At 38.0% G+C, this 115343-nt stretch carries 115 protein-coding genes and 1 tRNA gene (2 of these 116 cut by a window edge); 90 read left to right on the forward strand and 26 right to left on the reverse strand.

Going from position 1 to position 115343, the window contains the following annotated elements; all coding sequences use genetic code 11:
- On the forward strand, nucleotides 1-108 hold the end of the coding sequence (locus LF845_RS00280; RefSeq protein WP_242818983.1) for a cyclic di-GMP phosphodiesterase. It extends 1131 nt beyond the left edge of the window; only the last 108 of its 1239 coding nucleotides appear in the window; its start codon lies off the left edge, out of view; the stop codon is at nucleotides 106-108.
- Between the two features lie 15 nt (nucleotides 109-123).
- On the opposite strand, the gene LF845_RS00285 is transcribed toward LF845_RS00280, so the two are convergent.
- The 5 genes from LF845_RS00285 to LF845_RS00305 are packed head-to-tail and all read right to left on the reverse strand — an operon-like array spanning nucleotide 124 to nucleotide 5585.
- A complete protein-coding gene (locus tag LF845_RS00285; protein WP_242818984.1) occupies nucleotides 124-1092 on the reverse strand; it encodes an ABC transporter ATP-binding protein in 969 nt (322 codons plus the stop codon).
- The gene (locus LF845_RS00290) at nucleotides 1092-2063 is read right to left on the reverse strand and encodes an ABC transporter ATP-binding protein (RefSeq protein WP_278252102.1); all 972 of its coding nucleotides are present in this window, start codon (nucleotides 2061-2063) and stop codon (nucleotides 1092-1094) included. The genes LF845_RS00285 and LF845_RS00290 overlap by 1 nt, the downstream gene beginning before the upstream one ends.
- Complete coding sequence (locus tag LF845_RS00295) at nucleotides 2063-2929, reverse strand: ABC transporter permease (RefSeq protein ID WP_242818985.1); 867 nt, start codon at nucleotides 2927-2929, stop codon at nucleotides 2063-2065. The genes LF845_RS00290 and LF845_RS00295 overlap by 1 nt, the downstream gene beginning before the upstream one ends.
- A complete protein-coding gene (locus tag LF845_RS00300; protein WP_242818986.1) occupies nucleotides 2929-3933 on the reverse strand; it encodes an ABC transporter permease in 1005 nt (334 codons plus the stop codon). Before LF845_RS00300 ends, LF845_RS00295 begins: the two co-directional genes overlap by 1 nt.
- Before the next feature lie 59 nt (nucleotides 3934-3992).
- Complete coding sequence (locus LF845_RS00305; RefSeq protein WP_242818987.1) at nucleotides 3993-5585, reverse strand: ABC transporter substrate-binding protein; 1593 nt, start codon at nucleotides 5583-5585, stop codon at nucleotides 3993-3995.
- A 158-nt stretch (nucleotides 5586-5743) separates the two neighbouring features.
- On the opposite strand from LF845_RS00305, the gene LF845_RS00310 reads away from it, so the two are divergent.
- From LF845_RS00310 to LF845_RS00320, 3 genes are read left to right on the forward strand one after another with little or no spacing between them, the layout of a single operon-like run.
- Nucleotides 5744-7165, forward strand: a complete 1422-nt coding sequence (locus LF845_RS00310) for a thiolase C-terminal domain-containing protein (RefSeq protein WP_242818988.1) — start codon at nucleotides 5744-5746, stop codon at nucleotides 7163-7165.
- Nucleotides 7162-8517 carry a TIGR01777 family oxidoreductase gene (locus tag LF845_RS00315; protein ID WP_242818989.1) on the forward strand — a complete coding sequence of 452 codons (1356 nt, stop codon included), beginning with the start codon at nucleotides 7162-7164 and terminating at the stop codon, nucleotides 8515-8517. Before LF845_RS00310 ends, LF845_RS00315 begins: the two co-directional genes overlap by 4 nt.
- Before the next feature lies 1 nt (nucleotide 8518).
- Nucleotides 8519-9622: a hypothetical protein gene (locus LF845_RS00320; protein WP_242818990.1), complete on the forward strand. Its 1104-nt coding sequence runs from the start codon at nucleotides 8519-8521 to the stop codon at nucleotides 9620-9622.
- Nucleotides 9623-9635: 13 nt separating this feature from the next.
- Here the strand turns inward: LF845_RS00320 and ispF are convergent, their stop codons facing one another.
- The 6 genes from ispF to LF845_RS00350 all read right to left on the reverse strand — a co-directional run bounded on the left by ispF (nucleotide 9636) and on the right by LF845_RS00350 (nucleotide 16162).
- Nucleotides 9636-10115: a 2-C-methyl-D-erythritol 2,4-cyclodiphosphate synthase gene (gene ispF, locus LF845_RS00325; protein ID WP_242818991.1), complete on the reverse strand. Its 480-nt coding sequence runs from the start codon at nucleotides 10113-10115 to the stop codon at nucleotides 9636-9638.
- Nucleotides 10087-10260, reverse strand: coding sequence for a hypothetical protein (locus LF845_RS00330; RefSeq protein ID WP_242818992.1), 174 nt, complete (start codon nucleotides 10258-10260; stop codon nucleotides 10087-10089). The genes ispF and LF845_RS00330 overlap by 29 nt, the downstream gene beginning before the upstream one ends.
- A gap of 10 nt (nucleotides 10261-10270) precedes the next feature.
- Nucleotides 10271-11953 (reverse strand): glutamine--tRNA ligase/YqeY domain fusion protein, encoded by a 1683-nt coding sequence (locus LF845_RS00335; RefSeq protein ID WP_242818993.1) that lies wholly within the window; start codon nucleotides 11951-11953, stop codon nucleotides 10271-10273.
- Between the two features lie 140 nt (nucleotides 11954-12093).
- Complete coding sequence (locus LF845_RS00340) at nucleotides 12094-13626, reverse strand: ATP-binding protein (protein ID WP_242818994.1); 1533 nt, start codon at nucleotides 13624-13626, stop codon at nucleotides 12094-12096.
- 168 nt (nucleotides 13627-13794) lie between these two features.
- Complete coding sequence (locus LF845_RS00345) at nucleotides 13795-15291, reverse strand: 4Fe-4S binding protein (protein ID WP_242818995.1); 1497 nt, start codon at nucleotides 15289-15291, stop codon at nucleotides 13795-13797.
- Nucleotides 15278-16162, reverse strand: a complete 885-nt coding sequence (locus LF845_RS00350) for a DUF362 domain-containing protein (RefSeq protein WP_242818996.1) — start codon at nucleotides 16160-16162, stop codon at nucleotides 15278-15280. Before LF845_RS00350 ends, LF845_RS00345 begins: the two co-directional genes overlap by 14 nt.
- A gap of 264 nt (nucleotides 16163-16426) precedes the next feature.
- Here LF845_RS00350 and LF845_RS00355 point away from each other — a divergent pair, with 264 nt between their 5' ends.
- Together LF845_RS00355 and folE2 are read left to right on the forward strand one after the other, a co-directional pair.
- Nucleotides 16427-17146 carry a tetratricopeptide repeat protein gene (locus LF845_RS00355; protein WP_242818997.1) on the forward strand — a complete coding sequence of 240 codons (720 nt, stop codon included), beginning with the start codon at nucleotides 16427-16429 and terminating at the stop codon, nucleotides 17144-17146.
- Nucleotides 17146-17940 (forward strand): GTP cyclohydrolase FolE2, encoded by a 795-nt coding sequence (gene folE2, locus LF845_RS00360; protein WP_242818998.1) that lies wholly within the window; start codon nucleotides 17146-17148, stop codon nucleotides 17938-17940. Before LF845_RS00355 ends, folE2 begins: the two co-directional genes overlap by 1 nt.
- Here the strand turns inward: folE2 and LF845_RS00365 are convergent.
- Nucleotides 17930-18709 carry an IclR family transcriptional regulator gene (locus tag LF845_RS00365; RefSeq protein WP_242818999.1) on the reverse strand — a complete coding sequence of 260 codons (780 nt, stop codon included), beginning with the start codon at nucleotides 18707-18709 and terminating at the stop codon, nucleotides 17930-17932. The genes folE2 and LF845_RS00365 overlap by 11 nt on opposite strands.
- A gap of 90 nt (nucleotides 18710-18799) precedes the next feature.
- Complete coding sequence (locus LF845_RS00370; RefSeq protein ID WP_242819000.1) at nucleotides 18800-20293, reverse strand: mechanosensitive ion channel family protein; 1494 nt, start codon at nucleotides 20291-20293, stop codon at nucleotides 18800-18802.
- Nucleotides 20294-20321: 28 nt separating this feature from the next.
- Between LF845_RS00370 and LF845_RS00375 the strand changes: the two genes are divergently transcribed.
- Nucleotides 20322-21392 (forward strand): DUF362 domain-containing protein, encoded by a 1071-nt coding sequence (locus LF845_RS00375; RefSeq protein ID WP_242819001.1) that lies wholly within the window; start codon nucleotides 20322-20324, stop codon nucleotides 21390-21392.
- Between the two features lie 117 nt (nucleotides 21393-21509).
- Entirely contained in the window at nucleotides 21510-21662 is a 153-nt protein-coding gene (locus tag LF845_RS00380; protein WP_242819002.1) for a hypothetical protein, read from the forward strand.
- Here the strand turns inward: LF845_RS00380 and cysK are convergent.
- The 4 genes from cysK to LF845_RS00400 form a co-directional block, all read right to left on the reverse strand.
- A complete protein-coding gene (gene cysK / locus LF845_RS00385; protein WP_242819003.1) occupies nucleotides 21648-22598 on the reverse strand; it encodes a cysteine synthase A in 951 nt (316 codons plus the stop codon). The genes LF845_RS00380 and cysK overlap by 15 nt on opposite strands.
- A gap of 8 nt (nucleotides 22599-22606) precedes the next feature.
- Nucleotides 22607-23893 (reverse strand): O-acetylhomoserine aminocarboxypropyltransferase/cysteine synthase family protein, encoded by a 1287-nt coding sequence (locus LF845_RS00390; protein WP_242819004.1) that lies wholly within the window; start codon nucleotides 23891-23893, stop codon nucleotides 22607-22609.
- Nucleotides 23894-23908: 15 nt separating this feature from the next.
- Complete coding sequence (locus tag LF845_RS00395) at nucleotides 23909-24331, reverse strand: RrF2 family transcriptional regulator (protein WP_242819005.1); 423 nt, start codon at nucleotides 24329-24331, stop codon at nucleotides 23909-23911.
- A gap of 73 nt (nucleotides 24332-24404) precedes the next feature.
- Nucleotides 24405-24746, reverse strand: a complete 342-nt coding sequence (locus LF845_RS00400; protein WP_242819006.1) for a response regulator — start codon at nucleotides 24744-24746, stop codon at nucleotides 24405-24407.
- Nucleotides 24747-24803: 57 nt separating this feature from the next.
- On the opposite strand from LF845_RS00400, the gene LF845_RS00405 reads away from it, so the two are divergent.
- The gene (locus LF845_RS00405; RefSeq protein WP_242819007.1) at nucleotides 24804-25397 is read left to right on the forward strand and encodes a LolA family protein; all 594 of its coding nucleotides are present in this window, start codon (nucleotides 24804-24806) and stop codon (nucleotides 25395-25397) included.
- Between the two features lie 3 nt (nucleotides 25398-25400).
- On the forward strand, nucleotides 25401-26657 hold the full coding sequence (locus LF845_RS00410) for an MgtC/SapB family protein (RefSeq protein ID WP_242819008.1): 1257 nt from the start codon (nucleotides 25401-25403) through the stop codon (nucleotides 26655-26657).
- Here LF845_RS00410 and selB read toward each other — a convergent pair.
- Nucleotides 26617-28452: a selenocysteine-specific translation elongation factor gene (gene selB / locus LF845_RS00415; RefSeq protein ID WP_242819009.1), complete on the reverse strand. Its 1836-nt coding sequence runs from the start codon at nucleotides 28450-28452 to the stop codon at nucleotides 26617-26619. The genes LF845_RS00410 and selB overlap by 41 nt on opposite strands.
- Nucleotides 28437-29783: an L-seryl-tRNA(Sec) selenium transferase gene (gene selA / locus LF845_RS00420; RefSeq protein ID WP_242819010.1), complete on the reverse strand. Its 1347-nt coding sequence runs from the start codon at nucleotides 29781-29783 to the stop codon at nucleotides 28437-28439. Before selA ends, selB begins: the two co-directional genes overlap by 16 nt.
- A gap of 94 nt (nucleotides 29784-29877) precedes the next feature.
- Here selA and LF845_RS00425 point away from each other — a divergent pair, with 94 nt between their 5' ends.
- The 17 genes from LF845_RS00425 (at nucleotide 29878) to tsf (ending at nucleotide 46415) form a co-directional block, all read left to right on the forward strand.
- Complete coding sequence (locus LF845_RS00425) at nucleotides 29878-31035, forward strand: aspartate aminotransferase family protein (protein WP_242819011.1); 1158 nt, start codon at nucleotides 29878-29880, stop codon at nucleotides 31033-31035.
- Nucleotides 31036-31044: 9 nt separating this feature from the next.
- Nucleotides 31045-31968, forward strand: coding sequence for an ornithine carbamoyltransferase (gene argF, locus LF845_RS00430; protein WP_242819012.1), 924 nt, complete (start codon nucleotides 31045-31047; stop codon nucleotides 31966-31968).
- An 18-nt stretch (nucleotides 31969-31986) separates the two neighbouring features.
- Nucleotides 31987-33198 (forward strand): argininosuccinate synthase, encoded by a 1212-nt coding sequence (locus LF845_RS00435; protein ID WP_242819013.1) that lies wholly within the window; start codon nucleotides 31987-31989, stop codon nucleotides 33196-33198.
- Between the two features lie 45 nt (nucleotides 33199-33243).
- Nucleotides 33244-34113: a glycine--tRNA ligase subunit alpha gene (gene glyQ, locus LF845_RS00440; protein WP_242819014.1), complete on the forward strand. Its 870-nt coding sequence runs from the start codon at nucleotides 33244-33246 to the stop codon at nucleotides 34111-34113.
- Nucleotides 34114-34315: 202 nt separating this feature from the next.
- A complete protein-coding gene (locus LF845_RS00445; RefSeq protein ID WP_242819015.1) occupies nucleotides 34316-36316 on the forward strand; it encodes a methyl-accepting chemotaxis protein in 2001 nt (666 codons plus the stop codon).
- A 232-nt stretch (nucleotides 36317-36548) separates the two neighbouring features.
- A complete protein-coding gene (locus LF845_RS00450) occupies nucleotides 36549-38018 on the forward strand; it encodes an anthranilate synthase component I family protein (RefSeq protein ID WP_242819016.1) in 1470 nt (489 codons plus the stop codon).
- Nucleotides 38002-38556, forward strand: coding sequence for an anthranilate synthase component II (locus LF845_RS00455; protein ID WP_242819017.1), 555 nt, complete (start codon nucleotides 38002-38004; stop codon nucleotides 38554-38556). Before LF845_RS00450 ends, LF845_RS00455 begins: the two co-directional genes overlap by 17 nt.
- Nucleotide 38557: 1 nt before the next feature.
- Nucleotides 38558-39544 carry an anthranilate phosphoribosyltransferase gene (gene trpD, locus LF845_RS00460; RefSeq protein ID WP_242819018.1) on the forward strand — a complete coding sequence of 329 codons (987 nt, stop codon included), beginning with the start codon at nucleotides 38558-38560 and terminating at the stop codon, nucleotides 39542-39544.
- Nucleotides 39545-40297 (forward strand): indole-3-glycerol phosphate synthase TrpC, encoded by a 753-nt coding sequence (locus tag LF845_RS00465; RefSeq protein ID WP_242819019.1) that lies wholly within the window; start codon nucleotides 39545-39547, stop codon nucleotides 40295-40297.
- On the forward strand, nucleotides 40288-40827 hold the full coding sequence (gene trpF, locus LF845_RS00470) for a phosphoribosylanthranilate isomerase (RefSeq protein WP_242819020.1): 540 nt from the start codon (nucleotides 40288-40290) through the stop codon (nucleotides 40825-40827). Before LF845_RS00465 ends, trpF begins: the two co-directional genes overlap by 10 nt.
- Nucleotides 40827-41993, forward strand: coding sequence for a tryptophan synthase subunit beta (gene trpB, locus LF845_RS00475; RefSeq protein ID WP_242819021.1), 1167 nt, complete (start codon nucleotides 40827-40829; stop codon nucleotides 41991-41993). The genes trpF and trpB overlap by 1 nt, the downstream gene beginning before the upstream one ends.
- Nucleotides 41990-42685, forward strand: coding sequence for a tryptophan synthase subunit alpha (gene trpA / locus LF845_RS00480; RefSeq protein ID WP_242819022.1), 696 nt, complete (start codon nucleotides 41990-41992; stop codon nucleotides 42683-42685). The genes trpB and trpA overlap by 4 nt, the downstream gene beginning before the upstream one ends.
- On the forward strand, nucleotides 42682-43686 hold the full coding sequence (locus tag LF845_RS00485) for an aminodeoxychorismate synthase component I (RefSeq protein ID WP_242819023.1): 1005 nt from the start codon (nucleotides 42682-42684) through the stop codon (nucleotides 43684-43686). Before trpA ends, LF845_RS00485 begins: the two co-directional genes overlap by 4 nt.
- A gap of 55 nt (nucleotides 43687-43741) precedes the next feature.
- Nucleotides 43742-44260 carry an aminotransferase class IV gene (locus LF845_RS00490; RefSeq protein ID WP_242819024.1) on the forward strand — a complete coding sequence of 173 codons (519 nt, stop codon included), beginning with the start codon at nucleotides 43742-43744 and terminating at the stop codon, nucleotides 44258-44260.
- A gap of 102 nt (nucleotides 44261-44362) precedes the next feature.
- Nucleotides 44363-44758 (forward strand): hypothetical protein, encoded by a 396-nt coding sequence (locus tag LF845_RS00495; RefSeq protein ID WP_242819025.1) that lies wholly within the window; start codon nucleotides 44363-44365, stop codon nucleotides 44756-44758.
- A 194-nt stretch (nucleotides 44759-44952) separates the two neighbouring features.
- Entirely contained in the window at nucleotides 44953-45759 is an 807-nt protein-coding gene (gene rpsB, locus LF845_RS00500) for a 30S ribosomal protein S2 (protein WP_242819026.1), read from the forward strand.
- 2 nt (nucleotides 45760-45761) lie between these two features.
- On the forward strand, nucleotides 45762-46415 hold the full coding sequence (tsf, locus tag LF845_RS00505; RefSeq protein WP_242819027.1) for a translation elongation factor Ts: 654 nt from the start codon (nucleotides 45762-45764) through the stop codon (nucleotides 46413-46415).
- 71 nt (nucleotides 46416-46486) lie between these two features.
- On the opposite strand, the gene LF845_RS00510 is transcribed toward tsf, so the two are convergent.
- Nucleotides 46487-47131, reverse strand: a complete 645-nt coding sequence (locus tag LF845_RS00510) for a hypothetical protein (RefSeq protein ID WP_242819028.1) — start codon at nucleotides 47129-47131, stop codon at nucleotides 46487-46489.
- Between the two features lie 74 nt (nucleotides 47132-47205).
- Nucleotides 47206-47592, reverse strand: coding sequence for a hypothetical protein (locus tag LF845_RS00515; RefSeq protein ID WP_242819029.1), 387 nt, complete (start codon nucleotides 47590-47592; stop codon nucleotides 47206-47208).
- 373 nt (nucleotides 47593-47965) lie between these two features.
- On the opposite strand from LF845_RS00515, the gene LF845_RS00520 reads away from it, so the two are divergent.
- The 54 genes from LF845_RS00520 (at nucleotide 47966) to LF845_RS00785 (ending at nucleotide 100536) form a co-directional block, all read left to right on the forward strand.
- A complete protein-coding gene (locus LF845_RS00520; protein WP_242819030.1) occupies nucleotides 47966-49252 on the forward strand; it encodes a dicarboxylate/amino acid:cation symporter in 1287 nt (428 codons plus the stop codon).
- A complete protein-coding gene (gene cuyB, locus LF845_RS00525; RefSeq protein WP_242819031.1) occupies nucleotides 49252-49944 on the forward strand; it encodes a cysteate racemase in 693 nt (230 codons plus the stop codon). Before LF845_RS00520 ends, cuyB begins: the two co-directional genes overlap by 1 nt.
- A gap of 3 nt (nucleotides 49945-49947) precedes the next feature.
- Nucleotides 49948-51045, forward strand: coding sequence for a threonine synthase (locus tag LF845_RS00530; RefSeq protein ID WP_242819032.1), 1098 nt, complete (start codon nucleotides 49948-49950; stop codon nucleotides 51043-51045).
- A 95-nt stretch (nucleotides 51046-51140) separates the two neighbouring features.
- Nucleotides 51141-51572, forward strand: coding sequence for a hypothetical protein (locus tag LF845_RS00535; protein ID WP_242819033.1), 432 nt, complete (start codon nucleotides 51141-51143; stop codon nucleotides 51570-51572).
- A 9-nt stretch (nucleotides 51573-51581) separates the two neighbouring features.
- Nucleotides 51582-52316: a ribonuclease PH gene (gene rph, locus LF845_RS00540; protein WP_242819034.1), complete on the forward strand. Its 735-nt coding sequence runs from the start codon at nucleotides 51582-51584 to the stop codon at nucleotides 52314-52316.
- Nucleotides 52298-52891 carry an XTP/dITP diphosphatase gene (locus LF845_RS00545; protein WP_242819035.1) on the forward strand — a complete coding sequence of 198 codons (594 nt, stop codon included), beginning with the start codon at nucleotides 52298-52300 and terminating at the stop codon, nucleotides 52889-52891. Before rph ends, LF845_RS00545 begins: the two co-directional genes overlap by 19 nt.
- A complete protein-coding gene (locus LF845_RS00550) occupies nucleotides 52888-53394 on the forward strand; it encodes a shikimate kinase (RefSeq protein WP_242819036.1) in 507 nt (168 codons plus the stop codon). Before LF845_RS00545 ends, LF845_RS00550 begins: the two co-directional genes overlap by 4 nt.
- Nucleotides 53394-54446, forward strand: coding sequence for a 3-dehydroquinate synthase (gene aroB, locus LF845_RS00555; protein ID WP_242819037.1), 1053 nt, complete (start codon nucleotides 53394-53396; stop codon nucleotides 54444-54446). The genes LF845_RS00550 and aroB overlap by 1 nt, the downstream gene beginning before the upstream one ends.
- 1 nt (nucleotide 54447) lies before the next feature.
- A complete protein-coding gene (locus tag LF845_RS00560) occupies nucleotides 54448-55683 on the forward strand; it encodes a tetratricopeptide repeat protein (RefSeq protein ID WP_242819038.1) in 1236 nt (411 codons plus the stop codon).
- Complete coding sequence (locus LF845_RS00565) at nucleotides 55676-56032, forward strand: roadblock/LC7 domain-containing protein (RefSeq protein WP_242819039.1); 357 nt, start codon at nucleotides 55676-55678, stop codon at nucleotides 56030-56032. The genes LF845_RS00560 and LF845_RS00565 overlap by 8 nt, the downstream gene beginning before the upstream one ends.
- Nucleotides 56032-56460, forward strand: coding sequence for a type II 3-dehydroquinate dehydratase (gene aroQ / locus LF845_RS00570; protein ID WP_242819040.1), 429 nt, complete (start codon nucleotides 56032-56034; stop codon nucleotides 56458-56460). Before LF845_RS00565 ends, aroQ begins: the two co-directional genes overlap by 1 nt.
- A 16-nt stretch (nucleotides 56461-56476) precedes the next feature.
- Nucleotides 56477-57526, forward strand: coding sequence for a M24 family metallopeptidase (locus tag LF845_RS00575; protein WP_242819041.1), 1050 nt, complete (start codon nucleotides 56477-56479; stop codon nucleotides 57524-57526).
- Between the two features lie 13 nt (nucleotides 57527-57539).
- Nucleotides 57540-58112 (forward strand): elongation factor P, encoded by a 573-nt coding sequence (efp, locus tag LF845_RS00580; RefSeq protein WP_242819042.1) that lies wholly within the window; start codon nucleotides 57540-57542, stop codon nucleotides 58110-58112.
- Between the two features lie 33 nt (nucleotides 58113-58145).
- Nucleotides 58146-58628, forward strand: coding sequence for an acetyl-CoA carboxylase biotin carboxyl carrier protein (accB, locus tag LF845_RS00585; RefSeq protein WP_242819043.1), 483 nt, complete (start codon nucleotides 58146-58148; stop codon nucleotides 58626-58628).
- Nucleotides 58629-58642: 14 nt separating this feature from the next.
- On the forward strand, nucleotides 58643-59980 hold the full coding sequence (gene accC / locus LF845_RS00590; protein ID WP_242819044.1) for an acetyl-CoA carboxylase biotin carboxylase subunit: 1338 nt from the start codon (nucleotides 58643-58645) through the stop codon (nucleotides 59978-59980).
- Nucleotides 59977-61572, forward strand: coding sequence for a tetratricopeptide repeat protein (locus tag LF845_RS11975; RefSeq protein WP_242819045.1), 1596 nt, complete (start codon nucleotides 59977-59979; stop codon nucleotides 61570-61572). Before accC ends, LF845_RS11975 begins: the two co-directional genes overlap by 4 nt.
- Nucleotides 61556-62158 (forward strand): hypothetical protein, encoded by a 603-nt coding sequence (locus LF845_RS00600; RefSeq protein ID WP_242819046.1) that lies wholly within the window; start codon nucleotides 61556-61558, stop codon nucleotides 62156-62158. Before LF845_RS11975 ends, LF845_RS00600 begins: the two co-directional genes overlap by 17 nt.
- Entirely contained in the window at nucleotides 62155-62997 is an 843-nt protein-coding gene (gene ispE / locus LF845_RS00605; protein ID WP_242819047.1) for a 4-(cytidine 5'-diphospho)-2-C-methyl-D-erythritol kinase, read from the forward strand. The genes LF845_RS00600 and ispE overlap by 4 nt, the downstream gene beginning before the upstream one ends.
- Before the next feature lie 11 nt (nucleotides 62998-63008).
- The gene (locus LF845_RS00610; RefSeq protein WP_242819048.1) at nucleotides 63009-63953 is read left to right on the forward strand and encodes a ribose-phosphate pyrophosphokinase; all 945 of its coding nucleotides are present in this window, start codon (nucleotides 63009-63011) and stop codon (nucleotides 63951-63953) included.
- A 2-nt stretch (nucleotides 63954-63955) separates the two neighbouring features.
- Entirely contained in the window at nucleotides 63956-64540 is a 585-nt protein-coding gene (gene pth / locus LF845_RS00615) for an aminoacyl-tRNA hydrolase (RefSeq protein ID WP_242819049.1), read from the forward strand.
- On the forward strand, nucleotides 64540-66552 hold the full coding sequence (locus LF845_RS00620) for a sodium-translocating pyrophosphatase (protein ID WP_242819050.1): 2013 nt from the start codon (nucleotides 64540-64542) through the stop codon (nucleotides 66550-66552). The genes pth and LF845_RS00620 overlap by 1 nt, the downstream gene beginning before the upstream one ends.
- A gap of 57 nt (nucleotides 66553-66609) precedes the next feature.
- On the forward strand, nucleotides 66610-67701 hold the full coding sequence (gene ychF / locus LF845_RS00625; protein WP_242819051.1) for a redox-regulated ATPase YchF: 1092 nt from the start codon (nucleotides 66610-66612) through the stop codon (nucleotides 67699-67701).
- 37 nt (nucleotides 67702-67738) lie between these two features.
- Nucleotides 67739-68464, forward strand: a complete 726-nt coding sequence (locus tag LF845_RS00630) for an SH3 domain-containing protein (protein ID WP_242819052.1) — start codon at nucleotides 67739-67741, stop codon at nucleotides 68462-68464.
- Between the two features lie 9 nt (nucleotides 68465-68473).
- Nucleotides 68474-68956, forward strand: a complete 483-nt coding sequence (gene moaC, locus LF845_RS00635; RefSeq protein WP_242819053.1) for a cyclic pyranopterin monophosphate synthase MoaC — start codon at nucleotides 68474-68476, stop codon at nucleotides 68954-68956.
- Nucleotides 68949-69794 (forward strand): nitrilase-related carbon-nitrogen hydrolase, encoded by an 846-nt coding sequence (locus tag LF845_RS00640; RefSeq protein ID WP_242819054.1) that lies wholly within the window; start codon nucleotides 68949-68951, stop codon nucleotides 69792-69794. The genes moaC and LF845_RS00640 overlap by 8 nt, the downstream gene beginning before the upstream one ends.
- A complete protein-coding gene (locus LF845_RS00645) occupies nucleotides 69784-70596 on the forward strand; it encodes an NAD+ synthase (RefSeq protein ID WP_242819055.1) in 813 nt (270 codons plus the stop codon). The genes LF845_RS00640 and LF845_RS00645 overlap by 11 nt, the downstream gene beginning before the upstream one ends.
- A gap of 16 nt (nucleotides 70597-70612) precedes the next feature.
- Nucleotides 70613-72079: an IMP dehydrogenase gene (gene guaB / locus LF845_RS00650; protein WP_242819056.1), complete on the forward strand. Its 1467-nt coding sequence runs from the start codon at nucleotides 70613-70615 to the stop codon at nucleotides 72077-72079.
- Nucleotides 72080-72099: 20 nt separating this feature from the next.
- Entirely contained in the window at nucleotides 72100-73650 is a 1551-nt protein-coding gene (guaA, locus tag LF845_RS00655) for a glutamine-hydrolyzing GMP synthase (protein WP_242819057.1), read from the forward strand.
- Nucleotides 73651-74871 carry a lipoprotein-releasing ABC transporter permease subunit gene (locus tag LF845_RS00660; RefSeq protein ID WP_242819058.1) on the forward strand — a complete coding sequence of 407 codons (1221 nt, stop codon included), beginning with the start codon at nucleotides 73651-73653 and terminating at the stop codon, nucleotides 74869-74871.
- Nucleotides 74864-75523: an ABC transporter ATP-binding protein gene (locus tag LF845_RS00665; RefSeq protein ID WP_242819059.1), complete on the forward strand. Its 660-nt coding sequence runs from the start codon at nucleotides 74864-74866 to the stop codon at nucleotides 75521-75523. The genes LF845_RS00660 and LF845_RS00665 overlap by 8 nt, the downstream gene beginning before the upstream one ends.
- Nucleotides 75523-76137, forward strand: a complete 615-nt coding sequence (locus LF845_RS00670; RefSeq protein WP_242819060.1) for a trimeric intracellular cation channel family protein — start codon at nucleotides 75523-75525, stop codon at nucleotides 76135-76137. The genes LF845_RS00665 and LF845_RS00670 overlap by 1 nt, the downstream gene beginning before the upstream one ends.
- Nucleotides 76138-76139: 2 nt before the next feature.
- Nucleotides 76140-76931: an S-methyl-5'-thioadenosine phosphorylase gene (gene mtnP / locus LF845_RS00675; RefSeq protein ID WP_242819061.1), complete on the forward strand. Its 792-nt coding sequence runs from the start codon at nucleotides 76140-76142 to the stop codon at nucleotides 76929-76931.
- A complete protein-coding gene (murB, locus tag LF845_RS00680; protein WP_242819062.1) occupies nucleotides 76928-77776 on the forward strand; it encodes a UDP-N-acetylmuramate dehydrogenase in 849 nt (282 codons plus the stop codon). The genes mtnP and murB overlap by 4 nt, the downstream gene beginning before the upstream one ends.
- Nucleotides 77777-77848: 72 nt before the next feature.
- A tRNA-Asn gene (locus tag LF845_RS00685) sits at nucleotides 77849-77924 on the forward strand.
- 503 nt (nucleotides 77925-78427) lie between these two features.
- Nucleotides 78428-78649, forward strand: a complete 222-nt coding sequence (locus LF845_RS00690; RefSeq protein ID WP_242819063.1) for a hypothetical protein — start codon at nucleotides 78428-78430, stop codon at nucleotides 78647-78649.
- A 68-nt stretch (nucleotides 78650-78717) separates the two neighbouring features.
- Nucleotides 78718-79260 carry a DUF2924 domain-containing protein gene (locus LF845_RS00695; RefSeq protein ID WP_242819064.1) on the forward strand — a complete coding sequence of 181 codons (543 nt, stop codon included), beginning with the start codon at nucleotides 78718-78720 and terminating at the stop codon, nucleotides 79258-79260.
- The gene (locus LF845_RS00700; RefSeq protein ID WP_242819065.1) at nucleotides 79257-80891 is read left to right on the forward strand and encodes a recombinase family protein; all 1635 of its coding nucleotides are present in this window, start codon (nucleotides 79257-79259) and stop codon (nucleotides 80889-80891) included. Before LF845_RS00695 ends, LF845_RS00700 begins: the two co-directional genes overlap by 4 nt.
- The gene (locus LF845_RS00705; RefSeq protein ID WP_242819066.1) at nucleotides 80888-81325 is read left to right on the forward strand and encodes a hypothetical protein; all 438 of its coding nucleotides are present in this window, start codon (nucleotides 80888-80890) and stop codon (nucleotides 81323-81325) included. Before LF845_RS00700 ends, LF845_RS00705 begins: the two co-directional genes overlap by 4 nt.
- Nucleotides 81326-81508: 183 nt before the next feature.
- The gene (locus LF845_RS00710; protein ID WP_242819067.1) at nucleotides 81509-82129 is read left to right on the forward strand and encodes a TetR/AcrR family transcriptional regulator; all 621 of its coding nucleotides are present in this window, start codon (nucleotides 81509-81511) and stop codon (nucleotides 82127-82129) included.
- Nucleotides 82126-83601, forward strand: a complete 1476-nt coding sequence (locus LF845_RS00715) for a TolC family protein (RefSeq protein WP_242819068.1) — start codon at nucleotides 82126-82128, stop codon at nucleotides 83599-83601. The genes LF845_RS00710 and LF845_RS00715 overlap by 4 nt, the downstream gene beginning before the upstream one ends.
- Entirely contained in the window at nucleotides 83598-84815 is a 1218-nt protein-coding gene (locus LF845_RS00720) for an efflux RND transporter periplasmic adaptor subunit (protein WP_011367008.1), read from the forward strand. The genes LF845_RS00715 and LF845_RS00720 overlap by 4 nt, the downstream gene beginning before the upstream one ends.
- A complete protein-coding gene (locus LF845_RS00725; RefSeq protein ID WP_011367009.1) occupies nucleotides 84802-85809 on the forward strand; it encodes a patatin-like phospholipase family protein in 1008 nt (335 codons plus the stop codon). Before LF845_RS00720 ends, LF845_RS00725 begins: the two co-directional genes overlap by 14 nt.
- Nucleotides 85799-86293, forward strand: a complete 495-nt coding sequence (locus tag LF845_RS00730; RefSeq protein WP_011367010.1) for a hypothetical protein — start codon at nucleotides 85799-85801, stop codon at nucleotides 86291-86293. Before LF845_RS00725 ends, LF845_RS00730 begins: the two co-directional genes overlap by 11 nt.
- A complete protein-coding gene (locus tag LF845_RS00735) occupies nucleotides 86290-89364 on the forward strand; it encodes an efflux RND transporter permease subunit (protein WP_242819069.1) in 3075 nt (1024 codons plus the stop codon). The genes LF845_RS00730 and LF845_RS00735 overlap by 4 nt, the downstream gene beginning before the upstream one ends.
- On the forward strand, nucleotides 89361-90389 hold the full coding sequence (locus LF845_RS00740) for a putative ABC transporter permease (protein ID WP_242819070.1): 1029 nt from the start codon (nucleotides 89361-89363) through the stop codon (nucleotides 90387-90389). The genes LF845_RS00735 and LF845_RS00740 overlap by 4 nt, the downstream gene beginning before the upstream one ends.
- Nucleotides 90386-94717 carry an acyl-CoA dehydratase activase gene (locus tag LF845_RS00745; RefSeq protein WP_242819071.1) on the forward strand — a complete coding sequence of 1444 codons (4332 nt, stop codon included), beginning with the start codon at nucleotides 90386-90388 and terminating at the stop codon, nucleotides 94715-94717. Before LF845_RS00740 ends, LF845_RS00745 begins: the two co-directional genes overlap by 4 nt.
- Entirely contained in the window at nucleotides 94718-94897 is a 180-nt protein-coding gene (locus tag LF845_RS00750; RefSeq protein ID WP_242819072.1) for a hypothetical protein, read from the forward strand.
- Between the two features lie 470 nt (nucleotides 94898-95367).
- On the forward strand, nucleotides 95368-95535 hold the full coding sequence (locus LF845_RS00755) for a type IV pilin protein (RefSeq protein WP_341352885.1): 168 nt from the start codon (nucleotides 95368-95370) through the stop codon (nucleotides 95533-95535).
- Nucleotides 95536-95714: 179 nt separating this feature from the next.
- Complete coding sequence (locus LF845_RS00760) at nucleotides 95715-95885, forward strand: hypothetical protein (protein WP_242819074.1); 171 nt, start codon at nucleotides 95715-95717, stop codon at nucleotides 95883-95885.
- 9 nt (nucleotides 95886-95894) lie between these two features.
- A complete protein-coding gene (locus tag LF845_RS00765) occupies nucleotides 95895-96500 on the forward strand; it encodes a LysE family translocator (RefSeq protein WP_242819075.1) in 606 nt (201 codons plus the stop codon).
- A 137-nt stretch (nucleotides 96501-96637) separates the two neighbouring features.
- Entirely contained in the window at nucleotides 96638-97696 is a 1059-nt protein-coding gene (locus LF845_RS00770) for an extracellular solute-binding protein (RefSeq protein ID WP_242819076.1), read from the forward strand.
- Nucleotides 97697-97745: 49 nt separating this feature from the next.
- Nucleotides 97746-98831: an ABC transporter ATP-binding protein gene (locus LF845_RS00775; RefSeq protein WP_423220564.1), complete on the forward strand. Its 1086-nt coding sequence runs from the start codon at nucleotides 97746-97748 to the stop codon at nucleotides 98829-98831.
- Nucleotides 98831-99685 (forward strand): ABC transporter permease, encoded by an 855-nt coding sequence (locus LF845_RS00780; protein WP_242819078.1) that lies wholly within the window; start codon nucleotides 98831-98833, stop codon nucleotides 99683-99685. Before LF845_RS00775 ends, LF845_RS00780 begins: the two co-directional genes overlap by 1 nt.
- The gene (locus tag LF845_RS00785; RefSeq protein ID WP_242819079.1) at nucleotides 99682-100536 is read left to right on the forward strand and encodes an ABC transporter permease; all 855 of its coding nucleotides are present in this window, start codon (nucleotides 99682-99684) and stop codon (nucleotides 100534-100536) included. The genes LF845_RS00780 and LF845_RS00785 overlap by 4 nt, the downstream gene beginning before the upstream one ends.
- Here LF845_RS00785 and LF845_RS00790 read toward each other — a convergent pair.
- A complete protein-coding gene (locus tag LF845_RS00790; protein ID WP_242819080.1) occupies nucleotides 100533-101270 on the reverse strand; it encodes a glycerophosphodiester phosphodiesterase in 738 nt (245 codons plus the stop codon). The two genes, LF845_RS00785 and LF845_RS00790, sit on opposite strands and share 4 nt — an antisense overlap.
- 143 nt (nucleotides 101271-101413) lie before the next feature.
- Here LF845_RS00790 and LF845_RS00795 point away from each other — a divergent pair, with 143 nt between their 5' ends.
- Together LF845_RS00795 and LF845_RS00800 are read left to right on the forward strand one after the other, a co-directional pair.
- On the forward strand, nucleotides 101414-102685 hold the full coding sequence (locus LF845_RS00795; protein WP_242819081.1) for a hypothetical protein: 1272 nt from the start codon (nucleotides 101414-101416) through the stop codon (nucleotides 102683-102685).
- Nucleotides 102686-103180 carry a gamma-glutamylcyclotransferase family protein gene (locus LF845_RS00800; protein WP_242819082.1) on the forward strand — a complete coding sequence of 165 codons (495 nt, stop codon included), beginning with the start codon at nucleotides 102686-102688 and terminating at the stop codon, nucleotides 103178-103180. It begins immediately after the preceding gene.
- Here the strand turns inward: LF845_RS00800 and LF845_RS00805 are convergent.
- Entirely contained in the window at nucleotides 103149-104324 is a 1176-nt protein-coding gene (locus LF845_RS00805; RefSeq protein ID WP_242819083.1) for a YbfB/YjiJ family MFS transporter, read from the reverse strand. The two genes, LF845_RS00800 and LF845_RS00805, sit on opposite strands and share 32 nt — an antisense overlap.
- Before the next feature lie 166 nt (nucleotides 104325-104490).
- Between LF845_RS00805 and groES the strand changes: the two genes are divergently transcribed.
- The 3 genes from groES (at nucleotide 104491) to LF845_RS00820 (ending at nucleotide 107016) form a co-directional block, all read left to right on the forward strand.
- A complete protein-coding gene (gene groES, locus LF845_RS00810; protein ID WP_242819084.1) occupies nucleotides 104491-104781 on the forward strand; it encodes a co-chaperone GroES in 291 nt (96 codons plus the stop codon).
- 22 nt (nucleotides 104782-104803) lie between these two features.
- Nucleotides 104804-106438 carry a chaperonin GroEL gene (gene groL / locus LF845_RS00815; protein ID WP_242819139.1) on the forward strand — a complete coding sequence of 545 codons (1635 nt, stop codon included), beginning with the start codon at nucleotides 104804-104806 and terminating at the stop codon, nucleotides 106436-106438.
- Nucleotides 106439-106521: 83 nt separating this feature from the next.
- Entirely contained in the window at nucleotides 106522-107016 is a 495-nt protein-coding gene (locus LF845_RS00820) for a hypothetical protein (protein WP_242819085.1), read from the forward strand.
- Nucleotides 107017-107026: 10 nt separating this feature from the next.
- Here the strand turns inward: LF845_RS00820 and LF845_RS00825 are convergent, their stop codons facing one another.
- Nucleotides 107027-107941 carry an AEC family transporter gene (locus LF845_RS00825; protein WP_242819086.1) on the reverse strand — a complete coding sequence of 305 codons (915 nt, stop codon included), beginning with the start codon at nucleotides 107939-107941 and terminating at the stop codon, nucleotides 107027-107029.
- 34 nt (nucleotides 107942-107975) lie between these two features.
- Here LF845_RS00825 and LF845_RS00830 point away from each other — a divergent pair, with 34 nt between their 5' ends.
- The 3 genes from LF845_RS00830 to ahcY are packed head-to-tail and all read left to right on the forward strand — an operon-like array spanning nucleotide 107976 to nucleotide 111286.
- Complete coding sequence (locus LF845_RS00830) at nucleotides 107976-109622, forward strand: molybdopterin-dependent oxidoreductase (protein WP_242819087.1); 1647 nt, start codon at nucleotides 107976-107978, stop codon at nucleotides 109620-109622.
- The gene (locus tag LF845_RS00835) at nucleotides 109622-109867 is read left to right on the forward strand and encodes a hypothetical protein (protein ID WP_242819088.1); all 246 of its coding nucleotides are present in this window, start codon (nucleotides 109622-109624) and stop codon (nucleotides 109865-109867) included. The genes LF845_RS00830 and LF845_RS00835 overlap by 1 nt, the downstream gene beginning before the upstream one ends.
- Nucleotides 109868-109885: 18 nt before the next feature.
- Complete coding sequence (gene ahcY / locus LF845_RS00840) at nucleotides 109886-111286, forward strand: adenosylhomocysteinase (RefSeq protein WP_242819089.1); 1401 nt, start codon at nucleotides 109886-109888, stop codon at nucleotides 111284-111286.
- A gap of 191 nt (nucleotides 111287-111477) precedes the next feature.
- Here ahcY and LF845_RS00845 read toward each other — a convergent pair whose 3' ends face one another.
- Entirely contained in the window at nucleotides 111478-113475 is a 1998-nt protein-coding gene (locus tag LF845_RS00845) for a carboxypeptidase-like regulatory domain-containing protein (protein ID WP_242819090.1), read from the reverse strand.
- Nucleotides 113476-113676: 201 nt separating this feature from the next.
- On the opposite strand from LF845_RS00845, the gene LF845_RS00850 reads away from it, so the two are divergent.
- Nucleotides 113677-114960 carry an ammonium transporter gene (locus LF845_RS00850; protein WP_242819091.1) on the forward strand — a complete coding sequence of 428 codons (1284 nt, stop codon included), beginning with the start codon at nucleotides 113677-113679 and terminating at the stop codon, nucleotides 114958-114960.
- Nucleotides 114961-114984: 24 nt separating this feature from the next.
- On the opposite strand, the gene LF845_RS00855 is transcribed toward LF845_RS00850, so the two are convergent.
- Nucleotides 114985-115343, reverse strand: partial view of a TerC family protein gene (locus tag LF845_RS00855; RefSeq protein WP_242819092.1) — the 3' portion only. 358 nt of this gene lie beyond the right edge of the window; only the last 359 of its 717 coding nucleotides appear in the window; the start codon falls outside the window, past its right edge; it ends in the stop codon at nucleotides 114985-114987.

A 115343-nucleotide genomic window follows, 5' to 3' on the forward strand; every position in this document is an offset into this window, starting at 1 on the left:
CCATATAAAAAAATTGTAGAGGTTGTCAGCAAGTCTGAAATAGACTTCAATCCTGCCACAATTTTATACGAGTATATAAAAAGGAGCAGAGATGCAAAAGTCAAATAATAAGGGAATATTCCTTTAAAAAGTTTTAAACGGGCAAGCCGTGTAATGCCCATCACTGACTTCTATGAGTTTCATATCAATATCTGAGCATTCACTTTTAACAAAAGGGCATCTTGTAGAAAATCTGCACCCTTTAGGAGGATTTAGCGGAGTGGGGATATCCCCTTGAAGTAGTATTTTTTCTCTGTTTTTAGCAGAAGACAAATCCGGAACAGCACTTAGTAACGCTTTAGTATAAGGGTGTTTTGGATTATTCATTATATCTTCTGCACTTCCTGTTTCCACAATTTTACCCAGATACATTACGATAATCCTGTCAGAGATATGGTTAACTACACTTAAATCATGGGAGATAAAAAGGTAAGTGAGATTAAACTCTTTTTGTAAATCCAAAAGTAAATTTAATACCTGGGATTGAATAGAAACATCAAGAGCACTCACCGGTTCATCGCACACGATAAGCTCCGGTTGAAGTATGAGAGATCTGGCTATGCAAATCCTTTGCCTTTGTCCCCCCGAAAATTGATGAGGATATCTGTCATAATGATCTTTTAAAAGACCGACTTTATCCATTATTTCAAGTATTTTGTCCTTATAGTCGCCCAAATCTTGTCCGCTTAGCAACAGTGGCTCACCGATTATTTGGCCTACCTTCCACCTTGGGTTAAGGGAGGAATAAGGGTCTTGGAATATGATTTGGACTTTTTTTCTATACTCTTTTAACTCATTTTTGTTAAGACCGACTATATCTTTACTATCATAAATGATTTTCCCTGCGGTTGGCTCTTCAATTTTGAGTATCATTTTTCCCGTTGTGGACTTACCACAGCCTGATTCACCCACCAAACTAACAGTTTCCCCTTTTTTTATAAAAAATGAAATATCATCGATAGCTTTTAACGTTTTTGGTTTACTAAACAGAGATTTTCCTACGGAATAATATTTTTTGAGATTTTCTACCTTGAGCAATATATTCTTTTCCATCAAAATTTCCCCTGTACTTTAAAACATGCGACTTCATGATTATCAGTGATTTTTTCCAAAACGGGCTTTTCCTTTTTACAAATATCTTTTGCAAAAGGGCATCTTGGCCAGAAGGTGCAGCCTTCAGGAAGGTTAAACAAACTTGGCACATTCCCTTCAATGCTGTATAATTTTGATTTTCTCTCAGTCTTCCCTTTTTGGGGTAGTGACATTAAAAGCCCTTCCGTGTATGGGTGCTTTGGTGAGTTTATTATATTTTCAACGGTTGATTTTTCTACTATTTTCCCCGTGTACATTACAGCCACATAGTCTGCCATTTCGGCGACTACTCCCAAATCGTGAGTAATGAAAAGTATAGAAGTATTTTTCTTCTCTTTCAAATCGTTCATAAGAGCTAAGACTTGTGCTTGTATTGTTACGTCAAGGGCAGTTGTAGGCTCATCAGCGATCAAAAGATTTGGATTGCAGGCCATAGCCATTGCAATCATAACCCTTTGACGCATACCACCGCTTAATTTGAACGGGTATTCCTTTAATCTTTCCTCAGGTGAAGGGATGGCTACAAGATTGAGTGCTTCAATAGCTTTTTCTCTTAATTCTTTCTTTGAAAGTTTATTATGTAGCTTTAGTGTTTCCATAATTTGGAAGCCAACTGTGTAGCTTGGATTAAGAGAGGTCATCGGCTCTTGAAAAATCATTGAGATTTTGCTGCCTCTGATGTTTTTCATCTCTTTTTCACTTAGATTTAAAAGGTCTATATTCTCCAAAAAGATGTTTCCGTCAACTATTTTGCCTGGACTATCAATAAGTCTCATGATTGATAAGGAAGTGATACTTTTCCCACTTCCTGATTCACCTACCAGGCAAAGTGTCTTCCCTTTAGGTATATCAAAAGATATACCATCTACGGCTTTAGCCACTCCGTTATCTGAAAAAAAGTGTGTTTTTAAATTTTTAACTGACAATAACATTATTTATCCTTCATCTTTGGGTCTAATACATCCATTAGTCCGTCTCCGACAAGGTTAAACCCTAAAACAGTCAAAAAAATTGCAAGACCTGGAAATGTAATCATCCATGGTGCACGCATAATGAATTGGAGAGAATCTGCCAGCATCGCCCCCCATTCAGGAGTAGGTGGCTGGGCTCCAAGTGACAAAAAACTAAGTCCTGCCGCTTCCAGTACCGCTGATGCAAATCCCATTGTCCCCTGAACTATAATTGGCGCCATACAGTTTGGTAAAATTACTTTGAAAATAAGCCTCATATTTGAAGAGCCGTTAATTCTTGATGCGATAACATACTCTTTTACTTTTTCCTGTAAAACTGAGCTTCTTACAAGTCTTGCAAATGCAGGTATACCAACAATTCCTATGGCTATCATGGCATTGTAAAGACTTGGTCCAAGCACTGAAACAATCACGATTGCAAGCAAAATGGCCGGGACTGAGAGCATAATATCCACAAGCCTCATGATTAGGCTGTCAATTTTTCCGCCATAGAAACCTGCGATACTGCCTAGTATGACTCCTACAAACATAGATATTCCAACAGATATGACACCTATCATAAGGGATATTCTTGCTCCGTAAATTATACGGGTAAACATATCCCGTCCGAAGTCGTCTGTCCCAAGAATATGTTGTGAACTGCCTCCTGAATTCCACATAGGGGGCAGTAGTCTGTTTTGTAGATCCTGTATCGTTGGGTCGTAAGATGTGATTATAGGAGCAAATACTGCCATTATTATCAAAAATATGACGATTCCAAGTCCTGCCATTGCGGACTTATTTTTCTTAAAGTTTTTGTAATATTCGTAGAAAAGAGTTTCTTTCATTATTCCAACCTAATTTTAGGGTTAATTATTGCATATATCAAGTCTACCAAGAGGTTAACAATAATAAAAATAACTGCTATTATTAGTGTGGCACATTGGACAACAGGAAAATCTCTTTGATACACCGCATTTACAATCCATTTACCAATTCCAGGCCAACTAAATGTGGTTTCGGTCAATATGGCCCCCGCAAGAAGTGCACCAAGCATCAATCCTATTACCGTAACAACAGGGATAAGCCCGTTTCGGAGGGCATGAATAAAAATAACCCTCGTACTTGAGCACCCCTTTGCTCTTGCAGTGCGGATATAGTCCTCTCTCATGACTTCAAGCATGCTTGAGCGGGTCATCCTTGCTATTATTGCCATAGGGATAGTGCCAAGAGCAATACCTGGGAGTATTAAATGTTTGAGAGCGTCAAAAAAAGCGGGATAATCATTAGCAAGTAGAGAGTCAATCAAATATAAGCCAGTTACCGGTTCAATATAATATTCAAATCCTAATCTCCCGGATACGGGTAAAATACCCAGCTTTACAGAGAAAAAATAGATTAATAGTAGTCCAAGCCAAAATACCGGCATAGACACACCGGCCAATGCTCCAAACATACTAAGATAATCAAAAAATGAATACCTTTTTACTGCGGAAATAATACCTGCAAGTATACCGATAATTACAGCTATCAGCATACTTACTAGCGTTAATTCAATTGTGGCAGGGAATCTCTCAAAAAACTCGTCTATAACAGGTTGCTTGCTTTTGATTGAGTTACCAAAGTCACCACGAACCGCCTTACTTATAAATATAATGTACTGTTCATATAATGGCTTGTTAAGCCCCATCTCTTCCCTGAGCTTCTCAACAGATTCTTTGCTTGCATGCTCTCCAAGCATTATTAGCGCAGGGTCTCCGGGTGCAAGGTGAACCATTAAAAATACAAGGACTGATACGCCAAACATTGTAGGGATAGCCCAAAAAATTCTTTTCAGTATATAACTTAACACTTAAATCCCTCTAATAAAAGGCTGCCGCTGAGGGCAGCCCAATTTTTTATATTTACTATCTACTTATTTAACCAAACTTTATCAAACCTTCTTTTACCCACAGGGTCAAGTTTAAAATCCATTACCTCTTTTCTCATTGGCTCCACTACAATAGAGTGAGCCATAGGTACCCATGGTACTTCTTCATAGAACACTTCTTGAGCTTTTTTGTAAAGTTCTGTCCTTTTTGCAACATCATTTGTCACTTTAGCTTCTTCAATAAGTTTGTCAAACTTTTCACTCTTGTAAAAAGCAATATTTTGAGCTGGAACCTGTGCAGCAGCTGAGCTTAAAAGGACATAAAGGAAATTATCAGGATCACCATTATCGCCTGTCCAGCCAAGTTGTGCCATCATATGTTCACCATGCTTTGTTTTTTCAAGATATGTTCCCCAGTCATAAGATACTATTTTTGCTTTTATGCCAATTTTGGCAAGATCAGCCTGAATTGCTTCAGCTACTTTTTTCCCGTTTGGGTTATAAGGTCTTGGTACCGGCATAGCCCAGATATCTGTTTCAAAACCGTTGGGATAACCTGCTTCGGCTAAAAGCTGTTTAGCTTTTTCAGGGTTATACTCATAAGGTTTTATATCATCGTTGTAGCTCCACATTGTCGGTGGAATAGGGTTTTTTGCAGGTTTGCCAAATCCGGCATACACTGCGTCAACAATCGCCTGTTTGTTAATTGCCATATTGATCGCTTTTCTTACCAGGATGTTATCAAAAGGTTTTTTCTGTGTATTCATTGCAAGGTAACCAACATTTAAACCTTCCTGCTTAACAAGCTTGATGTTAGGGTCTTTTTCAAGGTCAGCCACCTCTTCAGGGTTTGGGAAGTCCATTATGTGAATTGAGCCGGTTTTAAGCTCAGCAGCCCTTACAGAGTTGTTAGGGATAACCTTTAATATTAATTTGTCAAGGAATGGTCTTCCGCCCCAATAATCTTTATTTGCCTTGTAGATTATTCTGTCATCTTTAATCCACTTTAAAAATACAAATGGTCCTGTCCCTACCGGGTATTTGCCGATATCTTCAGCTTTACCGGCCTTAAGAAGGTCATCAGCATATTGTTTGCAAAGGATTGAAGCAAAATCCATTGCGAGGTTTGCAATAAATGGTGCTTCAGGTTTTTTAAGGACAAATTTGACAGTGTATTTGTCTACTTTAACTATATCTTTTACGATATTGTCCATATCCATTGCTTGCCAGTATTCGTAAGCACCCCCGACTTTGTAGTAAGGGTGATTTGAATCCATTTGTCTTTTTAGTGAAAAAATTACATCATCAGCAGTTAATTCTACATCTTTCTTGAAAAACTCAGTTTTGTGGAATTTTACACCTTTTCTTAGGTAAAAAGTGTATTCAAGACCATCTTTGCTGACTTCCCACTTTTCAGCCAGGGCAGGTTCTATTTCTGTAGAGCCGTGCTTAAACTGAACAAGGTTGTCGTATACCTGAGTGGAGCCGTAAAATGACTCGCCGTCAGTAGCATGTGCGGGGTCAAGAGTCACAGAATCCCCACCTCTACCAAATACGAGTGTGCCACCGTATTTTGGAGAAGCGATTGCAACTGTTGCCATTAAGAGTAAAGCAAAAATTAACAGTTTTTTCATAGAGAAATCCTCCTTTCTTTTTTGCCAAACGTAAGCTTTTTTTACTATCACAAATTGAATCATTGTTCAAGCAATAAAATGGTGTTTGATAATACTTAAATATGTTTAATATGATATTTTGTATTGAATATTTACGTTATACTAATTTATAATTAATTATGAACAGAATATACATTGCAGATGCAGCCCTTTCAGGGTTTGGAAAATCAAAAGACTCTCTTGTGGATATTATCAGGGAGGCTGTGAGTAATCTTAATTTTGATTTGAAAGATATTGATGCTATTTTTTTAGGGCTAATGAATCCTGAAGGCTTTTTGGGTGTTGGAAATATTGCATCCTATGTGGCTGACAAATTGGGATTATCCGGCAAACCAGCCGTAAGGGTTGAGACAGCTTCTTCCACCGGTGCAGCGGTACTTTTTTATGCTTATGCTACATTGGCTTCAGGTATCTATAAAAATGTACTTGTGCTTGCTGCAGAAAAGATGACTCATCTTGATACCCCAAGGACTACCAAGCTTATTGCGGAAGTTATTGACCCTTATGAAAGAAAAATTGGGGTAAGTATGCCATCTTTGGCAGCGATGGTTACAAATAGATTTGCTTATGAAAATAAATTAAATATCGTAAAATTACAAAATTTACTGTTTGCTGTGGCAGAAAAAAATCATTACTACGGCAAATTTAATGAATATGCTCAATTTAGAAAGGTTATTACTAAAGAAGATTATTTAAAGAGCAAAGTTATTTCAGCCCCGTTAAGACTTTATGATTGTTCACCTATAAGTGATGGAGCGGCTGCAATGGTTATTTCAAGAGTGACTGGCGATATTGAAATTGTCGGAGTAGGGCAAGGGACTGACAAGCAAGCTCTTACAAAGAGGGAGTATATTACACATTTTGAATCTACGAGAAAGGCTGCAAAGCAGGCATATGAAATGGCAGGTATAGGTCCTGATTCTATTGAGTTTTGTGAAATTCATGATGCATTTACCCCTTTTGAAATTACAGGACTTATAGATACAGGATTATGTGACACTAAAAAGATTTATGATTTTTATTTAAAAAAAGAGTGCTACAAGGATGGCAAGCTTCCGGTAAATTTATCGGGTGGTTTAAAGTCCAGGGGTCATCCGGTAGGGGCGAGCGGTCTTGCTCAGGTGGTTGAATGTTATAGGATTATGACAGGCAAGTGCGATAAAAGTATTATACCAAAAAAGAATGATGTTGCTCTTACTCAGAGTATCGGTGGTCTTGCCACAAATAATTTTGTGTCTATTCTTAAAAGAAAAAATGCTCTTGTTAAATATTTTAATATTGACGGATTGAAGTTTAAGAATAAAAAGGGGCAAGAATCTAAAAGTCTTAGGATATATACATATACAATCTTAAATACACCGCCTGAGGGGTTTGAGTCGCCGTTAAGGGTAGTAATGTGCGAGAGGGAAGGGAAAAAGTTTATGGCTAAATATCATGGCGATATCAAAGATTTGAAGATAGACAAAAGGGTAAAAATTTTATCTAAAACTGAAGGTGTTGTCACTGTCACGTCGATAAAAAGGTTTGGCCTTAAAAGATGAAAAGCAGATTTATAAAAGAGTCAAACTTTGAAGTAAGTGTCGAAAAGCTTTTTTCCTGGCATGAAAGAGATGCAGTTATAAAGAGGCTTACCCCTTGTTGGGAAAGTGTTATTCTGCTTTCTCAGACCGGTAGAGTTTGTGAAAATCCTCGTGTATTTTTTAAAGTAAAAGCGGGACCTTTTTGGATTGATTATGTGGCAAAACATGTGGAATATGAGAAAAATAGAATGTTTATTGATATTCAGGAAAAGGGGCCATTTAAGAAATATAAACATTCACATATTTTTAATCGGTTAGAGGAGAATGTTTCACAACTTAAAGACCATGTTGAATTTGAAATGCCTTTACACTTTTTAACAAAATATTTTGTATTTAATAAATTCAGAAGGATGTTTGACTACAGACATACTATTACAAGAAATGATATAGATTTTCTTGAAAAGTTTAATGTAAAACCTATGCGGATTGCTGTGACTGGAGCAAGTGGTGATATCGGCAGGAATCTTTTACCCCTTTTGCAGACTCACGGTCACAAAGTTATCAGACTTATAAGGGACAAAGAGCTTACAGACGAAGAAAATTATTATTGGGAAGTAGATACAGGTAAGGTTTATGGCAGTGACTTAAACTTTGATGCGGTAATTCATTTGGCTGGCAAGCCAATCGGCAATAAAAGATGGAATGACAAGATAAAAGGTGAAATTGTCAAAAGCAGGATTGATAACACAAAGAAGTTAGCTAAATTTTTGTTAAGCCTGGAGAGAAAACCAAGAGTTTTTATTTCTGCTTCAGCTATAGGTTACTACGGAGAAACGGGGGATAATTTTGTGGATGAAGAGGGTGTGTCTGGCAATGAGTTTATTTCATATATTTGTAAAAATTGGGAAGATTCAGCAAATATTTTAAAAAGCAGTATGCGGGTTGTAAATTTACGTATTGGTGTTGTAATGTCCTACTGTGGCGGTGCTCTAAATAGGGTGCTTCCATTTTTTAATACGGGATTAGGTGTAGTATTTGGAAAGGGGGATAATTATCTTAGTTGGGTAAGTATGGATGATGCTCTTTACAGTATTTTGTTTTCACTTTACAAAGACAATATCAGTGGTGCTGTAAATGTTGTGTCACCTAATCCGGTGCGCCAAAAAGATTATGCTAAAACACTGGCAAAGGTTTTAAATCGGCCTCAATTTATAAAAGTCCCTGAAAAAGTCGTAAGGCTTTTATTTGGTGATATGGGTAGAGAAATCCTCTTGACAAGTACAAGAGTTTATCCGAAAAAGTTATTGGATAATGGGTTTAAATTCTATTTTCCCGATTTGGAATATACTATTAGGCACACTTTAGGCAGGTAAAATGAATTTTGGTACAAGGCTACTTTTTTTTAGCACATTGACTTTGGCAATGATTTTTGGCTTTATGCATCTGATTATCCCCGAGTATAATTTTGAAAGACTGCACATTTTTTTGTTTAATTTATGCTCAGGTGGCTCAATAATTATTTATTTTACTGAGAATAGAGGGGTAATGAGTCTTAAAAATAAGATTTTTTTTATTTTGACATTTATCTATGCCTTTTTATCTTTTTTTCATATGTATGTTTATGCTATAGCTGTTTCTTTGATTTTGGTTGTTATCGTGGAAATGGTAAGGGTAAAAAAGTTTTCTTTTTTCCCGTTTGACTTTTTTACCACAAAAGTCCCTACTTACGACAAATTTCATCATGCCTCACTACTTTGTATCTCATTGGGGCTGTTACTTTCTACTTTTGCCATATACAACCATGAATTTTCAAAGCTACTTCCGTTTGAAAAATTTGAGCTTAATACCTTTTTTCTTGGGTTTTCTTTTCCTGTATCTCTTATTTCACTATCAATGATATTTAAGATGATGCACAGGGCTAAGACGCCGATAGGCAGATATACTAAAATAGCAATTTTTTGGACAATAAATCTTGGGGTGATAATATTTTTTATCTTTATCCTATTTGAGTCTGCTATTTTAGAGCTTGTAATATCCCTTATACTTGTTGTGGCAGTAGTTACTACTCTTTTTTTATATATAAATTTAGGGCTAAAAGAGCAGCAAAAGGCATTTTTGACTTCAGGGATTTGTTTTTTGATAGCTACAGCTGTAACAGGGGTAGCCTATATTGCAATATATTTTTATCCTGACTACAATACGGCGGAGAATTTAAGATTGTTAAGAAATATTCATAGGATTATCTCCCTTTATGGGTGGAATTTGTCAGGGCTTGTTGTAATTAGTCGGATAAATGATTTTCCAATCAGACTACATTCCGGTAGGATTATATTTCTTCACTGGATAACAGTTTTTCTGCTTGCACCAATGGGATACTACAGCCTTACTTTTGCAGCCCTCGCGGTAATATCATATATCATATTTTTGTATTTTGTATTTTTTAGCAAATGCGTAGATGACGTTTGTAAAGTGATATGAGTGAATTTTAAGTCTATAATTTTACCAATGTGGACACTGCAATGGCTGCAAGACCTTCACCGCGGCCTGTAAATCCCATTTTTTCAGTAGTGGTTGCTTTTATTGTAATATCATCAATGTCAATCTCCATTGTTTGAGCAAGGGTTTCTCGCATTAGATGGATATAACTCTTAAATTTAGGTTTTTCGCCTATTATCTCAGCATCTACATGAGATATTTGGTAATTTTTCTCTTTTATCAATCTAACAGACTCTTTTAAAAGCACTTTTGAGTCGATATTTTTAAATCTATCGTCATTATCGGGAAAAATTTGACCGATATCTTTACCAAGTGCAGGCCCTACAAGGCTATCAATAATTGCATGAATTAATACATCTGCATCACTATGACCAAGAAGTCCAAATTCAAAATCTATTTTTATACCGCCGACAATTAAAGGTCTATTTTCGCAAAACCTATGAGCGTCAATTCCTATCCCGGTCTTTATCTTCATTTTGTTCTTCTTTACCTTCTGTTTTAATTTCAATAGTTAAATCCCTTGCATAATCAAGACACTTTGAAGGGTCAGCAATTGAGTATTTTTTATTACAAGTTGCTCTCCAAGCACAAATTGAACAGGTAGGTTTTGGCTCTCCCATGGCTTCCCTCTTAGTTTTTATTTTGTATCTTTGCCCAACTGTCTTTTAAATTAACAGTCAGGTTAAAAACAGGTAGATTTTCATTAGTGTCATAATCTGTGCAGAAATAACCAATTCTTACAAATTGATACTTTTCAAGAGGCTTCGTTTCTCTTAAAGAAGGTTCACCTTTTGCAATAATTGTTTGCACAGAATTAGGATTAATGTTAGCCGTAAAATCTTCCCCCTCTTCAACATCGTCAGGATTTGGCTTGGTGAAAAGTCTGTCATACATATTTAATTTGACGTCAATGCAATGAGTTGCAGATACCCAATGTATTGTCCCTTTTACCTTTCTGCCATCATTAGTCCATCCGCCTCGGCTTTCAGGGTCATATGTGCAGTAAACTGTGGTAATGTTACCATTTTCATCTTTTTCAAAATCTGTGCATGTAACATAATAGCCGTGCAGCAATCTTACCTCTTTGCCGGGAGCAAGTCTAAAATATTTTTGGGGCGGATTTTCCATAAAGTCTTCCCTTTGTATAAAAAGCTCCTTTGTGAAAGGGATAAGCCTTGTGCCTGCATTATCATCTTCGGGATTATTTTTCGCCTCCATAAAGTCAACTTTATCTTCAGGGAAGTTTGTGATGATAAGCTTTATTGGGTCGACTACAACCATCCTTCTTTCAGCCCTTTTATTCAAATCTTCACGTATGCAGTGCTCTAAAAGCTCAATTTCTACAATACTGTTACTCTTAGCTACCCCGATTCTTTCGGCAAAATCCCTCAAACTTTCAGGGGTAAATCCACGTCTTCTCAGTCCTGATACTGTAGGCATCCTTGGGTCATCCCAACCGTTTACATATTTTTCAGTTACGAGCTTTAAAAGTTTTCTTTTACTTAAAACGGTATAAGTAAGATTTAATCTTGCAAACTCTATCTGTTGAGGATGGAACACTTCAAGTTGGTCTAAAAACCAATCGTAAAGAGGTCTGTGGTCTTCAAACTCCAAAGTGCATATAGAGTGAGTGACCCCTTCTATAGAGTCTTCAAGTCCATGAGCCCAATCATACATTGGGTAGATGCACCATTTGTCTTTTGTCCTGTGGTGATGTGCGTGAGAAATCCTGTACATTACAGGGTCACGCATATTTAAGTTAGGTGAGCTCATATCTATTTTTGCTCTCAAAACGCATTCACCTTCTTCAAATTCGCCATTTTTCATCTTTTCGAAAAGTTCTAAATTTTCTTCTACACTTCTATTTCTGTAAGGAGAATCTTTCCCCGACACGGTAAGTGTCCCTCTATATTGCCTCATCTCTTCTGCAGTTAAGTGGCATACATATGCTTTACCTTTTTTTATCAGCTCTACAGCATAGTCATACATCTGCTGAAAGTAATCAGAAGCATAAAATTCCTTTTCACCGTAATTAAATCCAAGCCATTTTACATCTTCTATAATAGATTTTACGTATTCATCACTCTCTTTCTCAGGGTTTGTGTCATCAAATCTAAGGTTACACTTTCCATTAAATTTTTCAGCCAAACCAAAATTTAGACAAATTGACTTAACGTGACCTATATGCAAATAACCGTTTGGTTCAGGCGGGAATCTTGTGATTACTTTTCCGTCATTTTTATTATTTTTAATATCTTCAATTATAATATCTTCTATAAAATTGTTACCTTTTTCAGGCAAAGGGTTAGACATACTTACTACTCCGTTTATTTTATTTAATTTTGCCTGATTAATACATTTTTTTCCATATTTTGCAATAATAAAGATAGCTGTCTTTATCCAACTGTTTGTACTTTTAAGCTAAAACAAATATTGAACTTTGAACGTAGAACTTATACCTTTTCCCACTCAAAATTGATAACATTTTTTTCATTAGAGCTGAATTCTATCCCCACAAGATAAATCTCTTTAGATTCATTGAGATACTTTTCAGCATAACTCTTTTCCTTTATCTGTTTTAATGCTTCACCTTTCTTCCCATCAACTTTAAATTCAATGATATAAATTTTATCCCCCACAAATAAAGTCAAATCAATCCTACCATTATTAGTTACATCTTCGCCAATAATTCTTATGCCAAGAGATGAAAGGTATGCGTATATTACGCTTGCATAAAACCCTTCATATAGTTTTATGTCGTTTTTTGTGTGATTGGTATATGGTATTGATGCAAATAGAGTAGTCAAAGTTGACTTAAAATCTTCAATTTTTCCATAAAAAAGGGATTTTATCAGAGGGTCTTTTATCTTTGTATCACCTTTGTATAGATAATGAATTATATAATCGTTTAATGATATTTGGACTTCTAAGTTTGGTATTCTTAGTTTGTATTCTATAGATTGCAAAAGCTCATTATGTTTTACTTTATCTATAGTCAAATAACCTGACTGAAAAAATAAAACTTCCAAATCTATATGTTCTATATCAAAGCTTGATAATATCTTATCATCTACAACTAAATTTGTAAGTTTAGGCAAAAAATAGTTTCTCTCTTTTATTAATTTAATTAAAAATGAAGGTGTACCGGTTTCAAACCAATAATTTCTAAATAAAAATTCGTTGCTGATAAACTGTAAAATATCAAAGGGATTATAAACATTATCCTTGAGAAAGTTATAGCCGTTATACCACCTTTTTACCTTTTCCATATCTACGTTTTCAAAGTAAGGCCTAAAAGTTGTTTCGATGTCATTTTGTGTATAACCACAAATATTCCCATATTTTGGATTAAGTGAAATATCAGTTAGCATATTAAGACCACTAAAGATAGATGCCTTGGAAAATTTGCTTACACCGGTAAGAAATGCAAATCTTATATAAGCATCATTATCTTTTATTATTGAATAAAGCCCCTTGATAAATTCTCTGTTTATCTTTGCCTGCTCTATATTTTCAATTACATCAAGTATAGGTTTATCATATTCATCTATTAGTATGACGACTTTTTGATTATATTTTTTATAAGCTTTTTGTATTAATTCATTAAAACATGAGGAAGGATTATTATTATTTTCACATTCAATTCCGAGTGTTTTCTGATTAGTTTTAAAAATATCAATTGCTCTATCATTTACTTTTTCGAGAGTGGTCAAATCACCTGCCCAACTAATTTTAATCACCGGGTATTTTTCATCCCAGTTCCATTTATCGTAAATATAAAGACCTTCAAAAAGCTTTTTATTACCTTCAAAAAGCTCTTTTAGTGTATCAAGAAATAGGGATTTACCAAATCTGCGGGGGCGAGAAAGGAAAATATATATGTAATTATTGACTAATTCATAAGCTTCCTTTGTTTTATCAACATAAATATAATCTTCTTCTCTTATTTTTCTGAATGTTTGAACCCCTATTGGTAATTTTTTCATTGTATACACCCTCTACAATATTATAAATTATTATATCCCATCAGAATAATTTTGTAAATAAACGTTCTATTCTTCCCACAGAGACTAAGTACTAATTTCTAAATGGTAGAATCAGATTATTTAAAAGCTCTTTGCGCAACCTTGTATAGGACTTAATTTATTAATTTTTCATGTAAGCAAGCCACCTTTTTTTATAGATGTCACATAAATAGCAGGCATATCGGATACCGGACATTTGTATGTGCAGATACCGCAGCCGATACATAGCTCAGGGTTAACCATCGGGTTTTTTACAATATATTCTTTGCCATTTTTTAAAACTGTATGCTCATAAAAAAAGATAGCTTTGGGGCTTGTGGGGCAGTGCTCTTCACAAACCATGCAATTTACATTATAAGCATATGGCAGGCACCTGTTTTTATCAATAAAGGCTGTTCCGATAACAAATCTTTTTTTATCCTCAATGGCTAAATTTTTAATTGCGCCAGTAGGGCATATCTGCCCACAAAGATTGCAGTTGTAAACGCAGTAACCGAAAGAGGGATTTCCAATAGGTGTCCAATAGCCAATAATCCCTGCCTGAAGAAAGGCAGGTTGTAAAAAGTTTTCCGGGCAAACCTTCATGCACCCGCCACATCTGATACATAAGGCAAGAAAATCTTTTTCATTTTCTGCGCCAGGTGGCCTTAATAGAGAAGGGTTCTTTTCAGGTTTAATTAAAGAAACATTAATCAAACTCATTCCTACCAAAGCTGATACAGATGAGGATACCATACCTCTTCTTGTTAAATCTATTTTAGATGATTTATTATAAAAAGTATAATCAAGGGCTCTTACTGAGCATCTATCAACACAGTCAAAAAGTAACATACATTCACTACTTTTAAATGATTCAGACCCTGGCTCTGCCTGAGCTATACAATATTTATTGCAAATTCCACAATTTAAGCAGGAATCGTCTCTTCTTATTTTAAACAAAGAATACTTTGATAATAAACCATAGAGCCCTCCCAACGGGCAAAGATAAACACACCAGAATCTGCTTTTATAGAAATTTAACACAATGAGGAGTAAAAAGAAAAATCCCACAGCAAAAGCCTGACCGTAGTAGTAATCTTCTCTTCCAAGGATATTATAAAAAAGAAAATCCTTTATGCTGTCAGGAAGAAACTCAAGTTTGTAAAATAAAGATAATATTGGCAGCAAAAATATCCCAAAACCTTTAACCACTATTGACAAAGGGTCGAAATACCCTGAGAGGTTTATCCCGAAAATAGCTGTAAAAAGTATGAAAAAAAGAAGATAATACTTTAGTCTGTAAAAATTTGTCTGTTTGTTGTCTTTTTTATAAAAATTTAGCTTTGAGGCAATAAAACTGAAAAAATGATGTATCGTCCCAAAAGGGCAAACCCATCCGCAGAAAAATCTTCCCAAAACAAGAGTTAGAAGAATAAAAATGATACTAAAACCATATATTAATTCGAAACGGTGTGAAGCTAAAAAGGTATTAATTGTAATTAGAGGATCTACGATAAAGATATATTTTATCCCTCCTTTTAAGGAAAATCCCCCGCTAAAATCATTTAAGTCAATTATGGCATTAAAGAATATTAATATAAAAATGACAAAGAAAGTTATCTGAGAGATTAGCCTAAATCTTTTCATACTGTATATTCATATTAGATTTTGATATCCGTCCCAAACCGTTATCTGCAGCCAGGGTCAGATATCTTACATCATATGGATTTATTTCAAGGTATTCGCAAGCGACTGCATCGCCGGCAACTACGTCGGTTGTAGCAATGATTCTGTTTAATTTTCTGACATATGAAAGACTACCGCCTGATGGACCGCCTTGTAACATTATTCGGGTACAATCGATTAATGTCAGGTTTGGCTTGAAAAAAGTGGCAAGCTCAAAGATAGCCTGATGTAGATTCTGATGCAGGAAGCCTCTGTTTCCACCTATGGCCCCCATCCAATTTTTCATACCTATAGTAACTTTTGAGGAAGAATGATTTTTTGCCACAGGGATATTTATTACTTTGTCAACCTCTTTGAAAATCTTAAGCACCGGCCACTGTCCGAGAAATTTTCCACCAATATCCATATTTTCATAGTGCCTTCTCTGAGGGATAAAAACATCAGCATTTTCTTTTTGAGCCAAAAGTGGTATTTTGGAAAGGTTAAACACACTTCTTGCATTATCGCAAGGATTGTCAGTAACTATAACTTTTTTTGCACCAGCTTTATAACACAGCTTTATAACCTCTGCGACAACTTCTGGGTTTGTATTGGCAGCGTACTGCGGCTCTCTTGCCCATGCCATATTAGGTTTTATCGCTACAACATCCCCCTTTTTAATAAATTTATCGATACCACCTAACATCTCAATGGCAGTACTTGCTGCTTTTCTATGGTCGGTTGATTCTGCAATGGCGAGATTTGACTTAATGCCACCTTCAGCTAATGAAGGGATACTCATGGCAACAGATGTGGCAAATCCAAATTTTAAGAAATTTCTTCTATTAATCATAAAAAACTCCATATTGTTAAAGTTTTTACTAAAAAATAAAAAAATCGTACAAACTCTATGCTAAAAGTTAATCCTTTAAAAAAATTAGTAAAGTAAAATTGTTAACAATTTTAAAAGTGTATTAGCCTTTTGTGAGTGCTTAATGTAGATAAACCGACAATGAGGCATTAATTACAATAATAAACTTTTAAACAAATATATCTTGAAAATGGTGTAATGAATATATATAATCCCAACCTCAAATAAAAATAATGGAGATATTTGATGTATACACTGATTATTTCACTTGGTATTGGCACATTAGCCGGAATAGGGGTATATTTCCTCTCTTACAATTATTTTCTTGCGATATTGACTGCAGCAGTGTTCGTGATAGGGATTAACTATTTTATAGGCAAAAAATTTCTCAAGAAGTTGACCGACCTCTTTAAGATGGTTGAAAAAGATTTGAAAGCTGACAGGGCTGATAAGGCGATTGAAAGGCTCAAGTCAGGTTATGACTACTCCAAATGGCAGTTTTTGGTTAAGCAGCAGATTGATTCTCAAATTGGTATGATACTTTACACTAAAAAGAAGTTTGATGAAGCTTTGCCGTATTTGAAAAATGGGCTAAGTAAAAACTGGATGTCCATGTGTATGCTTGCTACCTACTACTTTAAAAACAAGAATATTGACGAAGCAAAGAAGGTAATGGAAAAAGCTATCAAGGCTACACCCAAAGAAGGGTTTGTCTATGCCGTATATGCTTATATCCTTGACAGTAACGGAGAGAGGGACAAGGCAATCGAAGTATTAACCAAAGGGCTTAAAAAATCCCCGCTTGATGAAAAACTTGAATCAAATCTCGAGCTTTTGAAAAACGGGAAAAAGATGAAGATGCAAAACTACGGGACATTGTGGATGCAGCTTAATATCGAAAAAATTCCTCAAGGTGCCAAACCTTATCAAGCTCTTATTGGCAGACAAAAAATAAAACGCAGATAATGTTAAAAGATATACAAAGCCAGCAAGATTTTAGAAATATTACCATAGACAAGGTAGGGATAAAGGATATCCTTTATCCTATTACTCTGAAAGATAAAGCCAAAGGTAATCAGCATACCGTTGCAAAGATAAATGCGTATGTGCAGCTTCCTCACAATTTTAAGGGGACACACATGTCGCGGTTTGTTGAGATTCTTAACGGGTATAGGGAAAATATAAGTATTTCATCATTTAAACTGATTCTTGATGAGCTCTGCGAGAAGCTCAACTCTGATGAGGCTCACATAGAGGTTTATTTTCCGTACTTTGTGGAGAAAGTTTCCCCCGTTTCAGGTCAGATATCTCTGATGGATTATGAGTGTGGCATTATCGGCTCAAAATCCAAAGATAAAAAAGACTTTGTGTTATCCGTAAAAGTCCCCGTATTATCCGTATGTCCTTGTTCAAAAGAGATTAGTAAATATGGCGCACATAATCAGAGAAGTTATGTAAAAATTGATATCAGATATTGCAAAATGGTGTGGATTGAAGAGCTGATTGAGATAGCTGAGCGGTCAGCAAGTGCTCCGATATATGCACTTTTAAAGCGGGAAGATGAAAAGTATATTACCGAAAAGTCCTATGAAAATCCTGTTTTTGTAGAAGATATAGTAAGAAATGTGGCGGAAAAACTTATTGCTGACGATAGAATTACATGGTTTGAAGTATCAAGTGAAAACCAGGAAAGTATACACAACCATTCCGCTTATGCCGTAATTATGAGGGATAAGAGAAAAGGGTTGGTTAACCCTTAAATCCAAATTTAATAGAAAGCCTTCTGGCTATATCTTTTACCATTGATGCAGCCTCAGTATTCATTTTTTCTTCGCTTAGCCTTTCTTTCGGGGCGCTAATACTGATACCTGCAATTACATCCCCCATAAAGTTAAATACCGGTGCACCGACACATCTTACTCCAAGCTCGTATTCTTCATTATCTGTCGCAAAGCCATGTTCTCTTACCTTTTCAAGCTCTTTTTGAAGAAGGTTGAAATCATCTATTGTATTTTCAGTTACTTTTATAAGTTTCTCTTGAGAAAAGTATTTTTCAAATTCTTTCTTTTCCATGAAGGCCATTTGTGCCTTACCTGTGGCAGTGGCATAAGCTGGTCCCACATTTCCTATTCTTGGTAGCACTCTTACTGATTTGTTTGTTTCTACTAAGTTGAGATAGACTACTTTTGATCCTCTAAGGACGCTTATATAAGCCGATTCACCTGTCAAGTCTCTTAACTCTGTCAAAAACTGCATGGATATGTCAATTAGACTCAGTTTGTTTAGGTATGCTTGTGCGATTTGAAAGGTCTTTACGCCAAGCCTGTAGTTGCCTGTATACCTGTTGTGCTCGACATACCCGAAATTTTCGAGTGTGGTTAGCAACTTATTGACATTGCTCCTTGTTAGCCCAAGCTTAATACCGATTTCGCTTACACTTAATTCGTTGTCACAATCACCAAGTATTTCCAATATATCTATTGCATTGTTTACTGCTTGGACAGCGTATTCCGTTTTATCTCTTTTCATATTCAACCCCAAAAGGTATTATTCTTTTATAACGTATTTATATATTTTTACCAAAAAAAAATCAAATATTTCAATACAATATTAAATGTGTCAGCTGATACTGAATATTTTTTTAAATTTTTCAAACACTCCGGCGTAATTTGTTTTTTTGCTTCCTCGGGTCGGATTGTTTGCCTCATTCCCTTTGCTTCGTGATTCGATGACACTTCTCACTTTATCAATTACCTTTCTTTCTCGTTGGAGTAACACTTTGAATGCCTGCCTGTCGATTTCGATAGCTTTTGCCTTAGTGACAGCCGTGATTGTAGCATACCTTTTATCTCCGGTCAAAAGGCTCATTTCACCAAAAAAATCTCCTGGCTGCAATATTCCTAAGTTCTTGCCGTGCTTTTTAGCTTCAAATTTACCTTCAAGTACGAAAAACATGCTTTCTCCGCTTTCCCCTTCTTTTATGACCTCTTCATTTTCAAGATATTCTTTAATAAGTCCGTATGAAAGAAAATCTATCAGGACACTTTCGCTAATTTCTGAGAAAATATCAGATGCTTTTAATTTGTTTATTAATTCGGTATTTATAACCGGCCCCTCTTCCTCTTTTTTCATAATTACCGTTCTTATTGGGAAAGGTATCTCTATCCCTTTATTCTTGAAATTGTACCAAATACCACTATATATTTCATCTTTTGTTTTCCTTAGATTTCCTATCCCTTTCACTGTATAGTAAATTTCATATACAATCGATGAGTCACTATACTCTTTAAGAAAGATGTTTATCAGCTTTGTATTTGGGTTGCTTTTTACAACTTCAGATATAGCAGATTTAACAAGAATTGGTGAAGCAGAATAGGAAACACCAATTGTAATCATTTGGTTTATTTCAGGAGTAGGTTTTGTGTAATTAATAACCTTATCTTTTGCCAAGTTGTTATTTGGCAAGATAATATAAATATCTTGTAAGTTTTTGATTTTAGTGTAACGCCAATTTATTTCAACTACTTCTCCAAGGATAGAGTCAATTTCTATCCAATCTCCTATTTCGAAAGGTTTTTCAAGTTGAATGATGAGTCCAGAGATAAGGTTGCCTATGGTATCCTGCATGGAAAGACCTATTATTGCTGTCAGGATTGCCGACGGTGTCAAAATTGCTGCTAAATTAAATTCAAATACAGATCTCAGGAAATATAATAAAAAGACTGCAATTATTGCAAATTTCAGTATATCGGCAATTATATGGCTCGTTTTTGATGTCTTTTTTTTGATAATTTCAAGGTAATAAATATCTACCACAATTATTTTTACAAAAATACCAAAAGCAATGATTTCGACACCTTTTGAAAATTTAATAACAGGTGGGAAATCCTTATAGAAATAGATTATAAATTCAGAAACCGTTATTATGGCAACATATTTTACAAGCTTAGCAAAATTGACAGATACCTTCCCTCTTTTTGCAAGGATTTTCAGATAAATAAAAATTAATAATGTTAAGAATATAATGCCGGCAAGACTTAGGGCTAAAAAAATATTTTCTCTTGTTAAAACATCGCCTAATGTGATACCGATAAATGGCAGTTTGTTATTCATGCTAAATTTTATACTGAGGAGGTGCATTATGCAATCAAAAGTTTATTTTTCATCACTAAATAATAAAAAATTTAATTCCCCTCTAAACAAGATAAAAAAGCTTTTTAACAGACTTGAGCCGAGCAGGTATTTTGGTAAAAAATCTTTAATTGCCATTAAAACCCATTTTGGAGAGCTTGGCAATACTGCCTTTATTAATCCCGTGTATATCAGGCCTATAGCTGAAACTCTTGTTCAGCTTGGAGCAAACCCTTACCTTACCGATACAAATACGCTTTATGTGGGGATGAGGACAAACAGTGTAGACCATTTAAAAAATGCTTATTTGAACGGGTTTAACTTTTCTACTTTACAATTACCGGTAATTATAGCGGATGGACTTAGAGGTGAAAATTCCGTTTCAGTACCTATTAAAGGTGAGCTTTTAAAAAGTGTCAAATTAGCAGCTGATATTATAAATGCTGATGGTATGGTTGTTGTTTCACATTTTAAAGGGCATGAAGTATCAGGCTTTGGAGGAGCAATAAAAAACTTGTCTATGGGATGTGCTTCGAGGGAAGGGAAGCTTGAGATGCATTCCATATCTGTGCCATCTGTTCATGAAGACAAATGTACTTCTTGCGGCAGATGCCTTTTTGCTTGTGCCCATAACGCGATAACGATAAATCCTAAAGCAAAAATTAATGAAAATTGTACCGGGTGTGCAAGGTGTATCGCTGTATGTCCTGAGGAAGCTATTGGTATTAACTGGAATGAAACATCCGAAAATACTCAGCTTAAAATGGCTGAATATGCGTTTGGGGTAAATGAAGCATTAAAAGGGAAAATTTTGTATGTTAATATACTGACAAATATTAGCCCTGCGTGTGATTGTTATCCAGGGAATGATGCTCCGATTACAGGGGATATCGGGTTTTTATCTTCAACTGACCCGGTGGCAATTGATATGGCATCTTTCGATCTTGTAAAAAAGGCTATGGGGGTAAATGCTGACCCTTTTAAAGAGATTTATTCTTATCTTGATTCTATGATTCAGTTGAAGCATGCAGAAAAGTTAGGGCTTGGAAGTTGCAGTTACGAACTCATACCTATTAAATAATATAGCCACCAAATATGGTGGCTATATATGCATTTTAGAAAATTTTTTCCCTAAGAGTAATATTATTTGCCTGGCACTTTATTTTCAATTTCATCTTTGAGTGAAAGAGAGGCAATTTTGACCAGAAGTAGAGAGGACTACCTGACTGGGAATGATTTTACTTTTAAAGCCATAGGCCTTACACCCGTAAGGCCTGTTTTCATCCCATGTAACATAGAAAAATTTACATTTGTAGCAATTAATCTTTTTTCGCATTTACCTTACAAATAAGTCTGTGCTCAAATATCTTTCCCCTGTATCACACACGATAAATACAATATTGTCATTTTGCTTTGCAAGATTTTTTGCCACTTTTTTTGCTGCTTCAAAATTAGCTCCTGAAGAGATACCCGCTGCAATCCCTTCAGTAAAGGCAAGCTCTTTCGCCGCTTCAATGGCTTCCTCATCATCTATTGTAAGAATATGGTCAACTACATTTAAATCTAAATTTTTAGGTATAAAACCAGCACCTATCCCCTGTATTTTATGTGGTGCAGGGGCGAAATCTTCTTTACTTAGATACTTAGTGATTGCAGGGCTTTTTGCAGGTTCAACCGCAACGCTTGTGACACTTTTAAAAGAAACACTTTTCAGATACCTTGATGTCCCAGAGATTGTGCCCCCTGTCCCTACACCTGCAACAAAAAAATCTACATTACCTTGAAGGTCTCTGAATATTTCAGGACCAGTAGTAGCCTCGTGAATTTTAGGATTTGCAGGATTCTCAAATTGCTGAGGCATAAAATATTTTTCAGGGGTTTCTTTTAAGACTTCGGTTGCTTTGTCAATAGCCCCTTTCATCCCTTTTTCAGCAGGTGTAAGAATAAAGTCTGCTCCGTAATATTTCATCATAGCTCGTCTTTCGACACTCATTGACTCAGGCATGACAAGTGTCACTTTAAACCCGAGTGAAGCCCCCATCATGGCAAGGGCAATCCCTGTATTGCCGCTTGTAGGCTCAATAATTTTCATCCCCTCTTTTAATTTACCTGTTGAAATAGCATCGTTAAGCATTCCGTAAGCAATTCTGTCTTTTACCGAAAACCCCGGATTTCTGCTTTCAAGTTTTGCAAATAGATTTACTCCAAGCTCCTTTGATACTTTTTCAAGCCTTACAAGCGGTGTATTTCCTACTGTCTGGTACATTTTGTTATATAAATTCCTCATAATTACCTCTACATTTTGTTTAGTGCCTGTTCGATATCTGCTATAATATCTTCAGGCTCTTCTATCCCTACTGAAAATCTTATAAAATCATCAGTAACGCCTGCTTTTTCTCTATCCTCTTTGCTTAGCTGTTGATGAGTTGTGCTTGCGGGGTGAATTACAAGACTTCGTGCATCACCAATATTGGCTACATGGCAAACCATTTTCAAAGAATTTATAAATTTTACCCCTGCGTCATATCCCCCTTTTACTCCAAAGCCAATGATAGCCCCATAACCATTTTTTAGATATTTAACTGCATTTTTATGGTCAGGATGAGAGCTCAGTCCCGGATAGTTGACCCAAGATACTTTTGGATGCCCTTCAAGAAATTTTGCTATTTCAAGAGCATTTTCGCAATGTTTCTTCATCCTTAAAGTCAATGTTTCAAGCCCTTCTATAGCCATGAAAGAATTGAATGGGCTGATACACGCTCCTATGTCTCTTAGAAGCTGCAGCCTTACTTTCATTGAAAAGCTTGCACCCTTTAATACGGCTTTATTATGATTTCCAAAAGCATCCCAATATATAAGACCATGATAAGATTCATCAGGGTTTACAAATTCGGGAAATTTGCCGCTGCTCCAATCGAAATCCCCTTTTTCAACAATAGCTCCACCCATGCTTGTACCGTTGCCGGTAACATATTTTGTTATAGAATAGATAACAATATCAGCACCATAGTCGAAAGGATTGCAAATGTAAGGGGCAACAGTGTTATCAACAATAAGTGGTATTTTTAAGTCGTGGGCATATTTTGCAATTTTTTCAAAATCGCCCACATTATTTTTAGGATTGCCTATAGTTTCGATGTAAAATGCTTTAGTTTTTTCATCAGCAGCATTTAGGTAGTTTTCAGGGTTACTTGAGTCTATTAGTTTTACCTCTCTTCCAAGTTTCCTGAATGTGTTTTTAAAAAGGTTGTATGTCCCTCCGTAGAGGTTTGAAGAAGAAACGATATTGTCTCCAAGCTCGGTAATATTTAATATTGCGTAAAACATTGCAGCATGACCGCTTGCTGTGGCAATTGCAGCTGTCCCGCCGTGTAGAGCGGCCAATCTTTTTTCAAGCACATCTGTTGTAGGGTTCATCAATCTTGTATAAATATTGCCAAACTCTTTTAATGCAAAAAGGTTGGCTGCATGCTCAGTGGATTTGAACATATATGCTGATGTTTGATAAATTGGTACTGCTCTTGCTCCTGTTGAGTCAGGCTCATAACCTGCGTGTAAAAGTTTGCTTGATACATTTTTCATGGCTCGTCCTCCGGCTTATATTATAAAATCTACTGTATTTTTATTTCTTATTATTTCGGCAATCTTGACAGCCGTGATACTTTTGAAGAAATCGGCAATGGTGTTATTCAGATCATCAAAAATATTTTTAAAAACGCACAGATGCTTGTTTTGCAATGGTTCGCATTCAAAAACTTTTGTACTTGCCTCAGTGACGTTTATTATGTCAAAAAGTGTTATCTCTTCAGGATTTTTAAGTATGTAAAATCCACCTTTTGCGCCTCTTTTAGAGTTAATTATGCCGCTTGTTTTTAAGTCATTTAGAGTGAGCTCTAAAAATCTTGGTGGGATATTGTATTTAGATGATATGTCAGATGCTTTTAAAAAACTTTTCCCATGGTTTAGTGTCAGCTCTCCGATGGCAATCATTGCATAAACAGTTTTGACATTAAGGTTCATCAATCCTCCTTTTTAGGTAGGATATATGAGAATTTGAAATTGTCAATATAAAAAATCATATTTTTGATGATTTTTATGACTTTAATAGCAGTTTGTTCAAAAATGTTATTAACTCGGACTTATCTATTACAAAGTCAAACCGACTAAGCTCATTATCATCAATGTTGTCTAAAATCCCAGAGCAGAAGATTGTTTTTATATCAGCTGTAGTATCTTTGACAAATCTATTGAAACTCACCCCTTTCTCGTTCTTAAGATTTTGATCAATAATTGCGTATTTTATATGATTTTTTTTGACGATTTCTTTCGCCTCATCAATTGTCCGTGCGTAGTAAAATTTAGCCCCTGCGCTTGCACAAACAAAACTAAGCATTTTGGCAAAAACTTCTTCATCATCCAACAAAAGTATACTCAATCCTTTACTCCTTTGAAAAAAATATCTATAATATAGCATATTTTTACGGAGGATAAAATGAGGATATTTTACTTTTTTATGATTTTTGTTTTTTCAAGCAGTCTGTTTGCTGAGAATATAGATACTTTGATTAATAAATTTACTTCAATCAAGAGTTTGAAGGCAGATTTTTATCAGGAAACAACTATTAAAGACTTTGGCACAGATGCATATACAGGTGTTATCAAATTGCTATCAAACAGCAAAGTCATTTGGGATTATAAAAGTCCATACCCTCAGTATTACCTTTTTACAAAAGATAGTATGGAGTACTATGACAGCTCAACCGAGCAGTTGATAAGACAAAAGGTAACTTCAAGCGGATCTAACAATATAATTTTTCAAATTTTACTTGATTTGAAGGAATCCAAAAACACATTTAATTTTGAAGCTGTATCAGATAATGTTGTAAAGCTTATTCCGAAAACCGATATTGGACTCAAATATCTTTTGATAGAATTTTCCGATGAGTATATAAAGAAGATAACAAGTGAAGATAATAATGGAAATCTTACTACAGTGACTTTTACCAATGTTCAAATTAATGTTAAGCTCGATGGGTCCGAATTTAAGAAAGAAGTCCCTTTGAACACAGAGATTTTTAATTACTGATCAATGGATGTTCTGTTATCTTTTTTTATGTCCACTGCCCTTGCTCTTTTGATAGGGGTAGAGCGACAGTATAGTGTCAGAAATAGTTCTGAAAATGAGGCTGTGGCAGGTGTAAGGACATTTTCTCTGGTTGGCATTCTTGCTTATTTATCAGGATTTTTGACAATCAAATTAAGCTATCTTTTTGGAATCGCCGGATTTTTGACAGTACTTCTTTTGGCAGGATTGGGGTATTTAAGAGATTTTTCTACAAAAGGGAGGGGGCTTACAACTGAAATTGCACTTGTGGTGACCTTTCTCTCTTCATATTTAATCTCTGTAGGTTACAGACAAGTTGGCGTAATCAGCGGCGTTATTTTGTTCACTTTTTTGTCCAATAAGGATTTACTTCACACCTTTGTCAGTAAGCTGACTAAGGACGATTTTGTGGCTACACTGAAGTTTTTAATATTGGCTGCAATTGTTTATCCGCTTTTGCCGGATAACTCTTTTATGGGGATTTCAATGCTAAACCCCGCAGGGGTATTTAAAATAGTTGTTTTGATTGCCGGCATATCTTTTATGGGTTATGCGGGGATAAGACTAGTTGGGGCTAAAAAGGGCCTGATTGTATCTGCAATTTTAGGCTCATTTGTCTCTTCAACTGCGGTTACGATAAATCTTTCAAATTTTTATAAAAGCAACAAGGAATCTGGCAGGCTTTTGACGGCAGGTATTATTTTAGGTTGTACGATAATGTTTGTGAGGGTTTTAATATTGGCATGGGTATTCAATAATACCCTTTTTAAAAATATCTTTATCTACTTTATACCTGCGATAATTTTTTTACTGATTTTTTCCGGGATCAGTCTAAAAGATGCGTCAAAAGATAATCTTGATAACTTTAAGATAGAAAATCCTGTAAGTATATCTTCGGCTGTAAAATTTGGATTATTGCTTTTGGTTATAATATTGATGGCAGATTTTATGAAAAAACACTTTGGTGATGCAGGGGTTTTAGTTTTAGCAGCTATTTCAGGCATTAGTGATGTGGATGCGATAACAGTTTTGATGTCAAAAATGGCGTCTACGGATTCGGGGAACAATATATATATGCTGGCAATTATTGTAGCTTCCATCGTAAATAGCCTGGTTAAAGGTTTTCTTGCAGTTTATATTGGTGGCAAAAATTTTGGGTTGCGGGTTCTAAGTGCACTTTTTGTGGGGAGTTTCATAATAGTTATTTTTTACTTTTTAAATACCGTTTATTCTCTTTTTTAATAAAGTCGGGGTGATTGTCCAGAGTTTCAAGGAGCGGGACAAGGATTTTTCTTGGGGCGTTTATAATCTCTTTTGAGTTTTTTATGTCAACGTATCCATCTTTTAAGGCAAGTTTTTTAGCGTCTTCAATAAATTTATCATATGTTGTTTTTGCGACATAGACATTATCTGCTAATTTTTTTATCATATCTCTATTGGAAAGTATTTTTATTGCATTGTTAGCATCATCTAAAGTGATATTCATCCTTTCGGCAATGAGTGTCTTATTGGAGAGGGTAATATCTTTTTGTATTTCCTGTAATACCTTGCCGGCTAATATCTCTAATGGTGAATCATTTTTTTTCTCTATCGTAAAATTATTAATTTTAAAACTTTCGTTTAGGACTTTAGTTTCAAGAAGATTTTTTATTACGGCAAAAAGCTTTTTATTCCCCAAATAAGTTTCTGGTATTACTGATGAAATATCAATATTGTCTGATTCCTTGAGCTTATTTTTTACTATACCTAACCATTTTGAGATGAGTTTTGCATCAATTTTAAGGTTGTCAAATGAAAGTATTTTTAGCTCTTTTAAAATATTGTCAACTTCAAAATCAAAGTATTGCGTTTTGGTATAAAAGTATAACCCCTTATCAATATTACTAAATATATGCTCAATTGTGTCTTTTACGTTTTCTTTGAGAAGAGCTTCGTGGATAATCTTATTTTTTATGCCGAGTGAAGGGGCAATAATTTTACCTGCACAAACGGTAGTGGTAGGCTCAAGCCCTCTTATAAGAAATGTCTCACCTGTAAATGCCGGATACTCGGTTTGAAAGACTATTTTGCAGAATGCTGACTCACCATTTTTAACATTTTTATTACCGAAAAGGATAATTTTTGCATCGACGTGTGTTGCCCCAATAAATACATGATAAGTTTTGTTTGTTTTAAGGACAAATTCTTTGTCTATTTTGTCAAAGATTATAATTTTGCAGTAGTACTCTTTGAAAGGTTTATATGAATCTTTAAAATATAAAATATTCCCCCTTTCAACTTTGCCTGCTTCAATCCCGGTAATATTGAGAGCTAATCTTTGGTGAGCTTTGCCGACATTAACTGCTTTGCCGTGTACGTTTATATTTTTAATTTTTACGCTAATATTTTGAGGGTATAGGTTAAGTTCATCTCCGATACTTATTTTTCCGAATAAGCAGCTGCCCGTTACAATAGTGCCAAAACCTTTTTTATGAAATACCCTGTCAATGCGATAATAAAAGGGCTTGTTTTCATTATCCGATTTGAAAATTTTAGCATGTTCTAAAATTATTTTTTTAAGTTTTTTCAAACTCTCTTCATTGAAAATGCTTACAGGGATAAAGTCAATTGTTTTAAAATTATAACCGATAAAAAAATCCCTAATTTCAGACACATTTTTGTCTAAGGTTTGACTGTCTAAGAGATCTGACTTTGTGATTACCACAATTATTTGTTCGATACCAATCGACTTGATTATGTTTGTATGTTCTATTGTTTGAGCTTTAATTTTTTCCTGTGCATCTACAACTATTAATCCTATATCAAAGCTTGTAGCACCTGCTATCATGTTTTTAACAAAGCTTTCATGACCCGGCACATCGATAAATGATATCAAATGGTTATCCAATTCAAAACCGGCATACCCCAAATCGATGGTGATACCTCTGTTTTTTTCTTCTTTAAGTCTGTCCGGATCTGTACCTGTAAGAGCTTTGACAAGTGATGATTTGCCGTGGTCAATATGTCCGGCTGTGCCGATAATTATATTTTTGCCCAATTTATGGCCTCAGCAAGTGTTAATATTTCATCTTCAGTAATTGCCATCATATCAAAAAGTAAATGGTCTTCCCCTTTTCTGCATATCACAGGGGTTTCAAATTCCCTCAGGCGCTTTTCCATTGACTTTGCTTTGTAGGTATGGATTATAAGCCCTATCGAGTCAACCTCTTGTAAAGGGCAGCTTCCACCCCCGATGTATGTTTTGGTAGTCACAATTTCCGAATCTATTTCACCTATTAGTGACTTTAACTTTTCAGCCTTTTTTGTTAACTCGTAACTATTTGCCTTAAAAAGGGTTAATGATTTTATTTTATTTTCATCCGCTTCAATGTAACTTTTAAAAGTCTCTTGCAGAAAAGCGAGAGTAATTTTATCCACTCGCAACATCCTTAAAAGTTGATTTTTCTTAAGTTTGTCTATTAATTTTTTCTTGCCTAAAATTATTCCACACTGCACAGAGCCTATTAGCTTATCTCCACTTGCACTAACCAAGTCGATACCGCTCTCTACCACTTCCTTTAGTGTAGGTTCATTGCATAATGTTTTAAAAATGTCCGAGAGAAAGCCGCTGCCAAGGTCATAGTAGGAAATAATATTTTTATCTTTTGCCAGTTTTGCAATCTCTTTGTGGCTTACATCTTCGGCAAATCCTATGATATTATAATTACTTTTGTGGACTTTCATTAGTATGGCAGTTTTTTTGTCAATATTTTCCTCATAATCGCGAAGTTTTGTTTTGTTTGTTGTGCCTACCTCTTTTAGTTTCGCACCGCTATTATTCATCACTTCAGGAATACGAAAACTGCCACCAATTTCAACTAATTCGCCTCTGGAAACGATGACATTTTTGTTTTTTCCGAATGTATTCAGTATTAAGAATACCGCTGAGGCATTATTATTTACGATTAAAGCATCTTCAGCCCCCGTCAGTATCTTTAAATATTCCGCTACATGATGGTATCTGTCACCTCTTTCCCCTTTTTTTAAGTCATACTCAAGGTTTGAATAGCTTGTAACAATCTTTTTGATGTTTTCAAATATTTCCTCAGATATTGGTGCCCGTCCGAGATTTGTATGAAGCACTACACCGGTAGCATTAATTACAGGTATGAGTGTGCCCCTATATATTTGCATGTATCTTAAATGAATGTCTTTTATTATTGTGTGTGAATCTAAGGTTTTTACATTGCCTTTAAGAATTCTCTTTCTCAGAGCATCAAGCACTTCGTCGATACAGTAGTTAAGAAGTGCCCTATTATGGCAGTTTGCTGACAAGGAGTTTAATAAAAAATTTTTATTCGGTATTTTTTTAAGTAATTCTTTAGTCATATTGAAGTAAATATATAAAAATATTAGGTGCTATTGCAACATAAAATTGATTTTTAGGATACAATTATATATAATCCTTGTTTTCGGAGGCGCTATGGACAGTTTAATCAAATGTTATAAGCGTTATGATATCTCCTTTATCAAAGGGGAAGGTGCTTATCTTTTTGATAAGGATGGCAAAAGTTATATTGACTTTGGCTCCGGTATATCGGTGACAAATTTAGGTCATTCTTTTGAGCCTGTTGTTAAAGCAATTTGCGAGCAAGCAAAATCGCTCATTCACACTTCTAATCTTTATGGTATTGATATTCAGGAAGAGGTTGCGGATATTATTTCTGAAAATTCGTTTGGTGGCAGCGTGTTTTTTTGCAATTCCGGAGCAGAGGCAAACGAAGCCGCTATTAAGCTTGCAAGAATTTATGGCAATAAAAAGTATAATGGTTTGCGATATAAAATTATATCATTGAAAAACTCCTTTCATGGAAGGACTTATGCGACACTTTCTGCAACCGGGCAAGATAAAGTAAAAGATGGATTCAGACCGGTGGCAGATTACTTTTTTCATATTGATACTAATGACTTTGATGCATTTTTAAGCCTTGCCAAAAAAAATAATGTGGTTGCAGTGATGATTGAGCTTGTTCAGGGGGAAGGCGGTGTAGTACCACTTGAAAGAGGATTTGTCAAAGCACTTTACGATTATGCAAAAAATAATGATATACTCTTAATTGTGGATGAGATTCAAACGGGAATGGGCAGGACAGGAGAGCTTTTTGCCTACAAGCATTACGGTATAGAGCCTGATATCATGACTATGGCAAAAGCGCTTGGTAACGGTGTGCCAATAGGTGCAATGGTCGCGAGAAAAGAAGTGGGTGAGTATTTGAGCTATGGTACTCATGGTTCTACCTTTGGGGGTAATTTCCTCGCGTGTGCGGCAGCAAAGAGTGTTTTGAAAGAGATGCTTAAGCCCGGGTTTTTGAAGTCTGTTAAGGAAAAAGGGGATTATATCAAAGAACGTCTTGTTAAAATTTTTAGTAATGTTGGAGATGTCAGGGGGATTGGAATGATGCTTGGTGTTAAGCTCTGCGAAGATATTGATGCAGCAGAGTTTGTGAAAAAAGCATTAGTAAGCGGCTTAGTGATTATCCCTGCCGGGAATAATACGTTTAGGGTCTATCCACCGTTAAATATAGATTACGATACGTTAGACAAGGGCTTGCAAATTTTTGAACAACTTTTGACAAAATAGGAGGAAGTTTTGAAAAGAGATTTTTTAACACTTAAAGATTTTACGAGAGAAGAGCTTATAGAGATGATTGAGCTTGCAATAAAGTTGAAAAGGGATAGAAAGGAAAATATTGATCAGACTCATTTTATGAAGGGGAAAAAAGTCGCACTTGTTTTCGAGAAATCTTCTACAAGGACAAGAGTTTCCTTTGAAGTTGGTGTTTATGAGCTTGGTGGTTACCCGCTATTTTTAAGCAAAAATGATATTCAGCTTGGACGAGGTGAAACTATTGCTGATACCGCAAGGACACTTTCCCGCTATGTTGATATGATAATGATAAGGACTTTTGCACACTCTAAAATTGAGGAATTGGCAAAATATTCATCAGTCCCCGTGATTAACGGACTTACTGATGATTTTCATCCGTGTCAGGTAATGGCAGATGTTATGACTATTTATGAAAAACTCGGCAAATTTAACGGGGTTAAGGTTGCATTTGTCGGAGATGGTAATAATATGGCAAATTCATGGATGATTGGTGCGGCAAAGTTTGGAATGGATTTTACGTTAGCTTGTCCAAAAGGCTATGAAGCTAAAAAGGAAGTTTTTGAGGAATCACAAAAAATCGGCAAAGAGACCGGTGCTACTATAGATATCGTTTATGACCCTTATGAGGCAGTAAAAGGTGCAGATATAATTTATACGGATGTTTGGGCAAGTATGGGGCAAGAGGAAGAGACGGAAAAGAGGATAAAAGATTTTAAAGGGTATCAGGTGGATTCTAACCTAATGAATGCAACGGGGAAAAAGACATATTTTATGCATTGTTTACCTGCCCACAGGGGTGAAGAGGTAACAGAGGATGTTTTAGAGTCTGAAATGTCAATTGTTTTTGATGAGGCAGAAAACAGACTTCATGCCCAAAAGGCTATTATGGTAAGTTTAATAAAATAAAATAATCGGAGGTTCACTATGGCAAGAGAGAAAGTAGTATTAGCGTATTCAGGAGGACTTGATACATCAGTTATTTTAAAGTGGCTTGAGCTTAAAGGGCTTGATGTCATTGCTTATGTTGCGGATTTGGGGCAGAGGGATGATTTGCCGGCAATAGAAAAGAAGGCTTATGCATCCGGTGCTAAAGACTTTAGAATAGTTGATTTAAAGGAAGAGTTTGTTAAGGATTTTGTTTTTACATCTATAAAATTTAATGCCCTTTACGAAGGTAGATATTATTTAGGGACTTCCCTTGCAAGGCCAATTATAGCAAAGGGTATGGTTGAGCTTGCCAAGGAATATGGTGCCAAATATATTGCTCACGGTGCAACAGGAAAGGGTAATGACCAGGTAAGATTTGAATTAACTGCTGCTGCGCTTGCTCCGGAATTAAAGGCTATCGTGCCATGGCGTGACCCTGAATTTTTTAACGTAATTAAAGGTAGAAAGGAAGCTATGGAGTTTGCAGCCAAACATAATATTCCTGTTAAGGCAACAGTTGACAAGCCTTGGAGTAGTGATGAAAACTTGATGCACATAAGCTTTGAAGCAGGGATATTAGAAGATCCTGCTCAGAGGCCACCAAAAGATATGTTTGAATTAACAGTTGCTCCTGAAGATGCCCCGGATACTCCTGAAACTGTTGAAATTGAATTTGTTAAAGGTGAGCCTGTAGCTGTTAATGGTGAAAAGCTGAGCCCTGCAAATTTACTAAAGAAATTAAATGAAATAGGCGGAAGAAATGCAGTAGGTAGAGTAGATATGGTTGAGAGCAGATATGTAGGTATGAAGTCAAGAGGTGTGTATGAAACACCGGGTGCAACTATTTTGATGGCTGCACATAGAGATTTGGAAGGGCTTACACTTGACGGCTCGCTTATAAACCTTAAAGATACTTTGATGCCAAGGTTTGCTCATCTTGTGTATGCAGGCTATTGGTATTGTGCTGAGATGGACTGCTTAAGAGCATTTTTGGAAAAATCTCAAGAATTTGTGACAGGAAAAGTTATGCTTGAGCTTTACAAAGGGAATATTACTGTTGTTTCAAGAGAGTCAGCATATACACTTTATGATAAATTGGTAGTATCTATGGATGACGATTTAGGTGCTTATAACCAGACAGATGCTACAGGATTTATAAAATTACACTCTTTACCACTAAGAGCGAATGCTAAAAGGATGAAAAAGTAGCTAAAGTATTAGAAAAAATGTGCGATACATATTGATGGAGGAAAGATGTATTTTCAAGATGTAATTTTGAAGTTGCAGGAGTTTTGGGCTAAAAATGGTTGTATCATATATCAGCCTTACGATATAGAGGTAGGTGCGGGGACGTTTAACCCCGCTACTTTTTTAAAATGTTTAGGCCCTGAGCCTTGGAATGTTGCATATGTGGAGCCAAGCAGAAGGCCTACTGACGGAAGATATGGTGAAAATCCCAACAGATTGCAGCACTATTATCAGTTTCAGGTTATCTTAAAACCTTCACCTGAAAATATTCAGGAGCTTTATCTTGATAGTTTAAAATATTTAGGAATTGACCCGCTAAAGCATGATATTAGGTTTGTTGAAGACGATTGGGAATCTCCTACACTTGGAGCTTGGGGGCTTGGCTGGGAAGTATGGCTTGATGGTATGGAAATTACTCAGTTTACCTATTTTCAGCAGGCAGGAGGAATAGATTTAAAACCTATAAGTGGAGAAATTACTTACGGTCTTGAAAGGATTACAATGTATCTGCAAGGGGTAAATTCTGTATTTGACCTTAAATGGAATGAAAATGTTACTTATGGAGATGTTTACCATAGAAATGAGGTAGAAGGGTCAACTTACAATTTTGAGGTAGCTGATACTGACATGTTATTTAAGCTTTTTGATATGTATGAAGCTGAGTGCAAAAGGACGGTTGAAAGAGGATTACCGCTTCCGGCATATGACTATTGCTTGAAGTGCAGTCATACTTTTAATCTGCTTGATGCAAGAAATACGATTTCAGTAACTGAAAGGACTGGTTACATTGCAAGAGTTAGAAATTTGGCAAAACTTTGTGCGGAAAGTTATCTGAAAAGTCGTGAGGAGATGGGTTTTCCGCTTTTAAAAAGATAACTTCTTGTAAATTAGTAGCTTTTTGTATGCTGATATTAGTATACAAAAAGCTTTTTTTATACATGTACACAAACATAAAAATTTTGCTTGTTAAATATGAAGAATGCTCTTAAATTATATGTATTATGAAGTTAATATAATTGGACGGCATAAATTTTATATTTAATAAAAAATATGCACAAAAAATAGTTTGGAGCAGTTTATGTTTTCTAATATGAAAATCAGGACTAAAATTGTCCTGTCAGTCAGTGTTATCCTTATAATAAGCCTTTTGTTAATGGGATTTACTATCGTAACTATAACAAAAAAGAAGGTTTCTGAGGAGATTGCAAAGCAGATTACCGCAGAGGTAGACACTTTTAAAAAATCTCTGGAAGGGACATTTAAAACAGCTGATTTGGTTGCTGAAAACGGAGTAAAAGACGGATTCCAAATGCTTGAAAATGAGGCAAATGGTTTTGCGGAAACACTGATGAATATGTATTCTCTATATGCAGCTCAAGGGGAGGATCAGTCGACCCTATCTTTTAGAATGGCAAATCTTATCTTAAAGAAAAAAGTTTTAAAGACCGGTTTTGCTTATGCGTTAAAAGTAGATGATGGTAGTTATGCGGTTAAGCCTCCTTATTCCAAAAGTATGAAAGATAGTGGTGACTATCTCAATCAGATACTTGAAGAGATGAATGGTACAATTACTTATGAGATAGATACGGAGAAAGGAAAACAGAAAATATATGCGGCTTTTAGATATTTTATTCAAATGAATTGGGTGGTAGTAGTAGCTATCCCCGAAGATGAGCTATTATCAGGTTCAAGAGTGCTTCAGACTAAAATGCTTGATAATATAAAAGAAACAATCAAGACAACTAAGATAGGAAAGACAGGTTATTTTTACGTTATGAATTCTAAAGGGGTATTGGAAGTTCACCCTAATAAAAAATATGAAGGCACAAGTATTTTAAAGTATGATTTTGCAAAAGAGATGGTGAAAAATAAGAACGGGGTTGTAAGGTACGAGTGGGAAGGGAAGTATAAAATAGTAGCCTATAAGTATTATGCCCCGAAAGATTGGATTATTGCAGGTGGTTCATACGAAGATGAGTTTACAGGTAGTACTATTACGGCTATAAGGTCTATTATGTTATTGTCAAGCATAATAGTTATTGGGATCTTTTTGGTATTGTTGAGGATTATTTTTAAGATAAATATTTTAAATCCGATAGATGAACTCCAGAGACTTTTTTCTGAAATTGCCGAAGGGGATTTAACAAATACCCTTTCTGTAAAAAGTAGGGATGAGATTGGTATAATTATTGAAAATGTGAATAAAATGGTGGAGCAGATGAATACAGCTTTATGCGGAGTAAGTAAAGCTACAATTGATGTTACAAGCTCTGCCGATGCATTGGCCGTATCCAGCGATGAAATGAGCCAAGGTGCAGAAAGTCAGGCGGAAAGAGTGTCCCAGGTGGAAGTGGCTGTTCATCAGATGACTGCAACAATTCAGGAAATTTCTCAAAATATAGAGCAAATTACGAATGAAATTAATTCAGTGAGGGAATCCGCAGACACAGGCAGAAAGATTTTGGATGATACTGTCGATAGTATAAACACACTTTCAGGCTCAGTAATCAATACGGGACAAAGTATCAAGCAACTTGGGAAATCTTCTGAGCAGATAGGTGAAATTTTAAGCGTAATATCAGAGATTGCTGACCAGACAAACTTGTTGGCATTAAATGCTGCAATAGAAGCAGCAAGAGCAGGGGAGCATGGTAGAGGGTTTGCCGTGGTGGCTGATGAAGTTAGAAAGCTTGCCGAAAGGACTGTGAAAGCGACTGGCGAGATTGACAATATGATAAACAATATCCAAAAAGAGGTGGAGACTTCCGTAAACGATATGGATAAAGGGGTGAAACTTGCTGAAGAGGGTAGCATGATGGTAGGTAATCTCAAGATAAGCCTCAGTGAGATTATTGATGGGGTAGTTGAAATTGCCGATAAGATTACGGCTGTTGCTACCGCAGTTGACCAGCAAAGTGCAACAAGTCAGGAGATTTCAAATAATATGGCTGATATTGCTGCCATATCACAGGAAAACTCTTCAATAGCTGAGGAGAATCACAATCAGGCAGAAAGATTAAAGGGTTTGGCTGAAGAGCTAAGAGTGATAGTTTCAAAATTTAAATTGAAAGAATGTTAAAAAATGCTTTACAAATTATAGTGGATAATATATAGAGTGAATTATGAAAAATTTTAAAGTGAATTTAAATTTAACAGCTTGGTGGTGGACAGTAACAATAAGTTAGGTTGTTCACCATAAAACTATGTCGATAAGGGCCGTGTGGTGAGCAACCACACGGCCTTTTCTGTTATATTCTAAGGCCGTGGGATAAAACTCGCGGCCTTTTTTTATACCAAAAGGAGGATATAAAATGCTTTTTCCGGATTTTGAGACATTTAAGGAAGATTTTAAAAAGTATGACAGAGTGCCTGTCTACAGAGAGATTGTGGGGGATACGTTTACACCTATTGCACTTCTAAGAAACTTTTCAAGTGAAGATAATCTGTTTATGCTTGAGAGTGCAAATTTGGATAAGACGTTTTCAAGATTTTCGTTTTTTGGGTTTAAGCCTAAAGAGGTATTAACCTTTAAAAACAGAAAACTTTATTCCTTAAAAAATGGGAAGAAAACTGAAATTGATATTAACCCTATGGATTATCTCAATAACAATATCAAGACATTTAATGGAAAATATTATGATGATTTCGGAGATTTTACCGGTGGATATGTAGGTTACATCGGTTACGAGATGATTAATTATATGGGGATTTTGAGAAACAGGATTAAAGAGCCAAGTCATGAAAGTTTAATGCAGCTGATGCTTATTGATGAATTTTATATTTTTGATAATCACTTAGGAAAAATGTATTCATGTGTGTCCGTTGACTGTAAAGAAGATGCAGAGCAGGCATATGAAAAAGCAAAAAAAACAACACTAAAAATGGCTGAAAAATTACACGGGCTGAATTTTGATAACTTTGAGACCGATGATAATTTTGATATCAATAGTGAATATGAGGAAAATGAATTTATTGAAACGGTTGAGAAGTTAAAGAAGGATATTTATGATGGCGAGGTAATACAGTGCGTAATCTCAAATAAATATGAAATAAATTCAAAAATAAATCCTTTAAGCCTTTACAGAGCGCTCAGAAATCTAAACCCGTCACCTTATATGTTTTATTTAAAGTTTAATGGTGAAGTTGTGTGCGGCTCGTCCCCTGAGATACACCTTAAGGTAAAAGATAGAGTTGCCACATTAAAGCCTATAGCGGGGACTTATCCTGTGGGAGAAAATCTTGATGAGATAAAGGGAAATCTTTTAAAGGATGAGAAGGAGCGAGCCGAGCATCTTATGCTTTTGGATTTGGCAAGAAACGATTTATACACTTGCTGCAAACCTGAAAGTGTAAAGGTTAGCAAGTCCTTTGTGCCTGAAGTTTATTCTCATGTAATTCACATAGTTTCAGAAGTGACAGGTAAGCTAAACGATGATTCCTCAAATATTGAACTTTTTATGAATACATTTCCAGCAGGCACTGTAACAGGTGCACCAAAGGTAAGGGCTATGGAGCTTATTGACAGTTATGAAAAAAGCCCGAGAGGATTTTATGCAGGCTGCACAGGGTATTTTTCTTACAGCGGTAATATGGATACCTGTATCACCATAAGAAGTGCAAAGGTAACAAACAGTAAGACTGTTTTCAGGGCAGGTGCAGGAATTGTCCACGATAGTGTCCCTGAGAAAGAGTACAAAGAGGTGCAAGAAAAATTAAAGGCACTTTTCAAAGCTCTTGAAAGAATAAAAAATATGGAGAGGTACAATGTTTTTACTAATTGATAACTACGATTCCTTTACATTCAATCTTTTTGGGGTATTTAAAAAGCTTGGACAGGAGGTGAATGTTATTAAAAATGATGAATTTATCAAAGCTGACAACTATAAAGGGATAATACTTTCTCCCGGGCCTTCAAATCCTGCTAATTCAGGGACAACTCTTAAATATTTAAATGAATATGCAGGCAAATTGCCTATTTTTGGTGTTTGCTTAGGGATGCAGGCAATAGGCTACTATCTGGGAAATCAAGTGAGAAATGCAAAAACGATAAAGCATGGTAAAGTTGAGGATGTAAAGGTTATTAAAGAGGATGTTTTATACTGTGGGATTCCGAAATTATTTAAGGCTGTCCGCTACCACTCCCTTGTGGTGGATATTGATGAAAATTTTATTACTTCAAAAAGTGTTTCCGATAACGAGGCGATGTCCATAGAGATTCCTGAAAAGAAATTGTTTGGAGTCCAGTATCATCCCGAATCATTTTTAAGTGAGTATGGGGACAAAATAGTAGAAAATTTTGTAAAATATTGTGGAGGCTAAAATGGAAACATTAGTAAAAAAAATCAATTCTGAAGAAAGGTTGGCTTTTGATGAATATGTGAAGTTTTTTGATTCGATGGTAAACGGCAGTCTGACTGATGCTCAGATTGGGTCAGCACTTATTGCACTGAGAATAAAGGGTGAAACCGAAGAAGAGATTTCAGCTGCTGCAACAGTATTAAACAGATACAAGATAAAATTAGATGTTAAGCCTAAAAATAAAATAGATACTTGTGGCACAGGCGGGGATGGTAAATCAACTATAAATGTATCTACGATTGTTTCAATTGTATTGGGCAGCTTTGGGTTTAATGTTGTAAAGCATGGGAATGTGGCTCAAAGTGGTAAAGTAGGCTCAGCAGATATTTTGGAAATTATGGGTGTCCCTGTGAAGTTGACTAAAGAGGATGCAGAAAAATTTTTATTAAAGCACAATTTTGTATTTCTCTTTGCACCAAATTATCACCCTATTCTCAAATCGGTGGGCAAAATAAGAAGGGAGCTAAAAGTGCCAACAATTTTTAACTACTTAGGCCCGATGTTAAATCCTGCAGACCCTGAGTATCAGCTTATCGGAATAAACTCGGCCTCAAAGCTTGATGTTTATGCGAAAGCTTTAGTAAAAATGAATAAAACTAATGTTTTGGTAGTTTCATCAAAAGACGGTTATGATGAGATTTCAAGTAATGATGTAACTTTTGCAAGAAAAATAACTGGCAAAGGTATTGAAGAGTTAGTGATTAATCCACAAGATTTTTTCAGCCCATTTGAAATGCCACGGGTTGAAAGTAATGATGAGGCGAAAGAGCTTTTTAAGAGAGCTATTGAAGGTGCAGATGAAAAGCTTAATAACCTGATTGCAATAAATACGGCATATGCATTTCAACTTATTGAAAATGACGATTTAAAAACAATTTTTGAGAAAGTTGTAAATAAACTTAAAAGCGGTGAAGTGAAAAAATATTTTGAAAGCTTAAGAGGTAATTAGATGTTGTCTAAAATTCTTGAAAATAAACGTATTGAGATAAATGGGCTGCAGGTGCCGAATATCGAAAGAAAAAAGGGAATAATTAATCCTTTGCAGTTTTTAAAAAACAGACCTGTTATTGCCGAAGTAAAAAAAGCTTCCCCAAGTCTTGGAGACATTAATATAGACGTTAATGTTGTAGAGCAGGCAAAAAATTATGAAAAGGCGGGTGCCGGTGCAGTAAGTGTGCTTACGGATGAAAAATTCTTTAAAGGGAGTTTTAGTTATCTACAGCAGGTTGCTTCTCAGGTGAAGATTCCTGTTTTGTGTAAGGACTTTATAATTTCCAAAAAACAGATAGATTTAGCTTACAAATTTGGTGCAGATATTATTCTTTTGATAGTCAAGGCATTAAGTGAAAAAGAATATGTGGAGCTTTTTAATTATGCTAAAAGTCTTGGACTTTATGTTTTAACAGAAATTCATGAAAAAAAAGAGATTGCAGTAGCTGAAAAGGTAGAGGTAGATATTTTAGGTGTAAATTCGAGAAACCTTGAAACTCTTGAGATTGATAAGAAAAAGTGTGCAGAGATAATTTCAAGCCTCAGTAAAGGTTATTTTAAAGTAGCTGAGAGCGGAATCAACAGCAAGGAGGATGTGTTAATGTTTCAGGCAGCAGGTGCTGATGCATTTTTGATAGGCTCTTATTTGATGCAATCAAAAATTCCGGGTGAAAAGATTTTGGAAATATATGAGAGTTTGAAATGTTTGTAAAAGTATGTGGTATAAAAACTTTTGAACATATAGATTGGGCAATGTCTCTCGGGTATACTGCTGTAGGGGTAGTACTTTATAAAAAGAGCAAAAGATATGTCGATGATGATACAGCAAAAAAACTTGCTCAATATGCAAGGGGTAAGATTAAATCTGTTGCCGTTAGTGTTAGTTATGCAGATGTATCAAATGTAGAGGATAGTTTTGATTATATTCAGGTGTATGAGCAGATAAATAAAAATAATCTCATTTTTGCGTCAAATGCCAAACCTTTAGATAATAACTTTAAGTATTTTTTATATGATAACAGTAAAGGCAGCGGTGAATTTGAAAGTTTTCCTGAGTGGTTAGAAATGCTCAGAAGTAAATTAATAATTGCCGGTGGGCTTAATTATAAAAATGTAAAAAATGTAATAAAACAGTATCAACCTTTTGGAGTTGATGTATCCTCAGGTGTGGAAAATGCACAGGGGGAAAAGGATTATGAGCTTATGAAAAAGTTTATAGAATCGGTAAAAGGTGGTGAATAATGAAAGGGTTTTACGGTGAATTTGGTGGCCAATTTGTGGCTGAGACTCTTATTCCGGTATTGGATGAGTTGGACAAGAGTTTTGAATTACTTAAATGTGATAAAGATTTTAATGATAAGCTGAATGACTTACTTAAAAACTATGCCGGCAGGCCTACCCCTATTTATTATGCAGAGAATATGTCAAAAAAATACGGGTGCAAGGTATATTTTAAAAGAGAAGATTTGCTGCATACCGGGGCTCACAAGATTAATAATTCATTAGGGCAGGCACTGTTGGCAAAAAAAATGGGGAAAAAGCGGATAATTGCCGAGACAGGCGCAGGGCAGCACGGTGTGGCAACGGCAACGGTTGCAGCACTTTTAAACCTTAAGTGCACAGTTTATATGGGAAGTATTGATGCAAAAAGGCAGTCGATGAATGTAAAGCGTATGAAGATGCTTGGCGCGGAAGTGAAAGTAGTGGATGAGGGGACTAAGACTTTAAAAGATGCAGTAAGTGCAGCACTTAGAGAGTGGGTTTCAAGCTGTAATACTACTCATTATGTACTTGGGTCAGCATTGGGGCCGTATCCGTTTCCTAAGATTGTTTCTCATTTTCAGTCAGTGATAGGGAAGGAATCAAGGGAATATTTTGAAAACTTAGGGATTATGCCTGATTATATTATTGCCTGTGTCGGTGGTGGGAGCAACGCAATAGGAGTGTTTAAAGGTTTTTTAGATGTAGAAAGTGTAAGACTTGTTGGTGTCGAAGCGGGCGGAATTTCGGATAAAGATGGTGAACATGCAGCAAGGATGAGTTTTGGAAAGAAGGGTATATTTCAAGGGAGTTTGTCTTATGTTTTGACAGACAAATCGGGGCAGATTAGCAATGTCCACTCTGTGTCAGCTGGTCTTGATTATGCGGGTGTTGGACCGGAGCATTCATTTTTAAAAGAGATAAAAAGATGTGAGTATCACTATGCAAGGGATAAAGAGGCTTTGGACGGGTGCTTAGAGCTTTGTAAGCTTGAGGGGATTCTTCCTGCCCTTGAGTCAAGCCATGCCGTTGGCTATTTCATAAAAAATGCATCAAAGTTTAAAGATAAAACTATACTTATAAATCTTTCAGGAAGAGGGGATAAGGACTTGGAGATTATTTTGGAAAATATGGAGGGAACAATATGAAAGGTTTTTATATTTTAGGGGGGTATCCCGATATGAAGAAATTTGAAGAGGTTTTTAAGTATATTGCCGAAAAAGCGGATTTTGTTGAAGTAGGGTTAGCCTATAATGACCCTGTGGCAGACGGCCCCGTAATCGCTGAGGCTGCAAGCAAGGTTGTAAAGTCCAATATCAAAATAGATGATATTTTGAAGATTGTTGAAGCTTATAAAAAGTCAAAAGTTTACATTATGACATACGCAAATATATTTTATCAGTACGGATTGAAAGAATTTTCTCAAAAATATAAAAATTTGATAAATGGTGTCATTATAGCTGATTTGCCAAATAGAATGCACAGCTTTTTTTACGATAACGGGTTTGATATTCCAGTAATTCCGTTTGTTACGCCTGAAAGCCGAGATGAAGATATTGAAGAGTTGAAAGGGTCCAAAGCGGATTTTATATATTTTGTAGGTGTCAGAGGTGTAACAGGAAGTGAAGTAAATTTTCTGGATACTGAGTTGGTGGAAAAAGTACAATTTGTCAAAAAGGTGACTAACAAGAATGTTGTGTTTGGTTTTGGAATTAAAACTAAAAAAGATACTGAAAAGGTAATGACATATGCAGACGGATTTGTTATAGGGACTGAGGCGGTAAAAAGGCAAACAAATATTAATGAGTTTAAAAAGTATATCGAGTCGATTATTAGATGATAAAGACCTCTGAGAAAAAAAGTTTAGTAATAAATAGTAAGAACTTTTGCGATAAATTTAATAATTTTTACAATCGTGGCATACCGTTTATTTTTCTTATTGATTACAATATGAAAGAGTTTGTAATTGAAAAGCTTGAAGATGTTGAGCCTGAATTGATATTATTTGATTTTCCGGGTGCTAATAACGTTAAGCACAAGTGGAGTAGCGCAAAGTATACCCCCCTGTCATTTTCCCCTATATCGTATGAAACCTACAAGCTTGGATTTGATTATGTCAAAGATAATCTTATTCAGGGCAATAGTTATCTGACCAATTTTACGTGCAAAACTGAAATTTTTACAAATTTGTCACTAAATGACATCTTTCTGATAAGTAAGGCGAAATACAGGGTTAAATTTCTTGACAAATTTGTGTGTTTCTCCCCCGAAACTTTTGTGAAAGTAGATGGTGATTTTATTTACACGTATCCTATGAAAGGTACAATCAGTGCTGATTTACCTAATGCAAAAGATAAATTGTTAAATGACGAAAAAGAGATGGCAGAGCACATTACCATAGTTGACCTGCTAAGGAATGATCTCAATATGATTGCAGAGGATGTAACGGTTACAAAGTTTAGGTATGTAAGTGGGATAATAAGTCGAAAGAATAAGCTTTGGCAAACAAGCAGTGAAATTAGAGGACGGTTGCGTAAAAGCTTTAAAAACAGTATTGGGGAGAGTTTATTATCACTTTTGCCTGCAGGCTCGGTTACCGGAGCTCCAAAAAAAGAAACAGTAAAAATAATAAAAAATGCTGAAAAGTATGATAGAGGTTTTTATACCGGGATAGCGGGGGTGTTTGATGGAAAAATACTTGATTCCTGCGTTTTAATTAGGTTTATAGAAAATGATAATGGAAAGTTTTTCTATAAATCAGGCGGTGGGATAACCGTTTATTCGGATTGTCAAAGAGAATATAAGGAGATGCTTGATAAGATATATGTCCCTACTTTTTGAAACAATTAAGCTATATAACGGCGTATTTTATAATTTGGAGTATCATGAAAAAAGAATGGTGAATTCTGTTCATAATCTTTATGGGGTAAATGTTAATTTTTCCCTGAAAGAGCGCCTATATCTATTAAATTTACCTAAGTATGGACTTTATAAAGTAAAAGTTATTTATGACAGGGATGTCAAAGTGGTAGAAATCGCGGAGTATGAAAAAAGAAAAATTGATAGACTTTTTGCGGTCTTCAATGACACTATAAATTATAGATTTAAATTTCTTGACAGAAAGTGCTTTGATATGTGTCAGACGGAGTCGCAAGCGGAGTTTTTATTTATTAAAAATGGCATAGTTACCGATACTACATTTTCAAATGTAGCTTTTTTTGACGGAAGAATGTGGGTTACCCCATCGACTTTTCTATTAAATGGAACCAAGAGACAGTATTATATTGACAAAAACGTATTAAAAGTGGCGGATGTTCGTCTTACGGACATAGCAAAATATAAAAATATATCACTTATAAATGCCATGCTTGACTTGGAAGATATTGTGATAGATATTAAAAACATTCATTTTTAGGTTAATTTTATTTCCTATTGATTTTTTAATTTAAAAAGTATAGCAAAATTTTGTTGATGTGCTATCTTTCATACCATAACACAAATTTGCTGAGAGATTAATATGAATGAATTGAATATTTTAAAGTATGTTGACGATGTTATTCGTTTTTGTGAGATGCAATTTCCCAGAAAGTGTAATTGTTGTGGGTATGAGTTTAAGGATTTTAAGGATTTTTTGAAAAATACCAAAATCCCTGACCATGTCGCGATGAGTAATTTGCAGATAATCGATTTTAAAGATATACACGATGTTATTGCGTATAGAAATTGTAAGTGTGGCACTACTATCACTCTCCCTTGTTCAATTGGGCTTGGAAGTAAATTTCTTTTTCTTGATACGATTGAGTATGACTCAAAGGAGACAGGGATGTCCAAAGCGGATGTGGCAATTAAGTTAAGGGATGAGGTTTTGAAGAAAGTTTTGGGAGATTCAACTGAAGATATGGATGGCGAATAAACCATTAGAAATTTATTTTTCATAACAAGTTTTCGATATTAAATTGATAAGTTTTTTGTTATTTTTCTTGCAAATATATAACTTATATGTTATTAAACCCTCCCTAAAACGCACGCCTTTCCAATGAATTTAGGCTAGTGCCTTTAAAAGGTGCCTAAGTTTATAAGGCGGAGGAAAAACAAATAGGAGGAAATATGTCTCACATTTCAATGAAAAGCCTGTTAGAGGCAGGTGTTCACTTTGGCCATCAGACAAAAAGATGGAACCCAAAAATGACCAAATATGTATTTGGTAAGAGAAACGGTATTTATATTGTTGACCTTCAGAAAACAGTTCAGTGCTTTAATCAAGCTTACGAATTTGTAAGGGATATGGCTAAGGAAGGAAGAAAATTCCTTTTTGTCGGTACTAAAAAACAGGCACAGGATGCTGTTAAGGAAGCAGCTGAAAAGTGCGGAAGCTATTATGTAAACAACCGCTGGCTTGGTGGTACATTGACCAACTTCCCTACAATTAAGGGTAGAGTTCAGAGGATGAAAGAGCTTGAAGAGATGTTTAATTCAGGCTACGTCAACAGATTCAAGAAGAAAGAAGTGTCTACTCTGAAAAAAGAGTATGATAAATTAATGAAAAACCTTGCCGGTATAAGAGATATGGATGAAATCCCTGATATTATGTTTATTATTGACATAAAAAGGGAGATGAATGCTGTAAACGAAGCTAAAAAACTTAATATTCCAATAGTTGCCATAGTTGATACGAACTCTGACCCTGAGTTGGTAGATTTTCCAATCCCCGGTAATGATGATGCAATCAGGGCTTGTCAGCTTATTGCTGAAAGGATAGCTGATGCTATTAATGAGGGGAGACAGTTGAAAGAGGACGGTCTTGTTGAAGAGATTAGAGTTGCTTCAACTGAAGAGGAAGAAGGGGAGGATATCCCTATAGATGAGATAATATCTGCTGACATTGAAAACATTGATGATGAAGAGGAGGAGTAGAAATGGCTGAAATTACTGCTGCTTTAGTAAAGGAGCTTAGAGAAAAAACTGGTGCCGGCATGATGGACTGTAAAAAGGCACTTAACGAGACAAATGGTGATTTGGAAAAGGCTATAGAGCATTTGAGAAAGAAAGGGCTTGCTGATGCAGCTAAAAAATCAGGCAGGATTGCTGCTGAAGGTATGGTATCTTCTTATATTCATGCTGGTGGTAAAATAGGTGTACTTGTTGAAGTTAACTGTGAAACTGATTTTGTGGCAAGAAATGAAGATTTTCAAGAGCTTTGCAAAGATATAGCAATGCATATTTGTGCTGCAAACCCAAAGTTTGTTTCTCCAGAAGAGGTTGACCCGGAGCTTGTGGCTAAAGAAAGAGAAATTTATATAGCCAAGGCAAAAGAATCAGGTAAGCCTGATAATATTATAGAAAAAATGGTAGAAGGTCAGATTTCAAAGTTTGTTAATAGTGTATGTCTTTTGACTCAGCCTTTTGTGAAAAATCCAGATGTAACTGTTGAGAAGTATATTGCTGAAAAGATTGCTAAGATTGGTGAAAATATTAGAGTTAGAAGATTTGTTAGATATGAATTGGGAGAAGGCTTGGAAAAAAAGCAGGAAAACTTTGTGGAAGAGGTAATGAAACAGATCAAAAAATAGCCTGTCCACTTGAGACTTCGTTAAGAGTGCTAAGTATATTGAATAAAAAAGCCCGCTGATTAGGCGGGCTTTTATTTTAATCTAAAAGATTGAATCGTCGATTCTAACTCTTCAGGAAAACTATCCGTTGGCGGGTTTTTGGCTATAGCGGTTAAGTTATACAATAGTCCATCTTTTACAACAAAGCGCATCACCCCGTAATTTTTATCTTCATTCAGTTTAAATGTAAATCTTAGCAATTTATCCTGTGAATGATTTGTCGTTTCCAAATAGTTAAAACTGCTATACTTCTCTTTTAACTTCTTTGTAAGATCAGGCATCATCTCGTTTAGCGAGCCTTTGGCCTTGATTATTGAAACCGTTATGGTGTTTGAATTTTTTTTATCATCAGATTTTTTTTCTGCATAAATGGAAGCGGTAGGGTCAACTGCAGCCAAATAGCGGTAACCTTTTGGTATAAGAATAACGTATCCGTGAGTAGATTCGTATAATGTATCATTATCGGCAAGTATACTTTGGGTTTCAAAAGAGACTTTTTCCGGTTCTGAGGGAGTACTCTTGTAGTAGTCGTAAAGTTGGTTTGCTGCAAGTCCTGAGAATAAAACAAATCCATACATAATCCATTTATTTTTGTAAAATTTAACGAGTCTTTTGTTTGTATATAAACTAATCAGTGTCCCGGCAAAAAAAAGATAGAGAAAAATTAATGGATTCATTTATACCCCTTATCGTGTTTTGTAAAAATTATCATTAAAAGACTAAATATTCAAGTTTTTTACCTTCTATTTTTTCAGTTTACTTCAATTATAAATTTTTTTAACAACTCTAATGAGTAATCCCCTGTTATTGCTACCCAATAATTTTCATCCCCTTTTAAAAAATAATAGTTATCCATTCCCATTCCGATGACATAAAATACTTCTATATTGTCGACATTTATTTTGTTGACGTATCTAAATGCTTTACTGAGAGGAATTTTTTTATTCATTGCTTCGATTAATTCTTTAGCATCTTTTTCTGTTTTTGATTTGGATGCCCATACCACCAAGTAGTGAGTGTCGCTCTTATATTCTGCTACATAGGCATCTTTTAATGGAAATTTTTTACCGTGAAGCTTGAAAATTTCATCTGACGCAAGTTTGCCGGTAGTAACTCTTATAATTTTCATATGATTCATATTGTTTTGTATCTGCTGTGGTGGGCCGAAGGCAAGGGCTGTATAAGAAACAAGTAATAGAATTGTTACAAATATTTTCATCATAGATTTTACTTTTCTCCCAAACAGTTTAATTAAAGTATTATTAGCACAATTATACCAAAAGTTAAACCAAAACCTAATGCTTATATGAAATAATGTTTTGATTAAGAGATACAGTAATTTGAATTTAAGTTTATATTCGCTTAACGTCTTAAATTTAATGTTTAATGCATATTCTAATAAAACTTAGTTATTTTATGGTGTGTTGTTAAAAAAATTGTTAAGTTATGTTAAAATTTATGTTAATAAAGATATGCCCAGTTTTATTTAACTACAGTCAAAGGAGGTTCCAATGCAAGAAAAAAAATCTTTATTACGTATGTACCTGAGCTCAAACTTGCTTTTAAGAATTTTGATCGGTTTGATTTTAGGTGCAATTTGTGGTCTTGTTTTTGCTGACAAGTTGATGTGGGTTAAACCATTTGGTGACCTTTTTGTCAGACTTTTAAAAATGATAGTTTTACCTGTCGTTATTACTTCATTGGTTGTTGGTGCTGCAAGTATTCACCCTTCAAAACTTGGTAAAGTTGGTATTAAGGTGTTGGTAATTTATTTAATTACTTCAGGCTTTGCTGTTGCTATAGGTCTTTTCTTTGGAAATTTGTTCAAGCCTGGTAAAGGGGTAGACCTTGCATCAATCGGCACAGGAGTGGCTAAGCAGGTTAAAGCGCCAAGCCTTGTTGATACGCTACTTAATGTAGTTCCAACAAACCCTTTTAAAGCGATTGTCAATGGTGATATATTGCCGGCAATTTTCTTTGCTATGCTTGTGGGGATTGGTCTTGCATATCTTAGAGATAGTGAAGATAGTAGAATAAAAAATGCAGCCGAAACAGTTTTCAATTTTTTTGACGGAAGTGCTGAAGTTATTTATAAAATAGTTAGGTGGATACTCGAATATGCTCCAATAGGTGTTTTTGCACTTATTTATGTCGTGTTTGCAAAGCAAGGAGCTAAGGCTTTTGGACCGCTATTGTCAGTTACTGCTACTGTTTATGTGGCACTAATTGTTCACCTTATAATAGTGTATGGAATAATCCTTAAAATCGGAAGATTTCCATTTGTAAAATTCTTTTCAAAGTCTAAAGAGGCAATCATCACTGCTTTTGTTACAAGAAGTAGTAGTGGCACTCTTCCTGTGACGATGAATGTGGCTAAAAACCAGCTTGGTATCTCTAAAGGTATATATTCTTTTACCCTTCCTTTGGGTGCAACAATTAATATGGACGGTACTGCAATTTATCAGGGTGTGTGTGTAATGTTTGTAGCCTTTGCTACTGGAATGGATTTGACCCTTACTCAGCAGGTGACAGTAATAGTTACTGCCGTGCTTGCATCTATTGGTACTGCAGGTGTCCCGGGTGCCGGTGCAATTATGCTTCTTATGGTGCTAAACTCTGTCGGGTTTGATCTTTCTTCTTCAAGCAGCCCTGTAGCTCTTGCATATGCAATGATATTGGGCGTAGATGCGCTTCTTGATATGGGTAGAACAGCACTTAATGTAGCGGGAGATTTGACTTGTACAGCTTCAGTCGCTAAGTTGGAAAATGAAGTAGATATGAAAGTTTTGGAAAGCTAATGAAAAGGCTTGGAATTATTGGTGGTATGGGTCCGGAGGCAACTTCGGACCTTTTTTTGAAAATAATAAGACATACCCCTGCAAAAAAAGATCAGGAACATATTCCAATTATTATTGATAATTATCCTCAAATTCCTGACAGAACAGCTTTTTTAAAAGGGTTAGGAGAATCGCCCTTGCCGTATTTATTGGAATCGATTAGAAGGCTTGAAAAGTGTAATGTAGATTATTTATGTATGCCGTGTAATACGGCACATTATTTTTTGGATGAATTGAGGAAAACGACTAAGATACCTTTTATAAGCATAGTTGAAAGTACGTTAGAGTCTTTGGTAAAATCAAAAAAATCTTACAATAAAATCGGACTTATGGCAACTGATGGCACTTTTATTGGCAAAATTTACCATAGGGTTTTTGAGAAAGAAGGGGTAAATATTGTAAACTTTAATACTTCAATACAACAAGCAATTATGGACTCAATATACACACTAAAGTGTGGTAAAAAGGATGAAGCCGTCAAACTATTTATAGAGGTCTTTTCAAAAATAATTGACGAAGGATATGATTGTTTGATAGCAGGGTGTACCGAAATACCTATTTTATTGCCTTATATAGAAAAATCAAGTATTGACATATATGATGCAACGGAACTACTTGCTCTGAAAGCGGTTGAGCTTTGTTATAGGGGTTAGATTATGTATGCTTTAGAGTGCTATGGTTGTGGCACAACTTATGATATCAACGATAAAAGATGGAAATGTGATTGTGGCAGTTTTCTAAATATTAAGTCAGATATAAAATTTGAAATTTCCCTAATAGACAATAAATCGAGTGGACTTTGGCGCTATAGAAGATTTATCCCTATTTTTAACAATGAGTCTGTCATAACATACGGAGAAGGGTATACACCTATTGTTCAGGAAGAAGTATATGACAAAAAAGTCTATCTAAAATTAGACTATATGTTCCCTTCAGGCTCTTACAAAGACAGGGGCTCAACTGTTTTGTTAAGCAAAATAAAGGAGCTTGGAATTGATAATGTGGTTGAAGATTCTTCCGGCAATGCGGGGGCTTCAGTGGCAATGTATTCCGCTAAAGCAGGAGTAAAGGCTGATATATATGTGCCTGAATCTACATCAAAAGGTAAGCTTGTGCAGGTAGAGGCATTTGGTGCGAATCTTGTTTTGGTTAAAGGGGACAGAGAGGCTACTACCAATGCAGTTATGTCTGCGGCAAAAGAGAAATACTATGCAAGTCACGTCTGGAATCCTTTTTTCTTTGAGGGTACTAAGACTTTTATATACGAGATATTTGAACAATTAGGAAATAAATTGCCTGAAAATATTGTAATGCCCGTTGGCAATGGTACACTTTTGATAGGCGCTTATATCGCATGTAAAGAGCTTTTGAAAAGTGGTTATATAGACAAATTTCCAAAATTTTATTGTGTGCAATCTGAAAATTGTGCACCCCTTTTAGAAGTGCTTGAAGGTAATTACTGTGAATATAGTGAAACTATTGCTGAAGGGATTGCCATCAAAAAACCCCTCAGACTAAATCAGATGGCAGAGATAATAACAGAAACCGGCGGGACTGTTGTTACTGTTTCAGATAGTGATGTCAAATCAGCTTTAAAAGAAATTATGAAAAAAGGTTATTTTATTGAGCCTACTTCTGCTTCGGTTATTGCAGCTTTAAAGGATATTGATGTTAGAGAGTCAGCGGTTGTAGAGCTTACAGGGGTAGGGCTAAAGGCAACTGAAAAGATTGGAGAGATAATAAAAAAGCATTGATTGACAGTTTGTTAATGCTTTATCCTTTTATTGAAAGCGGCTTGTGCCTGCAGTTATTGTCTTGATTAGTTTGATAATTTTGCTACTATATCTTTATGAAAAGAATATCAATTATTTTAATAATATTATTACTTTTTTTAGTATTACTTTTTATCTCTTTATATAAAATTCCCGTTTTTGTAGGTGATGATAAATTTGGCTATACTTACGTATTGGTAAGCCCTTTTAACTCTGATGAGAATAAAATTCTTTTTTTATTGCAAAAACTTTCTGCACTATCAGAATCAGAAACTGAATTTGATAAAATAATGACTTTTCAAAAAGTTGTTATTCAAGGTGATGTGCTCCGTATTTATATGTCGGGAGAAAGTGAAGCATCTTCAAGTTACAATGAAATGAGGATGATAGAGCAATTAAAAGAGCTGATAAGAAATAATTTTGACTATATAAAAAAAATGTTTATTATTGACGATGGCAAGATATTTAAACATATAGATGTTAGGTTTCCAATAATTATTGAAGATTAAGGGGTTTTTATGAGGAAAGATGGTAGAAATTTTGATCAGATGAGAGAGATTAGAATTGTTAAGGACTATATAATATATCCTGAAGGGTCAGTATTGATAGAATATGGTAATACTAAGGTAATCTGTAATGTAACTGTTTCTGAAGGTGTGCCACCATTTTTGAAAGGCTCTGGCTCAGGGTGGGTAACAGCTGAATATCAAATGCTTCCACGCTCGACCCATCAGAGAAGTTCAAGAGAGGCTGTAAAGGGCAAATTGGGTGGTAGGACACAGGAAATCTCAAGGCTTATTGGTAGAAGTCTTAGAGCAGCTGTGGATATGTCAAAGCTTGGAGAAAGGACTTTGGTAATAGATTGCGATGTAATTCAAGCTGATGGCGGCACGAGGACTGCATCTATTAGTGGCGCATATGTGGCTTTGAATCTCGCAATCAATAAGCTTTTAAAAGAGGGTGCGTTGGAAGAGAGTCCGATTGTAAATCAGGTATGTGCGGTAAGTGTTGGTATTTTAAATGATGAAGTCATACTTGACCTTGATTATGATGAGGACTCAAATGCTGAGACTGATCTTAATATAGTGGCAACAGCTGACGGAAGAATTATTGAAATTCAAGGCACAGCTGAAAAGGAGCCTTTTGATCTTGGAAAACTTAACAAAATGGTTGAAATGGGGCTAAAGGGGATAAAGTTTATTGGTGAGGTTCAAAATAAAGCTTTGGGAATAGAATGTTTAAAATCTTATTAGCTACCAAAAATAAACATAAAGTCAGAGAAATATCCGATATACTTAAAAGTAGAGCTACCGTTGTTTCCGCTTTTGAAGAGCTTAATATATATGATGATATAAAAGAAATTGGTAAGACATTTGAAGAGAATGCATGTATTAAGGCGCTATATATATCAAAATTTGCAGATGATTACGTGATTGCTGATGATTCAGGCTTGGAAGTGTATGCATTGGGAGGACGTCCCGGGGTTTTCTCAGCAAGGTTTGCCGGTGAAAATGCTACCGATGAGGAGAATAACAAAAAGCTTCTAAAAGAGCTTGAGAATATAGACGACAGAAAGGCTCGCTATGTATGTGCTATTGCTTTAGCAAAAAAAGGCAAAATTATTGAAGTTTTTACTGGAGAGCTGAAGGGTGAGATAGGAGTTAATCCTAAAGGGGATAATGGCTTTGGCTATGACCCTATTTTTGTCCTTAAAAATGGTAAAACAGCCGCTGAAATATCTCCTGAAGAAAAGAATAAAATTAGCCACAGGGCAAAGGCATTAAAGAAAATGGAAAAATATTTTAGAGATTGGGGTGATAGATTATGAGCTATGAGAAAAATATATACCTTGTTGGTTTTATGGGGGCAGGTAAGAGTACTGTTGGCAGAGCGTTGGCAGATAAGACCGGGAAGATTTTTAAGGATTTGGATGATATTATAGAAGAGCGGGAAAATAAAAAGATAGTAGATATATTTGAAGAGAAAGGGGAAGAATATTTTAGAAGATTAGAGTCTGAAGTTATAGAAGAAGTCAGTAAAAGTAAAAATTATGTTGTTGCCACAGGTGGAGGCGCAATTGTAAATCCTACAAATTTTCAAAAATTAAAAGAAAGTGGTGTGCTGATAAGCTTGGCAGCAAGTCCGGAAGCTATCTATGAAAGGGTGAAAGATTCAAAAGATAGGCCACTCCTTAATGTGGAAAATCCTATTGAAGAGATCAAAAGGATGATGTTTGAAAGAGCGTATTATTACATAAAATCTGACCACATTATTGAAACAACGGATAGAAGTATTGAGGAGATAGTTGAAGAGATTTTGGAGCTTATTTGATGAAAACCGTAAAAGTTGATTTAAGGAAAGAGATAGATAATTCTTACGAAATTTTAATCGGTTCAGATTTTATTAAAGGTATTTTAGCTGATTTTGATCCTAATGCTACCTTTTACGTGATAGATAAAAACGTTTTTAATCTGTACCCTTTTCTGCGGGAGTTAAAAAATAAATATATATTTGAGACAAGTGAAAAAAGTAAGAATATTAATTCGGTTGCGGAAATATTAAACTTTCTTAAAAACAGTAACTGTCTTAGGGATTCTAAGTTGGTAGCCGTTGGAGGTGGAATAATAGGTGATGTGGCAGGGTTTGCTGCATCTATTTTTATGAGAGGGATAGATTATTATCAGGTTCCTACTACCTTATTATCTATGGTTGACAGCAGTGTAGGTGGTAAGACCGGTGTCAACTTAGGGGATACCAAAAATTTGGTTGGTAGTTTTTATCAACCTAAAGCTGTTTATATTGATATGAAATTCTTAAATACACTAAGTTTTGAAGAGTATAAAAACGGTTTGGCGGAAGTTGTAAAGTATGCAGTTATGTTTGACGAATCGTTTTATAATATGCTTATTGAGAATTATGCAGAAGTAGAACAAAGAGGTAACATTCTGCAAGATATTATTTTAAAATGTTGCCAAATAAAGGCCGACGTGGTTAAAGAGGATGAAAAAGAGAAAGGGAGAAGAATGCTTCTTAATTTTGGTCACACTTTTGGTCATGCAATAGAAGTGGATTCTGAACATAAGATTAAACATGGGTTTGCCGTTGCAACGGGCATGTATTTGGAAACGCTTTTTGGTCAATTTATGAAGCAAGTTGATAGTGATGTTACAGATAAGATAAGAATCATATTGGAAAGGTACGGTTTTGAGTTAAATTATAAATACCTTGACGAAGAGAAGTTTATAGGTGCTATAGCTATGGATAAAAAAGCACGGCAGAGTGGCGTCGTACTTGCCTTGACACAAAAAGTCGGCTCTGGTATGCTTTTAAAAGGGGTAGAATTGAATTTTATTAGGGAATTTTTTGTTTCCTTAAGGAGCTGATATGGACGAAAGCCAAAAATCAAGATATTTAAGAGATATCGAATACTTTTCAAAAAAATTAGAGGAAAATCCCAAGTCTAAAGTTTTTATGCCTTTGGCTATGGCATACTTAAAGCTTGAAAAGTATGATGAAACAATTGAGATTTGCACAAAAGGATTGGATAACAATCCGGATTATATCGCTGCAAAGACAATTCTTGCTCAGGCTTTTTTAGGAAAAGGTATGCTAAATGAAGCAAAGGGACTTCTTTTGGAAGTTGCCACCTTTTCAAAAGATAACCATAGGGCTAACAAACTTCTTGGTGAAATTTATAGAGCCGAAGGAAATGTAGAGAAGGCAATCTACTATTATAGAACAGCATCTATGAATTCACCTGAAGATTTGGAATTAAGAAGGCTTATTGAAGAATTGGCAATGACTGTAGATGCTACCCCTAAAGGGTTGGACGATATCACGGATGAAAAACCCGACACTGAAGAAGTATCTTTAAAAGAGGAAACTGATGAAGAGCCATCCGATTTAACTGAAGTAGCCGAAGACCTTGCGGATGAAGTTATCGAAGATATAAAGAGAGGGGAAGAAGCAGATATAGATATTTTTGAGGTTGAGGCTCAGCTTGAAGAGCTTATAAATGAAGGGGAGTATGAGAAAGCCTTAGAATATGTGAACGAAAAGCTTCAATTTAATCCTGATTTGTTAAATAAAAAAGTTGCGGAAATAAATGCTTATTTGCACAAGGAGAATGTTGCGCAGGAAGAAATATTGGTGCCTGAAGAGTCTCTAAATGAAATAGAAGGATTAGAGGAAATAGGGGATTTAAACTTAGATGTTGAGCCACTTGATAAAATTGAAGACTTCACAGCAGATGAACAGTTGGATTTTGCAGAAGAGAAAGTGGTAGAAGAAGAGCTTGGTTTAGAAGAGGGGTTAGTGCTGAATGACCTTGAGCCCGAAAGTAAGCCTGAAAGTGAGTCCGAAAGTAAATCTGAAGACATGACTGTTAGGGATACTGGTAGCTATTCTGGTTATGGAGATAAAAGTGAAACAGAGGAAAATTTTGAAGATGTCAAGTCTGAGGACGCTACAGAAGATAAACTAACCGAGAGTGAACTTGACGTTGATTTTGATAAAAAGCTTGAACAACTTGAGCCTGTTAATCCTAACATGGAAGCAATTGAGAAGCTTGAAAATTGGCTTGAAAATATCAGCAAAGTAAAAGAGAAGAGAAATGTTTGACAAAATATTAAAATTTATTGCCTCTTCTGTTAAAGGGGTGAAAGTTTTGGCGATATTTGATAGAGATGGAATAATAGTAAGTAAACTTGACAATAAAGAAAGGACAGCTGAAGAGATAGCTGCAGAGTTTTCTTCAGTTTTAAAATATATTGATAAAGTTACCACCTTTCTTATTACGGGAAAGATGGAAAAAATGTATATAGATTGCGATACGGAAGGGTTTTACTTGCATAAAATTAATAACTATTACTACCTTGTTGCTGTAATTGATAAAACAACTATTTTAGGGAAATTGAAATATGTTGTTACCTCACTGGAGCCAAAGTTTAAAAAGGAGCTGGACTTTTAATGAAAAGGGTGCTTGTTATAAATGGACCGAATTTAAATATGCTCGGTCAGCGTGAACCATCGGTTTATGGCAATACTACGTACGAAGAGCTTGTGTCGATTATAAAGAATCATTGTGAGAGTAAAAATATATATGTAGAGGTTTTTCAGTCTAACCATGAGGGTGATATTATTGAAAGGATTCATAAATCTAAAGATTTTGATGCATTAGTAATCAATGCGGGTGCCTATACACATACGAGCATTGCCATAAGGGATGCACTTGCTGCAGTAAATATACCGTTTATAGAAGTGCATATATCAAACATTTACAAAAGAGAAACTTTTAGACATAAATCTATGTTATCGGACTTGGCTGTAGGGCTTATAACAGGTCTTGGAATACGTGGTTATCTATATGCAATAGACTACTTTGCGGATATTAATTAATCTTTTGAGGTAAATAATGGAAAAATTGAATACCCTTTTTAAGCAGCTTGAAAATCAAGGTATGCTTCCCTATTTTGTGACCAATCTTTCGCATATATACTATTTATCTAACTTTACAGGGTCAACCGCTTATATACTCATTGATGAAAATGGGTTTGAGTTTATAACTGACGGAAGGTATAAGAATCAAATAGAGAATGAAATAGATAAAGCTTTCAAGAGAGTGATTGTCGAAAACTACAATAGACATTTTGAAAAAATTGCTGAAAGATATAAAAAAATGTATGTAGATTTTAAAACGCCTCTGGATTTATATACGAAACTGAAGAAAAATTCAGATGTTATTGTTGACTTAAATGATATTATTGGGCAGTTAAGGCTGGTTAAAAGTGAAAATGAAATCGCTGTCATAAAAAAAGCATATGAAATTGCTGCAGGGGCATTTACAGATGCAATAAGTGAGTTTCAATTTGGTGAAACTGAAAATGTATGGGCAGCAAAGTTAGAATATAATATGAAAGTCAGGGGTGCAAGAAGGCCCAGCTTTGATACAATCATTGCATCTGGGCATAGAGGAGCTTTGCCACACGGTATAGCATCTGGTAAGAAAATAGATTTAGCTGAGCCCGTGATTGTCGATTATGGTGCTTTTATAAATTATTGCAGCGATATTACGAGGATGATTTATAGCGGTAATGATAAAGAGGTGCTTGAGATTATTGATATTGTAAATAGTGCCAGGATGTTGGCAATTGAAAGTATTAGAGAGGGGAAGAAAGCTTGCGAAATAGATGCGATTGCGAGGGATTTTATAGAAAAGAAAGGGTATGGGCAGTTTTTTAACCATGGACTTGGCCACGGGGTAGGGATTGATGTGCACGAAAAACCGTCATTAAACCCATTTGATGAGACAGTTTTAAAGGCAGGTATGATTATAACCATTGAGCCGGGCATATATTTTGAAAACAATTTTGGTGTAAGGATTGAAGATACCGTTTTAGTAACTGAAAATGGTTGTGAAATTTTAAGCTCTATGTTAGAGAGACATTTTTATAAAATAAATTAGTTGAGGTGATTAGATGCCAGTAACTCCAAATCAGTTTAAAAGAGGTTTAAAAATTCAAGTTGATGGTGAACCATACTCTGTAGTTGATTATCTTCATATAAAGATGGGCAGAGGCGGTGCAAACGTCAGAACAAAAATGAAAAGCCTTTTAACAGGCAATGTAATCGAAAGGACTTTCAAGTCTGATGAAAAAATTGATCAGCCTGATTTTGAAGAAAAGCAGATGCAGTATCTTTACAATGATGGAAATGTTTACTACTTTATGGATAATGAAACGTATGAGCAGGTGGAGATTCCTGCTAGTGAAGTAGGGGATGCAGCACTTTTTATGCCTGAGAATACTATGGTGCTTGTTCAGGTGTTTAACCAAAAACCAATTGGAATTGTATTGCCAAATTTTGTGGAGCTTGAGGTTGTGGAAACAGACCCAGGTCTTAAGGGTGATACTGTCAGCGGTGGCTCAAAGCCTGCAAAGCTTAGCACCGGCGGAGTAATAAATGTTCCTCTCTTTATAAATGAAGGGGATGTATTGAAAATAGATACAAGAGATGGAAGCTATATAGAAAGGGTAAAAACATCTAAGTAATAAGCAGTTACTATACCGTTAAGGAGCTTTAAGATGGATATTAAAGATTTAAAAGATTTAATCAAATTTTTGGACAAATCGGGTTTTACTGAGTTTGAATATGAAAGTGATGACTTTAGAATATTTTTATCAAAACAGGTTAATGTTGCCGCACCTCAAGTTATGCAACCAACATTTATGCAACCGGTAACGCAGACTTTACCTCAACAGTCAGCCCAAACTACTGAGAATATTGCAACTGCTCCTAAAACAGAAAATGTCGCATCAAATCCAAATCATATAGAAATAAAGTCACCAATTGTTGGGACTTTCTATGAAGCTCCAGCGCCAGGTGCTGAGCCATTTGTCAGAGAGGGTGATATCGTTAAAAAAGGGAAAACACTCTGTATTATTGAAGCTATGAAAATTATGAATGAGATAGAGGCTGAGTTTGATTGCAAGATAGTAAAAAAGGTTGGGGTAAATGCCGAGCCTGTAGAGTATGGTGAGACGATTTTTATAGTTGAAAAAGTCTAATTTGGAGCTGTTAAATGTTTAAAAAAGTACTTATTGCCAATAGAGGTGAAATTGCACTTAGAATTATTAGGGCATGCAAAGAGCTTGGAATTGAAACGGTAGCAGTGTATTCCGATGTGGATAGGGAGTCTCTCCATGTGGCATTTGCCGATGAGGCTGTATGTATTGGGCCAAGAGCCAGTAAAGATAGCTATCTCAATATTAGAAACATTATTTCTGCAGCCGAGATTGCTGATGTGGATGCAATACATCCCGGCTACGGTTTTTTGGCTGAAAACGCTGACTTTGCAAAAATCTGTGAGGAATGCGGTTTTAAGTTTATAGGGCCTTCTGCAGAGCATATTGATTTGATGGGTAATAAATCAAAAGCAAAAGATTGTATGAAATCTTTTGGTGTTCCGGTTGTCCCAGGTAGTGACGGCCCGGTCAAGGATTCTGCCGAAGCTCTACAGATAGCAAAAGAGATTGGATTTCCTGTTATGATAAAGGCTTCTGCAGGCGGTGGCGGAAAAGGGATGAGGGTTGCTCATAATGATGTTACTTTTGTGAAGAATTTTGAGATGGCTCAGAGTGAGGCACAAAATGCTTTTGGCAATGGGGAAGTTTATATTGAAAAATTTATTGAAGAACCAAGACATATAGAAATACAAGTTTTTGGGGACGGTAAAGGGAATAGCTGGCATTTTTTTGAAAGGGAGTGCTCAATTCAAAGAAGGCATCAAAAGCTTTTGGAAGAAGCCCCAAGCCCTTTTTTGACAGACAGACTAAGACAAAAGATGGGGGAAGTTTCTTTACAGGCTGTTTCCAAACTTAAGTATGAAAATGCGGGTACCATAGAGTATTTGGTCGATAAAAATGGTAATTTCTATTTTATGGAAATGAACACAAGGATACAGGTTGAGCATCCTGTTACAGAGATGGTTACGGGTATTGACTTGGTTAAATTGCAACTTATGATTGCTTCCGGCGAAGATATAGACCTTAAGCAGAGCGACATTAAAATTCATGGTCATGCCATTGAATTTAGAATAAATGCAGAAGACCCTGAAACTTTTACTCCATCTCCGGGCTTAATAGATGCACTTTATACTCCAGGCGGATTAGGCGTAAGGGTAGATTCTGCCGTTTATCAAGATTATACTATACTCCCTTTTTATGACTCTATGATTGGTAAATTGATTGTTTTTGGGAATGACAGGGCTGAAGCGATAGAAAGAGGGAAAAGAGCTTTAGGTGAGTATGTATTAAAAGGGGTCAAGACAACGATTCCTTTACATTTAAAAATTCTTGACAATCATAAGTTTAGAAGTGGCGAATTTTCCACTGACTTTATAGATAGGCATTTTAAGTGAAAAATATTTTTTTGCTGTTGTTAATTCTAAATTTTTTTGGTTGTGCTACGGTAAGCAATGCCATTTCGGATAGCGCCAACTATGATAAAGAGTTTTTAACGGCTACTTACTATTTTAATAGTCAAGAGTATGATAAAGCGGCCAAAATTTATGAAAATATATTAAAAAATAATAAAGACAGTTATGTTGCGGTTAAGCTGACGGAAACTTATCTTGCTAAGAAAGACACCGAGAAGGCAAAAAATCTCCTTGAATCTTTTTTGGATGATAAGAGATTTAAGAATGACCCAGAATTAAATTTTTACATGGGCAAACTTTATATCGAATACCTTAATAAACTCAACGAGGGAAGGAAATATATAGAAGTTGCAACCGAGTATTCCGATAAACTGGAGTATTTAGAGTATTTGGCCAGGGTGTTAGAAGCAGGGGAAGATTATTCTGCTGCTATTAATATTTATACCAAGTTAATTAATAAGACGAATGATTCGGAATATTACTATAAAAGAGGATTTTTGTATATTAAACTTGGAATAGTTAAAGACGGAGTTAATGACCTTATTAAGGCTGATGAAATAGTGCCAAATTTGAGAGCAAGATTGATGCTGTCAGATGTTTACATCAATCAAAAAGAGTATGAAAAAGCAGCGGAATATTTGGAAAAGGCCATTAGTCTTAATTCAAATTTCCCAAGCATCAAAATTAAACTTGCTGAGGTGTATAAGCAGCTTGGCGACAATAAAAAATATATAAGTTTGCTCGAGAGCTTGGTAGATGATTATAGCGGAAAAGAAAGGGTTTATGTTTTAAGACAGATAGCGGCCTCATTTTATGAGATTAAAGATTATGACAATGCATTAAAATATTTCAAACTTATACTTCAGGATTCTCCTGAAGACACGCAGGCACTTTTTTATACGGGCATAGCATATGAGGCAAAAGGGGAAACTGATAAGGCGATAGAATATTATGAGAAAGCTTACAACGTTAGAAATGACTATAGTGAGCCATTAAAAAGGATAGCCTATCTGCTTTTTGTTAAAAAAGAGTATGATAAGGCTGTTAACTATTTAGATAAGGTGGAAGACACAGGAAAAGATATAGAGTTTTTCAGACTAAAAGCAGCCATCTATGAAAATAACGGGGATATTGAAAAAGCAATTGCTATTGTAAATGAGGGACTGAATAAAAATCCTGAAAGTGAAGAGCTTCTTTTTACATATGCTATTTTAAAAGAAAAGAAAAAGGATTACGATGAAGTTGTAAAAACTCTTAAAAAATTAATTGAAATAAACCCTAAGAGCCCTACTTATCTTAATTTTCTTGGATACCTTTACGCCGATATGGGGATAAATCTTGATGAAGCATATGATTTAATTAAAAGTGCTTTAAAGTACGAGCCTAACAACGCAGCTTATCTTGATAGTATGGCTTGGGTATTGTATAAAATGAAAAAATATGAAGAGGCTTATGACTACCAGCGAAAGGCACTTAAAATTTCCCCTGAAGAGAAAGAGATGAGAGAGCATATGCAGTCAATTATGAAGGCGTTAAATATAAATAAATCTATTGAAGATGTTATTAAAGAATAAAGTAATACTTTTTATATTTATCCTTTTATTTATCTCATGTTCCAAGAAAGTTCAAATCAACTATCACGAATCTAAATTTGATGTTATTGAAAAGGTGACTGTCAATAATCCAATAGTTTGTCAAATAAAAAGAAAAGGGATTTTTAGTTATGAAGACAGATTTAACAGAGTCAAATTTAAAGGTTTGTTGGTTAAAGATTGTGAGGATAGATTTCGTTTAACCGTTATAGGAGCGTTTAATCAGCCGGCAATCATTGTTAGTGGTGACAGGAATAAACTTGATGTGGAAAAGTCTGAAATAGAGAATCCTGAAGCATATCTTGGAATATTTAATAAAAAGAATATAGATGTCATTCTTTCTATACTTAATTACCCTTTAATTTTGCCTGATAATACATATAATATGACTGTGGTTGATAATTCTTATAATTTTTCAAAAGGGGATATAACTATTTCTGTAAATGAAAATTATAAAATCTCAAAAATTAAAACAAAATTTATAGAGATAGATTATGAGTATGATGAAAATATCAAAGGTTTACAGACAATTACTCCTGAATTAATCTTAACGGTGACATTTTTATGATTATTACATCTAAAAGTTATGCGAAAATAAATATTTTTTTAAATGTGTTAAATAAGCGTGATGACGGGTTTCACAATATAGAAACACTTTTTAGTAAAATAGATTTGTATGATCTTTTGGTTGCCCAAAGGGCTGATGAGTTTTCTATAACAGTCAATGACGAGAGTATTCCAACAGGTGAAAGTAATATAATCTATAAGGTTTATAATACACTTCAGAAAAAACTAAATATCAACCTTCCTGGCGTAAAAGTGAAGCTAATAAAAAATATACCCTCAGGGGCAGGGTTAGGTGGCGGCAGCAGTAACGCTGCAACTTTTTTAAATATATTAGATGAATTATTTTCCCTGAACCTAACACTTGATTTAAAACTCAGTATACTTTCCCAAGTGGGCTCAGATACGTGTTTCTTTCTTTATGATAAGCCGATGATAGGTAAGGGGAGGGGTGAAATTTTAGATGATGCCCCCGGACTCCCTTTTATGTATATACTTTTAGTCAAGCCTAATATTTTTGTATCAACTGCAGAAATCTACCAAAATCTAAAATTAAAGTTGACATTCAATAAAGAAGTTTTTAGAATGCGCCACATTTTAAGCCTACAAGATGTTTTAAAAATAATGAATAACGATTTAGAAAATGTCGCTATTAGCAGATATAGGCTACTTCAAACAGTTAAGGAAGAAATCATTAATTCCGGAGCTTTAAAAGCTATGTTAAGTGGGAGTGGAGCAACTGTGTTTGGAATTTTTAACTCAAGCTCACTTTTGGATAAGGCATATAATTATTTTAGAAACAGATACCCAGATTATTTTATATATAGGACAAATAATATCTAAAGGAGATATACATGGATTTTTTAGTTTTTGCAGGTAATTCAAACAGGCCTTTGGCAGAAGGTATTACCAAAAGACTCGGTCAAAGATTGGGTGACGCTACTGTGAGTAAATTTAGCGACGGTGAGATTTTTATAAGAATTAATGAAAGTGTTAGAGGACGAGATGTATTTTTAATACAGTCAACATCAGCTCCTGCCGAAGTCCACATGATGGAAATGATGATAATGGTAGATGCATTGAAAAGGGCATCTGCAAACTCTATTACTGCAGTTATGCCTTACTTTGGTTATGCAAGGCAGGACAGGACTACCGAGCCAAGAGTGCCAATAACTGCAAAACTTGTAGCAAATCTGCTTACCACATCAGGTATAGATAGAATTGTTACTATGGATTTGCATGCGGGGCAGATTCAGGGATTTTTTGATATTCCGGTGGACAACCTTTATGCAACCCCTATTATCACCAACTATCTTAAAGAAAAAGGGGCTTGTGGTGAAAGTTATGTGGTTTTGTCTCCTGATGCAGGTGGAGTGCCAAGGGCAAGAGGCTACGCCAAAATATTGGATACTTCCCTTGCTATTATTGATAAAAGGCGTACAGGCCCCAATGTTGCAAAGGCTATGCATGTAGTAGGGGATGTAAAAGGCAAAAAAGTAATTATTATAGATGATATGATTGATACTGCTGGGACATTGACTGAAGCTGCCTCAGCAGTGATTGAGCAAGGGGCAAAATCTGTTATTGCGGCAGCAACTCATGGTGTATTAAGCGGACCGGCTCTCGAGAGAATTATCAATAGCAAGCTTGAAGAGGTTGTTATCACCGATACGATAAATGCCAGCAAAGAGGTTTTGAACAACGGTAAAATAAAAGTACTCTCAACTGCAAATCTTTTTGCAGAATCTATTTTGAGAATTTATAAAAAAGAGAGCATAAGTTCATTATTTAATTATTAAAAATGTCTGATAAGTATTTAATAGTAGGCTTAGGCAATCCGGGGGCAGAATATGCCCTTACCCGCCACAATATTGGTTTTATGGTTTTGGATTTGTTGGCAGAGCATTTTCGTTTGAACTTTAAAGGCGGATTCAAGGGGGATTATGCAGTTGCTGATATTTATGGGAAAAGGGTGTATTTCCTAAAACCTCAAACCTATATGAATCTAAGCGGTGATTCGGTTGCAAGTCTTGCAAATTATTTTAAGATTGAGAGTGAAAATACACTTGTTGTTCATGACGATTTGGATATGGAGTTTGGAAAGTTTAAACTTAAACTCGGAGGGTCAGCGGGCGGACACAACGGTATAAGGTCTATTATTGCTTGTCTTAATACAGAAAAATTCATCAGGGGGAAGTGTGGGATAGGCAGACCTAATGTGAGCGGAAGGAATTATGTGCTTGGAAAATTTACTCAAGAAGAGTTTGATAAACTTGATGAGTTTTTGAGTATTGCAAAAGATGCAATAATATGCTACCTCAATTGCGGCCTAAAAGAAGCAATGAATAGCTTTAATAATAAAAATATTAAGAAGGAGGAAAACTAATGTTAAACGGTTTGCAGTACCTCGCTCCTGTGGCAGGGGTAATAGGCCTTATCGTGGCCTTACTTATTTATGGTTTTGTTAAAAAACAGCCTGTCGGAAATGAAAAGATGAGAGAAATTTCCGATATGATTCACGATGGTGCAATGGCTTTCTTGTCAAGAGAGTATAAGGTTTTGGTTGTATTTGTTATTGTTGTTTTTGGGTTGATGTTTTTGTCACCTGACTTAGGGTTCAAAACAGCTGTTGCATTTCTTGCCGGTGCAATTTTTTCTGTTCTTGCCGGTTTTTTTGGTATGAAAGCGGCTACAAGAGCAAATGTTAGGACAAGTGAAGCTGCAAGGGCAAAAGGTGTCGCAGCTGCTCTTTTGGTGTCATATAACGGCGGTTCAGTTATGGGGCTTGCAGTCGCTTCATTGGGTTTGTTAGGTGTAGGCGTTTTTTATTTAATATTTGGAACACCTGAATCAGCAAAGTATATAAATGGTTTTGCAATGGGTGCTTCTTCAATTGCACTTTTTGCAAGAATCGGTGGCGGTATTTACACAAAGGCTGCTGATGTTGGTGCTGACTTGGTGGGTAAGGTAGAAGCTGGTATTCCTGAAGATGACCCGAGAAACCCTGGCGTTATCGCTGACAACGTTGGAGATAATGTAGGTGACATCGCAGGTATGGGTGCTGATATTTTTGAATCTTATGTTGGCTCAGTTATTGCAACAATAGCTATTGCTGCAACAGCATCCCCTGACCTGATGAATTTGTTAGGTGGAGATAAATCTGCATTAATGTTTTTACCAATATTTTTGGCAATAGTTGGTTTGGTTGCTTCACTTATTGGTATCTTCTCAATGAATGCTCTTAAAAACATGGACCCGGCTAAGGCTTTAAGGATGACAACTCTTATTGCTGCAGTAATATTTATACTTGGTGCATATGCTGCCATAGCATACTTTGGGATACATACAGGTGTTTTTTGGGCATTATTGTTTGGAACAGTTGCCGGTGTTGCAATCGGTCTTATAACAGAGTACTACACTGCTGCAGCACCTGTTACAAGGATTATGCATGCATCTAAAACAGGTCCTGCTACAAATATTATCCACGGATTTGCAGTAGGTCTTCAGTCTACTGTTTGGCCAATCATATTTATATGTGTAGCTATTTTTGTTGCAAACTGGCAAGCTGGTCTTTACGGTATCGGTATTGCTGCTGTAGGTATGCTTGCAACTGTTGGAGTTACAATGACTGTTGATGCATATGGTCCTGTTGCTGATAATGCAGGTGGTATTTCTGAAATGGCTGAGCTTGGACCAGAAGTAAGAAAGATTACTGATAGTCTTGATGCCATTGGTAACACAACTGCTGCTGAAGGTAAAGGTTTTGCTATTGGTTCAGCTGCACTTACTGCACTTGCTCTCTTTGCTGCATATTCAAGTAGTGCGGGTGTAGATGTAATCAATATTACAGAGCCTACGGTAGTTATCGGTATGTTTATTGGTGGTGTATTGCCATTTTTTGTTGCTGCACTTACAATGACTTCTGTTGGTAAAGCTGCTGCACAAATGGTTGAGGAGATTAGACGTCAGTTTAGAGAGATTCCTGGTCTTCTTGAAGGCAAGCCTGGTGTAAAACCGGATCCAAAAACTTGTGTTGATATATCAACCGCTGCTGCATTGAAAGAGATGGTTCTACCCGGTCTTGTTGCAGTTCTAGCACCTGTTGTAGTTGGTTTTGGACTTGGTAAGTATGCTCTTGGTGGTATGCTTGCTGGTGCTACTGTTACTGGTGTATTGCTTGCTCTTTTAATGGCCAATGCTGGTGGAGCTTGGGATAATGCTAAAAAAGGTATTGAAAAAGGTGAATTGGAAGGTGAGAAAAAAGGTGGAGAAGCACACGCTGCTGCTGTTATTGGTGATACTGTGGGTGACCCATTTAAAGATACAAGTGGTCCGGCGATGAATATATTAGTAAAGCTTATGAGTATCGTCTCACTGGTTATAGCTCCATTGTTATAAATCTTAAGGGCAGGTAAAACCTGCCCTTTTTTGCATATAATTTAATCGAGGTTTAGTATGGGATTTAATTGTGGTATTGTTGGGTTGCCAAATGTTGGCAAATCAACCCTTTTTAACGCACTCACAAAAGCAAAAGCCGAAAGTGCGAATTATCCGTTTTGTACGATCGATCCTAATATAGGTATAGTTAATGTTCCTGATGAAAGGGTTGATTTTTTGGTTGAGCATATAAAACCAAAAAGTGTAGTTTATACGACAATTGAATTTGTAGATATCGCAGGACTTGTAAAGGGTGCAAGTAAAGGGGAAGGTTTAGGTAATAAATTTTTAACTCACATAAGACAGGTAGATGCGATAGCACACATTGTCAGGTGTTTTGAAGATAGTAACATAACTCACGTTGATGGCAATATTGATCCTGAAAGGGATATTGAGGTAATAAATACTGAGCTTTTACTTGCTGATTTGGAAGTACTTGAAAGAGCGATAAACAGGATTTCTAAAGCTGCTAAAAGCGGTGATAAGGAGCTGAAAGAGAAGTTAAGTGTTTTGGAAAAGATATACCAAAAAGCAAGCGACGGTGTGATGCTTAGAAACGTTGTGGAAAAAGATGATTTAAAATATATTTCTGATTTATCACTTATTTCAGTCAAACCTGTAATGTATGTGGCAAATGTTGATGAGGAATCAATAATCGAAGATAATGAATATGTTGAAAAGGTGAAAAATATCGCTCAAAAAGAGGGCGCTGCATTTGTAAAAATTTCTGGAAAAATTGAGTCTGAACTTGCTGAGCTAAGCAAAGATGAGGCAAAAGAGTTTTTAAATGAGCTTGGGGTTGAAAAATCAGGGCTTGAATCACTTATTGTTTCCGGATATCAATTGCTCGATTTGATTACATTTTTTACCGCAGGTGAAAAAGAGGTAAAGGCATGGACAATAAAGGGTGGTACAACTGCAAAAGAAGCAGCGGGGAAAATTCACTCTGATATTGAAAGAGGGTTTATTAGAGCTGAAGTTATAGATTTTGAGACGTTTAGGGCGATAAAATCTATGACTAAAATAAAAGAGCTTGGAAAAATGAGGCTTGAAGGGAAAGAGTATATTGTAAAAGATGGAGACATAATATATTTTAGATTCAATGTTTAGGATATTTTTAAGTACTTTACTATTTTTTGTTCTAAGTATGAATGCTTTTTCTCAAACAGATGGCGATGCTGTTGAGTTTGTGGGTATAGTTAAAAAACAGGTTGCTAATATTTATGAAAATCCGGACGAAAAGGCAAAAATATTAAGAAGATTTTACAGAGGGACTAAGCTCATAGTATTTGAAGTTGATGAGGAAGAATGGCTTAAAGTTAAAATAAATAATACGAAAACGGGATATATTAAAAGGGATGATGTAGATTTTAAAAATACATTAAAAAAAGAAGCTATTAAAAATTCTTATAAATATAATAAAGTAAGTCTAGAGTTAAAATCCGTAATTGAGAGGTTTAATATAAATTTTAGTGAATCAATGTACTTTCAGCAGGAAGGGATTGTGCCTCAATTTGAGTATATGGATCTGCTTTTTAAAGATGGTTTTCTTAAGGCTGAAATTGTTTATACTACGAAAACTAAATTTGAAAATGAAAGAACTGCAGGAAAGGAAAATCCGTTTGCGGAAGAGCTTAAGGATTTTATAGAGCTGTTGTTTTTTAAAATGATGATTTATGAAGCTGAATTTTACAGAATAAACTTGTATAAGTATAATAATAATGGCAAATTGGAAGAAAAAGTATTATATGCAACTTTTGAATATAAGTATGATGATGAACAGTTTAAAGTAATAAAAAACAAAAAGGGGATGATTTGGAATTTTGTCAAATCAAACATCCCATTGGAAGAAGTGTTTAAATACTATCCTTAAGGTGTGCCTATGGAATTTACACATTTTGATGAAAATGGAAAAAGTAGAATGGTTGATGTAACTGATAAAAGTGTTACCGCAAGAGAAGCTACTGCCACCGGTTATATAAGTATGAAGAGAGAAACGTTAGAGAGAATTCTTGATAACAAGATTTTTAAAGGGAATGTGTTTGAAGTTGCAAGAGTAGCCGGCATTATGGGGGTAAAGCAAACATCGAGCCTTATCCCAATGTGTCATCCTCTTAATATTTCATCCGTTGACATAGACTTTATCCCTGAAATGGAAAACTCAAGGGTAAAAATATCTGTTACGGTAAAATTAAGTGGAAAAACCGGTGTTGAGATGGAAGCTTTGACAGGTGTAAGTATTGCAGCTCTGACAATTTATGATATGTGTAAAGCGGTAGATAAAGAGATGGTTATCAGTGATGTAAAGCTTATTGAAAAAAAAGGTGGTAAGTCAGGACATTTTGTAAGGAGCGACAATGATTAATATTTCATTGGCACAGATAAAACCTTCTTTGGGCAACATTGCTAAAAATGCAGAAATACATTTTAAACATATTGAAGATGCTATTAAAAAGAATCAAGATTTAATTGCTTTTCCTGAACTTTCTTTAAGTGGTTACAATTTGCGTGATTTGGTTTATGATGTTGCATTAAATGAAGAGTCAAACATCATACAGCGATTAAAAGAATATTCGAAAGAAATTTCTATTGTAGCCGGTTTTGTTTACGAAGATAATAGACACCTATTTTATAATTCATGTGGCTATTTTGAAAGTGGTAAAATAGTGCACCTTCATAAAAAGGTTTTTTTGCCAAACTATACTATGTTTGAAGAATCAAGGTACTTTGCAGCTGGTAATAATTTTAAGGCTTTTGATACTAAATATTTTAAATGTGGAATGTTGATTTGTGAAGATGCTCTACACTTATCATCAATATTGACATTAAGTAGACAAAATGTGGATACGATATTTGTTGTTTCAAATAGTCCTGCAAGAGGGATATTTGAGGATAGTTTTTATCCAAAAGAACTTTGGTATAACACTTTGAAATATATTGCTACAAACCTAACTGTTAATGTAGTTTTTGTTAATAGGGTTGGAGTTGAAGAGGGGGTGACTTTTTGGGGGGGGTCTACTGCATTTTCACCGTTTGGTAAATCTATTATTGAGTTAAAACTTTTTGATGAGCAGGTTAAAGATATAACTTTTGATAGAAAGGAAATTAGAAGAGCACGTATTCACTCACCATTTTTTAGAGATGAAGATTTTAAAATGGTTAAAAAGTTTGTTGAAGATTTTGGAGATAGCAATGAACATTAATCCTGAGATTGTTACTAAGATATTATGTGATTTTATTAAAGATGAAGTTGAAAAAATTGGTTTAAAGAATGTTGTGGTTGGATTGAGCGGGGGGATTGACTCGGCATTATCAGCTACACTTGCTACAAAGGCTTTAGGGAGAGAACGGGTACACTTATATTATCTCCCATATAAAACAAGCAGTAGTCAGAGTAGAGAAGATGCACAGGCTGTTGCAGATTATTTAAAAGTTAACCTCGAAGAAGTTGAAATTACAAATTTTGTTGAGCCGTATTTTAATACTCAAAATGGTATGAGCAAGCTTCGCAAGGGTAATGTAATGGCAAGAATGAGAATGATAGTACTTTTTGATAAGTCTGCTGAAGTTGGTGGAATGGTTTTGGGTACAAGTAATAAAACTGAATTGCTTTTGGGATACGGAACTTGGTATGGAGATTTGGCTTCAGCCATTAACCCAATTGGTGATTTGTATAAGACGCAGGTGTGGAAGCTTTCCGAATATCTTGAAATCCCTACACAAGTTATTACTAAAAAACCAACGGCGGACTTGTGGGAAGGTCAAACTGATGAAAATGAGCTTGGTTTCAGTTATCAACAAGTGGATAAGCTTCTTTTTAAAATGATAGATGAAAGGTATTCGACAGAAGAGCTTATTCAAGAAGGGTTTGATGAAAATTTTATTAATAGTATTGCCGAGAGGATTAGAAAAAATCAATTTAAAAGGCAACTTCCTGTAATTGCTAAAATAAGTCTTAGAACAATAGATAGAGATTTCAGATATAGTAGAGATTGGGGATATTAAAGTTTAGGAGACAAACATGGACAACAAAATTATTAAGGAAGCTTTAACATTTGATGACGTGTTATTAGTTCCAAGAAAGAGCGATGTGCTGCCTCACGAAGTTATAACAAGGACGAATCTTACCAAGAAAATTACATTAAATATTCCACTTGTAAGTGCAGCAATGGATACTGTTACTGAGGCGAAGCTTGCAATTGCAATAGCTCAAGAGGGTGGCATCGGGTTTATCCATAAAAATATGAGTATTGAAGAGCAGGCTGAAGAGGTAGATAAGGTTAAAAGGTCAGAAAGCGGTATGATTGTTGATCCAATAACTATTGAATATGGAAAGAATGTAGAAGACGCTCTTGCTTTGATGTCCAAATATAAAATTTCAGGTATCCCTGTGACTAAAAATGGAAAGCTCTATGGTATTCTTACAAACAGAGATTTAAGATTTGTTAAAAATGTTTCTGACCCTATTGAAAAGTACATGACGAAAGAAAATCTTGTGACTGTTCCAGTTGGAACCTCACTGGAAGAAGCAAAAGAGCATTTGCAGGAACATAGGATTGAAAAATTATTGGTAGTTGATGAGGACTATAACTTAAAAGGTTTAATTACAATTAAAGATATTAATAAAAAGCTCAAATATCCCAATGCCACTAAAGATGAATTTGGCAGGTTAAGGGTAGGTGCTGCGGTAGGTGTTACTCCTGAAACTTTGGAGAGAGTTGCTGCCCTTATTGACAAAGGGGTAGATGTCATAGTTGTGGATACAGCTCATGGACACTCTAAAAAAGTTATAGATATGGTAAAAACATTGAGAGCAAAATACCCTGACCTTCAACTTGTGGCAGGTAATGTGGCAACTGCTGAAGCGGTAGAAGATTTAGCAAAGGCAGGTGTTGATTGTGTAAAGGTAGGAATAGGTCCCGGGTCGATATGTACCACAAGAGTTGTTGCAGGGGTTGGTGTACCTCAGATTACTGCTATTATGGATTGTGCAGAGATGGCAGCAAAGTATGATATTCCGATTATAGCTGATGGTGGGATTAAGTATTCAGGTGATGTGGTTAAAGCAATTGCTGCAGGTGCAAACGTAGTAATGATAGGCTCACTTTTTGCAGGCACTACCGAATCTCCGGGCGAAATTGAACTTTATCAGGGGAGAAGCTACAAGGTATATAGAGGTATGGGTAGCGTAGGTGCTATGAAAAAGGGGAGCAAGGATAGATATTTTCAGGATGATACCGAAATAGAAAGTAAATTTGTTCCTGAAGGTATTGAAGGTAGAGTACATTACAAAGGGGACTTAAGTCAGACTATTTATCAATTAGTTGGCGGGCTTAGGTCAGGTATGGGATATTTAGGCTGCAGGACGATTGATGAGGTAAGAAGTAATGCAAAATTCGTCAGAATTTCAAATGCAGGTCTAAGAGAAAGTCATGTGCACGATGTTATAATTACTAAAGAAGCTCCAAATTATTGGGTTAATACATAGAATAATATTAGAGGTGGCAAGTGGATATACATTCTGAAAAGATTTTAATTTTAGATTTTGGCTCGCAATATACTCAGCTTATTGCAAGAAGGATAAGAGAAAATCAGGTTTATTGTGAAATATTTCCATGTAATGCTGACTTTGAAAAGATAAAAGAGTTTGGAGCAAAGGGAATTATTTTGTCAGGTGGGCCTTCAAGTGTTTATGATGCAAACTCACCGGATGTTGACTCCAAGGTTTTTGAACTAAATGTCCCTATATTGGGTATATGCTACGGTATGCAACTTATATGCAAGCATTTTGGCGGTATAGTGGCAAAGGCTGACCATAGAGAATATGGCAGGAGTATTTTAAATATTAACGACAATAAAGATATTTTTAAAGATGTTTCAAACGATAATAAACTTACCGTTTGGATGAGTCATGGCGATAGATTGGAAAAGAAACCAGACGGTTTTGAGGTGATTGGTTTTACTGAAAATGCCCCTGTTGCAGCGATGAGGCATATTGAAAAGCCTATTTATGCTATTCAGTTTCATCCTGAGGTTGCTCACACGGTAAATGGCTCAAAGATTATAAAAAACTTTATTGTTGATGTTTGTGGATGTCTGCAGGTGTGGACTCCTGGCAACTTTATTCATGCTGAAATAGAAAGAGTAAGAGAAAGAGTTGGAGATAAAAAGGTTTTGTGTGCCCTTAGTGGTGGTGTGGACTCTTCAGTTGTTGCAGTTTTACTTCATCAGGCAATTGGAGAAAATCTTACGTGTATCTTTGTTAACAATGGACTGTTAAGGCTTAATGAGGCTGAGCAGGTAATAGATACGTTTAAAAATCATTTTAAAATCAATCTTGTTTATGTTGATGCAGAAGAAAAGTTTCTTGAAGTTTTAAAAGGGGTTAGCGACCCTGAGACCAAGCGCAAAAAAATAGGTAATTTGTTTATACAGGTATTTGAAGAAGAGACCAAGAAGTTAGGAGATTTTGACTTTTTGGCTCAAGGGACACTATATCCTGATGTAATAGAGTCAGTATCATTTAAAGGGCCATCAGCTACTATTAAAACTCATCATAACGTGGGTGGCTTGCCTGAGGATATGAAGTTTGAACTGATTGAACCATTGAGAGAACTTTTTAAAGATGAAGTAAGACAGGTTGGCTTGCAGCTTGGCTTGCCTGCTGAAATAATTGGCAGGCATCCTTTCCCGGGACCGGGGCTTGCTATAAGGGTTTTAGGTGAAGTTACAAAAGAACGTTTGGATGTGTTAAGACTGGCAGATGCAATATTTATAGAAGAGATAAAAAAGGCTGGACTCTACAATGAAATATGGCAGGCTTTTACCGTTTTATTACCTGTAAGGTCAGTCGGAGTTATGGGGGACGAAAGGACTTACGAGCATGTAGCAGCATTAAGGGCTGTTACAAGTCTTGATGGTATGACTGCAGACTGGGCTCATATCCCTTATGAAGTTTTGGCAAAAGTCTCAAACAGGATAATAAATGAGGTTAAGGGGATAAATCGTGTTACATACGATATAAGTTCTAAGCCACCTGCAACAATTGAGTGGGAATAGATGAAGCTATCTAATTTTATTGCTTTAAGATATATAAAAAGCAGAAAAGAAACCCGAGTATTGTCTTTTATCTCGGCAATATCAATTATTGGTATTGTTTTGGGAGTTGCTACTTTAATAGTGGTCATAAACGTAATGATTGGATTTGAAAATAACTTAAGAGATAAGATATTGGGAGCTAATTCGCATATTATTGTTAATAGAATTGACTCTTCTCCGATATCCAATTGGCAGGAAGTAGAATCACAAATTAAGACAGTGGAAGGTGTTAAAGGGGTTTCACCATTTTTGCTAAATCAGGTCTTACTTACAAGTGAAAGAAGCGTCAGTGGTGTTATTGTAAGGGGAATCGTGCCTGAAACTGAAATCAATGTTACAAATATTGAGAAATATATGAAAGAAGGGGATTTAAAGTCTCTTGACGGTGAAGATTTTAATATTGTAATTGGAAAAGACTTGGCAAACAGTTTGGCTCTTACCGTTGGGGATGAGATAGTTATGGTTTCCCCTTTTGGCAAAAAAGGGCCTCTTGGCTTTACCCCCAGGATGAAACGCTTTAAAATAACGGGTATATTTGATACTGGAATGTATGAATATAACAACACATTGACACTTATCCCTCTTAAAGCTGCACAAAAGTTCTTCGAGCTTGATGATATAGTGACAGGTTTTAGTGTAAGTGTTTTTGATGTAAATAAGGCAGGAGAAATTTCTCACGCTATCAGAAAAAAACTTGGATTCCCATTGTGGTCAAGAGATTGGTTTAGTATGAATCAAAATCTATTTTCTGCTCTAAAGCTTGAGAAAGCTGCAATGTTTATCATCCTAACTCTTATTACTGTAGTTGCTTCGTTTAATATAATGAGTTTGATTACAATGACGGTTAAGGACAAGAAGAGGGATATCGCAATCCTCAGAGCTATGGGAGCAAGCAGTAAATTTATAAGAAATATTTTTATAAGGCAGGGGCTGATAATAGGTTTGATAGGTATAGCTGTAGGAAATATTATAGGATATGCTATTTGCTATGTGCTTGAAAACTATAAGATAATCTCTTTGCCTGAAGATGTATATTTTATGGACAGGATTCCTGTAAAAATTGTCCCTGAAGTGTTTATTTTGGTGAGTATCTCAGCAATTGTGATTACTTTTATATCTTCTATAATCCCGAGCATTCACGCTTCCAAATTAGACCCGATTGAGGCATTGAGAAATGAATAATCTTATACTGGAAGCTAAAAATATATATAAGAGCTTTAAAAAAGCTACTCATGTCGTAAATGTCCTTGTTAATATGAGTTTGCAAATAAATAAGGGTGATTTTACCGCTGTCGTCGGTCCTTCCGGTTCAGGGAAATCAACACTACTGCATATTTTGGGCGGACTTGACAAGCCTGATTCAGGGGAAGTCCTTTTTGAAGGTAAAAATATTTTTTCTTCAAACGGGTTTATAGATAAGTTTAGAAATGAGAATGTGGGCTTTATTTTTCAGTTTCATTATCTTTTAAATGATTTTAATGCGCTTGAAAATGTAATGTTCCCTGCCTTAATAAAGGATGGGAATAAAAATAGGGCTAAAATGAGTGCAGAATATCTTCTTGAAAAAGTTGGCTTGAAAGATAGAATGAATCACTACCCTTCCGAGCTTTCCGGTGGTGAACAGCAGAGGGTGGCTATTGCAAGAGCACTTATTAACGAGCCGCATATACTTTTGGCTGATGAGCCTACAGGTAATCTTGATAGGGCAAACAGTTACAGCATATTTGAAATATTTAAAAAGTTAAATGATGACGGGCTTACCATACTTGTCGTGACACATGACAGTTATTTGGCAGGTATGACGAAAAACAAATTTAACTTATCAAAAGACTGATGAATGTTTTATATGTACTTGACCTTTTAGGGACATTTGCTTTTGCTATGAGCGGTGCCATAGCAGGTGTCAGGAAAGACCTTGACCTTTACGGTGTAACCGTTTTAGGTGTAGTCACGGCTGTTGGCGGAGGCACAATAAGAGATGTGCTTGTGGGCAGAATCCCTCCTTTTATCTTCCAAAACACTACATATCTTTTTATATCTATTTTGGCCTCAGTAATCACATTTTATTTTAGCTCTTTTGTGGAAAAAAAGTTTAAGACGCTTCTTATAATGGATGCAATAGGGCTTGGAGTATTTACCGTGATTGGGATTTCAGTGGGTATTAGTTATCATATAGGATATTTTGGTGCGATAATTATGGGGGTTATGACCGGCACAGTGGGTGGAATGGTAAGAGATATTCTGCAAGGCGAGGTCCCTTTGGTATTACAAAAAGAGATTTATGCATCTGCTTGCATTGTAGGAGGTCTAATATTTGCTTTTTTTGATCGGCTAAATTTAAATAAGACTCTTAATGTAGTTATTTGCATCGCAATAGTAATAACTATAAGGCTTATCGCAATTTATAAAAACTGGCATCTTCCAAAGCCTTCAAAACAAAAGGGGTAAAAATGAAGATTGGGATAATAGGGGGAAGCGGACTTTATTCTATCAACGGTTTTGAGTTTATAGAAGATATTGAAGTCAGCTCTGCTTTTGGCAAACCTTCATCACCTTACAAACTTTTTAGAAAAGGGGGAGTTGAATTTTATTTTTTATCAAGGCACGGAGCAAATCACACCCTTGCCCCACACAAAGTAAATTACAGAGCAAATATTGACGGATTCAAACAAATTGGGGTCAGCCAAATACTTTCTTTTAATGCTGTCGGTGGGATTGCAAGTGATTTAAAGCCTTCGGATATTGTTATTCCTGATAATGCTATCGATATGACATGTGGCAGAGCAAATACGTTTTACGAAGAAAATGATATAGTTCATATAGATTTAACATACCCTTTCTGCGAAACGATCAGAGATAAGCTAATCACTCTGTCAAAAGATTTTTCTTTTGGCATCAAAAATAAGGGTGTTTATGTATGTACTAACGGGCCAAGGCTTGAAACGGCTGCCGAAATTAAAATGTATAAGACTCTCGGTGCCGATATAGTCGGTATGACCCTTTTTCCTGAGGTAACGCTGGCAAGGGAAGCTGAGATTTGTTATGCAAATGTGAGTATTGTGACTAATTTTGCTGCTGGTATTTCGAAAAATAAACTGACAACCTCAGAAGTAATAGAAACAATAAAGAAGAGTGAAGAAAAATTGAAAGAAATTTTAGAGTTGTATAGTAAAAATATTCCGAATACGGATGAATGCAAATGCACAAAAGCTCTTGAAGATGCGGGGATTACCAAAAAATGAGAATAATTAAAAATGAGCCGTTGTCAAAACACACAAGCTATATGACCGGTGGGAGTGCAAAACTTTTTTTAGAACCTTATACAACTCAAGATTTGAGAGAATCCTTAATTTACTTGAAAAATGAAAAATTTTTTATCCTTGGCAAAGGGAGTAATGTGCTATTTTCTGATAATTTCTTTGACGGGGTAGTGCTTAGTTTGAAAAATCTTAACAGGTATGCTTTGATAGATGGTAGTATGCTTGTCAGTGGAGCAGGTTGCCTGCTTGATGATATTGTAAAATTTTCTATTTCAAATAATTTGGGTGGTATAGAAGACTTATCAGGTATCCCCGGCAGTGTGGGTGGAGCTGTTTTTATGAATGCAGGGGCATTTGACACTGAGATAAAGGATGTCGTTGATTATGTAAAAACCATTGATATGTCCGGTAAAGTTACTCTACTGAAAAAGAACGAAATAAATTTTACTTACAGAAGCTCAGGTTTAGATAAAAAAATAGTTGTTGAAGCGGGCTTTTTTTTGAGAAAAGGAGCAAATATGTACAGAAGGGAGGAAATCCTTTCTAAAAGGTGGTCAAAACAGCCCATCGATTATCCCAGTTGCGGCTCTGTTTTTAAAAGACCTAAAGGTAATTTCGCCGGGACTTTGATTGAAGGTTGTGGTTTGAAAGGGTATAGGGTGGGTAATGCTAAAGTTTCTGAAAAACATGCAAACTTTATTATTAATCTTGGTGGAGCAACAAGCTTAGACATATACAATATTATCCAACATGTTAAGGATAAGGTTTATAATGAGACAGGGATAATGTTGGAAGAGGAAGTCAAACTGGTTAATTTTGATGTTTAAACAGTGTAAAAAAAACGAAAAAAAATGTTGACACTTTTAGTCAATGTTGCTATATATCTCTCCTGCTTAAGTTCCCCGGTAGCTCAATCGGCAGAGCGGGTGGCTGTTAACCACTAGGTTGGCGGTTCGAGTCCGTCCCGGGGAGCCAAAATTCTATCCGCTGAAATCAGCGGTTCTTATTTAACGCAATACCCTGTGGGTTGATCCCCACGGGGTATTGTCGTTTCTGCCCTGTCTTCGCCGACTTACGCCGACGGGCACATCCTTCCCGATTCTCCGTTTCGATGCTCTCCGCCCGGGGTTGCGATGCAACCATGGGGGTTCAGCCGCGGTTTTCGCAAATGTCCTTTCCTGATTCTCCCATTCTCCGCTTTTTGAATCCGGCTATTTAACAGCCCGGTTCCCCACAGAGCCTGCGCCGACATCAAACTCGATCCTCCGGTAGGTATCAGCCGGAAGCCGGACCAAGGGGTTCGGCGGCAAGTTGATCACCAGACAGCGGATGCGGCCGTGAGAACGGAGACCGTTGTGGGTGCCGGCGACATCGCTCTCGAGCGATATCGGACGGGCTCCAACGGTTCCTGACCAAGGTCGTTCATCCCGCGGCATCCACAACGGTCCTTCCAGCGGCCTTCCGCGAAGGAGGACCGGATGCAGGCTGAAACCAACATCCCCGACACGATTGAAGCGGTGACCGCCGAAGTCGTCTCAATCCTGGCCCAGGGCTACATGCGCTACCGGAAAGGCCGAAGACTTCCCTCTGATTCCCAAGATTCGGAGGGGAATGTGGCGCAAGTCCACGAATCTGAGGCGTTTACGGAGAAACGCCTTGATGTTTCGGGCCACCGAAGCCTTCATTCCACAAGGGGTTAGCGCCCCGAGAAGCCGCGGAGACCACCTGGCCGTGGCGTGGAAAAGAGAACGTCGAAAGGAGGTTTCGGATGAACACGGACACCTACAAGGAGATCATGAGCCTCTCCCGGATGACGGTCGGGGAGCTCCGGGAGAAGTACCTCGAGGTCTTCGGCGAAGAGACGCGCTCCCACCACAAGGACTTTCTGCGCAAGCGGATCGCCTGGCGGCTCCAGGCCCTCGCCGAAGGCGACCTCTCCGAGCGGGCCCGGCGGCGCGCCGAGGAGCTGGCCGACGACGCCGACCTCAGAATCCGCGCTCCCCGCGCCCGGCACAAGTCCGGCTCGGCCGAGGAGCGGGCCCGGAGCGTGCGCGGAAGGCTCCCGGCCTCACGCGACCGTCGGTTGCCCCTGCCCGGCACCCTGCTCGTAAGAGAATACAAGGGTCGAAGCGTGGTGGTGAAGGTGCTCGATGAAGGGTTCGAGTACGAGGGGCGGCGGTACAAGTCGCTCTCCGCCATCGCCCGCGAGGTTACAGGCACCAAGTGGAACGGCTTCCTCTTCTTCGGCCTCGCAGGCGACGGCACGCCCGCGAGCGGAACGGCCGAAAAACGTAGAAGGAGGACCGGATGAGTATGACCTTGAACGAAGGAAGCTACACCCAGGCGGAACAGGCCAGAGGAACGGGAGCCCCGCCCCAGCGCCGCGACGGCCTGGTCCGTTGTGCCATCTATACCCGCAAGTCCACCGACGAGGGGCTCGATCAGGAATTCAACAGCCTGGACGCACAGCGCGAGTCGGCCGAAGCATTCATCAGGAGCCAGCAGCACGAGGGCTGGGTCTGCCTGCCGGAACGCTACGACGACGGCGGCTTCACCGGCGGTAACATGGAGCGTCCGGCGCTCAAACGGTTGCTTGCCGACATCGAAGCCGGTGAGATCGACTGCGTGGTGGTCTACAAGGTGGATCGGCTCAGCCGTTCCCTCCTGGATTTCGCCCGCATGATGGAGCTGTTCGACAAGCATGCCGTGAGCTTCGTATCGGTCACGCAGCAGTTCAACACGACCAGCTCCATGGGGCGGCTCACCTTGAATATCCTGCTCTCGTTCGCCCAGTTCGAGCGGGAAATCATCTCGGAGCGCACACGGGACAAGATGTCCGCAGCCCGCAGGAAGGGAAAGTGGATCGGCGGCCAGCCTATCCTGGGATACGACGTGGACCGGCAAGGCGGCAAGCTGGTGGTAAACGAAGAGGAAGCCGCCCAGGTAAAAGCGATCTACCAGCTCTATCTCGAACATCAGGCCATGATCCCGGTGGTTGAGGAACTCGGACGAAGGGGCTGGCACGCCAAGCGATGGACCACCCAAAAGGGCAAGGACCGGGGTGGTAAGCCGTTCAACAAAGGCAGTTTGTTTCGGCTTCTGACCAACGTGACCTACACCGGCAAGGTCGCCTTCAAAGGAACCATCTATGATGGTGAACACGACGGGATCGTGGACATCGATCTCTGGCAACGGGTCCAGGATACGCTCCGGAGAAACGGGCGAACAGGCGGCAATGCGGTGCGCAACAAGTACGGTGCGCTCTTGAAAGGAATTCTCTACTGTGCGCCCTGCGGCACCGGCATGCTCCATACCTACACCAACAAGAACGGCAGACTATACCGATATTACGTGTGCCTCAACGCCCAGCAGCGGGGTTGGTCGTCCTGCCCGAGCAAGTCGCTCAACGCCCAGGAAATCGAGAACGCGGTGGTTGAACACATCCGCGGCATCGGAAGCAACGAGACGATCATCGCGGCCACGGCGGCGAAGGTCAGAGAGGAAAGCGAAAAACGGCTGGCGGAACTGAAAAAGGAACGGCAAAGCCATGAACGGGTGCTCAAGCGGTTGCACGCCAGGGTTCAGAAACTGATGAGCGAGTCCTTTTCCGTAGCCTCAGACCAGAAACTGGCGATTGATCAACTGGCCGACCTTCAGGACCAGATCGGGTCCCTGGATCAACGGATGACCGCCATCCGTGAAGAGGTCATTTCCATCCAGAATGAAGCCGTGGATGAAGGTGACCTGGCCAAAGCCCTGACGGCTTTCGCCCCGGTGTGGGAATCCCTGTCGCCCCGCGAACAGACCCGGATCGTTCGGTTGCTCGTCGAACGCGTCGGCTATGACGGACGGGACGGCAAGGTGACGGTCACATTCCGGTCGCCGGGGATAAAAGCGCTGTGCAGTGAGGCTGCCGTCAGAGACGTGGAGGGAACGGCATGAAACATCGTACACCGGACGCTTCGGGAACCGGACTGAGTCAGTTGGAGGTATCCTTCACCTTCCAGCCAAAGAACAGCCGGAAAAACGGCAATGCCCAATCAGGTAAAGACCGAAACATCGAGCCGGGAAACGTGCCCCGCATTTCGCGCCTGATGGCTCTGGCGATCCGCTACGACGGGCTGGTGGGCTGCGGCGAAGTGCGTGATTATGCTGATCTGGCACGACTCGGTTACGTGACGCGGGCCAGGATCACGCAGATCATGAACCTGCTCAACCTGGCCCCCGACATTCAGGAAGCGCTCCTGTATCTGCCTCGCACGGTCAAAGGCCGTAATCCAATCCGTGAGAAGGATGTCCGCCCCATCACCGCCGTCGCCCATTGGCACCGCCAGCGCAAGATGTGGGCGAAGCTGGTCAAGAACCGTATGCCCTAATAGAAACCCATGCCGCACCTTATCTCTGCCCGAGGTTCTATTCCATAGGAAAATATCAGGTTTTTTTACATTTCCGCTTGACATGGGAACATCTTGTTTTATAATCTGAAGCAGATGTCACATTATAGAATTTGTCGTCATTTAGCAGTATCTGATACCGCCCAAGCATATGGAGGTCGAGTAATGCAAGACAAAAAGCTCCCACGTCGGGAAAGAGAAAAACGCAGACATCGTCGGCAGATGCTTGCCGCTGCACTCGAGCTTTTCTCGAAGAAAGGATACCACAACGTATCCATGCACGAGATTGCAAAAAGAGCAGAGTTTGCCATCGGAACGCTTTACAAATTCTTCAAGAACAAGGAGCACCTCTACAAGGCCCTCATGATGGAAAAGGCAGCGGAATATCATCATACCCTGAGCGGAGTCCTTTCGAGGGAAGGTGACGTCCTGACTATTCTCAAAGACTACATTTCCGCTAAAGCGGGGATCTTTGCCGATGACGTTGCCACGTTGCGGCTCTATTTTGCTGAAACGCGGGGTGCGAGTTTCAACATCAAGGCCGGTCTCGATCAGGACATTCGCAAGCTTTATGACGAACTGGTAGAGCAACTGGCTTCGACACTGGAAAAAGGTATTCGCAAAAACGTGCTTCGCGATCTGAACCCCTACTATATGGCCGTGGCCCTGGAGGGAATCACCAACGCTTTTCTCTTCTGTTGGCTGGAAGATCCGGAACGGCATTCATACAAGGCGAATGCCCCGGTGATCAGTGACATGTTTCTCAAAGGGGTGATGGCCGAATGAAAAAAGCCTTAAGGATAACAGCTCGCACCATGGTTATGCTTCTGGTGGGAGGTGGATTGCTGCTGACAGCGGGTTGTATTTCTATTAGCGCTGCCGCCGAGCCGTTGCACGGCCATTCCGATGCAATCGCCGAAAAATCGCCGGAAATAGAAGGCAATCGTCCCTCTGCTCCCGTTGAGGAGCTTCGCAAGCTCGAAAAGGATGGCAATATACACCTTTCGTTAAGCGATTGCCTGAAAATAGCGTTGCAACAGAATTACGATATCCGCCTTACACGGGAAGCCCTGACTCAAGCCAATACAAAGATAACTCAGGCCAGATCGGCTATGCTCCCATTTTTGGGGGCGGAGGCTTCCTATACACGACTGGACGAGGAGTTGAGTTTTGCAATGGGACCGCAATCATTGACCTTCATGGATCGTGATCAATACAAGGCGGGGCTCGTCATCCGGCAGCCCATTTTCACGGGAGGGCGATTGAATGCGGCGCGCAAGGCATCCCAGTATTCACGAGACGCTCAAGCTCAAGAGAACAGGGCCGTTGAAGAGGAAGTCGTTTTCCAGGTTACACGCGCTTATCGGACCGCACAGTTGGCCGAAGCGTTTCAAGGTGTTGCCGTGGAGGCCGTCGATCTTCTCAATGTGCATGAACATGACGTGGCGATTCTGGTGGAGAAAGGGGCGAATCCGGAAATTGACCTGCTTCGCACCCGAACGGAACTTGCCAATGCCCGCAAAGATCTGAATGGCGCTGACAACGCCGTCGACCTGGCATATTCTGCACTCAAGAACTTGCTGAGCATGCCCCTTGAAGAATCAGTCCGTTTGACGGAAGCCTTGGTGCGGTCGCCCGGGCCGGGGGCGGATCTTTCGTCGTTGACCGAGTTGGCCCTTTCGCAACGTCCCGAACTGTCTGCAATGGATTCCCAGGTGGCGGCCGCGGAACAGGCACTCAAGGCAGCCCGGGGAGAATATTTGCCGACCATCGCCCTGGAAGGGCGTTACGAATACATGGAAGGCGATTTCCGGGACCTGGAAGGCGGTGACCACTGGACAATCGGAGTAGGGGCACAGCTTCCCCTCTGGAATTGGGGGGAGACTGCGGCTAAGGTCCGAGAGGCGAAATCCCAACTGGTTCAGGTGAGAATCCAGCGAGATAAAACGACAGATCGCATTCGTCTTGAAGTGCGCCAAGCCTTCCTGGACCTCGGAAAAGCAGAAAAGAATATCGATGCGGCTGAGAGTGCACTGAAGACAGCCAGGGAGGCTTACCGCCTGGCAAGAGCCAGCTACCGGGCAGGAGAAGGCACAAATACCGACGTGCTGGACGTTCGTACGGCCTTAAGTCGAGCTGAAGCGAATCACACACAGGCTCTTTTTGATTACAACGTTGCCCTTGCCGCCCTTCATCGAGCGGTGGGCGTAATGGTGATAGAGCCGCCTGATATCAAGGAAAAGGAGTCTGCCGAATGAGACGAAGAGGAGTCTATATATCCATTGCTATTGCGGCTGCTGTTATTGCGTTCTTGGCTGTCCAAGTTTCCAGGAAGCAATGGCAAAAAGATGAAGATCCGAACGCGGCGGGCAAGGCGTTGCCTGTCACAATCGCATCTGTTGTCCCGCACGAATTCGCTGATGAAATCAGCGCCGTCGGCACCTTGAAAGCCCGAGACACGAGTCCGCTAAGCCCCAAGGTGGCAGGAACGGTGAGCCGGGTTCTGGTTGATATCGGTGAGCGCGTCAATGCCGGTGAGGTCGTTATAAAACTGGACAGAACAAACTATGATCTCGGCGTCAAGCAGGCCCGGGCGGCGCTAGCAGCTGCGGAAGCAGCAGTTCCGCAGGCTGAAGCCCATTTTGAACAGGCCGAGAAAGAATACCGACGCGCAATCGAACTGCTGAAGGAAAAAGTGATTCCGCAAAGTCGCTTTGATGCATCAGAAGCGGCCTTTAAAAGCGCCAAGGAAGCGGTGTTCTACGCCCGAGCACAGAGGGACCAGGCAAAGGCCGCCTTGGAGACAGCGCTGGAACATCTCAAGGATGCAGATATCCGATCGCCTATCGGCGGCGCTGTCGTGGAGAGAAATGTGGAAATCGGTCAGGCGGTCGCTCCCGGCGGCCGACTTCTGCTAATCGTGGACCAAACATCTCTGAACCTGGATGTCGATTTGCCGGAAGCAGACATTGGCCGGATTGTCGTTGGAACTGTTGCGCTGATCACGACAGACGCCTTCCCGGGACATGAGTATTCAGGGAAAGTAACCGTTATCAATCCATTGGTGGACCGAAAGACGCGTACTTTCCGCATGAGAATCGAGGTGCCGAATCCGTCCGGGAAGTTGGTGGACGGAATGTATGCCAGGGTGAAGCTTTCGGCAGAGAAAAGAAGGTCCCTTGCCGTTCCCCGTGAAACCTTGCAACGCCTCCCCGGCAGCGGCACCTATTACGTTTTTGTGGTGGAAGGAAATAAGGCCCATAAGCGAACGGTCGAAATTAGGGCCATGGATGACCAATTTGCCGAAGTGATGGGCGGCTTGGTTGAGAATGACAAAGTGGTCACCAGCGGAGCGGGACGTTTACAGTCAGGCATGGAGGTAAGCGTGCAAGATATTTTGAACAAGAATGGGACGGATAACTCTGGGGGACAACTTTTCAAGAAGAACGGCGGTGAACATGTCGGACGATAGCTCAGGTTTTCCGAAAAATATCGGCCTGGCTCTGGGTAGCGGCTCCGCACGGGGATGGTCTCATATCGGTGTATTGCAGGCACTAGCTGAGGCAGGAATAGAAATCAGGTACGTCGCCGGCACCAGCATTGGTTCGTTGGTAGGGGCCGCATGTGCCCTTGGCAAAATGGATGTGCTGGAAAATTTTGCCCGTCAGCTCGACTGGAAACAGATTGTTTCCTTCCTGGATGTAACTTTTCCGAGGTCGGGACTCATTGATGGAAAGAAGATCAGCGATTTCTTTCGTTCTCATGTTCGAGAAATGAACATTGAAGAATTACCTCTCCGCTATTGCGCGGTTGCCACCGACCTGGCCACGGGTCGTGAGGTCGTGTTGAACAAAGGGGACCTCATAGAGGCAATCCGCGCGAGCATCTCGGTTCCGGGCATTTTCACGCCGGTCAGGAAAAACGGCGGCTTTCTGGTGGATGGAGGGCTGGTCAACCCCGTGCCGGTGAGCGCTGTCAGGAAAATGGGAGCGGATTACGTCATCGCTGTTGATTTGAACCATGACATTATCGACAAAAGGAGTACCGCCGGCATCGCTCCGGTTGATTCATCGGTGGCAGGTATGGTTGTTCAGCCCCAGCCCGCAGAATGGAGAATCGCGCAGGATCTGACCAACAGGCTCAGCGAATTCGGTTCGCCCGCGTTATCGCAAGTGCGCCAGTGGCTGCAAAGGGACCCCGTGCCAAATATCTTTGATGTGTTGACGACTGCAATCAATATTATGGAAGTGCAGATCACCGCAACAAGATTGGCAACCGATCCGCCCGATCTGCTGATTCGGCCGAAGCTGGGGGATGTTCGTTTTCTCGAATTCCATCGGGCCGAGGAGGCCATTGCCGAGGGGTACCGAGAAGCCATGGTGCAGCTCAAAGAAAGATGGAAGTGTGCCGCCAAAAGAGATTTGCCAGGAGGTTTTTTACCGGGGAGGACGGAAGATGGGAATTAATATTTGTCAGTTACAAGAAAAACGCCTCGTTGATCGTCTGCGTTCTCTGAGGGTCAAAGGAGAAGTGATCGAGAAAAAAAGAATGGAATCATTCAGTGGACGGCCCGAAAGGAAGATTGTCGTTGTCAAGTTCAAGAACAGGATAATTGAAACAAACCTTGATGACGCAGAATTCGAACGGACTGAGATCGGGGAACGGATTTGGTTCTCTCCTCCGGTCCCTGATCGTGATCCGTGCACTTGCCATCTATTCGTCTGGCTGATTGTTGGAATCACATCTGGGGCACTGGCAATCTGGGCCATCACAACCCATTTTCCTGGAAAAACCGCCGCTATCCTTTCTCTTGTCGCAGCAGGTTGGATCAGCGTTATTGCCTGGGCCAGGATATGTTCGCACGAGCAAAGCAAATGCCTTCGGGACCTTAAGACGGAAGTCGACTTTTTTGAAGCTGACGGTGACGACAAGCAAGGGGAACAGAAATGAAATTACCGGAGATATCCGTCCGCAGGCCGGTCACGACCGTTATGGTTTTCGCTGCCATTACATTGCTGGGTTGCGTGGCTTTTTTCAGGCTCAACCTCGACTTGTTGCCGGATATTGAACCTCCGGCCGTGAGTGTCATCACACCCTATCCGGGGGCTTCCGCCACGGATGTTGAGTCGGAGGTGACCAAGTACCTGGAAGACCAGCTTTCCACCACACCGAATCTCGACCGGCTGGAGTCAAAGTCCAAAGACAACATCGCCATCGTCAATTGCATATTCAACTGGGGCACCGACCTGGATGTTGCGGTCAACGATATCCGGGAGAAGATCGATCTTGCCAAGCCGGACCTTGCCGATGGAGCGGAAGACCCCTTTATCTTCAAGTTCAGCAGTTCCATGGTGCCGGTGCTCATCATGACGGTGACGGCGGAAGAAAGCAGTCCCGATCTTTACAGAATTGTGGACAAGCAGATCGCCGATCCGTTGAAACGCGTGCCCGGCGTGGGCGCTGTCGTCTATGTCGGTGGTCGGGAAAGACAGATCAATGTGCATTTCGATCGCGAAGCAATAGAGGCTTATCACCTTTCTGTCCAGCAGATCAGAAATGTTCTTGTTGCCGAAAACCTGAACCTTCCGGTGGGCACCGCAAAGATCGGGAGGAATGAACTCCAGATCAGGGTGGCGGGGCGCTATCGGGATGCAGCGGAAATCGCCAATACGGTGATAGGCAGCAACGGCGACGCGCTTGTGCGGCTCAGAGATGTGGCCACGGTCACCGATGCCTTTGAGGAGCCGCAGGAGTGGGCGCGTTCCGGACGGCTTCCTGCGGTTGCCTTGATTATTCAGAAGCAGTCCGGAGCCAACACCGTCAACGTGATCGAGGCCATAAAAGAATGCCTCAAGACAATAAAGACCGAAGTGCCGGCGGACATTGAAATCCATGAGATTCTGGATAACTCCGATCACATTTATGCGATGATTAATAGTTTGACCGAATCCGCCGTCGTGGGAGGTATTTTGGTCATTGTCGTCTGTTTCCTGTTTCTCCGGCGGTTTCGTACCAGCCTGGTTGTCACATTGGCAATTCCATTCTCTATCATCGTTGCCTTTATCGGCCTCTTTATCATGGGATACACCATCAATGTCATTTCCCTGATGAGTCTTGCCATCGCCGTGGGAATGGTGGTGGACGATGCCATCGTCGTACTTGAAAACATCGTACGGCATGTGGACGATGGCATGTCTCCGAGGCTGGCCGCCGTGGAGGGAACATCAGAAGTGGGCATGGCGGTGGCCGCGTCAACGTTGACCATTGTGGCTGTTTTCGCCCCTCTTCTCTTAGTGAAAGGGATCGCCGGCATCATCTTTGGGCAGTTGGCGTTCATGATCCTGATCACGATTCTGGCCTCGCTCTTCGTTTCATTGACGTTGACCCCCATGGCTGCTTCCCGTTTGCTCCGTTCACGGGACCAAAGAAAGCTCAATCCGGTATTTGTATGGAGCGAGCGTTTGCTGAATGAAATCGAAGCCGGCTATTCCCATGTTCTGGAGTGGGGGCTGAGACACCGCAAGATTGTGCTTTCACTCATAATAATTGTATTCATCGGCAGTCTGGCACTGATTCCATTGGTCGGTACCGAATTTTTCCCAGAAGTGGATTCGGGGGAAGTGGAAGTTGTCCTGGAGATGGCGCAGGGCACCCGAGTGGAGATCACGGCCGGAACCACGGAAGAAATGCTCAAAGCGGTGAATGCCATTCCGGAAATGGAAGCAAGTTATGCCCTGGCAGGTCAGACCAAGAAAGGTTTTTTAACGGCCCTCGGTTTTGAAGAGGGGACCAACATCGGTCGCATCGGAGGCCGTCTCATTGATAAGAAAGAACGGAGTCGCCATGCCAAGGAGATCGCTTCGGAGCTTCGTGAGCAAGTCACAAAACTGCCGGGTGTTGAAAAGTTTTCCGCAAGCGCTGTTAGCGCTATCCAGAAGGCCTTTCTGGGAGGCGGTCGCCCCATCAGCATTGAGATTCTAGGCCATGATATCGAGATGACAAACGAAGTTGCTGCGAAAATCCAACGCATCGTGGAATCAACACCCGGAGCGGTGGATGTCGCTGTCAGTAGAAAGAGACCACGGCCGGAAGTGCGGATTTTTCTTGACCGGGATAAGGCGGCATCTTTGGGGTTGAATGTGGCGCTTGTCGCCGACGCATTGAGAACCAACTACTATGGTTTCGATGATACGAAGTTCCGGGAGGCGGGTGACGACTTCGACATCGAGTTGCGACTGAAAAAAGACCAGCGGGAAACGATTCGTGAAATCGGGGAAACCCCCATCACCACCCTGACCGGTCAGACCATCAAGCTCCGGAACGTCGCGTCTGTTCGGGAAACCTTTGGGCCTGTGGAGATCGACCGGAAAAACAGGACCCGCGTCACAAAGGTTCAGGCGGGCGTCCAGGGCAGGGTTCTGGGTGATGTGGTACGAGATATTCGAGAAAAGATGACCTCGCTTGACCTGCCTCCCGGCGTTTCCATCGAATGGGGCGGGGAGGTGGAGGAACAGCGAAAAGCGTTCCGCGACCTGACCCTCCTTTTGATTCTGGGAATAGTCCTTGTCTACATGGTCATGGCAGGGGAGTTCGAGGATTTCGTTGATCCATTCATCATCATGTTTTCGGTTCCTTTCGCCTTCGCCGGAGTGATATGGGCCTTCGTTGCCACGGCCACTCCGCTCAACCTGATGAGCTTCATCGGGGTAATCATGCTCATGGGCATTGTTGTAAAGAACGCCATTGTGCTCGTGGATTATACCAAGCAACTGAGAGCAGGTGGGATGACGCTAAACGAAGCGGTGGTCACGGGCGGAAAAACACGCCTGAGGCCGGTGCTCATGACGAGTTTGACCACCATATTCGGCATGGTCCCATTAGCCCTTTCCAGAGGGGAAGGCTCTGAAATATGGAATGCACTGGGCATCACGGTCATTGGGGGACTGTCGGTCAGCGGCCTTGTGACATTGATTCTGGTGCCGCTAATGTATTCGCTGGTTCACCGGGGTAAAGCAAAATGACGGCCGATGTTGTAAACTTCTTCTTTTCTTTCTCCTTTTTTTCCATTCTTGGATGGATGCTGGAGGTCTCCTATCGTTCTTTGCGTGACAAACGGTTCGTCAACCCCGGCCTCTTGAAGGGACCGTATCTCATCCTTTACGGTGCCGGCGCAGTGATGCTTATGGCAGCGGTTTCATTGCTGCAGGAATCCAATTGGGGAACCAAGGCCTTCGCTTATTTCATAATCACAACCGGACTCGAATTCGGCTCCGGATTGGTTGCTCAATACTTTTTCCAGATCCGTCTGTGGGACTATTCGGACCAAAGATTTAATTACAGGGGGCACATCTGTCTAAAATTCTCCCTGTACTGGATACTGCTGGCCTTCGCTTTTGAATATGCCGTTTTGCCCCCCTATCAAAGCATGCTCGTCCTGCTTTCACCGGTCTTCAAGTGGATAGTGGCCGGAGCAACGATCTCAATCATGTCGATGGATTTCCTGGCGGTTGCAGCCGGGCGTTTCCTCCGCCTGACGCCGGAAGAGAAAACTCTGATGGAGGCGGAATTCGTCAACACGGCAAGGCCGCTTCTCGATCTGCCGGAGGTTGCAAAACTGGCGCAGTATAACCATCACAGGGGGAAAACCCGATTGGATCATGTGGAGGAGGTGGCCTGCCTGAGCTTTCGCTGGGGAAAAAGACTTTCCCTTGACACCCGGGCGATTATCCGGGGGGCGCTGTTGCACGATCTTTTCTATTACGACTGGCTGCATGAAGGACCCAGATTGCATGGTTTCCGGCACCATAATATCGCGCTTAAGAATGCGCGCAAAATAACCCTCCTTACTAAAAAAGAAGAAGATATTATCAAAAAACACATGTGGCCGCTTACCGTTGTACCACCGCGTTATATGGAGTCGCTTGTCGTTTCACTGGTGGATACATTTTGCTCTGCAAGAGATTATTTGAGGGTGAAAAAACAAGACAAACACGCAAAGGCAGTCGCCGGTTGCGTTGGTTCGGAATCGGGGGATAAACAAAAATGACAAAACAGGCGGACAATCTCTATTTTACCGGGATTGACATAGGTTCAACAACGGCCAAGGCGGTGGTCCTGGATAAAGAGGGCGGCATGGTGTTTTCCCGCTACTGTCGTCATCAGGGCAAAACCGTGGAAACCACACGGGGCATTTTCAAGGAGGCACTTGAGGAACTGGGCGACGTGGAACTTGATTTGGCGGTTACCGGATCGGCGGGGATGGGTGCGGCCGAATTCTTCGGCCTGCCGTTTGTGCAGGAAGTGGTGGCCTCCGCGCACTACATTGAAAAATTTCTTCCGGGAGTCAGAACTTTTATCGAAATCGGCGGCGAAGACTCCAAAATCATATTTTTCGACGACAATGGTCGTCCCGATATCCGGATGAACGGCAGTTGCGCCGGCGGGACCGGTGCTTTTATCGATCAAATGGCGGTTCTCCTGGGTGTTGATGTAGCGGAACTGAACGTTCTGGCCGGAAAAGCCACGAATATTTATCCGATTGCGTCGCGGTGCGGCGTTTTTGCCAAAACCGATATTCAGGCTCTGCTAAGCCGTCATGTATCCAAAGAAGATGTTGCGGCTTCCATATTTCATTCGGTCGCCCTTCAGGTGATAACCGCCTTGTCCCGTGGACGGGAGATGGAAAGAAAAATACTGATCGGGGGCGGCCCGCTGACGTTTTATCCGAACCTGCGGAAAGCCTTTGCAAATCTGCTCGGCATTGAGCATCCGGATGACCTGGTACTTCCGGATCATCCGGAACTGCTTCCCGCCATGGGAGCGGCCATGGTGCGCAATGGCAAACCATGTCGGGGCCGGATCAGCAATTTTTTATCCATGTCCGAGAGAGGTGTCAGCCGTGCAACCAACAGCGGCACCAAAAGGCTGCCCCCCCTGTTTGCAAGCAATTACGAATTTGAAATATGGCAAAAAAGGCATGAGCGAAATTTGGTTCCCAGGATTGACCTGCCTGAGGCAAAAGGAAAAGATCTTTTTTTAGGTGTGGATTCGGGGTCAACCACCACCAAGATCGTCCTTGTCGATGAGAAAGGCAAACTGGTTCTGAGCTATTACGGCCCCAACAACGGCGATCCCATCCAGGCGGTAAAAAAGGGACTGGCTGAATTCAGAAAAAAGTTTGTTTCTGCCGGCTTTGCCCCGCGGATCACCAGAACGGCGGCCACCGGCTATGGTGAAAGTCTCATAAGAACCGCCTTCGGGTTGGACGACGGCCTGGTTGAGACCATGGCGCATTACCGGGCGGCGCGGCGCTTTGAGCCGGATGTATCCTTTATTCTGGATATCGGCGGGCAGGACATGAAGGCGATCTATATTCATGACAACGCCGTGGCTGAAATTCAGATCAATGAGGCCTGCTCATCGGGATGTGGTTCCTTTATTGAGACGTTTGCCCGTTCGCTAGGGTATAGTGTCCAGGAATTCGCAGAGATTGCATGCGATAGCAAATCACCTTTTGATCTGGGAACCCGCTGCACCGTCTTCATGAACTCCAAAGTGAAGCAGGCGCTCCGGGAAGGGGCGACGGTCGGCGACATTTCGGCAGGTTTGGCGTATTCGGTTATCAAAAATGCTCTGTACAAAGTGCTGAAGCTGAAGGACGTCGATGTCCTGGGGGACAAAATCGTAGTTCAGGGCGGAACATTTCGAAATCCAGCCGTATTACGCGCCTTGGAGGTGCTTCTGAACAAGGAGGTTATGAGACCGGATATTTCCGAGCTGATGGGAGCCTACGGTGCGGCCCTGACAGCCCTTGCCAATCATCGTGCGCATGTTGTGGCGGCCGTTGCTCCGCAGCAAGAAGCGCTGAAAGGTCCGGATCGGCCGGGACGGGAGACCGACGACCTGGTTTTTGAGAAATTGGTGATGGGAAGTGGTTTTTCAAAAAAGGAAATCCGCTGCCGGGGATGTGAAAACCAGTGCAGGGTTTTGAAGCTGACTTTCAGCAACGGAAACCATTTTTATACAGGGAACCGATGCGAGCGGCGCTTCAGCAACAATCCGGATGCTCAACGCAAAGGAAGGAACCTGATTGATGATCAGATAAGGCTCCTGTTTGAGCGAAACACGGAACCCGAAGGCGAACCGATTTTCACCTACGGTATCCCCCGCTGCCTGAACATGTATGAAAACTTTCCATTCTGGTGTGCCTTTTTGACCACGTGCGGGTTCAGGGTGGTTCTCTCTTCCGAATCCGGTTTCAAACTTTACGAAAAGGGTTCCGCCACGGTCATGTCGGAAAACATCTGCTTTCCCGCCAAGCTTGCCCATGGTCACATTTTCGACCTTATCGGAAAAAAAGTCGACCGGATATTCTACCCTACCGTGGTCTATGAGCAGGAAGAATACGAAAATGCTTTAAATACTTATAATTGCCCGGTGGTTACCGGATATCCCGACCTTTTGAAAAGTGCGGTTAACCCTGAGCGGAAATTCGGGATTCCCCTGGATAACCCGGTGATCAGCTTTAAGGATTTCAATCGGCTGAAGGATCAGCTTTATCTATTCTTCAAGCAGTCCGGAATCAATTACCGGACGGTGTCGGAAGGCGTCGAAAAGGGGATGGCGGCACAATCGGATTACAGGAAACAACTCAGGTCCATGGCGAAAACCCTGCTGAGCAAGGCGGATGCCGGGGGGCGGACAACAGTTGTTCTTGCCGGCCGACCCTACCATGCAGACCCGCTTGTCAACCACGGTATTCCGAATCTGTTGACGGAACTGGGCGTGGATGTCATCAGTGAAACGGCTGTCCCCTTGAATGCAGATGCCGTTTCACTGGAAGATGTCAATGTCCTGACCCAGTGGAGCTATGCAAACAGACTGTACGCGGCGGCCGGGTGGGTAACGGACACGGCCAATGCCCAAATGGTTCAGTTGTCCTCTTTTGGCTGCGGGCCGGATGCGGTTTCAACCGACGAGGTCAAAGAAATTTTGCGCCATGGCGGGAAGATTCATACCTTGATCAAAATGGATGAAATCGTCAACGTGGGCGCCGTCAGGATCAGACTGCGCTCCATGCTGGATGCGGTAAAAGAAAAAAACGGTAAAACGAATGCCACAGGGACCGGCACAATGAAAAAAAACCGGGCGGTTGTGGAAGAAGACAGAAAGAGAATCCTGATCGCCCCCTATTTTTCACCCTTTTATTCACCACTGATCCCGTCTGCTTTCAGGCCCCTGGGTTACCGGGTGGAAGTCCTTCCGCCCCAGGACAGGGTATCGGTTGAATGGGGCCTTAAAACCATCAATAACGACATGTGCTACCCCGCTATCCTGGTCGCCGGCGATATTATCAAGGCCTTTCAGTCAGGCCGCTACGATCCTGAAAATACCGCTGTTATTCTGACCCAGACCGGTGGTCAATGCCGGGCATCCTCATACGTGTCGCTTATCAGAAAAGGATTGGCCGCCGCCGACCTGGATGAGGTTCCGGTAATTGCCATATCCAATGAGGAAATTGATCCTCAACCGGGATTTAAAATAGATAAAAAGGGGCTGATAAAACGGCTGGGCCTGGGAATTATTTTTGCGGATCCCCTGGCCAGGATGTATCTAGCCACAATGGTCAGGGAAAAGGTGCCAGGGACATCCAAAAACCTGCATGAAAAATACCTCTTTGAAATGGAGACGGGCATCGAGAATGCAGATTATTATTATCTTCTCAATCTTCTGAAAAGGGCCGTGGCGGACTTCAACCGGGTTGAGATCAACGACAAGACGGTCCCAAGAGTCGGGATCGTTGGAGAGATCTTTGTTAAATACAACTTCTTCTCCAACGGAAATATCATCGACTGGCTGTCCGGCCAGGGGGTGGAAGTGGTTCTTCCTCCGATACAGAGTTTTTTCGCCCAGCGCTTTATCAATGAAACCTACAATCAAAAGGCCTTTTTTAAACGTTCTTTGGCAGATCGCATCAAGTACAGGCTGCTGGAGATATACTCAAGATACCACATCGGTCAAATCGAGCGGGTTATGCAGGGATTTCGCTTTTACAAAAAGGCGCATGACTTGAGAGAACTGGCTGAAATAACCGACGAGGTTGTCAGCCTGGCTAACCAGTTTGGCGAGGGGTGGCTTCTTACCGCCGAAATGATCGCCATGCTCAATGAAGGGATCGGTAACATCGTCTGTCTCCAGCCCTTCGGCTGCATTGCCAATCACATCACCGGAAAGGGGATGGAGAATAAACTCAAGGAGATGTTTCCTTCTTTGAATCTGCTTTCACTCGACATGGATGCGGGGGCAAGCGAGGTCAATTTACTGAACCGGCTACACTTCATGGTAACAGCGGCACGGGAAGAGGTGGACCGCTAGGTGGGAACACAGCCGGCGCAGAAGACCGCTCGAAGATTTGCCATTCCCGATGCATGGCCGCGCGAACTGGATTCCTTCAACGCTTACACGTCTTTGGAGGTCGAAAAATGGAGGGCCTGGGCGTCCAACCTGGGACTGTGGGATAAGGCGCGGCAGATGAAGCGCTGGATCGGTATGTAACCTGCAGCATTACTGAATTTGACGGTCAGAAGGCAGAGGGCATAACCCTCCGCTCGTCAAACGAGACATGCGGATTCCTCCCTCCTGGCAGGACTCTTCTGTGAACTTCACCTGAAGGGGAAATATCTCAGATGAACGAATGGAGAACGGTTATGAAGAGGGTTGCACGCGGGGAGTTTTTTTTATCTTTTCTCCTGAGTTATAACATCCTGTAAAATAAAAATCTCAAATAAATTATAATGAGCTTGCGTATATTGTTTATTGTTCAGGGTTTTAATATTTTGATAAAGAAATAGTAAAGGTATTTGTTTTAAATGTTTTTATGCCAAATCCTTGATTTTTGGGTTTCTGGGTTCTTGTACTCCTTTAAAATTACTGATTTAAATCATTTTATTTTGTTAATCCTGGGTAAAATGATTTTGCTTGTTTAATTTTATTTTGGTGGTATGATTTGATGTGCAGGAGGCTTTATTACGCGGAAAGGGTTTTCTCTGATTGAAATGTTGATTGTTATTGCAATACCTCAGTATGCAAAGATAAGGATTAGGGTTGCCAATACTACTACACTTAGCGATGTAAAAAATACAAAGACAAACCTAAATGTTTTTTATTCAGAGAAAAATTATTACCTTTTTTAGTAATGGTTAAATATGAGAATATTGCTTGTTTTATATATGATATTTTTGCCATTTGTTTTGTTTGCCCAGAAGGTAGGAAGTAGCAATACACTTGAGATATCGACTTCAAGTGGAGTGACTTTTGTTTACTATAACTCTCAGGATTGTTCATCGTCTATCCTGAAAATTGCAAAAAATATGTGATTGTGATAGGAGGCATAAACAAAAGGGGGGATATTGGTTATGCCACTACATCAAATATGTCCAATATAGTAAAGAAAAAATTTTCAACAGGTTTGACTTCAGACTCCTTGAATATCCAGCAAACAGATGCCGGAGTTGACAATATGTCTGGCTGGTCTGATTTATAGGGGAAGTTTATGTCTTTACTGACTGCATTTGGCCTTGCGTTAGCAATATTTATTCTTGCAGTTGTCCCTGGCCCAGGGGTGTATGCTGTAGTTTCAAAATCCATTGCTCATGGTTTTAAAAATACGATTCCAACTGTTTTGGGTATTGTGGCAGGGGATATACTTTTTCTTACTTTTGCACTTTTTGGGCTTACTATTATTGCGGAAACACTTTGGTTTTTATTTCTTGTCATAAAATATGCTGGTGCAGCTTATTTGTGTTTTTTAGGTGTAAAGCTTTTCTTCTCAAAAAATTCAAATATTACTGTTAGTAAAAATTGTAACAAAACAGGTTTCTTTAGCGGTTTGTTTATAACGTTAGGTAATCCAAAGGTAATACTCTTTTATGTAGGATTTTTGCCCACATTTCTTGATTTTAGTTTATTGACATGGGTTGATATAGCTTTAACTATTACAATAGTTTGTGCAGTATTATCAGCTGTTATGTTATTTTATGCTTTTTTATCTTTTAAAGTAAGAAAATTTATTAGAGGTGATGCGGCAACAACTGCTTTTAATAAGCTGGCTGGCATGACAATGTTTAGTGCCGGTGTATTGATATTATCCAGGAAGTAGAAATAATATTATTTTATAAATGAGTTAAATGCAAGTATAAATAATGTTTGATGGAAAGTTTAAATAATCCTTGACTTATACGCTTAAGAGAAATAGTAAAAAGGTGTTCTGTTCTTAAACTGAAAAGGAGGATGCATATGAAAAAAGTTCTATTGCTATTGTTAGTTTTTGTGTTTGGTATTTCATCAGTTTTTGCAGAGGGGACTTTAAGGCTGTTAACCTGGAAAGGTTACGCTCCTAATGCACTTATTGAAAAATTTGAAAAGGAAACAGGTATTAAGGTTGAGGTAACATATTCGAATAATGAGGAGATGATTGCAAAATTAAGAGCTACAAGGGGAGCTGGTTTTGATTTGGCTCAGCCAAGTCAGGACAGGATATCTTCTGTTCAAGCAAAGTATAAAATTTATAAGCCCCTTGACTATTCAAAAATAAAATCAGAGCAAATTATACCATCAATGCTTAAAGCAGTAAAAGATAACACTAAGGTTGGAAAAGACTCTTATGCCGTTCCTTTTTGTTGGGGGACATCAGGCTTGATTGTTAATAAAAAATACGCTCCTGAGGCAAGCGATTATACAGATCTTTTAAATCCAAAGTATGAAGGAAGAGTTAGTTACAGACTTAAAAGGCCTACGTTGATAGCTCTTGCTTTTGCTATGGGTAAAAATCCTTTTGCACTTTATAATGACCCGAAAGCTTATGAAGAGCTGATGGAAATGGTTGGGCAAAAGATGATTGAAGCTAAGAATATTGTTAAGAATTACTGGACAAATGGTGACGCATTATTGCAACTTTTAAGATCAGAAGAAGTATATGTGGCTATGGGATGGGATGGTGGAGGTTGGAAACTTCATCAGGACAATCCAAATATAGATTTTGTTGCCCCAAAAAGCGGAGCATTGGGATGGATTGACACATTTGCGATTCCTGCTAAGGCTAAAAATGTTGATGCTGCTTATAAGTGGATTAATTTTATGCTTAGACCTGAGAATGCTGCATATTTTACAAATACGGAAGGGTATTTTACTGCGTCAAAAGATGCTGCAAACTTTTTAAATCCTGATGTAAAAGACAATCTTAAGCGTTCTTTTCCTCAGGAAGATATAGACAATATTAAATGGTATCCGCCTGTTCCATCAAATATAGAATCAATAGAAGCAAAAATTTTAGATAAGGTCAAATCAGCAAGATAATAATGAAACGATAGGCAGGCTAAGGTCTGCCTATTTTATGGATAAGTTTATGAAATATGATTTAGATGTTAGAAATGTGACAAAAAAGTTTGGTGAATTTGAAGCGGTAAAGAAGGTTAGTTTTACGGTAGAAGAAGGGAAGTTTTTCTCTATTTTAGGCCCATCAGGTTGTGGTAAGACAACTCTTTTAAGAATGATTGCAGGATTTATTGAGCCTACTGATGGTGAAATATTTATAAGGGAGAAATTAGTAAACGGACTTCCACCTAACAAAAGACCGGTTAACCTTGTGTTTCAAAATTTGGCGCTATTTCCCATGATGAATGTGGAAGAAAATATTGCGTTTGGACTGAAAAGAAAAAAGGTGCCAAATGCTGAGATTAAGAAAAAGGTCAAAAATATTCTCGAAAGGGTTGGATTGCCGGGTTTTGAGAACAAAGAGGTACAACAACTTTCTGGTGGACAGAAACAGAGGGTTGCAATTGCAAGGTGTTTGGTGCTTGAGCCATCAGTGTTGCTGTTGGATGAGCCTTTAGGTGCTCTTGATTTAAAGCTTAGAGAAAAGATGAAGGTAGAGCTTAAAAAACTTCAAAATGAAGTCGGCACGACCTTTGTTTACATAACTCATGACCAGTCGGAAGCACTTGTTATGTCCGATTATGTGGCTGTAATGAATGGAGGAGAGTTTGAACAGCTTGATACCCCGGCAAATCTTTATCATCATCCTCAAACATCTTTTGTGGCACAATTTGTCGGCGATAATAACAAGTGGGAAGGTTACGTGGTTAATCAAAGCGATGGGTTCGCAAAAATTACTACAAAAAATAATTATGAGTTTTTGGTGAAAACTTTAAAGCCTATCAATAAAAATGAGTGTGAGTTCTTTGTCAGACCGGAGGCATTTTTGATTGAGCCGTCAAAAGACTTGGATAAACTGAATCGTATAAAGGTAAACGTTAAGGCGATTTTGTTTGATGGTGCAAACAGCAGACTTTTGACATCTATTAAAAATAGTACTAATGAAATTTTAGTGGCACTTCCGCAAAATAAACAGTTTGACTATATCAGGCCGGGCAAAGAAATTGAGATCGGTTGGTATCCTGAAAACTCTATAGCTTTTGAGAGAAATGCCTGATGAAACATGCAAAATTAGGTTTTTATATTTTTCTGATTCCGGTTATTTTATGGTTGTTTTTGTTAATAGTAATTCCGCATATTGATTTATTATTAATGTCTTTTAAATCTGAAAACATTTATGGTAAGCCCACATTTAGTTTTGCCAATTATAAAAATTTTTTTGTTGAGCCGATATATTGGCTGACATTTGTAAGGACTGCCATTTATTCTATAATAGTCACCGTAATTACCGCAATTATATCTTTGCCGATTGCATTTTATATTACAAAGGTTGTTAATACAAAATTTAGCCGATTTTTATCGATACTTCTTTTGATGCCGTTTTGGGTTAGTGAATTGGTGAGGGTTTACGGATGGATGATTTTGTTGAGAGAAAGTGGTGTGGTAAACCATTTTTTACTGAAGTTAGGACTTATTAATAAACCTATAGAGCTTTTATACAATGACGTGTCAATGGTTATGGTTTTAGTTTATACATCTATGCTTTTTATGGTAGTCCCTTTAATATCCGTAATGGAGAGTCTTGATGACCATTTAATAGAAGCTGCATACGATTTGGGAGCTTCCACCAAGGATATTGTATTTAAAATAATTATTCCTCACTCAAAACCGGGACTTACATCGGGTGCAATAGTTGTTTTTATGTTAACATTGGGTAACTATTTAACGCCAAACCTGATTGGCGGTAAAAATTCGTTGTGGTTTACGGAGCAGATTTACACTCAGTTTATCGCAAGCTTTAATTGGAATCAGGGAGCTGCTTTCGGTTTTCTTCTGTTAGTGTTGTCTACTGTAATAATTTGGTTAGGCTTGAAGGTGACCAGACAAAATTTAAGTAAGGTAGTCCAATGATACGCAGTTTACCGAGGTCTAAAAAATACAATTTTACATTTGTGCTTTTTGTAATACTATTTTACACATTTTTGTTTGCACCCCTTGTTGTGACATGTGTGTTGGCCTTTAATAATTCCGATTTTCCAAGCCTTCCTTGGAATGGTGTTACATTGGACTGGTTTTTTGCAAATGATGCCCATCGAGTAGGGATTTTCCATGATGCTAACAATCTAAGAAGCATATTTACCAGTGTAAAGACAGCAGTTATTGTATCCATATTGTCATTAATAGTGGGAACTTTCGGTGCATTTTTATTTGAACAAGAGGAATTTAAATTTAAGCAGGCTCTTTATTTTTTAACTCTTGCGCCACTTGTAATACCTGGAGTTATTCTTGGTATTTCTATCCTTTTGGCAAGTAACTCTGTCGGCCTTTTTATTGAGGAAAGGTTAGGTTTTGAAGCTCCACTTTTTGCACCGGGCTTTTGGCTTGTAGTGCTTGGACAATTCTCATTTATTACAACATTTGTAGTGCTTGTTGTGTCAGCAAGACTTAAAAAATTTGATAGGACACTTGAAGAGGCTGCACTTAACCTTGGAGCAAATAGATTGCAGGTCATATGGTATATAACATTAAAATATTTAAAACCTTCATTAATTGGTGCCGGCACGGTCGCATTTTTGATGAGTTTTGAAAACTTTAATACTACACTATTTTTGGTGGGCTCTGAGCCGACATTGCCGATTAATCTATATTTACAGGTTAGGGATGGAAGCACCCCTGTAATAAATGCAATATCATTCTTAATGATAGTATTTACTTCTTTTCTTGCACTGATAAATCTTTATTTTAGTAAAAATAAAGATTAGGCAAAGAGGTGCTTCATAATCCAGTCCGGCCTGTTTGTAGTTAGAGTTGTCACCCCTAAATTCATTAATTGTTTTGCAAGATGAGGGTTATCCACAGTCCACACATTCCAAATCCAGTTGTGGTTCTTTATTTCCTTAGCCATTTTTATACAATGAGTTAAATCTGCATAGGTTGAAATACCGTCAAGTTTAGCATTTAAAATCATTTTGTATACATTGCTATACATGTCTTTATTTTTAGGAACATTGTAGCCATATTCTACTATCCATAATATGGTAAAGTTTGGGAGTAATAGCTTGAGTCTTTTAACAACATTATAATCAAATCCTATAATGACAATTCTGTCATGGATTTCTTTGTATTTTGTAAAAAAATTGACAAAATTATCTACAGATTTAATATTGCTTTTTATTTCTATATAAAGTTCAAAATTACTGGGTATCTTCTCTAGTACATCTTCCAAATGTGGAATTCTTTCCCCCATATATTTTGCATCAAACCAATTACCTACATCTACTTTATCTAGGGTTTTAAGATTACTGTTTTTTATCTTAATATTTCTAGTTCCTGTTCTTCCTGTAGTATCATCATGAATAACAACTATTTTACCGTCTTTTGTGACATGAACATCCATTTCTATACCATCTACTCCATATTCCATAGCTAGTTTGAAGGCAGACATTGTATTTTCAGGTGCATAAAAAGAAGCTCCTCTGTGGGCAATTATTTTCATATCTTCTCCTGATAAAAATATATTAAAGTTCAGCAGTTATTAAACCACTTTTGCGTGGAATACAATATAAAAATAAAATGAGCAAATTATTTAGGTTATTATCGTTTAATTGACAAATTGTCTGAGGTGTTTTATTATTTACTATGAATAATAAAACAGTATTATGTTACTTATTATCCGGATATAAATACTATAAAATAAGGGATAATAAAGATATTTTTAAAAGTATAGAAGATGACTCTGATGGTGAAATAAAATATTTTTTTAATAAAAGGTATTTTAGGAATGAATCTTGGTATTTAAGATATCTAAAAATATTGGCAGCAGTTTTTACTGTCAATATTTTGGCACGCCACTATGAAAGGTGGTTAAGTAAAAAATGCCTTTTTTTAAATAATAAATACTCGGTATTTGCTCCGGCGACATATTATGCCTTAATGGCATATAACTCTAATATGAGGCATTTCAATATTAAAATTAGTAGAGATATTTTTATAAGCGATATCATTTATGAGATAAATGAGAGGGTTAAAAATTATTTTATAAATATTGAGACTGAAAGCAAACTTATCTCTTTTATTCATAGTAATACACCTATTGGTATTGAGCTTGAATTTACAAATGTTGGACCTAAGGCAGGAAAATTTTTTGTATCGGAAAAGGGTGATCCATTATTGAATTTTTCCAAATATCACCACTACCACCTAAAAAAATTTTTGTGGAGATTTGGGGCGTATATTGATTCGGAAATGCCTTTTAAACAGCTCATTAAAAAGGGGGGATTTTTGGAATATACATTTACTCGACCTGATTCCACATTAGCCTCTTCTATTCCACTTACAAATAGTCCCCAATTTGCTTCAAAACTTATTGAAGAAGCTGTGAGATTCACTCCGGTAAGGCCTCATAGCTTGCATATTACGTTGGAATCTCCAAATGATGGCTTTAGAAGACCTAAGATAGGTTTTGAAGAATCTCTGTTTATCCTTATGTGTACAGGTCAATTTATCAGGTTTGGCTCAAAGGTTTTTGAGGCAAGGATAATGGAAAAGAATATGAAGGATATTTTTCTAAGTAGGAAGAGGAAAAATGATGGAAAATGGGTTGATACGATTGAGTTTTCAAATATGAGGCTTTGTAGAGATTTTGTAAAAAGAGGTGTGTATGAACCCTCGATTTTTGTTTTTATTGCGTTTAAGAATCTTTTTCAGTTTGATGAAATACTCCCTTTTTCTCACAATATTGAAAAATGGGGTGAAAATCCCGATTATAGAAAGATTGACGCTGATAAGATGTTTGAAATATTAAAAAAGGGGCTTGATTTTGAAAAAAGCCTTCCAATAAAATACAAAGAGGCTATAATTTTAAAAATAAAGGATCTTTATCAGTACAACTGTTCAATAATAGGAGCATGAATGGAAAGTAGTACATTTACTGTATTTACATATGGTACTCTCATGCGTGGTTTTATAGGTTATGAGAAGTATCTTAAAAATGCAGTATTTTTGGGTAATGGAAGTATAAAAGGGAAAATGTATCAGACCAATTCTGGATATCCTGTTGTCACTAAATCTAAAAATGGTAGGGACATTCACGGTGAGCTTTTTGAAGTAGATAAGGATACAATGATAAAATTGAGAAATTATGAAGGGGTATATTCCTTTTTTACTTACTATAGAGAGGAGTTGTTACCTGTAAAGTTGGCCGATGGAAGTGTAAAGTATGCAAGAGTTTTTACCGCTCACCCTTTTGTAAAGCCATTAATTAAATTGACTGCAAAAAGGGTCAAAAATGGCGATTGGAAAGAATATATTGCCGGCCCTCCAAAAAACTACAGAAAATGGGCTTTAACCTTATTACTGATTCTGATTAACTTTATTATTTTGATTGAAGTTTTTGCCCACTCCTAAATTTTTCCATTGGTAGCAGGATGATAGCTGCCAAAATCACTGAAAAGAACGCGATTATGATAGATATGTTAAAGTTTCCATAAATGTCGGCAAGGTAACCTGCGATAACAGGGCTAATTATTTGCCCTATCCCAAAAAGTATAGTCAAATCTCCAATTACTTTGTTTGAAGCTTGAGGTGATATCTCCCTGCCGTAACTTAGCGTCATAGCAACAATTCCTAAAAATGTTCCTCCAAAGCCGATAGCACTGATGATATAGCCAAAAGTATTTGGTATCATTAGAGGGAGTATTATTGCAACACTCTGGATTAAAAAAGCTGTAATTAAAGATTTGTGGGCACCAAATTTATTTGATATTTTAGGCCAAATCAGTGTGGTAACAGCAGCAGATATTCCGATTAATATCCATGAAACATTTGCAGCGTAAATAGAGTTAAGTGTTTTTGTCAGTATGCTTACAATAAATGTTGCGGTAATTATGTAACCAAAACCTTCTAAAAAATATGAGATATATAATTTCCTAATCATAGGGTTTTTATCATTTGATGCTGTTGTTGATAGATTATGTTGTAGTTCAACCTTTTTAACGGCAGTCCAACCAAAGTAAAATGGTATAATACTTAATACAGAAAGCCCTAACCATATTTGGTCAGCAGTTAGTATTGTGCTAAGGGCTGGGACTGCTATGCCTGTCAGTGCAATCCCTGTCCCTACACCACAAAACATCCAACCTGAAATATGGGATTTTCCAAGCAAGGCAAGACTCTGAAGAACAAAAGCTACCCCAAGTACATTTAGGAATCCGCTGGCAATGCCTATGATAAATCTCCAAAAATACCATGAAAATATAGTGTGTGAAAAGGCCATTGCCGCAGTTGACAATATGCATATTATCAAGCTGACTTTATATATTGCATACTGAGTATTATTATTTTTAACATACTTTGAAAGTATTGCACCTAAGAGATAACCAAGGTAATTTATTGAGGCTATATTTCCTGCAATGGTATTTGAAAAGCCGTAGTTTGACTGCATGATTGGCAAGATAGGTGTGAATGCAAATCTTCCTACAGCCATTGCAAGAAACAGTGCAAAAAAACCGCCAAATACAATTTTGTAAGGTTCTTTTAAGTTGTTGGACATGATAAATTGTATCTAAAAAATATAAAATTGCAAAAGTAAAATTGAGAAAATGAAATAAAAAAAACTCTTGATTTTTTCGACTGTAATTTATATATATAAGTACTGTTAGCACTCGGTATAGATGACTGCTAATAACATTAATATAAATAATATCAAGGAGGTCAAAATGGCAAACATTAAGCCACTTCAGGACAGAGTACTTGTTAAACGTATTGAAGCTGAAGAGAAAACAGCTTCAGGAATTATTATCCCTGATACTGCAAAGGAAAAACCACAAGAAGGTGAAGTTATCGCTGTTGGTCCGGGAAAAGTGTTGGACAACGGGACCAAGGTCGAGCTTACTGTAAAAGTAGGTGACAAGGTTCTTTTCAGCAAATATGCCGGTACAGATGTTAAGATTGACGGCGTTGAATATCTCATTATGAGAGAAGATGATATCTTAGGAATTATTGGATAATTAATAATATTAAGGAGGATAGATTATGGCAAAGGCTATAACTTTCGGTGATGAGGCTAGGCAGGCTATTTTAAGAGGTGTTGACAAGCTTGCTAACGCTGTGAAAGTCACTTTGGGACCAAAAGGTAGAAATGTAGTTATTGAGAAAAAATTCGGTTCACCACTTGTAACTAAAGATGGTGTTACTGTTGCTAAAGAAATCGAACTTAAAGATCCAATTGAGAATCTTGGCGCACAAATGGTTAAAGAGGTAGCATCTAAGACAAGTGATGTTGCCGGTGACGGTACTACAACAGCAACTGTATTGGCTCAAGCTATTTACAGAGAAGGTATGAAAAACGTAGTAGCCGGTGCAAACCCAATGGAGCTTAAAAGAGGTATTGATAAGGCTGTTGAAGCTGTTGTAGCTAAATTAAAAGAAATTTCAAAGCCAATTCAAAATAAAACTGAGATTGCTCAGGTAGGTACAATCTCTGCAAATAATGATAAAGAGATTGGTGATATTATTGCTGATGCAATGGATAAAGTTGGTAAAGATGGTGTTATTACAATTGAGGAAAACAAATCAACTGATACTGTTCTTGATGTAGTTGAGGGTATGCAGTTTGATAGAGGTTATCTATCACCATATTTTGTAACTAATCCTGACACAATGGAAGCTGTTCTTGAAAATGCTTATATCCTCATCTGTGAAAAGAAGATTACTAGCATGAAGGATCTTCTTCCAATACTTGAGCAGCTTGCAAAACAAAACGCTCAGTTTTTAATCATTGCTGAAGATATAGAAGGTGAAGCTCTTGCAACACTTGTAGTAAACAAGCTAAGAGGAACATTAAACTGTGCTGCTGTTAAAGCTCCGGGTTTTGGTGATAGAAGAAAAGAGATGTTAAAAGATATTGCTGTTCTTACCGGCGGCCAGGTAATCAGTGAAGACCTTGGTCTCAAGCTTGACAATGTTAAGTTAGAAGATCTTGGTAGAGCTAAGAAAATAGTTGTAGATAAAGAAAATACTACAATTGTTGAAGGTGAAGGTAGCTCTGACGACATTATGGCAAGAGTTAACCAGATTAAAAAGCAGATTGAAGAAACAACTTCTGACTACGATAGAGAAAAACTTCAAGAAAGACTTGCCAAACTTGTTGGCGGTGTAGCAGTAATCAAAGTTGGTGCTACTACTGAAACAGAAATGAAAGAAAAGAAAGCAAGGGTAGAGGATGCTCTTAATGCTACTAAGGCTGCTGTGGAAGAAGGTATAGTTCCTGGTGGTGGAGTTGCACTTATTAGAGCTAGAGCTGCACTTGATAACTTAAAGCTTGTTGGTGATGAGCAAATTGGTGTTGAGATTATCAGAAAAGCTCTTGAATATCCAATTAGGCAGATTGCTGAAAACGCAGGATTTGAAGGTTCTATTGTTGTTGATAAGATAGTTCAGAATGATAACGTTGCTTTTGGTTTTAACGCAGCTACTGAAGAATATACAAATATGATTGAAGCCGGTGTAATCGATCCTACTAAGGTTACAAGAAGTGCATTACAAAATGCTGCTTCAGTATCAGGCCTTATGATTACTACCGAGGCTACAATTACAGAAATTCCTGAAAAGAAAGAAGCCCCAGCTGCACCGGGCGGAATGCCAGGAATGGATGGAATGTATTAAAAAATATATAAAGCCGACCTTTGGGTCGGCTTTTTTGTTGCCTGCTGTTGACAATAATGGTATCTAAGTTAAAATATGATATGATGGAAACTTATATATTGGACAGACTCAATAATATAGTGGCAACAGAAAATGTCAAATATAATATAGTAGGTGTAAATTATTTTGACTTTTCATATGACGAAGTTCTTGTAAATATTCTTAAAGATATATTTGATAAAGTTAGAATAAATGAAAAAACGTTTTCAATTACGTATCGGTGCGACAATGACGATTATGTTCGATATTTTAAGTTAAATATTATTCCGATGAAAAATCAAATGATTAAATTGGAGCATATTTTAACCAAGCAAACAAAAAGAAAGACAAGCTTAAAAAACTTTAGTCGTTCTTCAAAAAATTACAAGATGTGTGCATGGTGTAACAAAATTTTACATAATGGCAAATATATAGAAATTGAACATGCAATAAACGAACTTAATATTTTTGACGATGAAGGGATTCCTTCTTTTACCCATGGCATATGTGAGTCCTGTATATCGAAAATTGACAGAGAGTTAACCTCTTATGAATTATAATTATCCTTTATTATAAAATCGATATCCAAAAAACAAAAGAAAATATAGAAAGTGCACTACTTAATATTATTACGCTACTTGCCAAATCTTTATCACCACCCATTTCGGAAGCTAAAATATAGTTGACCGTTGCAGCAGGGGAAGAAAGCATCACTACCAATATTTTTGATGCAAATGTCATTGAATTTGAAGAAATCTTCAGCAGGGTAAGTGCAATTAATGGCAGTATAATAAGTTTTAGAAAAACATTAAATGATATAATTGCAATATTACCTTTTACCTTTTTAAAATCAAGAGTTGCCCCGATACTGAAAAGTGCGAGTGGAAGTGTGACATTGCTCATTAATTCAAGAGATTTATTTATAAATATTGGAATTTTTATGGATAAAACAGAAAACAGTATCCCTAAAATACACGCAACAGCCAAAGGATTAAAGAGCGTATTTTTGATAAATGTTTTTAAATTCATTTTTGAGTTTGAGGTAAGTGTCAAACTTATTACCGACATCAAATTGACTAAAGGCACGATAAAAGCCATAAGTATACTTGCAATTGTAAGTCCCTTATCCCCAAATGCATAGTAACATACGGGAAGACCCATATATGCGTAGTTTGCCCTGAAACTATTCATTGCAAATGTGCCGATGGAAGATTTCTTAAATTTAAAGATTTTGCCTAAGACAAAACTTATGACAAACATTGCAATTATGGTTAATCCCATTATTGTAAGTAGATATGATAGGGAATAACTTTTAATATTTGCATTTCCAATTTTATAAAAAAGTAAAACGGGCAATAGAAAATAAAAGATAAGTTTGTTTGCTACAGATATAAAATGCTGATCGAAAAATTTTAATTTATAAAGAATGTTTCCTGTTGCCAAAACAATAAATATTGGTAAAACTAAAAAAAGAATATCAATCATTGCTTTTTATATTATAAAATTTAAGGAATTGTAAATGAAATATTTTTGTTCCAAAGATTGCCCTGATGGATGCAGCTTTGAAATTTTAGAAGATGGTAGTTTTAGTCCTCTGTCAAACTCATTTGATAAGTATCCTTTTTTCTGCAGTAAATTGAGGAAATTCTACAAAAGAGAGTTAGAAAAGGCAGCCTGTTTTTACAAAGAAAAAAATGTCAAGATTGAATGTGACCACAATACCGCAATTGACAAAATGTCGGAAATGTTAAACACCTCAAAAAAAGTATTGTATTTAAGAGGCTCCGGTAGCCTTGGCTATAAAATGAAATATTGGGACTACTTTTTTACTAAATTTGATAGCTGCTATTTTGTGTCAGATAATCCTTGTGATGAAACTGGAATAGTTGCTCATGAGGAAGATTTTGGAGTATGCATAAATCCTGATATAGAGAATCTAAAGGATGTAGACACAGTTATAATCTTTGGCAGAAATGCCAGAGTCACAAATCAGCACCTTTATGCATTTTTAAAAAATCTCAAAAAAGAGATAATTTACATAGACCCGATAAAAAGTGAAACAACGAAATTGACAAGCAAATACATAAGAATTAATCCGGCTTCAGATGGTGTACTTTGTCATTATATTTTGGGAAGTTTAGGTTACATAGAAAATAAAGTTAATCTCGAGCAAGCAGTCCAAATAACAGGTATTTCTAAAGAAGATATAGAGTTTTTAAAGAGTAAGATAAAGTTAGGAAAGACAGGCTTTATTACAGGTTTTGGTCTTCAAAGATATTCCAATGGAAAGAATATTGTTCAATGGATTAATAGGCTTGCATATTATACAGGCAATATGGACAACCTTTATTATGGGAAATCATCAAGTGCCTACATTTCAGGTATTGATGTTGAAAAGAAAAATAAAATCACAATAAAGGAATTTTATGAAAAGTTAGAGGAAGATTATTTTGACCTGATTGTTATTGTTGGGGCAAATCCTATTGTAACTTATCCTGAAACCTCTTTTTTAAGAAAATATTTAGATAAAAATAGGCTAATAGTAGTAGATACAAACATAACTGAAACGGTTAAACTTGCCGATATTTTTATAAAAGTCGGAGGGATGTTTGCTCAAGACGACATTTTGGGGAGCTATTTTTTTGACGAAATTATTAACAGGAGAGAGAAATATTTGAATTATATTTCAGATACTGATATAGTTAAAGAGCTGTCAGATAAGCTTGGGTTTGATATAAACATAAAAAGTGTTGATGAATTAAAATATGACAAAAAACCAATATTTAGAAAATTTAACAATAAAGATATTAAACTATTACCACCTTTTTCAGACAAAGGATTAAGGTTGATAACTAACTCTCATACCCTTTATCTCAATTCTCAGTTGGCTGACATCCCAATAAAAGAGGATTATTTGCATATTTCTGAAGAAGATGCCAAAAATAATGGGATTGGTGACGGAGAAATTGTTGAACTTTTTAATGACCTTGGGAAACTAAGGATAAGAGCTAAAATATCGGATAAGGTTGCAAAAGGGTATATAATGATTTATAAGAGCAGAAACTATTTCGGGGAAACACCCAATATCTTAACTAAGATGGTGCAGACAGATGCAAATATGGCTGTTTCTTACTATGATACATTTGTAAATATCAGGAGAGTGTGATGAAAAGATTTAACAAGTATTTTGGCGGCGAATATATGAAATATTGGTATGTAGCTTTTTTTATAGTTTTGTCTTTTATGGTGTTTGACTTCTATAATGACAGGTCAGTTGAGGCTTACAAACTGACTATTTATGACAACAGTGGAAATGTAGTTGAGGTTAAAAACATAAGCAGGCTTGAACTATCAAGAAGTAACCTTAACTTGCCTATTACCAAGGCTTTTGAGCCGATTAAAAAGTTTTAAAATAGATTGGAGGAATTGATGGATTTCAAAGTAAAAGATTTAAATTTAGCTGATTGGGGTCGTAAAGAGATAGAGATAGCTGAGCACGAGATGCCAGGCCTTATGGCAATCAGGGAGAAATACAGTGCCGAAAAGCCGTTAAAGGGTGTACGGATAACCGGCTCACTGCATATGACTATTCAGACTGCTGTACTTATTGAAACGTTAGTTGAGCTTGGAGCAGATGTAAGATGGAGCAGCTGCAATATTTTTTCTACTCAAGACCATGCTGCAGCAGCGATTGCCAAAAGCGGTGTACCTGTATTTGCCTGGAAAGGTGAAACTTTGGAAGAGTATTGGTGGTGCCTTGAGCAGGCTTTGACATTTCCTGGTGGTAAAGGTCCTCAGCTTATTGTGGATGATGGCGGAGATGCTACATTAATGGTTCATCTTGGTGTAAAGGCAGAGAAAGATCCTTCTGTCCTTGATAAAGAGACGCACGGTGAAGATGAAAAGGAACTGATCAAAAGGTTAAAAATAATTTTAAAAGAGAGTCCTGGTAAGTTCACAGAAATGATAAAAGAGCTTAAAGGTGTTTCTGAGGAAACTACGACTGGTGTCCACAGACTTTATCAAATGATGCAAAAAGGTGAGCTTTTAATTCCCGCAATAAATGTAAATGATTCAGTTACTAAATCAAAATTTGACAATCTTTATGGCTGCAGGGAGTCATTGATTGACGGTATAAAAAGAGCAACTGATGTGATGATAGCAGGAAAAGTTGCCGTTGTTTGCGGTTATGGGGATGTGGGCAAGGGTTCTGCTCAATCTTTGAGGGGCCAAGGTGCAAGGGTTATAGTAACGGAGATTGACCCAATTTGCGCCCTTCAAGCTGCAATGGAGGGGTATGAGGTAAAAACTGTTGAAGATACTCTTGGTATTGGAGATATATATGTGACTACTACCGGTAACAGGGATGTTATCAGAATAGAGCACATGGAAAAGATGAAAGACCAGGCAATAGTGTGTAATATTGGACACTTTGATAACGAAATTCAGGTAGACAAATTAAATAATTACCCAGGGATAAAAAAGGTAAACATAAAACCACAGGTGGATAAATATATTTTTCCTGACGGACATGAAATATTCCTGCTTGCAGAAGGCAGACTTGTAAATCTTGGTTGTGCTACCGGTCACCCATCATTTGTAATGTCCAACAGCTTTGCCAATCAGGTGCTTGCACAGATAGATTTGTGGAAAAACAGAGATAAATACAAACCAGGTGTGTATGTACTGCCGAAGAAACTTGATGAAGAGGTTGCAAGACTTCATTTGGAAAAAATCGGAGTCAAGCTTACAAGGCTTACTCCTGAGCAGGCAGAGTACATAGGTGTACCTGTTGAAGGGCCATATAAACCTGACCACTACAGATATTAAATAAAAAAGGGGAATTACTTCCCCTTTTTTTTATCTTTCTTTTTTGCTTCCTTTTTGTATCGATCCTCGATACTGCATGAATCGGTAGCTCAGCCGCCACCTTTGAAAAGGCTTAAAACAATTATCAAGCCTATAAATAGGATAAGGCCGATATACTCACTGTATTGGCTCAAAATTGCCTCCTTTTGATTTTATTCTAATTTAGTTATCTTCCTACTTAATTCAACCTTTTTGCCGTTAAGTGTCAAAACAATATCCATAAGGCTATTATCAAAGTTTACCCATGAAGGATAACCTAAATATAACAAAAGTTCATCATCTTCAGATAATTTCAGATTAAAAAGTCCATTTTTAGAATTGGCAATTTTTCCATTCAACAAGACAGCAGGCACAGGCAGAATTTTGTTTGGTACTGTTGACCAGTGATATTTGAATTTTCCGCTGAGAGATACTTCAATATCTGTTATTTCACCTTTTATCCCTTTTAATCTTATGAGTGTATCGGGCTTGCCATCACTTTTAATCTCTTTTGTAGTAGAAGCAAAATCATTTTCACTTTTATGAACCGTAAAATTAATTTTTTGTTCAGGTAAATCATTTTCAAAAGACTTTACTATAAATTTAGGCGCAATAGCTTCAATTGCTGTTTCAAGGGAAAATAATATTGTTTCTTTAAAGCTATATTCAGGTAGAAAACCTATGAAATAATCTTTTTTGGGTGACTCTATTTTAAATGAATATTCTTCAGGCTTCTCCGAATTTTTGATAATAATCTCCTCTTTTTTGGTAAGTATTAGCTTATTATCCCTGATTTCCCCCTCAAAAAGATATATGGGAGCTGCTGATTGCTTCATAAGTCCGGGTAATTTCGTAAGCATTAGCTCATATGAAATGTCCAATGGTGAAGGGTTGTATTTGTTTAACTTGAAATGGACAAGCTCCTTTATTTCATTTGAGTTAGTTATGACTAAGTTATTCTTTTCTATATTTTTAATATTGAGCTTACTATCTGCAATTATTTTTTCAAGAATAAGGTTATTTCCCACGAAAAAAGCTTTTTCTTTGATTTTACTATAAACTTCCCCGGTGATTGTCCCTTTTCCACCAAATCCAATAATTGTCCCGGTTATGTTGTTATCTTTTACAACAAATTCAATCTTCTGATTACATTTAAATGTAGAGCCTTTTGGTGAGCAGTCCCTTACGAAACTCAAGGTGTTGTTATTATGTTTTATATTTGTAAGTTTATTTATTCTATCGCCAGATATTAAATCTCCTGTTAACTCTTCAAAATCTATTTTCACTATGGCATTTTCAGTTTTATGTGCCTGCTTTATTTCAATTTTTGCCACTAAAGGCAACTTCTCTTGTTTGACCTTTTGAGATGGAAGTATGAAATTTTTTGTAAACTCTGTGTATTTTTTATTTTTAGCAGCTGTCTTTATTTCAAAACGATACTCACCTTTTTCATCTGTTATAGTTTCATAACCGTAGCCTAAGAGGCTTAATTTGGCGTTAAAAACAGGGTTTCCCTTACTGTCTATAACTTTCCCTTTGATAATTATTGTACCTACATCCGTATTTGTAGATACAATTTCTTCGGACAATTTATAGTCGTTATAAGAAAGCTTAATCTTAAACCTATCAAGAAAAAACCTGTCTATGTTGGCGAGCATATAGTTTTTGACAATTTTATCAAAGTAGTCCGCAAACTCCATCAACGCAAAGCCATCGTCGGTTTTAATACTAATTAAAAAATTCTTATTTAATATAAAAATATTATATTCTGCTTTGAGGGCTTTTAGTGAGATAGGATTGATTAATACAGTAGATTCTTCACCAAAATCAACTTCTCTTCTTACAGGAAGTTTGGATTCTTGTATTTTTTTATTGTATAAAGATTTTGCAACAGTCGGATTTTTTGCAAAGTAAATAGAAATATCGACAGCAAAGTTTGTATTCCTGTTTATCCCCAATATTTTTTCATTTTGCTCATTATAATATGTATATGTATTTGATAAAACAACATAATCATCATATCTTTTCTCCATTATACTTGTATAAAGCCATTTTTTATTCCCACCCTGCAGCTGGCTTGATTTTGGGAAAAAGTTGTACAGGTCATCAAGAGGGCCTGCAGAGAATATCACAAAAGGAAAAAGGATAAAAAATATTAAACTCTTAAGCATAGGCCTTTTTTTCACAATTTTTATAAATTTTCAACAGAATAATTACTTGAAATTATTTGATATAGATTATGCCTTAAAAAAGTGCACACTTGGTTAAAATTTAACCAAGAATAATGCTTTTTAGTTAAATAATCCTATGAAAGCGCCAATAATTTTTGGCATGAGTTTTGAGTATTATTAAGGAAAACTTCGGAGGACGATATGAAAAAGTGGATATTTTATTTTATAATAACTATTTTTCCAATTTATGGATTTGCATCGGAAGGTGCGAAGATAAATGGTGGGGATACTGCTTGGATGATTGTTGCTACCGCTTTGGTCATGTTGATGACTCCTGCGGGGTTAGCACTATTTTATGGCGGTATGACAAGGACAAAAAATATTTTAAATACTATTGGCATGAGCTTTGTTTCTTATGCTGCAGCTTCTGTATTGTGGATTCTTTTTATATACAGTCTTGCATTTGGTGATGATTTTGGTGGAGTAATAGGTGGATTTAATTATATTTTATTCCATAATATTAAAATAACAGATATCGAAGGGACAATTCCAAAAATCCTTTTTGCTACATTTCAAATGACATTTGCTGGTATAGCACTTGCTTTAGTAAGTGGCTCAGTTGTGGAGAGAATAAAGTTTAGTTTTTGGATGATATTTGGAGTCCTGTGGCTTACCTTTGTCTATGCACCAATTACTCATTGGGTATGGGGCGGCGGATTTATAGGCAATATGGGAGCATTAGATTTTGCAGGTGGGACTGTTATTCATATAAATGCAGGTGTAACAGGGTTGGTTTTAGCTCTTTTATCAGGAAAAAGAAGGGATTATGGCAAGACGGCAATTATCCCATCTTCGATAGTTTTAACAGTGTTTGGCGCAGCTCTACTTTGGTTTGGATGGTTTGGATTTAATGCAGGCAGTCAGCTTGCTGCAGATGCAATAGCAGCTAACGCATTTTTGGTTACAAATACTTCGGCCGCCAGCGGAGTTTTAGCTTGGTTGTTAGTTGAAAGGGTGGTAACAAAAAAGGTTACTCTACTTGGTGCAGCTTCAGGAGCAGTAGCAGGGCTTGTAGCAATAACCCCGGCCGCAGGATTTGTATCTGCAGGTTCTTCTATAATATTTGGTTTTTTATCAGGGATATTGGGATTTGTAGGGGTTTTTGTGCTTAAAAGCAAGCTCAAATATGATGATTCTCTTGATGCCTTTGGAGTCCACGGATTGTGTGGTATTTTAGGTGCTCTTTTGACGGGTATTTTTGCTGACCCCGAAATTAATGCCATAGGTAAAGGTCTGCTTTACGGAAATCCTTACCAAGTATGGATACAGTTTGTTTCAGTTATTGTAACAATAGTTTATTCAGCAGTACTTACTATCATCCTGTTTTATGTCACTAAATTGTTTGTAAATGTAAGGGTCGATGATGAGTCTGAGCTTAGAGGCCTTGACGAAGTTGAACACGGAGAAAGAGGGTTTAATATATAATTTTAAGAGCGGGGCAAGTCCCCGCTAATTGCTTTGTGCAATTTTCTTCCTTTTCGCTATTATCGTCATAGTTTCTACAAAGCCTGAAAAGCCCATCGCAAAATATAGATAACCTTTTGGAATATGAAAATGTGCCCCTTCGGCCACAAGCGTAACACCTATTAAAAGTAAAAAACTCAGGGCAAGCATTTTTATTGAGAGGTGTTGCTCAATAAAGTGGCTTATCTTTTCAGCGGCGAAAAGCATTACAAACATTGCAATAATTATTGCCCCAATCATGGCTGCCAAATTGTGCCCGATGCCTACTGCAGTTATTACCGAATCAAGAGAAAAGACTATATCAAAAAGCCCAATTTGGACTACTACAGCAGTTAAGGTAATCT

The organism is Deferrivibrio essentukiensis, assembly GCF_020480685.1.
Classification (GTDB): Bacteria; Chrysiogenota; Deferribacteres; order Deferribacterales; family Deferrivibrionaceae; genus Deferrivibrio; species Deferrivibrio essentukiensis.

Excerpts from the sequence above, each read along its gene's own strand:
- LF845_RS00285 (WP_242818984.1), bottom strand. The coding sequence starts at position 1,092 with ATGGAAAAGAATATATTGCTCAAGGTAGAAAATCTCAAAAAATATTAT.
- LF845_RS00290 (WP_278252102.1), bottom strand. The coding sequence starts at position 2,063 with ATGTTATTGTCAGTTAAAAATTTAAAAACACACTTTTTTTCAGATAAC.
- LF845_RS00295 (WP_242818985.1), bottom strand. The coding sequence starts at position 2,929 with ATGAAAGAAACTCTTTTCTACGAATATTACAAAAACTTTAAGAAAAAT.
- LF845_RS00305 (WP_242818987.1), bottom strand. The coding sequence starts at position 5,585 with ATGAAAAAACTGTTAATTTTTGCTTTACTCTTAATGGCAACAGTTGCA.
- LF845_RS00310 (WP_242818988.1), top strand. The coding sequence starts at position 5,744 with ATGAACAGAATATACATTGCAGATGCAGCCCTTTCAGGGTTTGGAAAA.
- LF845_RS00315 (WP_242818989.1), top strand. The coding sequence starts at position 7,162 with ATGAAAAGCAGATTTATAAAAGAGTCAAACTTTGAAGTAAGTGTCGAA.
- LF845_RS00320 (WP_242818990.1), top strand. The coding sequence starts at position 8,519 with ATGAATTTTGGTACAAGGCTACTTTTTTTTAGCACATTGACTTTGGCA.
- ispF (WP_242818991.1), bottom strand. The coding sequence starts at position 10,115 with ATGAAGATAAAGACCGGGATAGGAATTGACGCTCATAGGTTTTGCGAA.
- LF845_RS00330 (WP_242818992.1), bottom strand. The coding sequence starts at position 10,260 with ATGGGAGAGCCAAAACCTACCTGTTCAATTTGTGCTTGGAGAGCAACT.
- LF845_RS00335 (WP_242818993.1), bottom strand. The coding sequence starts at position 11,953 with ATGTCTAACCCTTTGCCTGAAAAAGGTAACAATTTTATAGAAGATATT.
- LF845_RS00340 (WP_242818994.1), bottom strand. The coding sequence starts at position 13,626 with ATGAAAAAATTACCAATAGGGGTTCAAACATTCAGAAAAATAAGAGAA.
- LF845_RS00345 (WP_242818995.1), bottom strand. The coding sequence starts at position 15,291 with ATGAAAAGATTTAGGCTAATCTCTCAGATAACTTTCTTTGTCATTTTT.
- LF845_RS00350 (WP_242818996.1), bottom strand. The coding sequence starts at position 16,162 with ATGATTAATAGAAGAAATTTCTTAAAATTTGGATTTGCCACATCTGTT.
- LF845_RS00355 (WP_242818997.1), top strand. The coding sequence starts at position 16,427 with ATGTATACACTGATTATTTCACTTGGTATTGGCACATTAGCCGGAATA.
- folE2 (WP_242818998.1), top strand. The coding sequence starts at position 17,146 with ATGTTAAAAGATATACAAAGCCAGCAAGATTTTAGAAATATTACCATA.
- LF845_RS00365 (WP_242818999.1), bottom strand. The coding sequence starts at position 18,709 with ATGAAAAGAGATAAAACGGAATACGCTGTCCAAGCAGTAAACAATGCA.
- LF845_RS00370 (WP_242819000.1), bottom strand. The coding sequence starts at position 20,293 with ATGAATAACAAACTGCCATTTATCGGTATCACATTAGGCGATGTTTTA.
- LF845_RS00375 (WP_242819001.1), top strand. The coding sequence starts at position 20,322 with ATGCAATCAAAAGTTTATTTTTCATCACTAAATAATAAAAAATTTAAT.
- cysK (WP_242819003.1), bottom strand. The coding sequence starts at position 22,598 with ATGAGGAATTTATATAACAAAATGTACCAGACAGTAGGAAATACACCG.
- LF845_RS00390 (WP_242819004.1), bottom strand. The coding sequence starts at position 23,893 with ATGAAAAATGTATCAAGCAAACTTTTACACGCAGGTTATGAGCCTGAC.
- LF845_RS00395 (WP_242819005.1), bottom strand. The coding sequence starts at position 24,331 with ATGAACCTTAATGTCAAAACTGTTTATGCAATGATTGCCATCGGAGAG.
- LF845_RS00405 (WP_242819007.1), top strand. The coding sequence starts at position 24,804 with ATGAGGATATTTTACTTTTTTATGATTTTTGTTTTTTCAAGCAGTCTG.
- LF845_RS00410 (WP_242819008.1), top strand. The coding sequence starts at position 25,401 with ATGGATGTTCTGTTATCTTTTTTTATGTCCACTGCCCTTGCTCTTTTG.
- selA (WP_242819010.1), bottom strand. The coding sequence starts at position 29,783 with ATGACTAAAGAATTACTTAAAAAAATACCGAATAAAAATTTTTTATTA.
- LF845_RS00425 (WP_242819011.1), top strand. The coding sequence starts at position 29,878 with ATGGACAGTTTAATCAAATGTTATAAGCGTTATGATATCTCCTTTATC.
- LF845_RS00435 (WP_242819013.1), top strand. The coding sequence starts at position 31,987 with ATGGCAAGAGAGAAAGTAGTATTAGCGTATTCAGGAGGACTTGATACA.
- glyQ (WP_242819014.1), top strand. The coding sequence starts at position 33,244 with ATGTATTTTCAAGATGTAATTTTGAAGTTGCAGGAGTTTTGGGCTAAA.
- LF845_RS00445 (WP_242819015.1), top strand. The coding sequence starts at position 34,316 with ATGTTTTCTAATATGAAAATCAGGACTAAAATTGTCCTGTCAGTCAGT.
- LF845_RS00450 (WP_242819016.1), top strand. The coding sequence starts at position 36,549 with ATGCTTTTTCCGGATTTTGAGACATTTAAGGAAGATTTTAAAAAGTAT.
- LF845_RS00455 (WP_242819017.1), top strand. The coding sequence starts at position 38,002 with ATGTTTTTACTAATTGATAACTACGATTCCTTTACATTCAATCTTTTT.
- trpD (WP_242819018.1), top strand. The coding sequence starts at position 38,558 with ATGGAAACATTAGTAAAAAAAATCAATTCTGAAGAAAGGTTGGCTTTT.
- LF845_RS00465 (WP_242819019.1), top strand. The coding sequence starts at position 39,545 with ATGTTGTCTAAAATTCTTGAAAATAAACGTATTGAGATAAATGGGCTG.
- trpF (WP_242819020.1), top strand. The coding sequence starts at position 40,288 with ATGTTTGTAAAAGTATGTGGTATAAAAACTTTTGAACATATAGATTGG.
- trpB (WP_242819021.1), top strand. The coding sequence starts at position 40,827 with ATGAAAGGGTTTTACGGTGAATTTGGTGGCCAATTTGTGGCTGAGACT.
- trpA (WP_242819022.1), top strand. The coding sequence starts at position 41,990 with ATGAAAGGTTTTTATATTTTAGGGGGGTATCCCGATATGAAGAAATTT.
- LF845_RS00485 (WP_242819023.1), top strand. The coding sequence starts at position 42,682 with ATGATAAAGACCTCTGAGAAAAAAAGTTTAGTAATAAATAGTAAGAAC.
- LF845_RS00490 (WP_242819024.1), top strand. The coding sequence starts at position 43,742 with ATGGTGAATTCTGTTCATAATCTTTATGGGGTAAATGTTAATTTTTCC.
- LF845_RS00495 (WP_242819025.1), top strand. The coding sequence starts at position 44,363 with ATGAATGAATTGAATATTTTAAAGTATGTTGACGATGTTATTCGTTTT.
- rpsB (WP_242819026.1), top strand. The coding sequence starts at position 44,953 with ATGTCTCACATTTCAATGAAAAGCCTGTTAGAGGCAGGTGTTCACTTT.
- tsf (WP_242819027.1), top strand. The coding sequence starts at position 45,762 with ATGGCTGAAATTACTGCTGCTTTAGTAAAGGAGCTTAGAGAAAAAACT.
- LF845_RS00510 (WP_242819028.1), bottom strand. The coding sequence starts at position 47,131 with ATGAATCCATTAATTTTTCTCTATCTTTTTTTTGCCGGGACACTGATT.
- LF845_RS00515 (WP_242819029.1), bottom strand. The coding sequence starts at position 47,592 with ATGAATCATATGAAAATTATAAGAGTTACTACCGGCAAACTTGCGTCA.
- LF845_RS00520 (WP_242819030.1), top strand. The coding sequence starts at position 47,966 with ATGCAAGAAAAAAAATCTTTATTACGTATGTACCTGAGCTCAAACTTG.
- cuyB (WP_242819031.1), top strand. The coding sequence starts at position 49,252 with ATGAAAAGGCTTGGAATTATTGGTGGTATGGGTCCGGAGGCAACTTCG.
- LF845_RS00530 (WP_242819032.1), top strand. The coding sequence starts at position 49,948 with ATGTATGCTTTAGAGTGCTATGGTTGTGGCACAACTTATGATATCAAC.
- LF845_RS00535 (WP_242819033.1), top strand. The coding sequence starts at position 51,141 with ATGAAAAGAATATCAATTATTTTAATAATATTATTACTTTTTTTAGTA.
- rph (WP_242819034.1), top strand. The coding sequence starts at position 51,582 with ATGAGGAAAGATGGTAGAAATTTTGATCAGATGAGAGAGATTAGAATT.
- LF845_RS00545 (WP_242819035.1), top strand. The coding sequence starts at position 52,298 with ATGTTTAAAATCTTATTAGCTACCAAAAATAAACATAAAGTCAGAGAA.
- LF845_RS00550 (WP_242819036.1), top strand. The coding sequence starts at position 52,888 with ATGAGCTATGAGAAAAATATATACCTTGTTGGTTTTATGGGGGCAGGT.
- aroB (WP_242819037.1), top strand. The coding sequence starts at position 53,394 with ATGAAAACCGTAAAAGTTGATTTAAGGAAAGAGATAGATAATTCTTAC.
- LF845_RS00560 (WP_242819038.1), top strand. The coding sequence starts at position 54,448 with ATGGACGAAAGCCAAAAATCAAGATATTTAAGAGATATCGAATACTTT.
- LF845_RS00565 (WP_242819039.1), top strand. The coding sequence starts at position 55,676 with ATGTTTGACAAAATATTAAAATTTATTGCCTCTTCTGTTAAAGGGGTG.
- aroQ (WP_242819040.1), top strand. The coding sequence starts at position 56,032 with ATGAAAAGGGTGCTTGTTATAAATGGACCGAATTTAAATATGCTCGGT.
- LF845_RS00575 (WP_242819041.1), top strand. The coding sequence starts at position 56,477 with ATGGAAAAATTGAATACCCTTTTTAAGCAGCTTGAAAATCAAGGTATG.
- efp (WP_242819042.1), top strand. The coding sequence starts at position 57,540 with ATGCCAGTAACTCCAAATCAGTTTAAAAGAGGTTTAAAAATTCAAGTT.
- accB (WP_242819043.1), top strand. The coding sequence starts at position 58,146 with ATGGATATTAAAGATTTAAAAGATTTAATCAAATTTTTGGACAAATCG.
- accC (WP_242819044.1), top strand. The coding sequence starts at position 58,643 with ATGTTTAAAAAAGTACTTATTGCCAATAGAGGTGAAATTGCACTTAGA.
- LF845_RS00600 (WP_242819046.1), top strand. The coding sequence starts at position 61,556 with ATGTTATTAAAGAATAAAGTAATACTTTTTATATTTATCCTTTTATTT.
- ispE (WP_242819047.1), top strand. The coding sequence starts at position 62,155 with ATGATTATTACATCTAAAAGTTATGCGAAAATAAATATTTTTTTAAAT.
- LF845_RS00610 (WP_242819048.1), top strand. The coding sequence starts at position 63,009 with ATGGATTTTTTAGTTTTTGCAGGTAATTCAAACAGGCCTTTGGCAGAA.
- pth (WP_242819049.1), top strand. The coding sequence starts at position 63,956 with ATGTCTGATAAGTATTTAATAGTAGGCTTAGGCAATCCGGGGGCAGAA.
- LF845_RS00620 (WP_242819050.1), top strand. The coding sequence starts at position 64,540 with ATGTTAAACGGTTTGCAGTACCTCGCTCCTGTGGCAGGGGTAATAGGC.
- ychF (WP_242819051.1), top strand. The coding sequence starts at position 66,610 with ATGGGATTTAATTGTGGTATTGTTGGGTTGCCAAATGTTGGCAAATCA.
- LF845_RS00630 (WP_242819052.1), top strand. The coding sequence starts at position 67,739 with ATGAATGCTTTTTCTCAAACAGATGGCGATGCTGTTGAGTTTGTGGGT.
- moaC (WP_242819053.1), top strand. The coding sequence starts at position 68,474 with ATGGAATTTACACATTTTGATGAAAATGGAAAAAGTAGAATGGTTGAT.
- LF845_RS00640 (WP_242819054.1), top strand. The coding sequence starts at position 68,949 with ATGATTAATATTTCATTGGCACAGATAAAACCTTCTTTGGGCAACATT.
- LF845_RS00645 (WP_242819055.1), top strand. The coding sequence starts at position 69,784 with ATGAACATTAATCCTGAGATTGTTACTAAGATATTATGTGATTTTATT.
- guaB (WP_242819056.1), top strand. The coding sequence starts at position 70,613 with ATGGACAACAAAATTATTAAGGAAGCTTTAACATTTGATGACGTGTTA.
- LF845_RS00660 (WP_242819058.1), top strand. The coding sequence starts at position 73,651 with ATGAAGCTATCTAATTTTATTGCTTTAAGATATATAAAAAGCAGAAAA.
- LF845_RS00665 (WP_242819059.1), top strand. The coding sequence starts at position 74,864 with ATGAATAATCTTATACTGGAAGCTAAAAATATATATAAGAGCTTTAAA.
- LF845_RS00670 (WP_242819060.1), top strand. The coding sequence starts at position 75,523 with ATGAATGTTTTATATGTACTTGACCTTTTAGGGACATTTGCTTTTGCT.
- mtnP (WP_242819061.1), top strand. The coding sequence starts at position 76,140 with ATGAAGATTGGGATAATAGGGGGAAGCGGACTTTATTCTATCAACGGT.
- murB (WP_242819062.1), top strand. The coding sequence starts at position 76,928 with ATGAGAATAATTAAAAATGAGCCGTTGTCAAAACACACAAGCTATATG.
- LF845_RS00690 (WP_242819063.1), top strand. The coding sequence starts at position 78,428 with ATGCAGGCTGAAACCAACATCCCCGACACGATTGAAGCGGTGACCGCC.
- LF845_RS00695 (WP_242819064.1), top strand. The coding sequence starts at position 78,718 with ATGAACACGGACACCTACAAGGAGATCATGAGCCTCTCCCGGATGACG.
- LF845_RS00700 (WP_242819065.1), top strand. The coding sequence starts at position 79,257 with ATGAGTATGACCTTGAACGAAGGAAGCTACACCCAGGCGGAACAGGCC.
- LF845_RS00705 (WP_242819066.1), top strand. The coding sequence starts at position 80,888 with ATGAAACATCGTACACCGGACGCTTCGGGAACCGGACTGAGTCAGTTG.
- LF845_RS00710 (WP_242819067.1), top strand. The coding sequence starts at position 81,509 with ATGCAAGACAAAAAGCTCCCACGTCGGGAAAGAGAAAAACGCAGACAT.
- LF845_RS00715 (WP_242819068.1), top strand. The coding sequence starts at position 82,126 with ATGAAAAAAGCCTTAAGGATAACAGCTCGCACCATGGTTATGCTTCTG.
- LF845_RS00720 (WP_011367008.1), top strand. The coding sequence starts at position 83,598 with ATGAGACGAAGAGGAGTCTATATATCCATTGCTATTGCGGCTGCTGTT.
- LF845_RS00725 (WP_011367009.1), top strand. The coding sequence starts at position 84,802 with ATGTCGGACGATAGCTCAGGTTTTCCGAAAAATATCGGCCTGGCTCTG.
- LF845_RS00730 (WP_011367010.1), top strand. The coding sequence starts at position 85,799 with ATGGGAATTAATATTTGTCAGTTACAAGAAAAACGCCTCGTTGATCGT.
- LF845_RS00735 (WP_242819069.1), top strand. The coding sequence starts at position 86,290 with ATGAAATTACCGGAGATATCCGTCCGCAGGCCGGTCACGACCGTTATG.
- LF845_RS00740 (WP_242819070.1), top strand. The coding sequence starts at position 89,361 with ATGACGGCCGATGTTGTAAACTTCTTCTTTTCTTTCTCCTTTTTTTCC.
- LF845_RS00745 (WP_242819071.1), top strand. The coding sequence starts at position 90,386 with ATGACAAAACAGGCGGACAATCTCTATTTTACCGGGATTGACATAGGT.
- LF845_RS00765 (WP_242819075.1), top strand. The coding sequence starts at position 95,895 with ATGTCTTTACTGACTGCATTTGGCCTTGCGTTAGCAATATTTATTCTT.
- LF845_RS00770 (WP_242819076.1), top strand. The coding sequence starts at position 96,638 with ATGAAAAAAGTTCTATTGCTATTGTTAGTTTTTGTGTTTGGTATTTCA.
- LF845_RS00775 (WP_423220564.1), top strand. The coding sequence starts at position 97,746 with ATGAAATATGATTTAGATGTTAGAAATGTGACAAAAAAGTTTGGTGAA.
- LF845_RS00780 (WP_242819078.1), top strand. The coding sequence starts at position 98,831 with ATGAAACATGCAAAATTAGGTTTTTATATTTTTCTGATTCCGGTTATT.
- LF845_RS00785 (WP_242819079.1), top strand. The coding sequence starts at position 99,682 with ATGATACGCAGTTTACCGAGGTCTAAAAAATACAATTTTACATTTGTG.
- LF845_RS00790 (WP_242819080.1), bottom strand. The coding sequence starts at position 101,270 with ATGAAAATAATTGCCCACAGAGGAGCTTCTTTTTATGCACCTGAAAAT.
- LF845_RS00795 (WP_242819081.1), top strand. The coding sequence starts at position 101,414 with ATGAATAATAAAACAGTATTATGTTACTTATTATCCGGATATAAATAC.
- LF845_RS00800 (WP_242819082.1), top strand. The coding sequence starts at position 102,686 with ATGGAAAGTAGTACATTTACTGTATTTACATATGGTACTCTCATGCGT.
- LF845_RS00805 (WP_242819083.1), bottom strand. The coding sequence starts at position 104,324 with ATGTCCAACAACTTAAAAGAACCTTACAAAATTGTATTTGGCGGTTTT.
- groES (WP_242819084.1), top strand. The coding sequence starts at position 104,491 with ATGGCAAACATTAAGCCACTTCAGGACAGAGTACTTGTTAAACGTATT.
- LF845_RS00820 (WP_242819085.1), top strand. The coding sequence starts at position 106,522 with ATGGAAACTTATATATTGGACAGACTCAATAATATAGTGGCAACAGAA.
- LF845_RS00825 (WP_242819086.1), bottom strand. The coding sequence starts at position 107,941 with ATGATTGATATTCTTTTTTTAGTTTTACCAATATTTATTGTTTTGGCA.
- LF845_RS00830 (WP_242819087.1), top strand. The coding sequence starts at position 107,976 with ATGAAATATTTTTGTTCCAAAGATTGCCCTGATGGATGCAGCTTTGAA.
- LF845_RS00835 (WP_242819088.1), top strand. The coding sequence starts at position 109,622 with ATGAAAAGATTTAACAAGTATTTTGGCGGCGAATATATGAAATATTGG.
- ahcY (WP_242819089.1), top strand. The coding sequence starts at position 109,886 with ATGGATTTCAAAGTAAAAGATTTAAATTTAGCTGATTGGGGTCGTAAA.
- LF845_RS00845 (WP_242819090.1), bottom strand. The coding sequence starts at position 113,475 with ATGCTTAAGAGTTTAATATTTTTTATCCTTTTTCCTTTTGTGATATTC.
- LF845_RS00850 (WP_242819091.1), top strand. The coding sequence starts at position 113,677 with ATGAAAAAGTGGATATTTTATTTTATAATAACTATTTTTCCAATTTAT.